Origin of the sequence: Bacillus sp. Je.9.29.b (assembly GCF_051129925.1) — a bacterium.
GTDB classification, from domain to species: Bacteria; Bacillota; Bacilli; order Bacillales; family Bacillaceae; genus Bacillus; species Bacillus safensis.
The window spans coordinates 57,672-172,743 of sequence record NZ_JBCPSO010000007.1 but is presented as its reverse complement, the minus strand read 5'-3'; the positions used below and the strand labels follow the sequence as shown (position 1 = coordinate 172,743).

122 protein-coding genes, 2 pseudogenes and 1 riboswitch (2 of these 125 only partly in view) are annotated in these 115,072 nt (G+C 41.7%); of the genes and pseudogenes, 34 read left to right on the top strand and 90 right to left on the bottom strand.

All coding sequences use genetic code 11. The features are described from left to right. The 7 genes in view from AAZR19_RS15460 to mnhG are tightly spaced (at most 6 nt apart) and all read left to right on the top strand, a layout consistent with a single transcriptional unit that may run on beyond the window. Positions 1-1,152: the 3' portion of a Na+/H+ antiporter subunit A gene (locus AAZR19_RS15460; protein ID WP_434703678.1), read on the top strand. 1,254 nt of this gene lie to the left of the window's left edge; 1,152 of the gene's 2,406 nt are visible here — the last part of the coding sequence; the start codon falls outside the window, past its left edge; the stop codon is at positions 1,150-1,152. Then, positions 1,149-1,580, top strand: coding sequence for a Na(+)/H(+) antiporter subunit B (locus AAZR19_RS15455; protein ID WP_024423315.1), 432 nt, complete (start codon positions 1,149-1,151; stop codon positions 1,578-1,580). The genes AAZR19_RS15460 and AAZR19_RS15455 overlap by 4 nt, the downstream gene beginning before the upstream one ends. Then, positions 1,580-1,921, top strand: coding sequence for a Na(+)/H(+) antiporter subunit C (locus AAZR19_RS15450; RefSeq protein ID WP_024423316.1), 342 nt, complete (start codon positions 1,580-1,582; stop codon positions 1,919-1,921). The genes AAZR19_RS15455 and AAZR19_RS15450 overlap by 1 nt, the downstream gene beginning before the upstream one ends. Continuing rightward, entirely contained in the window at positions 1,914-3,392 is a 1,479-nt protein-coding gene (locus AAZR19_RS15445; RefSeq protein WP_041107626.1) for a Na+/H+ antiporter subunit D, read from the top strand. The genes AAZR19_RS15450 and AAZR19_RS15445 overlap by 8 nt, the downstream gene beginning before the upstream one ends. A 6-nt stretch (positions 3,393-3,398) precedes the next feature. Then, positions 3,399-3,878, top strand: coding sequence for a Na+/H+ antiporter subunit E (locus tag AAZR19_RS15440; protein ID WP_076839912.1), 480 nt, complete (start codon positions 3,399-3,401; stop codon positions 3,876-3,878). Then, the gene (locus AAZR19_RS15435; protein ID WP_024425942.1) at positions 3,878-4,159 is read left to right on the top strand and encodes a Na(+)/H(+) antiporter subunit F1; all 282 of its coding nucleotides are present in this window, start codon (positions 3,878-3,880) and stop codon (positions 4,157-4,159) included. Before AAZR19_RS15440 ends, AAZR19_RS15435 begins: the two co-directional genes overlap by 1 nt. Further along, positions 4,143-4,517: a monovalent cation/H(+) antiporter subunit G gene (gene mnhG / locus AAZR19_RS15430; RefSeq protein ID WP_024423320.1), complete on the top strand. Its 375-nt coding sequence runs from the start codon at positions 4,143-4,145 to the stop codon at positions 4,515-4,517. Before AAZR19_RS15435 ends, mnhG begins: the two co-directional genes overlap by 17 nt. A 92-nt stretch (positions 4,518-4,609) precedes the next feature. On the opposite strand, the gene AAZR19_RS15425 is transcribed toward mnhG, so the two are convergent. The 6 genes from AAZR19_RS15425 to degQ form a co-directional block, all read right to left on the bottom strand. Then, entirely contained in the window at positions 4,610-4,999 is a 390-nt protein-coding gene (locus AAZR19_RS15425; protein WP_024423321.1) for a hotdog fold thioesterase, read from the bottom strand. A 23-nt stretch (positions 5,000-5,022) separates the two neighbouring features. After that, complete coding sequence (locus AAZR19_RS15420; RefSeq protein WP_024423322.1) at positions 5,023-5,664, bottom strand: response regulator transcription factor; 642 nt, start codon at positions 5,662-5,664, stop codon at positions 5,023-5,025. Positions 5,665-5,744: 80 nt separating this feature from the next. Beyond that, a complete protein-coding gene (locus tag AAZR19_RS15415; RefSeq protein ID WP_087976195.1) occupies positions 5,745-8,036 on the bottom strand; it encodes an ATP-binding protein in 2,292 nt (763 codons plus the stop codon). A 13-nt stretch (positions 8,037-8,049) separates the two neighbouring features. Next, a complete protein-coding gene (gene comX, locus AAZR19_RS15410; RefSeq protein ID WP_041107629.1) occupies positions 8,050-8,223 on the bottom strand; it encodes a competence pheromone ComX in 174 nt (57 codons plus the stop codon). Next, on the bottom strand, positions 8,201-9,124 hold the full coding sequence (locus AAZR19_RS15405; protein WP_087976194.1) for a polyprenyl synthetase family protein: 924 nt from the start codon (positions 9,122-9,124) through the stop codon (positions 8,201-8,203). The genes comX and AAZR19_RS15405 overlap by 23 nt, the downstream gene beginning before the upstream one ends. A 151-nt stretch (positions 9,125-9,275) precedes the next feature. Continuing rightward, complete coding sequence (gene degQ, locus AAZR19_RS15400) at positions 9,276-9,416, bottom strand: degradation enzyme regulation protein DegQ (RefSeq protein WP_003213123.1); 141 nt, start codon at positions 9,414-9,416, stop codon at positions 9,276-9,278. Between the two features lie 505 nt (positions 9,417-9,921). Between degQ and AAZR19_RS15395 the strand changes: the two genes are divergently transcribed. Then, positions 9,922-10,278, top strand: coding sequence for a hypothetical protein (locus AAZR19_RS15395; RefSeq protein WP_041115816.1), 357 nt, complete (start codon positions 9,922-9,924; stop codon positions 10,276-10,278). A 35-nt stretch (positions 10,279-10,313) separates the two neighbouring features. Here AAZR19_RS15395 and AAZR19_RS15390 read toward each other — a convergent pair whose 3' ends face one another. From AAZR19_RS15390 to AAZR19_RS15350, 9 genes are all read right to left on the bottom strand, one after another. After that, positions 10,314-11,540 (bottom strand): EAL and HDOD domain-containing protein, encoded by a 1,227-nt coding sequence (locus AAZR19_RS15390; RefSeq protein WP_087976193.1) that lies wholly within the window; start codon positions 11,538-11,540, stop codon positions 10,314-10,316. A 137-nt stretch (positions 11,541-11,677) separates the two neighbouring features. Then, positions 11,678-13,150 (bottom strand): nicotinate phosphoribosyltransferase, encoded by a 1,473-nt coding sequence (locus AAZR19_RS15385; RefSeq protein ID WP_024423327.1) that lies wholly within the window; start codon positions 13,148-13,150, stop codon positions 11,678-11,680. Between the two features lie 17 nt (positions 13,151-13,167). Then, on the bottom strand, positions 13,168-13,719 hold the full coding sequence (locus AAZR19_RS15380) for a cysteine hydrolase family protein (RefSeq protein ID WP_024425949.1): 552 nt from the start codon (positions 13,717-13,719) through the stop codon (positions 13,168-13,170). A gap of 60 nt (positions 13,720-13,779) precedes the next feature. Then, positions 13,780-14,187, bottom strand: coding sequence for a YueI family protein (locus AAZR19_RS15375; protein WP_024423329.1), 408 nt, complete (start codon positions 14,185-14,187; stop codon positions 13,780-13,782). 27 nt (positions 14,188-14,214) lie between these two features. Beyond that, positions 14,215-14,463: a YueH family protein gene (locus AAZR19_RS15370; protein ID WP_056766854.1), complete on the bottom strand. Its 249-nt coding sequence runs from the start codon at positions 14,461-14,463 to the stop codon at positions 14,215-14,217. Positions 14,464-14,559: 96 nt separating this feature from the next. Further along, positions 14,560-14,781, bottom strand: coding sequence for a spore germination protein (locus AAZR19_RS15365; protein WP_024425952.1), 222 nt, complete (start codon positions 14,779-14,781; stop codon positions 14,560-14,562). Between the two features lie 98 nt (positions 14,782-14,879). Next, a complete protein-coding gene (locus AAZR19_RS15360; RefSeq protein WP_003213446.1) occupies positions 14,880-15,101 on the bottom strand; it encodes a spore germination protein in 222 nt (73 codons plus the stop codon). A 66-nt stretch (positions 15,102-15,167) separates the two neighbouring features. Then, positions 15,168-16,271, bottom strand: a complete 1,104-nt coding sequence (locus tag AAZR19_RS15355; protein WP_024423333.1) for an AI-2E family transporter — start codon at positions 16,269-16,271, stop codon at positions 15,168-15,170. A 183-nt stretch (positions 16,272-16,454) separates the two neighbouring features. Further along, on the bottom strand, positions 16,455-16,691 hold the full coding sequence (locus tag AAZR19_RS15350; protein ID WP_024423334.1) for a YuzF family protein: 237 nt from the start codon (positions 16,689-16,691) through the stop codon (positions 16,455-16,457). Positions 16,692-16,867: 176 nt separating this feature from the next. Here AAZR19_RS15350 and AAZR19_RS15345 point away from each other — a divergent pair, with 176 nt between their 5' ends. Continuing rightward, a complete protein-coding gene (locus tag AAZR19_RS15345) occupies positions 16,868-18,355 on the top strand; it encodes an esterase/lipase family protein (RefSeq protein WP_434703669.1) in 1,488 nt (495 codons plus the stop codon). Here the strand turns inward: AAZR19_RS15345 and AAZR19_RS15340 are convergent. The 8 genes from AAZR19_RS15340 to AAZR19_RS15305 form a co-directional block, all read right to left on the bottom strand. After that, complete coding sequence (locus AAZR19_RS15340) at positions 18,352-18,885, bottom strand: HD domain-containing protein (RefSeq protein WP_024425954.1); 534 nt, start codon at positions 18,883-18,885, stop codon at positions 18,352-18,354. The two genes, AAZR19_RS15345 and AAZR19_RS15340, sit on opposite strands and share 4 nt — an antisense overlap. A 299-nt stretch (positions 18,886-19,184) precedes the next feature. After that, a complete protein-coding gene (locus tag AAZR19_RS15335; protein ID WP_434703715.1) occupies positions 19,185-19,928 on the bottom strand; it encodes a (S)-benzoin forming benzil reductase in 744 nt (247 codons plus the stop codon). A 102-nt stretch (positions 19,929-20,030) separates the two neighbouring features. After that, entirely contained in the window at positions 20,031-20,513 is a 483-nt protein-coding gene (essA, locus tag AAZR19_RS15330; protein WP_163114984.1) for a type VII secretion protein EssA, read from the bottom strand. Continuing rightward, positions 20,503-23,412 carry a type VII secretion protein EsaA gene (esaA, locus tag AAZR19_RS15325; RefSeq protein WP_434703667.1) on the bottom strand — a complete coding sequence of 970 codons (2,910 nt, stop codon included), beginning with the start codon at positions 23,410-23,412 and terminating at the stop codon, positions 20,503-20,505. Before esaA ends, essA begins: the two co-directional genes overlap by 11 nt. Next, positions 23,409-27,884, bottom strand: a complete 4,476-nt coding sequence (essC, locus tag AAZR19_RS15320) for a type VII secretion protein EssC (protein WP_434703665.1) — start codon at positions 27,882-27,884, stop codon at positions 23,409-23,411. The genes esaA and essC overlap by 4 nt, the downstream gene beginning before the upstream one ends. 51 nt (positions 27,885-27,935) lie before the next feature. Continuing rightward, entirely contained in the window at positions 27,936-29,249 is a 1,314-nt protein-coding gene (gene essB / locus AAZR19_RS15315; protein WP_076839926.1) for a type VII secretion protein EssB, read from the bottom strand. Positions 29,250-29,263: 14 nt separating this feature from the next. Beyond that, positions 29,264-29,503 carry an EsaB/YukD family protein gene (locus tag AAZR19_RS15310; protein ID WP_003213579.1) on the bottom strand — a complete coding sequence of 80 codons (240 nt, stop codon included), beginning with the start codon at positions 29,501-29,503 and terminating at the stop codon, positions 29,264-29,266. Between the two features lie 95 nt (positions 29,504-29,598). Continuing rightward, the gene (locus AAZR19_RS15305) at positions 29,599-29,892 is read right to left on the bottom strand and encodes a WXG100 family type VII secretion target (protein WP_003213769.1); all 294 of its coding nucleotides are present in this window, start codon (positions 29,890-29,892) and stop codon (positions 29,599-29,601) included. A gap of 406 nt (positions 29,893-30,298) precedes the next feature. Between AAZR19_RS15305 and AAZR19_RS15300 the strand changes: the two genes are divergently transcribed. From AAZR19_RS15300 to AAZR19_RS15290, 3 genes are all read left to right on the top strand, one after another. Continuing rightward, positions 30,299-31,528: a PucR family transcriptional regulator gene (locus AAZR19_RS15300; RefSeq protein WP_024423341.1), complete on the top strand. Its 1,230-nt coding sequence runs from the start codon at positions 30,299-30,301 to the stop codon at positions 31,526-31,528. Positions 31,529-31,638: 110 nt separating this feature from the next. After that, complete coding sequence (ald, locus tag AAZR19_RS15295; protein ID WP_434703662.1) at positions 31,639-32,775, top strand: alanine dehydrogenase; 1,137 nt, start codon at positions 31,639-31,641, stop codon at positions 32,773-32,775. 116 nt (positions 32,776-32,891) lie between these two features. After that, the gene (locus tag AAZR19_RS15290) at positions 32,892-33,488 is read left to right on the top strand and encodes a biotin transporter BioY (RefSeq protein ID WP_434703660.1); all 597 of its coding nucleotides are present in this window, start codon (positions 32,892-32,894) and stop codon (positions 33,486-33,488) included. A 39-nt stretch (positions 33,489-33,527) separates the two neighbouring features. Here AAZR19_RS15290 and AAZR19_RS15285 read toward each other — a convergent pair whose 3' ends face one another. From AAZR19_RS15285 to AAZR19_RS15275, 3 genes are all read right to left on the bottom strand, one after another. Then, positions 33,528-34,304 carry a sporulation protein gene (locus AAZR19_RS15285; protein WP_434703658.1) on the bottom strand — a complete coding sequence of 259 codons (777 nt, stop codon included), beginning with the start codon at positions 34,302-34,304 and terminating at the stop codon, positions 33,528-33,530. A 159-nt stretch (positions 34,305-34,463) separates the two neighbouring features. Continuing rightward, positions 34,464-35,792: a Na+/H+ antiporter family protein gene (locus tag AAZR19_RS15280; RefSeq protein WP_326149123.1), complete on the bottom strand. Its 1,329-nt coding sequence runs from the start codon at positions 35,790-35,792 to the stop codon at positions 34,464-34,466. A gap of 140 nt (positions 35,793-35,932) precedes the next feature. Continuing rightward, a complete protein-coding gene (locus tag AAZR19_RS15275; RefSeq protein ID WP_434703656.1) occupies positions 35,933-37,423 on the bottom strand; it encodes a leucyl aminopeptidase in 1,491 nt (496 codons plus the stop codon). Between the two features lie 323 nt (positions 37,424-37,746). On the opposite strand from AAZR19_RS15275, the gene AAZR19_RS15270 reads away from it, so the two are divergent. Continuing rightward, positions 37,747-38,223: a divergent PAP2 family protein gene (locus AAZR19_RS15270; protein ID WP_024423347.1), complete on the top strand. Its 477-nt coding sequence runs from the start codon at positions 37,747-37,749 to the stop codon at positions 38,221-38,223. A gap of 40 nt (positions 38,224-38,263) precedes the next feature. Here the strand turns inward: AAZR19_RS15270 and AAZR19_RS15265 are convergent, their stop codons facing one another. The 4 genes from AAZR19_RS15265 to AAZR19_RS15250 all read right to left on the bottom strand — a co-directional run bounded on the left by AAZR19_RS15265 (position 38,264) and on the right by AAZR19_RS15250 (position 40,888). Next, complete coding sequence (locus tag AAZR19_RS15265) at positions 38,264-38,908, bottom strand: 3D domain-containing protein (RefSeq protein WP_076839931.1); 645 nt, start codon at positions 38,906-38,908, stop codon at positions 38,264-38,266. Positions 38,909-39,007: 99 nt separating this feature from the next. Beyond that, on the bottom strand, positions 39,008-39,328 hold the full coding sequence (locus AAZR19_RS15260; protein WP_024423349.1) for a YuiB family protein: 321 nt from the start codon (positions 39,326-39,328) through the stop codon (positions 39,008-39,010). An 81-nt stretch (positions 39,329-39,409) separates the two neighbouring features. Continuing rightward, positions 39,410-39,535, bottom strand: a complete 126-nt coding sequence (locus tag AAZR19_RS15255; RefSeq protein ID WP_157840088.1) for a YuiA family protein — start codon at positions 39,533-39,535, stop codon at positions 39,410-39,412. Positions 39,536-39,670: 135 nt separating this feature from the next. Beyond that, entirely contained in the window at positions 39,671-40,888 is a 1,218-nt protein-coding gene (locus tag AAZR19_RS15250) for an NAD(P)/FAD-dependent oxidoreductase (protein WP_024423350.1), read from the bottom strand. Positions 40,889-41,279: 391 nt separating this feature from the next. Between AAZR19_RS15250 and yumC the strand changes: the two genes are divergently transcribed. Then, positions 41,280-42,278 (top strand): ferredoxin--NADP reductase 2, encoded by a 999-nt coding sequence (gene yumC, locus AAZR19_RS15245; RefSeq protein ID WP_034282604.1) that lies wholly within the window; start codon positions 41,280-41,282, stop codon positions 42,276-42,278. Positions 42,279-42,324: 46 nt separating this feature from the next. Here the strand turns inward: yumC and AAZR19_RS15240 are convergent, their stop codons facing one another. After that, entirely contained in the window at positions 42,325-42,531 is a 207-nt protein-coding gene (locus AAZR19_RS15240) for a hypothetical protein (protein ID WP_024425965.1), read from the bottom strand. A 237-nt stretch (positions 42,532-42,768) separates the two neighbouring features. On the opposite strand from AAZR19_RS15240, the gene AAZR19_RS15235 reads away from it, so the two are divergent. Together AAZR19_RS15235 and AAZR19_RS15230 are read left to right on the top strand one after the other, a co-directional pair. Then, positions 42,769-43,536 carry a MerR family transcriptional regulator gene (locus tag AAZR19_RS15235; protein WP_434703653.1) on the top strand — a complete coding sequence of 256 codons (768 nt, stop codon included), beginning with the start codon at positions 42,769-42,771 and terminating at the stop codon, positions 43,534-43,536. Further along, positions 43,526-44,416 (top strand): annotated as a pseudogene (locus AAZR19_RS15230) (DUF2268 domain-containing protein). Before AAZR19_RS15235 ends, AAZR19_RS15230 begins: the two are co-directional and overlap by 11 nt. A gap of 151 nt (positions 44,417-44,567) precedes the next feature. On the opposite strand, the gene AAZR19_RS15225 reads toward AAZR19_RS15230, so the two are convergent. The 3 genes from AAZR19_RS15225 to AAZR19_RS15215 all read right to left on the bottom strand — a co-directional run bounded on the left by AAZR19_RS15225 (position 44,568) and on the right by AAZR19_RS15215 (position 46,365). Beyond that, on the bottom strand, positions 44,568-44,930 hold the full coding sequence (locus AAZR19_RS15225; protein WP_024423354.1) for a HesB/IscA family protein: 363 nt from the start codon (positions 44,928-44,930) through the stop codon (positions 44,568-44,570). 73 nt (positions 44,931-45,003) lie between these two features. Further along, positions 45,004-45,858: a diaminopimelate epimerase gene (dapF, locus tag AAZR19_RS15220; RefSeq protein WP_434703651.1), complete on the bottom strand. Its 855-nt coding sequence runs from the start codon at positions 45,856-45,858 to the stop codon at positions 45,004-45,006. Positions 45,859-46,128: 270 nt separating this feature from the next. Continuing rightward, positions 46,129-46,365 (bottom strand): YuzB family protein, encoded by a 237-nt coding sequence (locus AAZR19_RS15215; protein ID WP_008346813.1) that lies wholly within the window; start codon positions 46,363-46,365, stop codon positions 46,129-46,131. 255 nt (positions 46,366-46,620) lie between these two features. Between AAZR19_RS15215 and AAZR19_RS15210 the strand changes: the two genes are divergently transcribed. Then, on the top strand, positions 46,621-47,688 hold the full coding sequence (locus AAZR19_RS15210) for an NAD(P)/FAD-dependent oxidoreductase (protein ID WP_395894055.1): 1,068 nt from the start codon (positions 46,621-46,623) through the stop codon (positions 47,686-47,688). A 50-nt stretch (positions 47,689-47,738) separates the two neighbouring features. On the opposite strand, the gene AAZR19_RS15205 is transcribed toward AAZR19_RS15210, so the two are convergent. Next, a complete protein-coding gene (locus tag AAZR19_RS15205; RefSeq protein WP_065215216.1) occupies positions 47,739-47,969 on the bottom strand; it encodes a hypothetical protein in 231 nt (76 codons plus the stop codon). Positions 47,970-48,069: 100 nt separating this feature from the next. Further along, positions 48,070-48,399: a YuzD family protein gene (locus AAZR19_RS15200; RefSeq protein WP_034282615.1), complete on the bottom strand. Its 330-nt coding sequence runs from the start codon at positions 48,397-48,399 to the stop codon at positions 48,070-48,072. A 121-nt stretch (positions 48,400-48,520) separates the two neighbouring features. Between AAZR19_RS15200 and AAZR19_RS15195 the strand changes: the two are divergent. Beyond that, positions 48,521-48,820, top strand: a pseudogene (locus AAZR19_RS15195) (NifU family protein). A 215-nt stretch (positions 48,821-49,035) separates the two neighbouring features. Here AAZR19_RS15195 and AAZR19_RS15190 read toward each other — a convergent pair. From AAZR19_RS15190 to yutH, 6 genes are all read right to left on the bottom strand, one after another. Further along, on the bottom strand, positions 49,036-51,006 hold the full coding sequence (locus AAZR19_RS15190) for a prolyl oligopeptidase family serine peptidase (protein ID WP_434703647.1): 1,971 nt from the start codon (positions 51,004-51,006) through the stop codon (positions 49,036-49,038). 304 nt (positions 51,007-51,310) lie between these two features. After that, positions 51,311-52,243 (bottom strand): homoserine kinase, encoded by a 933-nt coding sequence (gene thrB / locus AAZR19_RS15185; RefSeq protein WP_024423360.1) that lies wholly within the window; start codon positions 52,241-52,243, stop codon positions 51,311-51,313. Continuing rightward, positions 52,240-53,301 (bottom strand): threonine synthase, encoded by a 1,062-nt coding sequence (gene thrC, locus AAZR19_RS15180; protein ID WP_024423361.1) that lies wholly within the window; start codon positions 53,299-53,301, stop codon positions 52,240-52,242. The genes thrB and thrC overlap by 4 nt, the downstream gene beginning before the upstream one ends. Beyond that, complete coding sequence (locus AAZR19_RS15175; protein WP_041107666.1) at positions 53,301-54,602, bottom strand: homoserine dehydrogenase; 1,302 nt, start codon at positions 54,600-54,602, stop codon at positions 53,301-53,303. The genes thrC and AAZR19_RS15175 overlap by 1 nt, the downstream gene beginning before the upstream one ends. Before the next feature lie 223 nt (positions 54,603-54,825). Then, entirely contained in the window at positions 54,826-55,794 is a 969-nt protein-coding gene (locus tag AAZR19_RS15170) for a 2-hydroxyacid dehydrogenase (RefSeq protein ID WP_041107668.1), read from the bottom strand. 74 nt (positions 55,795-55,868) lie between these two features. After that, positions 55,869-56,891: a spore coat putative kinase YutH gene (gene yutH / locus AAZR19_RS15165; RefSeq protein ID WP_226014945.1), complete on the bottom strand. Its 1,023-nt coding sequence runs from the start codon at positions 56,889-56,891 to the stop codon at positions 55,869-55,871. 132 nt (positions 56,892-57,023) lie between these two features. Here yutH and AAZR19_RS15160 point away from each other — a divergent pair, with 132 nt between their 5' ends. Beyond that, on the top strand, positions 57,024-57,524 hold the full coding sequence (locus tag AAZR19_RS15160) for a phosphatidylglycerophosphatase A family protein (protein ID WP_025094161.1): 501 nt from the start codon (positions 57,024-57,026) through the stop codon (positions 57,522-57,524). A 39-nt stretch (positions 57,525-57,563) separates the two neighbouring features. Here AAZR19_RS15160 and AAZR19_RS15155 read toward each other — a convergent pair whose 3' ends face one another. Genes AAZR19_RS15155 through AAZR19_RS15145 form a run of 3 tightly spaced genes read right to left on the bottom strand, consistent with a single transcriptional unit; the run spans position 57,564 to position 59,085 of the window. Beyond that, positions 57,564-58,337: a TIGR01457 family HAD-type hydrolase gene (locus AAZR19_RS15155; RefSeq protein WP_434703713.1), complete on the bottom strand. Its 774-nt coding sequence runs from the start codon at positions 58,335-58,337 to the stop codon at positions 57,564-57,566. An 18-nt stretch (positions 58,338-58,355) separates the two neighbouring features. Continuing rightward, on the bottom strand, positions 58,356-58,790 hold the full coding sequence (locus AAZR19_RS15150) for a DUF86 domain-containing protein (RefSeq protein ID WP_434703643.1): 435 nt from the start codon (positions 58,788-58,790) through the stop codon (positions 58,356-58,358). A 19-nt stretch (positions 58,791-58,809) separates the two neighbouring features. Further along, positions 58,810-59,085 (bottom strand): YutD family protein, encoded by a 276-nt coding sequence (locus AAZR19_RS15145; protein ID WP_024423368.1) that lies wholly within the window; start codon positions 59,083-59,085, stop codon positions 58,810-58,812. Between the two features lie 120 nt (positions 59,086-59,205). Here AAZR19_RS15145 and AAZR19_RS15140 point away from each other — a divergent pair, with 120 nt between their 5' ends. Continuing rightward, positions 59,206-59,841, top strand: a complete 636-nt coding sequence (locus AAZR19_RS15140; protein WP_024425978.1) for a YhcN/YlaJ family sporulation lipoprotein — start codon at positions 59,206-59,208, stop codon at positions 59,839-59,841. Between the two features lie 39 nt (positions 59,842-59,880). Here the strand turns inward: AAZR19_RS15140 and lipA are convergent, their stop codons facing one another. Next, positions 59,881-60,777: a lipoyl synthase gene (gene lipA, locus AAZR19_RS15135; protein ID WP_008360456.1), complete on the bottom strand. Its 897-nt coding sequence runs from the start codon at positions 60,775-60,777 to the stop codon at positions 59,881-59,883. Between the two features lie 326 nt (positions 60,778-61,103). On the opposite strand from lipA, the gene AAZR19_RS15130 reads away from it, so the two are divergent. Then, positions 61,104-62,048 (top strand): M23 family metallopeptidase, encoded by a 945-nt coding sequence (locus AAZR19_RS15130; RefSeq protein WP_229137106.1) that lies wholly within the window; start codon positions 61,104-61,106, stop codon positions 62,046-62,048. A gap of 26 nt (positions 62,049-62,074) precedes the next feature. Here AAZR19_RS15130 and yunB read toward each other — a convergent pair whose 3' ends face one another. The 4 genes from yunB to AAZR19_RS15110 form a co-directional block, all read right to left on the bottom strand. After that, complete coding sequence (gene yunB, locus AAZR19_RS15125) at positions 62,075-62,845, bottom strand: sporulation protein YunB (RefSeq protein ID WP_434703641.1); 771 nt, start codon at positions 62,843-62,845, stop codon at positions 62,075-62,077. 69 nt (positions 62,846-62,914) lie between these two features. Continuing rightward, positions 62,915-63,220 (bottom strand): YunC family protein, encoded by a 306-nt coding sequence (locus AAZR19_RS15120; protein ID WP_024425980.1) that lies wholly within the window; start codon positions 63,218-63,220, stop codon positions 62,915-62,917. A 67-nt stretch (positions 63,221-63,287) separates the two neighbouring features. Further along, positions 63,288-64,661 (bottom strand): bifunctional metallophosphatase/5'-nucleotidase, encoded by a 1,374-nt coding sequence (locus tag AAZR19_RS15115; RefSeq protein WP_434703639.1) that lies wholly within the window; start codon positions 64,659-64,661, stop codon positions 63,288-63,290. A gap of 66 nt (positions 64,662-64,727) precedes the next feature. Beyond that, complete coding sequence (locus AAZR19_RS15110; RefSeq protein WP_349905530.1) at positions 64,728-65,579, bottom strand: DUF72 domain-containing protein; 852 nt, start codon at positions 65,577-65,579, stop codon at positions 64,728-64,730. Between the two features lie 305 nt (positions 65,580-65,884). Here AAZR19_RS15110 and AAZR19_RS15105 point away from each other — a divergent pair, with 305 nt between their 5' ends. Together AAZR19_RS15105 and AAZR19_RS15100 are read left to right on the top strand one after the other, a co-directional pair. Beyond that, the gene (locus AAZR19_RS15105; RefSeq protein ID WP_434703637.1) at positions 65,885-67,054 is read left to right on the top strand and encodes a PucR family transcriptional regulator; all 1,170 of its coding nucleotides are present in this window, start codon (positions 65,885-65,887) and stop codon (positions 67,052-67,054) included. Positions 67,055-67,118: 64 nt separating this feature from the next. Further along, positions 67,119-68,276, top strand: coding sequence for an oxalate decarboxylase family bicupin (locus AAZR19_RS15100; RefSeq protein ID WP_434703635.1), 1,158 nt, complete (start codon positions 67,119-67,121; stop codon positions 68,274-68,276). 56 nt (positions 68,277-68,332) lie between these two features. Here the strand turns inward: AAZR19_RS15100 and AAZR19_RS15095 are convergent, their stop codons facing one another. Both AAZR19_RS15095 and AAZR19_RS15090 read right to left on the bottom strand, forming a co-directional pair. Next, entirely contained in the window at positions 68,333-69,523 is a 1,191-nt protein-coding gene (locus AAZR19_RS15095; RefSeq protein WP_041107682.1) for a tetracycline resistance MFS efflux pump, read from the bottom strand. 160 nt (positions 69,524-69,683) lie between these two features. Next, positions 69,684-70,919, bottom strand: coding sequence for a pyridoxal-phosphate-dependent aminotransferase family protein (locus AAZR19_RS15090; protein ID WP_326349961.1), 1,236 nt, complete (start codon positions 70,917-70,919; stop codon positions 69,684-69,686). 171 nt (positions 70,920-71,090) lie between these two features. Here AAZR19_RS15090 and AAZR19_RS15085 point away from each other — a divergent pair, with 171 nt between their 5' ends. Then, positions 71,091-71,969 (top strand): endonuclease I family protein, encoded by an 879-nt coding sequence (locus AAZR19_RS15085; RefSeq protein WP_434703634.1) that lies wholly within the window; start codon positions 71,091-71,093, stop codon positions 71,967-71,969. Positions 71,970-71,982: 13 nt separating this feature from the next. Here AAZR19_RS15085 and AAZR19_RS15080 read toward each other — a convergent pair whose 3' ends face one another. The 8 genes from AAZR19_RS15080 to AAZR19_RS15045 all read right to left on the bottom strand — a co-directional run bounded on the left by AAZR19_RS15080 (position 71,983) and on the right by AAZR19_RS15045 (position 79,763). After that, the gene (locus AAZR19_RS15080) at positions 71,983-72,726 is read right to left on the bottom strand and encodes an IucA/IucC family C-terminal-domain containing protein (protein WP_087976178.1); all 744 of its coding nucleotides are present in this window, start codon (positions 72,724-72,726) and stop codon (positions 71,983-71,985) included. 21 nt (positions 72,727-72,747) lie between these two features. Continuing rightward, positions 72,748-73,785 carry a FecCD family ABC transporter permease gene (locus tag AAZR19_RS15075; RefSeq protein WP_434703632.1) on the bottom strand — a complete coding sequence of 346 codons (1,038 nt, stop codon included), beginning with the start codon at positions 73,783-73,785 and terminating at the stop codon, positions 72,748-72,750. After that, on the bottom strand, positions 73,778-74,794 hold the full coding sequence (locus tag AAZR19_RS15070; protein WP_041107692.1) for a FecCD family ABC transporter permease: 1,017 nt from the start codon (positions 74,792-74,794) through the stop codon (positions 73,778-73,780). Before AAZR19_RS15070 ends, AAZR19_RS15075 begins: the two co-directional genes overlap by 8 nt. Before the next feature lie 73 nt (positions 74,795-74,867). Further along, complete coding sequence (locus AAZR19_RS15065; protein ID WP_434703630.1) at positions 74,868-75,821, bottom strand: ABC transporter substrate-binding protein; 954 nt, start codon at positions 75,819-75,821, stop codon at positions 74,868-74,870. Positions 75,822-76,384: 563 nt separating this feature from the next. Continuing rightward, entirely contained in the window at positions 76,385-76,945 is a 561-nt protein-coding gene (locus AAZR19_RS15060; RefSeq protein WP_076840241.1) for a cupin domain-containing protein, read from the bottom strand. Positions 76,946-77,301: 356 nt separating this feature from the next. Continuing rightward, on the bottom strand, positions 77,302-77,730 hold the full coding sequence (gene psiE / locus AAZR19_RS15055) for a phosphate-starvation-inducible protein PsiE (RefSeq protein WP_024423385.1): 429 nt from the start codon (positions 77,728-77,730) through the stop codon (positions 77,302-77,304). Between the two features lie 37 nt (positions 77,731-77,767). Continuing rightward, positions 77,768-79,081 (bottom strand): HAMP domain-containing sensor histidine kinase, encoded by a 1,314-nt coding sequence (locus AAZR19_RS15050; protein WP_218677025.1) that lies wholly within the window; start codon positions 79,079-79,081, stop codon positions 77,768-77,770. Beyond that, positions 79,062-79,763 (bottom strand): response regulator transcription factor, encoded by a 702-nt coding sequence (locus tag AAZR19_RS15045; RefSeq protein WP_218677026.1) that lies wholly within the window; start codon positions 79,761-79,763, stop codon positions 79,062-79,064. Before AAZR19_RS15045 ends, AAZR19_RS15050 begins: the two co-directional genes overlap by 20 nt. Before the next feature lie 249 nt (positions 79,764-80,012). Between AAZR19_RS15045 and AAZR19_RS15040 the strand changes: the two genes are divergently transcribed. Next, positions 80,013-81,218: a DUF418 domain-containing protein gene (locus AAZR19_RS15040; RefSeq protein ID WP_434703627.1), complete on the top strand. Its 1,206-nt coding sequence runs from the start codon at positions 80,013-80,015 to the stop codon at positions 81,216-81,218. 83 nt (positions 81,219-81,301) lie between these two features. On the opposite strand, the gene AAZR19_RS15035 is transcribed toward AAZR19_RS15040, so the two are convergent. Then, positions 81,302-82,234, bottom strand: coding sequence for a helix-turn-helix transcriptional regulator (locus tag AAZR19_RS15035; RefSeq protein ID WP_098677582.1), 933 nt, complete (start codon positions 82,232-82,234; stop codon positions 81,302-81,304). Between the two features lie 82 nt (positions 82,235-82,316). Between AAZR19_RS15035 and AAZR19_RS15030 the strand changes: the two genes are divergently transcribed. After that, the gene (locus AAZR19_RS15030; RefSeq protein ID WP_434703624.1) at positions 82,317-82,961 is read left to right on the top strand and encodes an FMN-dependent NADH-azoreductase; all 645 of its coding nucleotides are present in this window, start codon (positions 82,317-82,319) and stop codon (positions 82,959-82,961) included. Between the two features lie 165 nt (positions 82,962-83,126). Here the strand turns inward: AAZR19_RS15030 and AAZR19_RS15025 are convergent, their stop codons facing one another. From AAZR19_RS15025 to AAZR19_RS14925, 21 genes are all read right to left on the bottom strand, one after another. After that, positions 83,127-84,983 carry an alpha/beta fold hydrolase gene (locus tag AAZR19_RS15025; protein WP_326349969.1) on the bottom strand — a complete coding sequence of 619 codons (1,857 nt, stop codon included), beginning with the start codon at positions 84,981-84,983 and terminating at the stop codon, positions 83,127-83,129. A 57-nt stretch (positions 84,984-85,040) separates the two neighbouring features. After that, positions 85,041-85,607, bottom strand: a complete 567-nt coding sequence (locus AAZR19_RS15020; protein WP_326349970.1) for a TetR/AcrR family transcriptional regulator — start codon at positions 85,605-85,607, stop codon at positions 85,041-85,043. A gap of 200 nt (positions 85,608-85,807) precedes the next feature. Continuing rightward, on the bottom strand, positions 85,808-87,205 hold the full coding sequence (sufB, locus tag AAZR19_RS15015; RefSeq protein ID WP_007500362.1) for a Fe-S cluster assembly protein SufB: 1,398 nt from the start codon (positions 87,203-87,205) through the stop codon (positions 85,808-85,810). Between the two features lie 17 nt (positions 87,206-87,222). Continuing rightward, positions 87,223-87,669, bottom strand: a complete 447-nt coding sequence (gene sufU, locus AAZR19_RS15010; RefSeq protein ID WP_039181277.1) for a Fe-S cluster assembly sulfur transfer protein SufU — start codon at positions 87,667-87,669, stop codon at positions 87,223-87,225. Then, entirely contained in the window at positions 87,659-88,879 is a 1,221-nt protein-coding gene (locus AAZR19_RS15005) for a cysteine desulfurase (protein WP_041107713.1), read from the bottom strand. The genes sufU and AAZR19_RS15005 overlap by 11 nt, the downstream gene beginning before the upstream one ends. Beyond that, complete coding sequence (gene sufD / locus AAZR19_RS15000) at positions 88,879-90,192, bottom strand: Fe-S cluster assembly protein SufD (protein ID WP_434703620.1); 1,314 nt, start codon at positions 90,190-90,192, stop codon at positions 88,879-88,881. Before sufD ends, AAZR19_RS15005 begins: the two co-directional genes overlap by 1 nt. Before the next feature lie 18 nt (positions 90,193-90,210). Next, positions 90,211-90,996: a Fe-S cluster assembly ATPase SufC gene (gene sufC, locus AAZR19_RS14995; protein ID WP_007500355.1), complete on the bottom strand. Its 786-nt coding sequence runs from the start codon at positions 90,994-90,996 to the stop codon at positions 90,211-90,213. 213 nt (positions 90,997-91,209) lie between these two features. Continuing rightward, a complete protein-coding gene (locus AAZR19_RS14990; protein ID WP_254965641.1) occupies positions 91,210-91,344 on the bottom strand; it encodes a hypothetical protein in 135 nt (44 codons plus the stop codon). A gap of 215 nt (positions 91,345-91,559) precedes the next feature. Continuing rightward, positions 91,560-91,928, bottom strand: coding sequence for a carboxymuconolactone decarboxylase family protein (locus AAZR19_RS14985; protein WP_003212803.1), 369 nt, complete (start codon positions 91,926-91,928; stop codon positions 91,560-91,562). Between the two features lie 308 nt (positions 91,929-92,236). Next, a complete protein-coding gene (gene metQ, locus AAZR19_RS14980) occupies positions 92,237-93,058 on the bottom strand; it encodes a methionine ABC transporter substrate-binding lipoprotein MetQ (protein ID WP_024426003.1) in 822 nt (273 codons plus the stop codon). 14 nt (positions 93,059-93,072) lie between these two features. Then, positions 93,073-93,741, bottom strand: a complete 669-nt coding sequence (locus AAZR19_RS14975; protein ID WP_024423401.1) for a methionine ABC transporter permease — start codon at positions 93,739-93,741, stop codon at positions 93,073-93,075. Then, positions 93,734-94,759, bottom strand: coding sequence for a methionine ABC transporter ATP-binding protein (locus AAZR19_RS14970; protein WP_024423402.1), 1,026 nt, complete (start codon positions 94,757-94,759; stop codon positions 93,734-93,736). The genes AAZR19_RS14975 and AAZR19_RS14970 overlap by 8 nt, the downstream gene beginning before the upstream one ends. 154 nt (positions 94,760-94,913) lie before the next feature. Then, a riboswitch (SAM riboswitch) is annotated at positions 94,914-95,022 on the bottom strand. Between the two features lie 102 nt (positions 95,023-95,124). Beyond that, positions 95,125-95,466 (bottom strand): SCP2 sterol-binding domain-containing protein, encoded by a 342-nt coding sequence (locus AAZR19_RS14965; protein ID WP_024423403.1) that lies wholly within the window; start codon positions 95,464-95,466, stop codon positions 95,125-95,127. Between the two features lie 120 nt (positions 95,467-95,586). Further along, positions 95,587-95,889 (bottom strand): thioredoxin family protein, encoded by a 303-nt coding sequence (locus AAZR19_RS14960; RefSeq protein WP_024426005.1) that lies wholly within the window; start codon positions 95,887-95,889, stop codon positions 95,587-95,589. Positions 95,890-95,901: 12 nt separating this feature from the next. Beyond that, positions 95,902-96,246 (bottom strand): toprim domain-containing protein, encoded by a 345-nt coding sequence (locus tag AAZR19_RS14955; protein WP_024423404.1) that lies wholly within the window; start codon positions 96,244-96,246, stop codon positions 95,902-95,904. Positions 96,247-96,375: 129 nt separating this feature from the next. Continuing rightward, positions 96,376-96,612, bottom strand: a complete 237-nt coding sequence (locus tag AAZR19_RS14950) for a YusG family protein (protein WP_024423405.1) — start codon at positions 96,610-96,612, stop codon at positions 96,376-96,378. 44 nt (positions 96,613-96,656) lie between these two features. Beyond that, the gene (gcvH, locus tag AAZR19_RS14945) at positions 96,657-97,040 is read right to left on the bottom strand and encodes a glycine cleavage system protein GcvH (RefSeq protein ID WP_008347039.1); all 384 of its coding nucleotides are present in this window, start codon (positions 97,038-97,040) and stop codon (positions 96,657-96,659) included. A 66-nt stretch (positions 97,041-97,106) separates the two neighbouring features. Then, a complete protein-coding gene (locus AAZR19_RS14940; protein ID WP_024423406.1) occupies positions 97,107-97,463 on the bottom strand; it encodes an arsenate reductase family protein in 357 nt (118 codons plus the stop codon). Positions 97,464-97,574: 111 nt separating this feature from the next. Beyond that, complete coding sequence (locus AAZR19_RS14935; protein ID WP_202738626.1) at positions 97,575-99,356, bottom strand: acyl-CoA dehydrogenase family protein; 1,782 nt, start codon at positions 99,354-99,356, stop codon at positions 97,575-97,577. A gap of 14 nt (positions 99,357-99,370) precedes the next feature. Then, the gene (locus AAZR19_RS14930; RefSeq protein WP_041088345.1) at positions 99,371-100,546 is read right to left on the bottom strand and encodes an acetyl-CoA C-acetyltransferase; all 1,176 of its coding nucleotides are present in this window, start codon (positions 100,544-100,546) and stop codon (positions 99,371-99,373) included. 12 nt (positions 100,547-100,558) lie between these two features. Then, a complete protein-coding gene (locus AAZR19_RS14925) occupies positions 100,559-102,946 on the bottom strand; it encodes a 3-hydroxyacyl-CoA dehydrogenase/enoyl-CoA hydratase family protein (protein WP_349905520.1) in 2,388 nt (795 codons plus the stop codon). A 199-nt stretch (positions 102,947-103,145) separates the two neighbouring features. Between AAZR19_RS14925 and AAZR19_RS14920 the strand changes: the two genes are divergently transcribed. Genes AAZR19_RS14920 through AAZR19_RS14910 form a run of 3 tightly spaced genes read left to right on the top strand, consistent with a single transcriptional unit; the run spans position 103,146 to position 103,920 of the window. After that, entirely contained in the window at positions 103,146-103,283 is a 138-nt protein-coding gene (locus AAZR19_RS14920; protein ID WP_003212904.1) for a YuzL family protein, read from the top strand. 44 nt (positions 103,284-103,327) lie between these two features. Next, positions 103,328-103,561: a hypothetical protein gene (locus AAZR19_RS14915; protein WP_224426662.1), complete on the top strand. Its 234-nt coding sequence runs from the start codon at positions 103,328-103,330 to the stop codon at positions 103,559-103,561. Positions 103,562-103,572: 11 nt separating this feature from the next. Then, the gene (locus AAZR19_RS14910; protein ID WP_024423410.1) at positions 103,573-103,920 is read left to right on the top strand and encodes a spore coat protein; all 348 of its coding nucleotides are present in this window, start codon (positions 103,573-103,575) and stop codon (positions 103,918-103,920) included. 214 nt (positions 103,921-104,134) lie between these two features. Here AAZR19_RS14910 and AAZR19_RS14905 read toward each other — a convergent pair whose 3' ends face one another. The 3 genes from AAZR19_RS14905 to AAZR19_RS14895 all read right to left on the bottom strand — a co-directional run bounded on the left by AAZR19_RS14905 (position 104,135) and on the right by AAZR19_RS14895 (position 105,881). Beyond that, positions 104,135-104,386: a YusU family protein gene (locus tag AAZR19_RS14905; RefSeq protein WP_024423411.1), complete on the bottom strand. Its 252-nt coding sequence runs from the start codon at positions 104,384-104,386 to the stop codon at positions 104,135-104,137. Between the two features lie 71 nt (positions 104,387-104,457). Next, the gene (locus AAZR19_RS14900; RefSeq protein ID WP_008347057.1) at positions 104,458-105,288 is read right to left on the bottom strand and encodes an ABC transporter ATP-binding protein; all 831 of its coding nucleotides are present in this window, start codon (positions 105,286-105,288) and stop codon (positions 104,458-104,460) included. Positions 105,289-105,434: 146 nt separating this feature from the next. Continuing rightward, positions 105,435-105,881 carry a YusW family protein gene (locus AAZR19_RS14895; RefSeq protein WP_265191724.1) on the bottom strand — a complete coding sequence of 149 codons (447 nt, stop codon included), beginning with the start codon at positions 105,879-105,881 and terminating at the stop codon, positions 105,435-105,437. 113 nt (positions 105,882-105,994) lie between these two features. Between AAZR19_RS14895 and AAZR19_RS14890 the strand changes: the two genes are divergently transcribed. Further along, positions 105,995-106,837: an oxidoreductase gene (locus AAZR19_RS14890; protein WP_434703611.1), complete on the top strand. Its 843-nt coding sequence runs from the start codon at positions 105,995-105,997 to the stop codon at positions 106,835-106,837. 46 nt (positions 106,838-106,883) lie between these two features. Here AAZR19_RS14890 and AAZR19_RS14885 read toward each other — a convergent pair whose 3' ends face one another. Further along, positions 106,884-108,284, bottom strand: coding sequence for a S1C family serine protease (locus AAZR19_RS14885; RefSeq protein WP_202738623.1), 1,401 nt, complete (start codon positions 108,282-108,284; stop codon positions 106,884-106,886). 326 nt (positions 108,285-108,610) lie between these two features. Between AAZR19_RS14885 and AAZR19_RS14880 the strand changes: the two genes are divergently transcribed. Together AAZR19_RS14880 and AAZR19_RS14875 are read left to right on the top strand one after the other, a co-directional pair. Further along, positions 108,611-109,288: a response regulator transcription factor gene (locus AAZR19_RS14880; RefSeq protein WP_076839980.1), complete on the top strand. Its 678-nt coding sequence runs from the start codon at positions 108,611-108,613 to the stop codon at positions 109,286-109,288. Beyond that, positions 109,285-110,616 carry a HAMP domain-containing sensor histidine kinase gene (locus tag AAZR19_RS14875; RefSeq protein WP_034280863.1) on the top strand — a complete coding sequence of 444 codons (1,332 nt, stop codon included), beginning with the start codon at positions 109,285-109,287 and terminating at the stop codon, positions 110,614-110,616. Before AAZR19_RS14880 ends, AAZR19_RS14875 begins: the two co-directional genes overlap by 4 nt. A gap of 20 nt (positions 110,617-110,636) precedes the next feature. On the opposite strand, the gene spxO is transcribed toward AAZR19_RS14875, so the two are convergent. After that, positions 110,637-110,801, bottom strand: a complete 165-nt coding sequence (gene spxO / locus AAZR19_RS14870; protein ID WP_003212782.1) for an anti-adapter protein SpxO — start codon at positions 110,799-110,801, stop codon at positions 110,637-110,639. Between the two features lie 192 nt (positions 110,802-110,993). Here spxO and AAZR19_RS14865 point away from each other — a divergent pair, with 192 nt between their 5' ends. Continuing rightward, positions 110,994-111,872 carry a TetR/AcrR family transcriptional regulator gene (locus tag AAZR19_RS14865; protein WP_087976168.1) on the top strand — a complete coding sequence of 293 codons (879 nt, stop codon included), beginning with the start codon at positions 110,994-110,996 and terminating at the stop codon, positions 111,870-111,872. 21 nt (positions 111,873-111,893) lie between these two features. Here AAZR19_RS14865 and AAZR19_RS14860 read toward each other — a convergent pair whose 3' ends face one another. From AAZR19_RS14860 to AAZR19_RS14850, 3 genes are all read right to left on the bottom strand, one after another. After that, the gene (locus AAZR19_RS14860) at positions 111,894-112,199 is read right to left on the bottom strand and encodes a hypothetical protein (protein WP_395894066.1); all 306 of its coding nucleotides are present in this window, start codon (positions 112,197-112,199) and stop codon (positions 111,894-111,896) included. Positions 112,200-112,353: 154 nt separating this feature from the next. After that, positions 112,354-113,748 carry a class II fumarate hydratase gene (gene fumC / locus AAZR19_RS14855; RefSeq protein ID WP_024423418.1) on the bottom strand — a complete coding sequence of 465 codons (1,395 nt, stop codon included), beginning with the start codon at positions 113,746-113,748 and terminating at the stop codon, positions 112,354-112,356. Positions 113,749-113,837: 89 nt separating this feature from the next. After that, complete coding sequence (locus AAZR19_RS14850; protein ID WP_003213147.1) at positions 113,838-114,005, bottom strand: YvzF family protein; 168 nt, start codon at positions 114,003-114,005, stop codon at positions 113,838-113,840. Between the two features lie 112 nt (positions 114,006-114,117). Between AAZR19_RS14850 and AAZR19_RS14845 the strand changes: the two genes are divergently transcribed. Continuing rightward, a protein-coding gene (locus AAZR19_RS14845) for a spore germination protein (protein WP_041107733.1) crosses the window boundary here: on the top strand, positions 114,118-115,072 show its 5' portion. The gene runs 470 nt beyond the window's last position; 955 of the gene's 1,425 nt are visible here — the first part of the coding sequence; its start codon is at positions 114,118-114,120; its stop codon lies off the right edge, out of view.

Genomic DNA, 115,072 nt, shown 5'->3' with positions numbered 1-115,072 from the left:
AGCTTTACGGACGTTTCAACATGGGGTGCCATCTTCCCGACACTCGCTTGGCTCGCTAGCGTCTTTACGTTCATTTATAGTATGATGCTCCTCTTTAAAACTTTTAGAGGCCGTCTGAATATAGACCAATTGGAGAAAAAACCGCATGAAGCACCGATCGGCATGCTCATTCCGCCCATCATTCTAGCTGCACTTGTGGTCACCTTCTTCTTTTTCCCTAATATTCTTGCCTATTCTGTCATTGAACCTGCAATTGCGGCGATCATTCCTGAAGCGATTGAAACAGGAAGCCGTTTTTCTGTGAAAATTGAAGCATGGCATGGCTTCCAGCCAGAACTCTATATGACAATAGGTGTCGTTGTACTCGGCACAATCGGCTACTTGACGCTTTCAAAATGGCGTCCAATGTACAACATCTTTAAGGAAAAGTGGTCATTTAATGCTTTATACGACCGCTCTCTTATCGGTTTAGAAAAAGGTTCATACCGCCTGACAAACAGTTATATGACTGGTTTTCTTCGTGACTATCTTGTCTATGTGTTTGGGTTCATGATTATCGTCATTGGCGGCGTGATGTTTTATCAGCAGGCCTTTTCATTTCAAACTGATCAGGCTGCCTCAATTGGCACGTATGAAGTGATTCTTTCACTTGTGATGGTGGCGGCGACGATTGCCACAGTATTCGCAAGTTCACGATTAACAGCTATTATTGCACTAGGTGTCATGGGCTACACGCTGTCATTATTCTTCGTGATTTTCAGAGCACCTGACCTTGCGCTGACACAGCTGATTATTGAAACGATTTCTGTCGCACTGTTTTTGCTTTGCTTCTATCATTTGCCGAAGCTGAGCTTAAAGCAAAAAACAAGAAGATTCAAAATGACCAATTTCATCATTTCATTAGGTGTTGGGGTTGTTGTCACTTGTCTAGCTTTCGCTTCCACAAGTCAGCAGTCACTTGACACCATCTCAACTTACTTTATTGAAAACAGCTACAAACTTGCTGGCGGTGACAATATTGTCAATGTCATTCTTGTAGATTTCAGGGGCTTTGATACCCTTTTTGAAATTACTGTGCTCGCCATTGCGGCACTTGGTATTTATGGGTTATTAAAAACACAAGCAAAACGGAAGAGAGGTGTGCGGCGATGAGAAAGATTGATACGAATGATATGCTTTTGCAAGTCACAACGAAAATCACAGCATTCATCATCTTGCTTTTCTCCCTTCACCTATTTCTTGCGGGACATAACAATCCTGGCGGCGGATTCATAGGCGGCCTGATGAGTGCTGCGGCTGTCGTTCTTCTGCTTTTAGCCTATGATCTGAAGACAGTAAGACGCATTTTGCCATTTGACTTTATTTATGTAACTGGAGCCGGTTTGCTCGTTGCGATCCTGACAGGTATGGGATCCTTTCTATTCGGTGCACCTTTTCTATCCCATGCATTTGATTATTTCCAATTACCGTTTTTAGGGAAAACAGAACTGGCGACAGCCGTCCTGTTTGATATCGGTGTGTATTTGGTTGTTGTCGGTGTCACCATGACCATTATTCAAATGATTGGAGAGAAGGAATAATGGAATTTCTAATGTCTATTATCGTCGGAATTATTTTTATGGCGGCGACCTATTTGATGCTGTCAAAGAGCCTTCTGCGGGTCATCGTCGGTACTGCTGTTTTGAGTCACGGCGTCCACTTGCTTCTTTTAACAATGGGCGGTTTAAAAAAAGGAGCGCCTCCAGTTCTAAAAGAGGGGCTCACATCCTATGTAGATCCATTGCCACAAGCATTAATTTTAACAGCCATTGTCATTGCTTTTGGTGTGACATCCTTATTACTTGTCATGGCCTTCCGTGCCTTCCAAGAGCTGCGAACAGATGACATGGATCAAATGAGAGGAAATGATCAGCATGAATAATCTCGTGATCCTGCCTATATTAATTCCATTACTAGCTGCTACACTATTGATCTTTATGAATAAAAACATCATGCTGTCAAGAGTCTTTAGTGTCTTGGCATCTCTTTCAGCCATTATATGTAATGCATATTTGGTTCAAACGATTTTCACAAATGGGATACAAACCCTTTATTTGGGCGGCTGGAAAGCGCCATTTGGGATTGCCCTTGTGGCCGATCAATTTGCTGCACTTCTTGTGCTGACCGCTTCCGTTGTCGGGCTTGTGACAGTCCTCTTCTCCTTTCAAACGATTGGGAAAGAAAGAGAGCGGCTCTTCTATTATTCTGGCGTACAGTTTTTGTTAGCTGGCGTCAGCGGAGCCTTTTTAACAGGAGATATTTTCAACCTGTTTGTATTCTTTGAATTACTGCTGATGGCATCTTATATGCTCATTGTATTAGGCGGATCAAAGCCTCAGCTTCGTGAATCACTCAAATATATTGTGTTTAATATCATCTCGTCGGCATTATTTATTGTCGGAGTTGCCTGTTTATATGCAGTGACGGGCACGCTCAATATGGCTGATTTAAGTGTGAAAATAGCTGAATCAGGGCAAACAGGGTTAATCACTGTTATTTCCATCCTGTTCCTCATTGTGTTCGGCTTAAAAGCTGGGATCTTCCCGCTTTATTTCTGGCTGCCAGGATCGTATCACGCACCGCCGGCCGCGATTTCAGCTCTATTTGGGGCATTGCTGACAAAGGTTGGCTTATATGCGATTGCCAGAGTCTTTACATTAATTTTTATACATGATACAGGCTTCACTCATACACTCATGGCGTGGCTTGCCGCACTGACGGTGATATTCGGTGTGATAGGCTCGATCGCCTATTCTGATGTGCAGAAGATTGTGATTTATAACATTGTCACAGCTGTTGGGGTCATTTTGTTTGGCTTTGCAGCCAACACACCTGCATCACTCCAAGGTGCCATTTATTATCTCATTCACGACATGGTGATCAAAGGGGCTTTATTTATGCTGGCAGGTGCCCTCTTTGTGTATGCTGGTACAAATCAACTGAAAAAAATGGGCGGACTGATTCAATCCCAGCCTCTATTAGGATGGATGTTTTTCATATCGGCTTTATCACTGGCAGGAATTCCGCCGCTGAGTGGCTTTGTTGGAAAACTAAAAATTGTGGAAGGTGGATTTTCTGCTGGATACATGACGTTTTCTATCCTGGTCTTATTGTCCAGTCTCCTTGTCCTCTACTCTATTATGAAGATTTTCATGTCTGCATTTTGGGGCGAGGATCAGGATATGCGCAGAAGAAAGCCGTCAATTAAAGGTATGGTGTACCCTGGCGTACTGCTTGTCGTCTTATCGCTTGCCATTGGGTTAGGGACAGAGTTCATTGCCCCTTATATCAATCAAGCAGCGGAAATGCTTTCCACACCAGAAAAATATATTCAAGCTGTGCTGAAGGAGTAGATGAACATGGCCTTTCAAATATTACTAAACGCTCTCCTCGCCTTTACATGGATGTTTATGAATGATACATACAGAGCCGCAGACTTTGTATTAGGTTTTGCATTAGGGATGATCGCCATTTTTATGCTGCGTCGATTTTTCCCGCAGCGTTTTTACGGCTATGCCCTTTATGCGATTTTCAAGCTGATCATCATTTTTATTCGCGAGCTTCTTCTTGCCAATTTAAGTGTATTAAAGACCGTATTATCTCCAAAGCTCACGATTAAGCCCGGTATTTTCGCCTTTCGTACGGACTTGAAAACAGATTGGGAAATCACTATACTGGCAAATATGATTACATTGACACCAGGTACACTAGTGATTGATATTTCCGATGATCGTTCCATTTTATACATTCATGCGATGGATATTGAAGATGCTGAAAAAGCCATTCACGATATCCGGGTTTCATTTGAAAAAGCGATTCAGGAGGTGAGCGGTAAGTAATGGAACTCATTTTGCAAATGTCACTTGGCATTCTTGCGCTGTCTACCTTGCTTTTTGTGATACGAGTGATCAAAGGTCCCTCTATTCCTGATCGTGTGAGTGCGCTTGATGCGATAGGAATCAATTTAATTGGGATGACAGCCATCGTTTCAATTTTACTGAAAACCACTGCATTCTTTGAGATTATTTTACTGCTCGGCATCCTTGCCTTTATCGGTACTGTCGCTTTTTCCAAATTCCTTGAGAAAGGGGAAGTGATTGAAAATGATCGTCATCGCTAAAGCCATCGTGATTTTCTTTATCCTGCTAGGCGCTATCCTCTGTTTGATTTCAGCCATTGGTGTCCTTCGCCTGCCGGATGTTTACACACGTATGCATGCTGCATCAAAAGCATCGACCCTTGGCGTTGTTCTGATTTTAGTAGGTGTGTTTTTTCACGAATGGTTTCTTGCAGGCGTTATTTCTGCAAAAATCCTTCTCGGTATCGTATTCATCTTCCTGACAGCACCAGTCGGCGCGCACTTGATCGGAAGAGCCGCCTACAATACTGGTGTTAAGCTCGACAAGCGCAGTGTCCAAGATGATTATGGCGGTTTCCGTAACTTTGTGATTAAGCGAAAAGAAGATTCTTATTTATAAAAAGCGAAAAAGAATGGCCTGACATGTTGGGCCATTCTTTTTTTACCTCTCAACAGCATACAAAAAAAGCTTCCGCTGCACCGGGAGCTTTTTTATATGCGATCAATGACAGCAAGTGTGCATCTTGAAGTACAGATGTGCCGGTCTCGATCATCTTTTATATCGATTTGAAATACCATTGTACGCCGTCCTACATGTACAGGAACAGCTGTCGCTGTCACAACTCCATCGCGTACAGATTTTAAATGATTGGCATTGATTTCAATACCTGAGCAAACTTGCTGCGTTAAGTCTAAATGAGCCGCAGCCCCCATGCTCGCCACTGTTTCTGCTAGAGCAGCAGATGCTCCTCCGTGCAGCAGTCCAAATGGCTGTTTTGTTCTATGATCGACTGGCATTGTTGCAACGCATCGTGATTTATTGCACTCTACAATTTCAATGCCTAGTGCCTCAAGCAGTGTATTTGATCCGCTCACATCCATTAATGCCCTCTCCCTTCACACGTTTACAGCACACTTTCAGACTTGGCAATTAACACCGCTTCTGTACGAGATCCAACATTCAGCTTATTAAAGATGGATGTCAAACTGTACTCAATTGACCGTTTGCTCAAATGAAGCACATCGGCAATCTCCTGGTTCGTGTATCCTTTTTCTACTTCTCTAAGGATCAAACACTCCCGTTCGGTTAAGAGATCGTGATCAGTCTGCTGCGCCTGTTCTGGCTTTTCTTGCTGCTGTGAAATTAATTTCTTTAAATAGGACAGCTGAATGACAACTTCCCCTTGCAATGTCCGGTGTATGTATTCAATAATTTTGTCTTTCGTCTCTGTTTTGCTAATTGCACCGTGTAATCCAGCCCGAATAGCCTCTTCAAAATAATCATCTACTTCATACCCTGTATAAATGATAATTTTCACTTGATGGTTGGTTTCTAAAATTTGTTTCGCAATGTCCATTCCATTGATATCCCCGAGATTTAAATCCATTAAAATTACATCATAGATGGAAAAGTCATGCGTCTTTAAAAAGGCGGCTTCTGCATCAGGACTTAAACAATCGACTGATAGCTGCTGGTCTGATTCTAATATGCTTTTTGTCCCTTCCATGACAGCCGGATGATCATCAATGACCAATATCTTCTTCATGTCTTCCTCCCTTTAAATCACTCACTTCCATTTTATATAAAAGACTTGGCTGATGCCAAGTCTTAATCCTTAATAAATCGTTACAATTCCATTTCAATTTTCACCTTAAGCCCTTTTTCCGGTGCTGTGTGAATTTGAAGTTTTCCATTTAACGCTTTCACTCGTTCTCTAATTCCCGATAGCCCCATGCTCATTGTGTGCTGATCAAGATGACTGGCATCAAAACCGACTCCATCATCCTCATAGTGAAGAACAACCTGATCTTTAATACAAATCAGCATCACTAACACTTGAGTGGCTTTTGAATGCTTCAGGGCGTTGGATAACAGCTCCTGAACAATTCGGTAAATATTCAGCTGTGAATCAATATCAATGTCCAATTCTTTATCAAAGCGTGTCGTATTCAGCCTAATATGAAACAGCGCTTCCTCCTGAATTTGAGAAGTCAGCTTCGATATCGCCTTTACTAAACCTAAATCATACAGCAGCTGCGGCCGAAGCTCATGACACGTTTCTCTCGTCGTTTGAATGACTTTGGACATTTGATCATTCCATGAGATAAGCGAATTTTCAATAGATGTCGGGCATTGGTTGTTTTGGAAATTCGTTAAAAACATCTCCGACTGCCTTTTTAGTGATATCAAGTCCTGCAGCACGGAATCATGAAGATCTCTCGCTAAATCTGAACGCTGCTTTTCTTCCATAGCAAACATGATTTTCTTCAGCCATGCAGGATTGGCCTCGCGCTGTTTCAAATCGTCAAGATGCTCCATCAACTCTTCGATTTTAACGACATTTTCCAAACTGACACTTGTATAAAAGGCCAATGTTTTCAGCCAAGAAATCTCATCACGCGACAATTTTGGTGTCCGTAAATTAGATAAACAGCAAATCACAAAAGAGTGACCGCCCCGCTCACCAATTTTCATCATGAACCCTTTATCAAGCGCAATGATTTTTCCGACTTCACCTAATAATTCTTGAAATTGGTCTACATACTTTTTCCATAGCTTACTTTCCTCTGTCGATTCATCAATCTCTTCAACCTGTCCATCTGCCTTCACTTCAAGCACAAAGGCCTTGTTCACAACAAGTACTTCTAAAATGGTGTATTTTAAATGATATAACACTTGGTGAAGTGATGACGCCTCACGAATGAGCTGCGTGAATTTAAACACGCTATCTTGGTAATTATGCTTCTCTGAAAAACGCTTCAGACGAAAACGAAAATCGATGATTTCTTTAAAATAGAAGACAGTGAGCATAAGAATATACGTGATAATTGTAAATTTCATTGTATAAAAGTTAGCACTTGGCTTCTGAATGAAATCAAAGATAACGACTACCACTATAGTAGGTGTGATGGCTAAAAGACTATAATATTTGATTCTCCCCAAGAAGAAATCAACATTATATAATTTATTTGTCATAAATTGATAGACTAAGAAAAACGGAATCAATAGAGCGAACGATGCTAGGATATAAGGTGAAATAAAATATTTATGAAATAAATAAGGAATAATAAAAAATAGCATAAATGGACTGAATGATGAGATCAAAATAAGTGCAAAGGCACTAAGGACATTTCCGATTTCAGTCCCCTTCAACTTTTTAGCAGCCCTTAATGTGATAATAATCGTAATAAATGCAAGTGCAAAGAATGAAAGTAAGTTAAAAGCAGCTAAAACCATATCTTTAAACAGAATTTCTAATACAATATTTATAAAAGGGACGGCATACAAACAAAGAAGTACACGCCAACTAATAATTACCGTTCCTAATTCCTTTAAATATTGATACATAAAGTGCATATACAACGGGGGTACACAAGTCATCGTAGAAATTACGATAAAACCGCTAATATATTCCCCTTTACCAGAGCCGCCAGAGCTTACATAGGCTACAGCAACAGCTAGCAAAAAGAGAGCAAGAATATATGCAGACTCTTTTTTCCTAGCTTTATTGATTTTTAAAATCATAAATATACAGAATAGACTGATCGAATAAAAAATGATAGGTATTAAATAAATAAACAAATTTTCTTGACTTAATAAGCTTACATTCTCTATTTCAATTTCATCACCATGTCTATCAACAACTAAGCTCTTGACATTCGCTAAATAACCTCGTCTTACTTCTTTGGTTGGTTCTTTGTTACCGTTCACTTCAAGGATGATATCGCCTTTTCTCACACCAGCATAATAGCTGTCTGTAAAGTCTACAACATCCTCTATTTCAAGTTGTCCGTCACTATTCACCGAAACGACTGCCCCTACAAAAATATTAAACACATTGATGTAGGAAATATAAATCACATAAATGAAGCTAAGGATCAGTAAAATAACAGTTAATTTCGAGTAAAATTTTTGCATAGAACCTCTATACTCACCCAGCATCTCTCCATTTTTTTGATCTAATGGTATCTTCTTTCTGAAAACCTTCAACAATAATGCTTGCAGTCACTTGATCAACGTGAAGCAACGATGCATTTCCATGAGCAACTTGCTTTAATGCCGAGGGATTCTCCACTAGATAACTAACTAGTTTCTGAATGTTCATCTTCTCCATCTCCAATTAAAAAAAGTATCAGCTTTTCCTTTTTAGAAGCCTCTAAATGTAGTATTTCGAATGCTTCTTTAAACTTATTTCTGAGAAGGTTTCTCATAATAAATACATATTGTTGAACGCCAGATTCTTTTAATTTATCCTTTAATTCTTCAGAGCCAATGCTCTTATCCTCTGATTGATAATAACTGAGCAAGTCTGAACTGGATGGATTAAATTCATTTTTTAAATATACTAGCGGTAATGTTTGCATTCTTTTAAAATCAATATTCTTTTTATTAAAAAGGGCCACATAGTCATTTTCAAGCTGCTCTGCCATGCCTAGATAATAAGCATATTCTTCTACATTTTTTTCAAATGAACCTGTTGCCAAAATAACCCCTAACATACAGGGTAACACAAACAGTGATCCTGCCTTTAACTTCATGATATTTAAACAATCCTGCTCATTCTCTGGCTCCAGTGTCATATCTATATGCTGTCCTTGCATTGACTGAATGGAATAGGAGTATACACTGTTTAAAAGCTCCGTTGCATGATCAAGCTTTGAAAAGACTTCAAAGCTCAATACAAAAAGAACATTTGCTGCATTCATTGCAATTCCGCTCTGACACTTCATCCAAGGATACGAATCTTTGTCCTGATCTTCAATATCATCTAATATATCGGCTGATAAGATGAGAAGTTCAATCCCTGCTGCCAGTTTTGTAATCGCTTGCTTGTCTTGACCGCCAAATGCCTTATAATGTTGGTAAGCTAATTGTCCAAAAGGGAATTCATTCTTTATATCTGTAAATTCAAGAAGCAGTTTTTGTAACTCATTCTGCCTGACTGCATGTTGAATAAAATCAGACATATTCTGCTTGATTTTTGTATTCTCTAGATAGTTTAGCATACTCGATCTTGTACCTCACCCTTTCGTCTTTTATTTTACTAAAAAGACATGAGCAAATGTCCACTGACATCACTATTTAACAATTATATAATAATATATCCTTTTTTTGTATGTATTTGGATAAAAAAAAGACTTGATGATTATCAAGTCTTTAAGAAATTTTCACATATTCATATTTGTCGTATTGATCAATGCTTTTGTTAATGTTATGAAGAGAAGCCGTTGTTTCTCTAATTTCGTTTTCAAGTTTCCATAATAATTGTTTAAGTTCTTCGATTTCATACTTTTCCATCGATTCCACTCTCCTTTTTTGGAAGATCAATGTATTTGTGTATGGTGATTGGGTCATAAGTATTTGATCTGTTACTAACAGTGTAAATGTAATTGAGTATTTTTTCACCGAAAAGTATGCACAAAACGTGTGCGTGATACCGCAAAATTCAATAGGTCTTTTTTCATCATTTTCTGACTTTTCAAATCATACTTTTATCTCAATTTCAAAGGAATTGCGTCATTTTTGCGACAGGAATAGGCATCATTCGTCACACTTCTCTCCCGATAGAACGTACGATCCCCTCTGTATCTTCGGTTTTGCGTGTCATAGGTCAGACGACAGACGCTATTGTGGACACCGCAATTTTTTGGCGACATTCACCGAAATTGACCGCAAAAGTACCTATTTTTATGCTGGAATTACAAAGATAGAAAGATCATTTTGATTCTTTATTCTGATTTTCTACATACATTTAGAACAGATATCCGTCCAATTTCACGTCAATGAGAGAAGAGGTGACCATGTGTTTTACTATGTTCCTTATCCTGCTTTGCAGGTTCCCGCAATGAGCCGCGCATACCCGCCGCGCACGCCAATGACTTTTCCTCCAGTAGATGCCCACTCATTTCAACGAGCCGCAAAAGAATCAGCCCGCCTCGTTGCTGATGCTTCACTCATTACACAGCAAATTTCCAGCTCCCTTCCGTTTGCGCAGCGCATCATGGAGGCTGCTGAGCGCTCTGATTCAACAAGTGTCATCCGAATGCTGAAGCAAATCGGTGTGAAAAGCGGCATTGATATCCGCTTTAGTCCAGAAGGGATTCGCATTTACTTGTCTCTTGCCTCCAGCAGACTTTTTCTTCTTTTAAAATGGGCATGACAAAGAAAAAGCCGCTCTCACGCGAGCGGCTTTTCTTAAGATTCAAACATTTTATGGCACCATTCAATGGCTTCTATATAACACCCATAGGCCTCCTGTTTCGGGAGATTTCCATCTAACATTTCATCATCCCATTCATTTCGTTCAATACGTTTGGCCACACCTAGCACAAAAGAATAATCATTTTCATAGCCAAGCAGTGCCTCGCCAACTTCATCAGAAAGCGGCAGTTCCTTCACAAGTTCTGTGATATCTGCCCTGACAAGCGTATCAATGAGAGAAAACATACCTGTCAGCATATAAGAGGCGGGGTGCTCTCGTTCAGTACGAGAAGCAATCAACTCACACGTTTTGGCACGAATGAATGACATTTTGATAATTTCTTTTTGGCTTGAGTTAGCTTGGACATTCAGTTCTTTAAATGAAAGGATAAAGATCCAGCGCCGAATTTCATTAAATCCAAGCAGGATAATCGCCTGCCTGATACTTTTAATTTGATATAGACGTCTCATGCCGCCTGAATTCAGCATTTTTAATAATTGATATGATAGCGAAAGGTCACTTTCAATAAAATGGGTCACGGTCTGGATATTCGGCTGGTCCTTGCTTAACTCATTTAAAAGCTGATGGTACGCATGGAAGCTGGTCGATAATGCTCGGCCCGATATCACATGCGGCTCACTAAAGAAATACCCTTGAAACAAGTGGAAGCCCGCTTCAAGCGCCTCTTCATATTCTCTTCTCGTTTCTACCTTTTCTGCTAGGAATCGAAGGCGATACTTTTTATACGAATGCAGAATATCTCTTCGTTCTTGCGTTGTGGTTTTCAGAAAGTCAATTTTTAAAATATCTATGCAGTAGAGGAGTTCCTCAAGCAGCTTGTCACTATAATGTGTTCCGTTTTGGAAGAAATCATCGAGTGCAATCGTATATCCCCATTTTTTTAACTGCTTACATCTCATAATAAGTGCCGGGGTAATCGGTACATTTTCTAATATCTCGATCACAAGCTGATGCGGATCAAAATAGGTGAGCAGATCAGATGAAAGCAAGCTTTCGGTGAAATTAATATAGCATCGTTTTCCTTCTGTCAGTGTTTCGATGCCGATATTTAGAAAACTATTGATAATGAGGTCCGTTGTCGCTTGATCACCGTCTTCAGCGCTATATGTATTGGTTTCACTATCTCTATAAAGCAGCTCATATGATACGACTTGTTCTTTTCTGTTAAAAATAGGCTGTCTCGCAACAAACACCCTCAACTGCTCCAATCCTCCTTTATGCCATGACAAACAAGATGTGCTTTCAGTATACCAAATGATTGCGCTTTTAGTTCAATTTCAATCGGTCAAAATAAAAAAAAGAGACCATCTGGCTTGATGGTCTCCCTTTCTTCAAATCATTCGCTTTCATAAAGCTCTTTTTTGATTTTATTTTTCACATCATGGATAAACTGCATTTTATTATCCCAGCATTTTTGACTCAAATCGACTGGATATTCTTCCGGTTTGCTGATTCGTTTGTATTCCTCCCAGAAGAGTCCAAGACTGTCCTGCACGTAGGCTTGAATCGTTTGAATATCTGGATTGTCATAGACAAGTTTACCTTGTTCAAAAATCGGGACGTGAAGATCTTTCGCCACAAAGTTTGTCACGAATTTACTAATAAATGTATGCACAGGATGGAACATTTTTAGTTTATCCTCACTATGAACATCTTCCTCTTCAAGCGCAATGTAGTCACCCTCAGAATGATGATTCAATTGATTGATAATCCTGTACACACGTTTACGGCCTGGTGTTGTCACTTTCTCTGGGTTGGATGAAATTTTGATGGTATCATTCATTTTGCCGTTTTCTTCAATGGACACCAGTTTATACACTGCACCGAGGGCTGGCTGATCGAATGCTGTGATCAGTTTTGTCCCAACACCCCACACATCAATTTTGGCGCCCTGTGCCTTTAAGTTCATAATGGTGTGTTCATCAAGATCGCTTGATGCAATGACTTTGGCATCATGGAATCCTGCTTCATCCAGCATTGTTCTAGCTTTTTTAGACAAGTATGCAAGGTCTCCGCTATCAAGTCTGACACCAATGAAGTTGATTTTGTCTCCAAATTCTTTCGCTACCTTAATCGCATTCGGAATACCTGATCTGACAGTATCATACGTATCGACTAAAAAGACACAGTCTGTATGTGTTTCAGCATATTTTTTAAATGCTGTATATTCATCGCGGTATGCTTGTACAAGTGCGTGAGCATGTGTTCCTGATACTGGAATGTTGAAGCGTTTTCCAGCACGAACATTACTTGTCGCCTGAAAGCCGCCGATGAGTGCCGCTCTTGCTCCCCACATCGCCGCATCCATTTCATGCGCACGTCTTGTTCCAAATTCTAATGCTGTCTCATCTTCAATAATTCCTTTAATCCGGGCCGCTTTTGTTGCAATCAGCGTCTGGAAATTCACGATATTGAGCAATGCCGTTTCGATTAACTGAGCTTCAACAAGCGTTGCCTCAATGCGCATAATCGGTTCATTCGCAAAGACAATTTCCCCTTCTCGCATTGAATGAAGTGTACCTGTAAAGGACAATCCGCTTAAATAGTCAATGAAATCGCTTTTATAACCGAGTTCATCTTTTAAATACGCCAGATCGCTTTCGGTGAAGGAAAAGTCCGATAAATATTCAATCGCTTTCTCTAAGCCAGCAAATACAGCGAAGCCATTGTCAAATGGAAGCTTTCTAAAGAAGAGTTCAAAGACTGCCTTCTTCTCATGAATGCCGTCTCTCCAATACGTTTCTGCCATGTTAATTTGATAAAGATCTGTATGTAGTGATAAACTGTCGTCATTAAACCGATGCTCCAACTTCCATTCTCCTTCCCTTACTTAACCACTTTCGCACCAAGCGACTGCTCAAAGTGAGAAAGTGCCCACTCGTGCCCCGCTTCATTAAAACTCGCCACAGCATTTTGGTGAATCACAAGTTCGAAGCCTTTATTGTACGCATCAACAGCTGTATGAAGTACACAAATATCGGTACATACGCCGGCTAAGTGAAGTTCCGTGATGCCGCGCTCGCGCAGTTTCATTTCTAATTGAGTGCCTGCAAAAGCAGAGTATCTTGTTTTTTCCATATAGTAGACATGTTTTAAATGTTTTGACGTGTGAAATAGTGAACTTAGTTGTCCATAAAGTTCAATACCCTCTGTTCCACGAATATTATGGGGCGGAAATAACTTTGTCTCTGGATGATAAGGGTCCTCTTCTTCATGATGATCGACAGCAAAGACGACAAAGTGGCCTTCATCAATAAATGAAGAAGTGATCTCTGTGATCTTAGACTCAATCGCCTGTCCAGGCTTTCCGCATGTCAGTTTTCCATCGTCTGCAACAAAATCAACTGTATAATCAATACAAATCAACGCTTTGCCCATCCGCATCTCTCCCATATGCTCTTTTGAATCATTATAGCTTATTCATTTCACTAGGGAAACCTATTCAACAGATTCATGAGAAAAAGCTTTTTGAAACAGCTCATCCTCTATATAGATATGCTCCTGATTGACCGCACCAGGCATCTCTATGACAAGACCAAAAGGAGAGTGTGCTTCGTGATGATTCACCACTTTAAAGGAACATCCAGCGGCATTTGCCATTTTCACATATTGAGAATAAGAAGCATAGGACAGTTCACCATTTAAAAGAAGGGAGGCCTGTCGATTGGCCTTCAATACTTGTTCCACCTCTTGATACGGTTTATTTCTTGATACCTGTCCCTTTGTCAGGGCGAGAAGCGCTCGTTCCCTTAATGAACCAAGAAACATCCTTCGTTCATCAGGTTTTGTTTCAGCATGTCCAAATATCCCTTGCTGCAAATAAAAGTCTACGGATTCTTCTTTCATCGCTGTTTTCACTCCTGGTTTCTAAATTTACATTTCTGTGACCCAGTGCACAACCTTGAGTGCGAGTTCACGGGCTTCGACTGTTTCTATTCTTTCCATTAAGGATTGTTCAAGCGTATGGATGAGCTGCTCCTTTTCATCCTCATACGCAATGGAAATACTCCATTCAATGTCAGGTACGGCTACAAGCGTTTTATATTCTTTTTTATTTTCATGTAAATATACATTGTAGGTCTTTGGTTGTCCGCTTGTGATGTGTGCTTTTCTAATTTTCATTTGACTCTGTTCACACCTCTTTTTTCTTCTTACATCCATATCCATTGTACCATAAAAAAAGACAGCTTCTGAAAAGGAACTCCCTTTCAAAGCTGGCTATGCATTAAAGCTCTTTTGCTGGCTGATCAGGTCTATATCCCACATAAACGTAACGTTTGGACTGCTAAAAAATTGGACAAAGTCCCCTGCATTATAGGTACCTGATCCACCGGCGGAGTGATCGACACTTTTTGGCGAAATGGCAAAAACATCACCGAAATGTGCAGAACCATTTCCAATCACACGGTCAATATGAATAGGTCCAACAATCGCTGGCATCTTTCCACCACCTTTTCTCCCCACATCATATGCCCAGCTCAAAAATAAGTGTATGAAAAATAAAAAAGACAGCTGATCTGTGACCATCAGCTGCCTTTCTATGCGTTAAATGATTGAGGCTGGCCAAACAATGTAAAGTCCCAAAGCATCGTGGCATTCGGATCACTTGTAAGTGACATATAATCACCTGAATTAAAGGCTCCCGCACCGCCAGTAGAGTGGTCTACAGCCAAAGGGGCAATGGCCAGGACATCACCGAAAGTAGCTGCACCGTTTCCTCCTAACGACTCGATATGAATAGGTCCAACGATTGCAGGCATCAGAATCTCCCCCTATCTGCTTATCTCAATCATCTTATGCAAGTAGGGAAAAGGTGTGCATCTGTCCTAGACGTTTAAATGCTGTTCTTTGCGAGATCGCTGACGCAGCTGCACCAATCTGACAATATTCAAGGTGATGGCTTTGAGCAGTGCATAGACAGGGACCGCAAAGATCATGCCAAGGATTCCGCCAAAGCTTCCTGCCCCAATTAATAGCAGGATGATGGTCAAAGGATGTGTGTTGAGGCGTTTCCCAATGATCAATGGAGAAATGACATTTCCGTCAATTTGCTGAACGACAAGAATGACAATGACTGTCACCACCGCTTTTCCAGGCGAATCAAGAAACGCAATAAGCACAGCTGGTGCCGCGCCAAGATATGGCCCAAGGTAAGGAATCACATTTGTGACCGCAATGATAATGCCGAGAATGAGCGCATATTTCACACCGATTAATAAATATCCGATAAAACAAGCCACTCCAACAAATAAACAGACAACAATCTGCCCTTGTATGTAAGCCGCAAGTGTATCGTTTAATTCTTTAAAGATTTTCAATCCTTCCTTACGGTAAGGCATTGGCAAAAATTGAACGAGCTTGTCCGGAAACTTATGTCCGTCTTTCAACATATAAAACAAAATGAAAGGAACTGTGATCACAGCTAAAGCAATATTAGCAATCACGCCAAACACAGCAGACATGCTTGACGCAATATTTTCCGGCAAACCTTTTAATGTCGAAACAATTGTCTGTTCAAACTTCGAGACAGAGACATAATCTTGGTTCATCATCCAAGTAAATGTTTTAGAATGCGAGAAGTCGTTGATAAATTTCTGCATATCCGTCACATAACCAGGGAAGCTTTTGACAAGTCCACCGACCTGCGTGACAATAACCGGCCCCGCAGCATTCACAATGAACGTGATGAGTCCGATGAACAAGAGATAAATGATCAGGATAGCAAGTGTCCTAGGAATTTTCTTGGACAAAAATCGAACAATTGGATTAAAGATGAAAAAGAGAATTCCAGCCAGCAAGATGGGAACAAACAAGGTTGAAGCAAATAAAATAATCGGCTGAAATAAAAACGAAACCTTTGTAGATACATAAACAATGAGTAAAACAAGTAATATTTGGAATGTCCAAAAATGAACTTTAGATTTTAACAAAGATGCTCCTCCTGTTACGTATTGATCTTATTAAAAAACTACTATTCAACCCACCTTCTGTCAACTGCTTCTTGTTTTAGAACCTTATTTTTTGTAAAAAAAAGAACAATTGGTATATCAAGCACTTTTTCCAGATATACATTCTATAAGCATGAAAAAAGCAGACACCTATGCGTCTGCTTGTTACACTCTTTCACTGTGATCAGGCATCACCGATACAATTTGCTGGATCCGCACATAAAAAACTGATTTTGCCCCCGCCTCAATCACAATATGATCCGGCATGACTTCCTTCAATTTTCCGCGCACTGTATCTTTCACTGTTTGAACAATTAATCTCATACCGATCACTTTCTGCAATGTTTGATAAACATATGGATCAACTAATGAAACAAGCTGCGGACTTCCTTGTTGTGCCATCCTACCTGCCCCTTTACTTGTGTATTTACCCACAGCGTATGCAATGACCCATGTGAATGTCACTCAGGGCAAACCCACAACTCAAATACCATATTTTAACATTTTATATAATTTTACATCTTTTGGAAGTATAATAGATTGGTGCTGCCAACAACTTAAAACATTTGAAGAGGTGAATGATCTTGAAAAAACTCATCTGTCTCGCTGCTGTCATGCTCTTTTTTTCCTTTGCAAGTTATGCGTATGCAGGATCAATTGGGGATGAGCCTGGGACACCAGGAAAGTGGTTTAAAGGAGAAGAGCCGGTTCAAAAAGACGAGTCAAAACCGCCACTTGTTTTTGTTCACGGCATTAACAGCTCCTCCTCCACATGGTTCGACCGAAACGACATGGCAAAGCAAGCTGTTCTGAACGGATACGAAAGCGCATTCATAGATTTGTATCCGGATCAGGATACGAAAAAGAATGGCAAACTATTAGCAGAAAAGTTAAAAGAAATCTATGATGTGTTCGGTCGAAAACTCATTGTGATTGGTCATAGTAAAGGCGGGGTGGATACACAGTCCGCACTCGTGTATCACAATGCCCATCCATATGTAGAGAAGGTCATCACACTCGGCTCCCCTCATTACGGGACGCCGCTGGCAGATTTAGCGTATAGCAAGGGCGGAAGCTGGCTCGCGGAAATTCTTGGACAAAAAAGCGACGCGCTCTATTCTTTGCAAACGGGGCTCATGGCGGCTTTTCGAAGTGAAACCGACAAGCTGGAGAAGTTTCCTCATAAATACATCACGTATTCGGGATCGGAATGGGGAACATTTGGCGGGGTGCTGTACTTAGGAGGCATGTATTTAAAGAGCTTTGGTGCAAATGATGGCGCCGTCACGGTAAGCAGCACAAGACTATCATATGCAAACAATATTTTAACAGGGAAATGGGATCACAACTCAATTAAAAACGGCACAAGCATGTTCCCTGTGTTTCAGCATCAGCTGCTGGCAAATGCCGCAAGCGCTGAAAAAGAAAATATAGAGAGCCCGAACTCTACTGAGCTGAATACAGATGTTTATGTGAAAGGCGGAGAAAGTGAAAAGGATAAAACAGAAGCGTTCTATGTAGAGGAAGGAACGAATGGCTTATCGATTCAGTGGTTAAATGAAAGTCATGAGGCGCGGCCAGAAATCATCGCCCCAAATGGAGACGTCTTAACAAATCTGAAGACATCGGAAGCATCTTTCCCATATGAAGGCGCATTTTCGCACCATGTACAAATCAATAAACCCGTTCCTGGAAAATGGACGATTCGATCAAATTCAGGAAAAAAGGCTCCTTATTTGCTGCTCGTATCCTTTGATTCACCATTAAATGACGAAATCAAAGCAGAGGCAGCGAAATCAGGGGATGATGCATCGACCCATTCAAGCGGTCTGATTAAACGATTAAGCAAGAAAGTAGAAACCTTTTACTTTAAGGATGCCCAAAAAGATCATCCTCTCAAAACAACTGCTTCATCAGCTGTTCAATTGAAAAAAGAAGGTGCTTATTCTGTCACGGTTCATTACACCGGACTCACTGCATCAGGTACATCTGCATTTAACCGTACCGTTATTCGCACATTGTATGTCGATCAGGATGGAAATATTCATGGAGACATTCCATACTAAACAGAACGTTTCATGGGCTGAAGTGCCTGCTGCACTTTCTGATCCAATTCCGTGATTTTTTTCATTGCAAGTGATTCGTCTATTTGTCTGTAATGATGATGTCCGCCAGGCTCTTCATCCATTTCATCTGCTTTCTTGACGATTTGCTGAAGTGTGTCCTTATGAAGGTCGCCCTCTGGCAAATATGAATCTGTATGAAGCAGAATCGCAAGCGCAATATCTTTAGCTGCCTTTGGTTCCTCACCGAGGCGTATGAGCAGTTTGTGAGCCCGCTCTGCGCCTTTAATGGCATGAATATCATTCCGTCTATATGTCTCGTAATCCCATTCTCCGCCATCTGTATACCATTCATAGTGGCCGATGTCATGCAAGAGGGCTGCTTTCACAGCGAGATCTGGATTAATCCCAGCCTGCACCGCCAGTTTGAATGCGTGATAAGCACAAGCAATCGCATGGGCTTTTCCTGAACGATTTAAATATTTTTGAGCGACTGGATGGGTGTAAACATCCATTAATGTAACCTTTCTCATGGAAACCCCTCCTTATCTATATTTTTAGCATCCTAACATATTCTGAAAAGAAACTCAAATGTTCTGTTATATTTTCTATGAGTCTCAAGAATAGCTTATGTCAAATGAGCTGTTTTTGCTTGTACAATACGAAAAAAGCAGTCGCTGTGACTGCTTTTTTTCTCCTTTTCAGCGTGATATGAAAACCCTTAAAGTCTAGGAAGACCGGGTACTGGCGCGGAGCGAATTTGAGATTCGTGAGCACCGGCACCGAGGCCTGACACCGCATGCGAGGGTTTGTCTTCACGCTGCAGCCGTCGTTATGACTGCTTTTTCACATACTCACGTGCATCGTAGACACATCCGCCAGCTGAATCACCCGCTAAAAGATCGAGCAAAATACCTGCGACTTCATCTGGACTCTTCAGTGTGCCTGTTTCATATAATTGCTGAAAACGGTCTATTTGTTCAAAGTCTTGTTTTGATGATTTCCGAATTTCCCCCTGCATATCTGTATCGATCGTGCCGGGTGAAAAGGAAAACGTGTTGATCGGATGCGCCTCGTCCTGTTGTTCCTCATGAAAAGTCCTCATAAACATATCGAGTCCTGCCTTTGAACTGCAATACGCACTCCAGCCTTTGTATGGGTTTTTCGCCGCTCCAGAAGAGAGATGAACGATCGTTTTCTTTCCGTTAAATGATTGAGTCTGCTTGGCAAACACATGGCTCAGCAAAACAGGAATGACAAGATTCAGCTTGTAATGCTGATGAAGTGTATCCTGTCCGCCTTGTCCAACGCGCTTGATAGGTGTGACCATTCCTGCATTGTTGACAAGTAAGATGTCATCAGCATCTGCCAGAGTTTGCGGCGTGAGACTATGTTGAAGCCATTTGGCCGCTGCTTCTTCATCGGTCAGATCAACCTGGGTATGTGTGAGCTTCGGATGGGATATTGGCGATGCACTTCTTGCTGCTGTGTACACATGATCCCCGCGCGAAAGCAGCCTGTTCACAAGTGCTAGGCCAAAACCTTTTGATCCGCCTGTAACGATTGAAATTCGAATGACAATCTCCTCCCTTGATATCACTATTTTACGTAGTGAAACGGTATGACATCAAGCAATCTGCATAAAGAAAAGCCTGCCTCTTTTAAAAGAGACAGACTATTACTTTTCAGCCTTCACATTCACCTTTGGAATCAGGAGGATCATCACAACGAGACCAAGGGCTATCAAGAAACCAAAGATCATCGGAAGCAGTGCCGATGTCTGCTTCTCATGTTCATCCTCAGAAGGTGCTGATACAGCCGAATCACTAAAAGAGATATTCATTTCTTTCATCATACGAGCTGGAGTTTTGGGCGGGTTCTCCTTTAGATCACTAAATAGCTGCGGAGAAAGAGATCCCCCCGGGGCTTTAGGCGGTTTAGCAAAATGAATGTCTGTTTTGATTTTTGATGTCGTTTTGCTTTGTTCGTATTTCGTTTGATCCCTCAATATACTCGAGTTAATATTGAGTTCCTTTTCCTGATATTCATTCGGCTTGACATTCGTATCCGTATCTTCACCAGCAGCGAAAGCAGCAGGGATGAGGAGAAAAAGGGAAACGGCAACGAGTGCCGTCCCTTTCACGAATAGATTAAGCTTCATGAGTCACATCACGTTCCTCTGTTTTATCTTTCCATAGCTTTTTCACAAGCGGTACGACCATGAAAAGAACAGTTAAAATCACTAACCCTGTGACGCCCATTCCAAAGGTGTCTCCATTTCCATATTGGATCGACAGGTACACGTCTGTCACTGGATTGGTAAAATGGAAATTCGGCATCACCAAATCAATTAACGGTGCGACAAAGAAGAAAATCAGCGCCGTTGCTGCCATCCACCCGGCAATAGAACCGAATAGGAAGGCTGTGCGAATAAAGGCAGAGCACGCCACTAATAACAAAATGGTGAAGATCGACCATTGAATGGCTTGATCATCTGCAAGCTTGTAAATGTTCAGTCCAAACAAGCTGATCATGAGTCCGACTAATAGATTCAAGATGCCAAACAGTGCACCTTTAACCAGCATCGGAGCTGACGCATAATACGAGCTGAAAAAGCCAATTAACAAACTGCTGATCATCACAATGACCAAAATGACGACCGGCGGTACAGTCTGCGTTTTTTCTTCCGGCACATCACCGCTAATTTTCAGCGGATTGGCTAAATGGTTATACACATAGTTGCTGTTGCCTTGATCACTTAATGTATTTCCTAAAATACCCTTTAAATCTTGCTGAACAAGTTTTGTAGAGTCGACATTCTTGCTCCAGTTTTCATTCAGCGTATCTGCTTTTTCTTGAACTGTTGTGACACTCTCTTCAATGTTATTCGTATAATCCGCCACCCCTTTTTGGCGGTCGGTTAACGAACTCATATTTTCAGAAAGACGAAGCACTTCCTGACCAATTGAATCCTGTGCACTGACAACAATTGAACTGCCTGCAAGATCAGCTGTATACACCGCATCTCCTTGATCAGCCATTTGCTCAGCTACATTGTCCGCACTTTCAGAAATTGTCTGTAATTCCTGTTCCATGCTTGCCTGCTGAGTCGTAATGTACTCCGCATAACCATCTGAAAACTTCTGCATCTCATCAATAAAAGTAGACACATCATCGTTTGATGTCAGCATCTGGTTTTTGAGCTTGTCCCAGTTTTCTGTTTCTTCTTTTTTGATGGAGAGGATGGATTGGATTTCATCTGGTTTGGTGTCGACCAAAGAAGAAGGATCCTTCTCTTGATAGAAGCTGTTAAGTAATGCTTCATAATGTACTAATTCATTTGAATACTTTAATAATTCTGATGCATTTTCTGATTTTGTATTAAAATCCCCAAGTTTATCCATTTTCGATGTATATTGATTTAATGGAGATTGAGTTGTTTCTATTCGTTCTAATTTTCTTGTAACAGCAGATTCTTGTTTGATGATGGATTTCTTTATATCACTTATGTTTTTATTGTTGCTAGTTTCTATTCTTATTATTTTTTCTTCTAGTTTATCTATTTTATCTGTTAAAGATTTTAATACTTTACTCAAAAGATCGACTTTTCCTTGTAATTGATCATTATGAGCTGTGGTTTTCTCCTCGATATTCTTTTTCACTTCTTCTAATTTTAGGGACAGTGCTTTTAGTTGCTCTTTTGATTGAACTGACGTTGATTTGGTTTCCCCAGTTTGTTCTGGATTTTCTTCACCATTTTCTGGAGTAGGTGGCGTTTCTTCATTTCCAGACAACTCATCTGCCACTTGATTTATTTCTGTTGAGATTTCAGTTAATTTCTTCGTCTCTTCTTCAAGATCGATTTTCAAATCGTCTGTCGAGTCTTTTTGGTCTTCACCTTGATTATTCGAATCCTCTTTCGGATCCTCTTTCGGTTTCTCTGCTTCAAGCAATGCCTTTCTTGAAGCTTTCAATTGCTCTTGCAATGGAGTAATTTTATCCCCTATGTATGCAAAATATTGAGCTTCATAATTTCTAATCAGTTCTTCCTGAGACGTCTTCACAAGTTCCTTTAATCCCGTTGATTGCTTAGGAATAACGTCTTCTCTCGACTTTTGAACAGATTGGATGGCGCTGTCAGTTGTTTTTAGCTGACTTTGTACCCCGTTGATGTCTGTTTTGAGTCCGCCCATTTGATCACTAAAGCTGCGGGCATTTTGGTTTTGAATGTCAGCGAGCTGTTTGAGCCCTTGCTGGATTTGCTTTTGGCTTGCTGATTGCGCTTTGATCAAGAGATCCTTTTGTTTGTCTTGATACTGCTGGTATTGATCGACTGCTTTCACAAAGTCCTTTAACTGGTTCTTTGCTTCTTCTGTTGTACTCAAGCCGTCTTTATATTGTTTCTGTGAATCGGCCATCGCATTTTTTAATTCTTCTATTTGTTTCTTCTGCTGCTGGACGGCATCTGATAGTTTGTTTGAGTTCGGCTTATAGAAGTTGTACATCGTGTTTTGGAATTCGACTTCTTTGCCGACAATATGCTCAAATTCTTCTCTCACATTGCCAATTTCCTGTGATACAAAACTCCAGTATAGCGTCGACATCTGTTCATTCATTTTCTTTTGCGCATTTTCCAGCTCTCTCTGCACTTTCTCTTTATTGACTGCATTGAGCTGATCTTGAATTGAAAATTGAATGGACGCCTTTTCAGGATGGTCTTTATCATAGCTCAGCACATTTTTAGAGAAGTCAGACGGAATATAGAGGACAGCGTCATACTTTCTGTTTTTCAGTCCATTTTCCGCCGCACTGCGATTCACTACAGTCCATGTATAATCAGGACGCTCTGACAATGCTGCCACAACATCCTGTCCGAAACGAGCCGTGTTTTCACTTTCGCTCGCTCCCATATCCTCATTGACCACTGCAATATTTCGTGTGGCATTCTTCTTCTGTTTTGCCGGGTCATCTCCAATCAGGTGGAAAAATAAAACCGGCAGCACAAGAATCAATATCATTGTGGATATGATTTTGATGGAACTTTTTTGCTGCTCTGTCATTGAACACTCTTCCTTTCTACCGCACATAAAGGAACCTGGATTTTCTTCTCTTTTCCGTTTTCAACCAAATACCCGAAGCCTGGCTGAATCTCTGGTTCTTGTCTTGCATACGGAAGCGGTATGATGTTTTGCTCTGATTTTTTCATGAGTAACATAGCATGACGAACTTGTTTGATTTCGTTTGTGAGTGCATCATAGCCCTTACTGAACTCGGTATGATTTCCTGATGCAATCAGGCTGAAGCCTAAGTGTGCATATGACTTCATGAAATCAGCTAATTGATCTTGAAGACGCGGATCGATCGTCTGCTGAAAACGCGTAATGCCATCAATGACAAGCACAATTTGAGGAAATGACAGCTGATCGGTCTCCCCTCGGCGCACAGCTTCGACGTACATTTCTTCCCGCACCTTGAATATGCGGTCCATTTCTTCTGCCCATTCGGTGATATCATCCTTTGTTTCAAGGTAATCAATGTTCTCTTCTTTTGCATAATGGGATAAACCTCGATCAATTGAATCAAAGACAGCCAGCTTTTCAGGCTTTGCCACTAAAAGCTGATCAAGCATCAGTTTTGTCACATTTGTTTTACCTCGCTGCGTTTGACCGATAATGAGACAATGTTTATTCTTTTTCAAGTCAAAATAAACAGGTGCCACAGATTCCTCATCTAATCCGACAGGAATGTCATAAGGCGGTTTTTGTTCATCTAAACGACTCTCAAGCTCCCAAACTGTCAGCTTATCAGGAAGCATTGGCACAGGCTTTGGTTTTTCAGATGCTTCAAAGCGGTCATGAAGAAGCTGTATCTCTTGTTTCAGATGCTCAAACAATTCGAGATCGTTCTCTCCTTCAACTGGCAGGAACATTTGCGCAAAATAAAGCTCTTCTTTGTTAATAATGACTCGGCCTGGGATCGGCTCTAAGCTGAATTTCGGTCTGCCAATAATCGAGTACGCCTCTCCTTGATCCATTAAGTAATGGACAATCTTTGTTTTCAGATTGTTCATCAGCGATTGACGCACTGCATTTACACGGGTCGCTGTAATCAAGAAGTATATACCTAGTGATTGTCCATCACGGCTCAGCTGAATAAATTCAGATTCGAGATCATGCATTTCGTCTTTCACAATGTCAAAGTTGTCAATCACGATAAAAATGAACGGAAGCTTTTTCTCATTTAAGGCGTTGTACATTTTGATATGACTCATTTCTTGCTGTCTAAATAACCGCTTGCGATATTCAACCTCTTCCCGCAGACGCTTCATTGATTTTTGAATCTTTCTCATCTGATCCATTAAGAAATAATCCGCCGTATGCGGCAGTTTGGCTAACGGAAGCAATGTTCCGTTTCCGAAATCATAAATATATGCGTGCCATTCTTCAGGTGAATACCTCTCCGCAAAGCTCATCAACAGTGTTGTAGCAGCAAGTGATTTGCCGTAGCCGGAGGAACCGAAGATGCCAATGTTCCCATCTTCCATCATTTGATAAGAAAGTGGATGCTGGCTTTGCTGATCTGGTTCATCAACAAGCGCAAAATGGAAGACATGCTCTTCACTCGACGCATAACGTGTTTTTGGAATACGTTCCTCAAGCGGTGGAAGCCATGGACTTGGCAGCTTCTCAATTCCAAGCTCCTGCTGCATACGTTCAATTTCATCCACAACAGCGGAAATCTCCGTCACTGTTTCTTTTTTCACTGCTGGCTCTGTGCTTACCCCTGATAACGGAATAAGACCAGTATCTGTCACAATGGCAATGTCATCTTCTGAGCCGTAGCCATCTTCCATATATGGTGCACCGCTCCAAGCCGATTGGAACAATTCATAAATTTCATTGTTGCCCACTTGTAAATAACCGCGGCCTGTGACGGTAATGGACGCTGCATCACTATTTTTCAAAATTTCCTTACTGTCTGACGCATCTTGTACTTTTAGTGCGACCTTAAAACGGGAGTTACTCCAAATCTGATCATCAATGACCCCGCCTGGCTTTTGGGTAGCCAAAATGAGATGGACCCCGAGGCTCCGGCCGATACGTGCAGCGCTGACAAGCTCCCTAATAAAGTCTGGCTCTTCACTTTTTAATTCAGCAAACTCATCAGAGATTAAGAACAAATGAGGCATTGCCTGCTCAGCCTTTTTCTCCTTGTAGAGCTTCGTATAATCATTGATGTGATTCACATGATATTGATCAAACAGCCGCTGCCTTTTCTTCAATTCACTTTTAATTGAGGCAAGCGCTCTTTCACTAAAGTTCTTGCTGCCTTCAATATTGGTGATCGTTCCAAGTAAATGAGGAATATTTCGAAACGGCTGCGCCATTCCCCCGCCTTTATAGTCAATCAACAGAAAAGCAACTTCATGCGGGTGAAAATGTACAGCGAGCGATAAAATATACGTCTGTAAAAATTCACTTTTCCCTGATCCCGTTGTTCCCGCCAACAGTCCGTGCGGGCCGTGCGCTTTTTCATGCAGGTTCAGATCGACAATGTCGTTTTTTCCCTTATAACCGATTGGAACTGATAATGATTTGGCCGTTTCTGAAGTCAGCCATTTTTCACGAATGCCAATGTCATCTACCTGTTTAGCATGGAAAAGATCAAGGAATGAGACCGTCTCAGGAATCGAATTGGTCATGCCGACTTGATGATCTAATGTTCTTAGTGTTCTGGCAAACAGTTCATTGTCCCCGCGCTGATGTGTATCAAGCTGAAACGGAATTCGTACTGCCTTTTTGTGCTGAATGAGAATATCTCCTTCTTCTTCGTTAATATAACGGACAAGCGTCGAAATATTTTCAGCTAAGCTTTCCTTTGTTTCTGCTGCAAAGATGATGGAGATACCAAGATCTGTCCGGCTGCCTTCTAGGTATTCTAAAATCACATGCTCGGCAATGAGCTCATGATTTGTCACGATGAACACAAAATGAGGCGTAAAGATTTTCTTCTCTTTTTCTTCTTCTAAATCACGCTCGCGTAAAATTTCATAAATAGAGGACAACAGCTGATCGCGTGTTTGTTCGTTGTAAATAAACCCTTTGCCATATGTATGAGGCAGCTGGAAGTGCGGAAGCCATTTCATCCATTCCCAATTCTCATACTCCTGCTCATGAAAGATAAAGACAAATCTCAAATCGTGATAGCTGTGCGAGAAAGCAAGCTGTCCAACTAGCTGATGAAGCTCATTTTTCACAATCGCAGGCTTCCCTATTAATCCTGTTGGACCATCCGCAAGACCGAATGTAATCGGGACATTCTTCACTTCACGATATACTTTTTGCATGTGCTGCGTTTGTTCCATTAAGTCATCAACATCTCGATTGGCCATATCGCCGCCGCTCATCGATAATTCATAGCTTGATGGGACTGCACCTGTTCCAAGACGCAGGTGCAAGAAGTCGTCACTCACAAGCGTCTTTTCCCAAATGCGTCCGCTGATTTCTGATGTTAAATACTTCATTTTTTCAAATGACGGATAATGATACGTCAAAATATATTGCTGGCGGTCATACAGCTCTTGCAGCTCTTTTCGTTTATTTTCTAAATAAAGAGAATAGACACGCTGCCGCTTCTCTTCTCGTCTTTTGCGCTGTGATTTTTCCTTAAAGTATTGAACGGACGATGTAATTAACGTCATGATAAACATCGCCATCGACACGATAATAAAGATTCCACGCGGCTGGATAAGGGCAACAATCCCCATCACAAGGAGCATCACAAGCGGCGGAAGGACAACAAGCCAAAGCCCTCTGCTGTTATTTTCACTCTCCTGCGAAGGAAAGCTAAAGGATACCCGGTCATCTGGCAAATCATAAATCAAACGCGGTGTACGTCTGTATGAAGGGTATTTTTGTTTTGTTTCTGTACTTGGCGGTCTTGTTTTTTCCAAACGTGTATGAAAGGGTTCGTAAGCTGTCACCTGTAATAAATCATCATCTTTAAATGTCACCGTCAGAAAGTTCCAGAACAGCTCATCTCCTGCATAAATCTTCTCTGGACCATGGATTTTCTTTCCGTTCACGTAAATCGTCTCGTCCTGAGGCATGACATACCATGTTCCTTCGATTTTCTCTAAAGTGAACTGGCTGGCATCTTGAAACATAGAATGAGCTTGTTCTTTCCACACATCAATCTCATCTTTCTCTTCACGTGAAAAAGACAGCTCGACTCTATTTCCTAGGTAATAAATATGTTGATCATGATGTGCATCCATTAAAATAAGTGTGAGTGAACCAAGCTGATATGGTTCATGTGGAAGTAATTTCCCTTTCTTCTCATCTCCCTGATAAATATAAAAACCATCATTCGGTTCATCAGGAGATAAACGAATGACCCCTTCATCAAACGAAAGTGAAGGGATTGTCACTGTATGCTCTATTTCAGGTCCAATCAGAGCTTCTCGATTGAACTGCTCATCTAAACGGACAGTTTGATAATCCTCCTCATAAAAAACCCAAAGAAGACTCAAACGCTCCACCTCCTCATGGGACAGCACCAACTGTCAGTTGTATCGAAAGAATTATTTTTTCTCATCTTTTTTCGTCTGAGAGGTTTTCTTTTTCGCTTCAGATTCTTTCTCTTTTTTCTCTTGATCGGCTTTTGACTGCTCTTTTTGTTCAGCTGTTTCATCTGTTTGGCTTGCGTCTGAGGAGTCATTTGTGCTTGTCTCGGTTGTTTCTTTTTCTTCATATTTCGCCATTTCCTTAATGATCGGATCTAGCTGTTTTTGTTTTTCTTCAGCAGAAAGGCTGTCATCGTTTTGAATTTCATTGCGGTAGGCGACGAGTGCCGTAAATATGTACCTGTCGTCTCCAAGCACCCGTGCAATATCAAGTGCTTCCTTGCTATTTCCTTGTCCAATATGAATCCAAAAAAGGAAGTATTGCGGATCTGTCTGCAATGTGTACGTTTCTGTGATTTCTTTTTTATGCTGATCAAGCAACAAACTGCCTTGGTTCGTTTGTACATACGAAATGGCCAGTTCATATTGTAGAGAGACTGGCATTTGATTGGCTGGATATTTCTCTAACGTATCCACCACTTGACTGTACTGTTTGTTGAGATAATATTTGTTTGCCTCGACGTACGCTTCTTGTTTTGGCATGGCAAAAAAGAAGGTGTAAATGGTGTACACCAATGCAGGGATTAACAGGACAAGCAGACCTAATCCGATGTATCGCTCGATCTTCCATTTCTTTTTAGGAATGGTTAAGAGCGTTTTTTCTTTCGCATCGATTGCTTTGATCTTTTGTTCAATCAAAGCTGACAATTCTTCCAGCGACTTCTTTTCACTAATTTCTTTTGCCAGCTCAGATAATTTCAACGTTTCATTGTAAGCCACATATTCTTGAAATTGATATTCATGGTCAACCACTCGAAGAACGACGGCCTTGACCTCTTTTAACAGGCGTTGCTCATCGGTTTCATATGGCGGAATGCTTTCTTTAACCCCATAATGCAAAAATGCAGGAGCTAAGCCTTGATGAAAAACAATGTTTTCAGGAGAAACAATAGGATGCAGCCGCTTCACGTCGTGTTTAAGAACTGCATCGACAAGCTGGTATGAAAAAATCCATTTGCTTTTTTCATCCTTTGCATGGATGAAACGAAATTCCTGATAGGCAGGAGGCGGTTGTATAGAAATGATGACCTCATCTTCAGTTAATTGAATCTCTTTCTGAAATGATGGATTGATGTCTTTGATCGGTGCCGCTTCTAAACCGTCTAAGAGTTTAATCGTCTCTTTTTGAAAAATAAAGGTATAGGTGCCTCCCTCTTTTTTCATGACTGCTTCTAATTGTTCTTCTAAATAGGAACTCTTTTTATCTGCCATTTACAAAAGTCCTTTCATAGTATTTCCAGCCTGTCTCCTGTGGTAATTCCACAGTCTGACAGCTTATATTCGCCTGAAAACACAGCTTTCTTATTCACTACCCGCACCCATCCGCCTTCTCGCTTTGGAAGTGAGATTTGTTTTGCCTGCCAGGCGATATGGATGACTTGTTTAATATGTAAATAATTTGATAGTCTCAAATCAAACACACTGCCATCATAATTTTTTAAGTCGATGGTAATATCGATATACACAAATTTCCACCTCACAAAATAGAAAGAGCGCCGGCATCCATTGACAGACTCGGCGCTGTTTCTGCTTTTCACACTTAGAAAGGAAATCCCTTTGATTAGCCGCGGATTTGGCTTGCGATGTCTTGGTCAGTGCTTTCAAGTGTATTTGCCGTTTGATCAAGCTGATTGCTGACATCTGTTAATAGATCAGACATTTTGATAAATGAAGGCTTAAGCTGTTCGTATTGATCAGCAAATGCTTCACTAGAAGCACCTTCCCACATTCCTTTTAAATCAGAGATCATTCTATTTAGACGATCAACTTGGTTTAACACTTCTTGACTTTCAACACCATATTGCTTAGCGGTCGCTCTTAGTTCTTCTGGGGTTACGCGAATAATTCCTGACATATTCCTCATTACCTCCCGTGCATAGCCGCCATATAATGGGCTAATCCACTTATTTTTTGACGTTATTATTATAAAAACAGAAATGATACACAGTCAAACAAATCTGTTTTTATTTTACAAAATGAGTCTATAGAATTACTGTTTTTTCGCTTTTTATCTAGTATTTAACATTTTTTTGGTCATATATTCATAATAAGTGTCCACCTACTTCGGTGGACCTTTCCGCCTATTGATTTTTTACTACGTTATTATTGTACTATTTCTTTTTCATCGTGCTTCAACATCCATTTGCTTGCTTCTCACACTTTTTGTTTTTTTAAGTTTATGGCAGTTTTTTGTTGATTTACGTACCTCATTCTCTTCATAATGTAAGTACGTGAAATATTCGAAAAAGCAGGGGTTTTTTATGACAAAAAAGACAGATCCGTTTAAGTATAGTCTTGATCGTTTAGAGGATGTGGCAGACCAAATTAGTGATGTGCTCAATTGCCCTATTACTATAGAAGATACTCATCATCGATTATTGGCATATAGCACACACAATGATTTTACTGATCCCGCCAGAACTTCAACCATTATCTCCCGCCGGGTACCGGAAAAAGTCATTAATCGGCTTTGGAAGGACGGCATCATTCCTACACTCCTTAAAACAGACGAACCGCTTCGTGTCCCTCAAATTGCAGAAGTGGGTTTATCTAGCAGGGTCGCCATTTCGATCTGGAAGGACAAAGAAGTGCTCGGATTTATTTGGGCGATTGAATCCGCACAGCCTTTTTCAGAAGAAGAAATGGACCTTCTCAAAATGGCAGCACATGCCGTGAAAAACAAATTACTCAATTTACAAATTCGAAAAACGAAAACAGAAGAACGTAATCAGGAGCTTTTCTGGAAGATGCTCACAGGTCATATTCATGAAAAGGATGAGATGCTTGACCTATTTTTAAGGCTTGGCATCAGATGTCCAGACACATATGCCATCATCATCTTTCGTCTTCGTGACGAGCTCACAGAGGAGACAGAAAAAAAGCTGTCCTATCTGCTTGAAACAACACAGCAAGTACAGGTACTGTTAACGACTGTTGATTTTCACGAATTCATTATTCTTGTCTCACCAAAAACAGAACATCCGCTTCAAGATATTAAGCAATTCACAAGCGGCATGCTGCAGCAGCTTGCGGACCGGTATCATATTCAGCATGTTCAGGCAGCAATTGGAGGAATTTACGATAACATCTCTCAAATTCAGCCTTCCTATAAAGAAGCACTGGCTGTATTAAAGACGAAAGAACGCTTTCCAGTTGAAACTGAACGTTTAAACAGCTTCTCTGAACTAGGCATTTATCAATATCTTGATGTGCTTGCTGAGAAGCGAAAGGGCTCTTCTTACTCCAGTTACTCTTTATCAAAGCTGGAGGATTACGACCTAAGGCATCATTCCAACCTTGTCGAAACCCTTGAGCGTTTTATTGACTGTGACAGCAATGCCAATATTGCCGCAAAGCAATTAAACATCCACATCAATACCTTAAATTATCGATTAAAACGGATTACAGACATCGCAGAAATTGATTTAAAAAACATGAATGAGAAAATGACCATCTACCTTGATATGAAGCTAAAAAACGTCCATTTGTGAAATTTCACAAAGAGGCGTTTTTTTATTTTTTATTTCAACCGAAGAATTTTCTAAACTTTCCGGATACACTAGACATACAATATAAATAGATAAGCATAGGAGGAATAAACATGATCATCGGCATTCCGAAAGAAATTAAGAACAATGAAAACCGAGTGGCATTAACACCAGGAGCAGCTTCTCAATTGCTTTCAGCTGGACATCAGATTTTAATTGAAACAAACGCTGGTTTTGGAAGCGGATTCACTGATGACGATTATGTATCTGTTGGTGCAGAAATTCTTGATCAGGCGAAAGATGTATGGGCATCTTCTGATATGATCATGAAAGTAAAAGAACCATTACCTGAGGAATATCCTTATTTCAGAGAAGGACTCATCTTATTTACGTACCTGCATCTAGCGGCAGAGCCCTCCTTGGCTGAAGCATTAAAACAAAAAGGCGTTACAGCCATTGCTTACGAAACAGTAACGGACGGAAAATCACTCCCTCTTCTCACACCAATGTCTGAAGTAGCAGGCAGAATGGCCGCTCAAATTGGTGCACAATTTTTAGAAAAGCCAAAAGGCGGAAAGGGTATTTTACTTGCAGGTGTACCAGGGGTATCAAGAGGAAAGGTCACCATTATTGGCGGCGGTGTTGTTGGAACAAACGCAGCGAAAATGGCGATCGGACTTGGCGCAGATGTCACCCTGATTGATGTAAACGCAGAACGCCTACGTCAGCTGGACGACCAATTTGGCCATCAAATGAAAACGTTAATGTCCAATCCTGTCAACATTGCAGATTCAGTCAGTGAAGCTGATCTTCTCATTTGTGCTGTGCTGATTCCTGGTGCCAAAGCACCGACGCTAGTGACAGAAGAAATGGTGAAACAAATGAAGCCTGGTTCTGTCATTGTGGATGTAGCGATTGATCAAGGCGGCATTGTCGAAACCATTGATCATATCACAACCCATGATCAGCCTACTTATGAAAAACACGGCATATTACATTATGCTGTCGCCAACATGCCAGGCGCCGTTCCGCGGACATCAACTGTTGCGTTAACGAACGTCACTGTTCCATATGCGCTGCAAATTGCGAATAAAGGCGTTGCAAAAGCCATTAGAGAAAACAATGCCATCGCAGAAGGTGTCAATGTGATGAACGGACATATCACGTACGAAGCGGTCGCTCGTGATCTCGGCTATGATTACGTACCTGTCAGCAAAGCCATCGATGCCACTTTTATAACCGAAGCTTAATCAGCTACCCGCCCTATTGATGGGCGGGTTTTATTGTTAACCTAAAATAAAAATAAGTTGACAAATATCCTTCTTCCCCTTAATCTATTTGTACAGATAAGACAGGGGGAAACATCATGCAAAAGAAGACAAGAACTGCTGACTTTGTGCTAGTGGGAATGTTTGCTGCACTCATGGCTATCGGAGCCAATATCACATCCATTGTGCCATTTTTACAGGTCGGCGGAATTCCACTTACGATGCAGCCGTTTTTTTGTGTGCTTGCTGGTCTCTTACTCGGCAGACGGCTTGGCGCATTAGCTATGATTGTCTATGCCTTGGTTGGAATTGCTGGTGCACCTGTATTCGCCCAGTTCTCTGCAGGCTTTGGGGTCATTTTAGGCAAAAGCGGCGGCTTTGTATTATCGTACATCCCTGCTGCCTGGCTTGCTGGATTCATTTTAGAGAAAAGAAAAAATCCTGGCTTTGGCCGCTTTTTGCTTGCAGCCATTGCTGGTACGACCGTGATGTATGTGATCGGAACCACCTATACATACCTCGCATTAAATGTATGGCTCAACGCACCGATTTCTTATCAAACTACGTGGTTCTTTATGATCTGGTTTATGTTAAAAGACTATGCATTGACCATATTACTTGCGATGCTGGCACCTAAAATTTATCGCTCTGTTTCCAAAGCCACATCCTTTCGAAAACAAGAAGCTGTATCATAGAAAAAAGAGCCTGTCTTCATTCAGGCTCTTTTTTCATCATTACTCAGCGTATTGGTCTATGATTTCTTCTAGCATTCCTTCAATCACTTCTACATCTTCAAGATCTGATGGACTGAAGCGGTAGCGTACAAGCTGTTCTCCATCATTATACATCTCCTCAAGCCAGCCTCTCAGGCCTCTTGCTCTACGGTCGACTTCGAAAACAATGTCTAATCCGCCTTCATCTATCAGAAAAATCAGCTCTAACTCATCAAGCATATAGCGATAGTAGTCTGATGTCGGTATGAACTCGAATTCTTGGACGAATGGCAGGCGCCGCTGGAAGTAAGGTGCTTGTTCACAGTCTGCTTCGTTCAGGTGGAAACCTAGATTTCTAGTGGCTTCCAGCACATTTTTCACCCAAGGATGAGCTTCAACGAAAATGCGGTCATAGTCAGATTTATCGATTCCGCCTTGGATATCAAGGTCTGTCTCTACTGCAATTTCTACTTTTCCAATCGTCATCGGGGTATCAATAGGAAGAATAAATGAAAACGGAAATTCATGCTTTTCTCCAGGCTGGATGGTAAAAGAATCCGTTACCCGTAAAGTATAGATGTTCGCATATTTTCTACGCTCTTCATCATCTTTCACAATCACATACTGTGTTTCAATCTTGACATTGATATAGCGTATTTCCTGAGAAATTTTCCCGCCCTTTACATGGACAGTTCCCGTTACTTCTTGCCCTGGATAATAAGCGTTTTTCTCTAAAATGGTATCTACCTTTGCCGCACCAATTCCTGCACTTGCCGCTAGCTTTTTAAAAAATGACATGTCCCATCTTCCCCTTTTCATTTTTATCAGCATATATACGTAAGATAGAGGAAGAAAGATTCATTTAATTCATACTTTTGTCCTAATTATTTTTTCATCTGCGAACAACAAAAAAGCTTATAGAAAAAACATCATCGTTTTCTCTACAAGCTTTTCATCTTACAGAATAATGGCCGCCAGCCAGCCGAACAGAACAAGCGGAATATTATAATAGATAAAAGTCGGGACACAAGTTCCCCAAATGTGGTGATGCTGTCCATCCATATTCAATCCAGATGTTGGTCCAAGCGTACTGTCACTTGCAGGTGAACCTGCATCTCCAACAGCCGCAGCAGAGCCAATAATGGCAATGGTAGCCATTGGACTAAAACCTAAGTGTAAGCAAAGTGGAACAAAGATGGTTGTAATAATCGGAATCGTTGCAAATGATGATCCGATCCCCATTGTCACAACCAGGCCAACGAGCAGCATTAAAATCGCTGCAAGGCTGTGGCTATTGCCAATATATTGGGAAGATGCTTTGACAAGAGCTTCAATGTCTCCTGTTTTTGTTAAAACATTGGCAAATCCAGCGGCAACAAGCATGACAAAACCGATAAATGCCATCATATTCATTCCAGATGTAATCAGTTCATCTGCTTCATCGCGTTTCATCATTCCAGTCACAAACAAGACAAGCAGTCCTGAGAGTGCACCGAAGATCATTCCTTCCACACCAAGGCTTTGCGATAAATAAAGCTGGACAATCAAGGAAACGAGAATAGCAAGACCGGCAAAGAATAAGCTTTTTTTCGTATAAGCCGATTTTTCTACATCTGTAATTTCACGATCCTCATATACTTTCGGCTTTCGATACACAAAAATGGAAACGATCAATCCAAGAACCATACCCGCAACAGGAATCAGCATCGCATACGGAATATCTGCAAGGTCTACGGTCAGACCCGCTTCCTTCATATTGTCACGAAGCATTCCGTGGAAAATCTGTCCAAAACCGACTGGAAGTAATATATATGGTGCAGTGAGTCCGAAGGTCATGACACACGCTAGCAGTCTGCGGTCAATTTGAAGCTCGTTAAACACCTTTAATAACGGCGGAATTAAGACTGGGATAAAGGCAATATGAACAGGAACGACGTTCTGTGAAAAACAAGACACGATCAAAATGACAAGAACGATGAGCACTTTTGATAGTGTTTTCCGTCTTGAATCGCCTTCTTTTCCTAAAAGCTTCACTGCTCCTTCAACCATGGCATCTGGAAGACCTGTTTTCGTCAATGCCGCAGCAAATGCCCCTAATAACGCATAACTAATCGCCACTGTTGCATTTCCTCCGAGTCCGTTCGTAAAGGCGTCCACTGTTCCTCCTAAGCCTAATCCACCTGCAAGTCCGCCAGCTAAAGCACCTATTGCCAGCGCAATCACGACATTGACCCGCAGCAAGCTTAATATCAACATTAAAACAACCGCTAAAACAACTGCATTCATGGTGAAACCCCCGAAATCCTTTAGTTTACTAATGTAGTAGATAATTAAAGTACCAACGTATGTTACCATAGAAAAAAAACTTCGTCAAATGGCGTATGTCCTACATAAAAAAGCTCTGCCACTTGGCAGAGCCTTCTCCTTTATTTTGTTCCTTCAAATCGTTCCACAAATGTTGCGAGTGATCTCACCATTACTCCTGTTGCCCCTGTTGGTCCAAAGCATGAAGGTTTTTCTGTTGTTGCAGTTCCTGCAATATCTAAATGAACCCAAGGCGTATCCTCTGCGAATTCTCCAATGAAAGCACCTGCCATAATCGCATGACCATCACGGCCTGGTGAGTTATTGAGATCCGCCATTTTGCTGTTTCGTACTCGTTTCTTATCTTTTTCCGTGATGGGCAGCTGCCAGATCATTTCACCGCATTCTTCTGATGCTTCTTTAAACTGAGCGTACAGCTCATCGTTATTGGTCATTGCGCCTGTTGTCTCATTTCCAAGCGCCACAATGACACCGCCTGTTAATGTGGCCACATCTACAAGGACAGAGGCACCGTGCTGCTTCGCATATGTCACCCCATCTGCTAAAACAAGACGGCCTTCTGCATCCGTATTGAGCACTTCGATTGTTTTACCGCTTAGTGACACGATGACATCATCCGGCTTCATAGCGTCTGCTGAAATCATATTATCGGTTGAGGCAATGACCGCAATGACATTTTGCTCTGGACGAAGTTCTCCGATGATTTCCATTGCGCCTAGAACAGAGGCTGAGCCGCCCATATCTGTTTTCATGCCAACCATACTTGCTCTTGGCTTTAAAGAATAGCCGCCGGTATCATACGTGATGCCTTTACCGACAAGGCCGATGACGTCTGTCCATTCTTCCTTGCCTTGATATTTCAGCACGATGAGTTTTGGAGGTTCTGTTGAGCCTCTATTGACGGCTAAAATACCGCCCATTCCGAGCTCTTCCATTTGTTCTTTATCTAAGATTTCAATCTCAAATTCATATTTATATGCAAGCTCTGCCGCATACGAAGCCAGATCAGAGGATGTGAGCATGTTCGGCGGCATATTCACAAGGGTACGAGCCGAATTGACTGACTGTCCGTACACTTCGCCGACTTTCAAACTCGCCTGAATTTCAGCTTGATCATGCTCTGTCATTGCATAAACAAACTCGATAAAACGATCCGGTTCATTTGTTTTATGTTTAAAATCCTGTAATTCATATGTAGCTAAAAGGCAGCTTTCAGAAAGGGCATGGGCCGCATCTTGAGCAGGCAGATCCTTTCCAATAAACGTATCCAGCAAGACAGAAACCGCTTGCTTTTTATCTTGATGAAGCTTTTTGAATAAATGGGCAAACACTTCTTTTGCCTCTTCAAACGTGTAATCTGATTCCTTCCCAAGCCCGACAAAATAAATGCGTTTGATGCCTGTTTCAGGGGATGGGAAAAACTTCGTAAGCTGATTTCGTTTGGAAGAAATGTCGCCTTCTTTTAATAATTCAGTGATTCTTCCTTCAAGTAATTCATCCATTTCTTTTGCTTTTCCTAATAATTGGCTCTTTTGAAAAAGTCCGATCGCCAGTGTATCTTTATGCTGCAATTCATTTGTCGAGAAAAACATATTTATCACACGCTCCTTAATGAACTCCATTTTTCACATTGGAACTTCTATTATATCAAAATTTGCGTGCCTATACGATCATTGCCAGACTGTCTTTACTTGATGAACATTTATATTTTCATACGCGGAAGGGCATCATGAAAAAGCAGCGAAACCTGAGCAGCCTGTCCGTGTTCTCCTCATTCCACATCTACTTTCTTTAATGTTATAATGAACATGGACTTGGCAGCTTTTTTTACTGCTATCATTTTTTCATCATACTAGGATTTTTAGTCCACCATTTCGCACGATATTTTTTCTTAAAGAGAGGATGTTTCTTGTTCATGAGCGTACTGACGAATTTTCCGCTGCTTGCCAGCCTTGCAGCCATCTTTTTTGCTCAATTTGTAAAAGTACCGATTCAATTTATCATTTCTAGACGACTAGATTGGTCGCTCATTACAAGCACAGGCGGAATGCCAAGTTCACACTCCGCAGCAGTAACAGCACTCTCAACAGCAGTGGCTTTAGAGCACGGGCTAGATACATCTATCTTTGCCATTTCCGCCATCTTTGCCATTATTACGATGTTTGATGCGACAGGCGTTCGCAGACAGGCAGGAGAACAGGCGACTGTTCTCAACAAGCTCGTAACAGATTTTAACCGATTTGTTTCCGAAGCAAAGAATTTCCCAAATGCGGAAGAAAAAGAAAAGCAAAAGAAATTAAAAGAGCTTCTTGGTCATAAGCCGATTGAAGTCTTCTTCGGCGGCTTAACAGGGATCTTGCTGACACTCATCTTAGATTATTACTTCATGTAGAAGCGAAAAAGCTTTGGACCTTAAACGGCCCAAAGCTTTTTTATTCTTTATTGGCTTGAAACTGCTGACGGAATACTTGCATCGATTCTGCTTCATTAAGCTGATTTAAGTCTTTTTCCGTTAACGTCCCTTCACCCTTTTTGATGATATACACATCGAGCACTTTTTTACCCCATTCTCTATACACATCATCAACGGTTTCATAGTATAAATCAAGCTTATGACCTTTAATGGCTTTGCCGGTATCTGCAACCACACCGTAGCCATAGTTTGGGATAAACAGCACCGTTCCAATTGGAAAAACAGATGGATCGGCTGCCACTGTTGAGTATAAATCACGTTTCACTTTGACGCCTGAATATGTAATGCCATATGCATGATGTTCCTTCGTTTTGCCTGTTGATTCCACACCTGCTGTATAGCCGGTTGCAACAACTTTCTGTTTCGGGTAATCGTTCCAATTAAACGCTTCTTCGAGAGAAACAGCCCGCGAATCTTCACTTTTGAGTGCCATCGTTTCCCTTTTTTGCTGCTGAAAAAAAGAAGATACTTGCTTGCCCGCATCGGTCTCTTTCACCCATACAGCTAAATCACTTGGTTCGACTCCAGATATGCCCATAAAGCTTGTCAAAAGTGCAAGCATGAATAGGGCGGTCATGAACAATCGTTTCATCCATGTTTTCATCTCTATTTGTCACTCCTCTACCCATCTATTTGTTTCCAAACAAAATGGAAACTATGCAAAGGAGAAACAAAAAAACCCACTTGCGTGTCCACAAGTGAGTTAAAACATTTGATACCCTCTTTTTCGTAGTGCATTAATGACAAAACCTGATGTGATTGCACCGATCAGGCCGCTTAATAAGATGATGATATCTGCCGCAGCGAGTGAGACAATCCGGTCTCCTATTCCTGAAAAAGCGGTGCCAGGCTCTCTTACATAAGCGATCATCTTTTGATTGTTGATAATGAAAAGGCATACAATTGGATATAAAATAGCCATAATCCATGACATTCTCAGCAGCATATTGAGCAAAAAACCAATGCCGAAGAATAACACGAAAAATAAAATAACTGAAATGATAACGACTGGTAAACTGATCACTTCATCTCCACCCCCAAATATCCCATCATTAGTTTAACTTGGAAATAGAGATGAAGTCAATCAATGGAAAAAGCAGATCGATTAACGCTTCTTTCCTGTCCCTTTACATTCCTCACACGTTTCAGATCCGCCGAGCAATAACTGAAAATACCCTTTTCCTGAACAATATTGACAGGTTGATGTTTTTTCCTTTGTTTGTGCATTCATATTGCTCACTCCTTAATCTAAATTTTCTGATAATTCATCATAACATATTTTGCCGTCAATGACCAAGTGAGAAAATATACCACAACTTATAAAAAAACGTGTATCACGAGGATACACGTTTTTGTCTATGATGGTTTAGAAGAACTTGAATTTTCCTTTTTTCAGAACAAGTCCTGGTCCGCCAACCATGAATAAAGAACGGTTGTCGATGATTTTCTTCATTGCAGAAGCTTTTGTTCCTTGAAGTTTTTTACCAAACGCAACACCTACAGCGTCGTGTTCACCAAGAGAAGCAACTGTTCCTTTGATGTCTGGCTTAAAGCTTTCAAGAGAACCGCCTTTTACTAGTGCTGCAAGGTTTTTCGCTACTGTCTCACCTTGCTGCATAGCGATTTGTGCAGTTGGTGGGTATGGACGGTTGATTTCTTCATTGATAATCAATGAACAGTCACCAATGATGAAGACATCATCATTTTCTGGTACACGAAGATCTGGAGAAACTTTTACGCGGCCGCGCATGTTTTCAAAACCAGCTTCTTCAACGATTGGGTTACCGCGTACACCTGCTGCCCAAACAACAGTTGCAGCTTTGATTTCTTCTGTATCATCGTCTTTTCCAACAATGATCCCCTCAGGCGTACATTCTTTGATCGCTGTACCAATTTTGAACTCAACACCTTTACCTTGAAGGTAGTTCATCGCATAGTCGATCAATTCTGGATCGAATCCAGGAAGAGCTGTTGGCGCAGCTTCTACACAGATGATACGCACGTCTTTTTGATCAATGTCATACTCTTTGCAAAGCTCAGGCACACGGTTTCCAAGCTCACCAAGGAACTCAATACCTGTGAATCCTGCGCCGCCGACAACGATTGTCAAACGCTCTGGACGTTTTTCAGCATCCGTATTATACGTTGCAAATTGAAGCTCAATGTGCTCACGAAGCTGACGAGCAGAGTTAATGTTAGAGATTGAGAATGCGTATTCTTTCAGTCCTGCAATACCAAATGTTTCAGGAACAGCACCAAGTGCAACAACAAGGTAGTCATAAGAAAGTTCGCCATCTGATGTCACAACTTTCTTTGCTTCCTTATCAATGCTTTCAACTGTTGCTTGTACAAAGTTGACACGGGAACTGTTAATCACATCTTTGATTTGATAACGACAGCGGTCATGATGAAGTGTACCTGCACTTGCTTCATGAAGCCATGTTGTTTCGTAATGATAATTATGCTTGTTCACAAGAGTAATGTCCGCATCATTTGTGCCAAGCTGTTTTGTTAATCTTGTTACAGTCATTAATCCGCCATAACCTGCACCTAATACAACGATTTTCGGTTTATTCACTGGAATCACATCCACCTTTTTTAAATTTGCTGTAAAACGGATAAAGAATTACATATCGTTATTCTCAACCGCTTTGCGGCATTTTATGAAATTTAAACAAAAAAATAAGTATGTGAAAATCTGAACTTTCACCTACATAAAACGAAAGCATTTGACCGTATCCGACAAAAATTCATAAAAAATTAATATTTAGTTCCCTTAACAATAATAGCGAGTTCTGCTCCAATTTTCAAGGCTTTAAACTGAAAATCCTTATGATAAACGGTCTTTCTCACTTTTTCCTCCTTTTCAAAGCTTCAGCATCAAAAAACGACAAGTTTTTCAAAACAAGTCAAACGACGATATGTGGTATGATATGATATAGTGATAACAATTTTCATTTGGGAGGATTAAAGGAATGCAAGAAGATTCTAAGGTATATGACATTACCGTTATCGGGGGCGGCCCAGTTGGATTGTTTACTGCGTTTTACGGAGGCATGAGACAGGCAAGTGTGAAAATCATTGAAAGCCTTCCTCAGCTCGGCGGTCAACTATCCGCTCTTTACCCTGAAAAATATATTTATGATGTGGCTGGATTTCCAAAAATCCGCGCACAAGAATTAGTTGATAACTTAAAGGAACAAATGGATAAATTTGATCAAACCATTTGCTTAGAGCAGGCAGTTGAAACGGTTGAAAAGCAAGCAGATGGGATCTTTAAACTTGTGACAAATCAAGAGATTCATTATTCTAAAACAATTATCATCACAGCTGGTAACGGTGCATTCCAACCGAGAAAGCTTGAGCTAGATGCAGCAGAATCATTTGAAGGAAGCAACCTGCATTACTTCATTAATGACTTGAACCAATTTGCCGGCAGACGTGTGGCCGTTCTTGGCGGCGGAGACTCTGCGGTGGACTGGGCACTTATGCTTGAACCAATCGCAAAAGAAGTATCCATTATTCACCGCCGCGATAAATTCCGCGCGCATGAGCACAGTGTAGAAAACCTGCACAACTCGAAAGTCAATGTACTGACACCATTTGTACCAACTGAGCTCATTGGTGAAGACCGCATTGAACAAATCGTGCTCGAAGAAGTCAAAGGCGACAAAAAACAAGTGCTTGATGTGGACGACGTGATCGTCAACTTCGGTTTTGTTTCCTCCCTTGGACCAATCAAACAATGGGGCCTTGAAATCGAAAAGAACTCCATCGTGGTGAAATCTACAATGGAAACAAACATTGAAGGCTTCTATGCGGCAGGAGACATCTGTACGTATGAAGGAAAAGTCAAATTGATTGCAAGCGGATTTGGTGAAGCACCAACTGCTGTCAACAATGCGAAAGCTTACATGGACCCGAAAGCCCGTGTACAGCCTCTCCATTCCACAAGCTTATTTGAAAACAAATAAGAGCGGATCAAAAAAGGAGTTCCCACTCGCGGAACTCCTTTTTCGTTTATTTAAAAATCCCAATATAGGCATTTGCCATTCCAAGTACCATTGCAGCAAGCAGCACCACAACAATTCCTGCCACAACCAAAATCACCCGATCCTTCACACGTTCCTTTTTCGGAAGCGGCTTCTCAATCCCGCAAGATGGACACGTTTTGGAACGATACGGAATCAGTTCATGACAGTTCCTGCAATTGATTTGTTCACTCAAACCTCAGCAACCTCTTTTCTCACTACAGTTTATGTTTGGTTCTCATGATACTCTTTTCGAGTGGAAATAGCCAGTTGTTCGGGCCAGCTGTAACAAAATTGAGCGATTTGCGAAAAAACATAGCTCCTTGAATTCACTGCTTCAAACAAGATCAACAATGATATAAATTTTTAAAAAGATGATTGACCCTAACGCAACGTCATATTTTATAGTGGATATCAAGAGAGGTGAATTGAAATGAAAGTAAAAGAAGTAGCTGAATTATTTGGTATTAGCATTCGTACACTTCATCATTACGACAAGATTGGTTTATTGACCCCAAGTGAAGTCACAGAAAATCGTTATCGACTTTATTCAGAAGAAAACCTTGAAACATTGCAGCAAATACTATTTTTCAGGGAACTTGGATTTCCATTGAAGGAAATTCACAAAATGATGCACAATCCTTCATTTAACAAGAAAGAAGCATTTATGCTACAAAGAAAAATGTTAATAGAGAAACGAAATAATCTCGATAAAATGATCAGAAATATTGATAAAACGCTACAGCATTTAACGGGAGAAACTCAATACACCTATAAAGAAAGGTTTGAGAATATGAATATGAAATTTAGTCAATATGAAGAAGAAGCTCGTCACCGTTGGGGACATCAAGCTGTTGATGAAGTCAGCTCAAAACTAAATCATTTGTCTAAAGATGAACAAATTGAATTATCCGATAGCTGGGATAGTATATTTAACAAGCTAGCCTCTCTTCGCAGCCATTCTCCTAAATCCAAAGAGGTGCAAATCGTCATCAAACAATGGTACGACTTTTTAAACGAAAACTTCAGTTATTACTCTCTTGATGCTTTTTACGGTTTAGGCCAACTCTATATTCAAGATGAACGTTTCACAAAGAATATAGATCGTTATGGTGAGGGCTTGGCATCATTTATGAGCGAAGCGATGAAAGTCTTTACTACTCTTCATAAAAGAGGGGACAGCTTTGAAAATGATGATTGAGAATACAATCGATTAATACGAAACGTTATTCTCAACCAAACACAATCAAGAGCATTTTTTCCGACACACCATGATGAAACCTTTTGAAAAGATGTGGAAGATGATAAACGTTCCGCTAAAAGCTAAACAGCAAAATGGCTATGATGTAATAATGGCAACCAAGATGCTTGGCTATCTTGATGTAACAGATACACAAACTGGACAACAGGCATTAAAAAAACTACAAGAAATTCAGGCTCTTCAAACAGCAGATATGACCTTAAACCATTGTATGGATTTCATCAAAAAGCACAACCTTCAAATAAATGCTGATGAGTTGAGATTTGGTCTATATATAGCTGATCCGAAAAAGCTTGAACTGCAAAAAGGATATTGTGGCTTTGGAGGAATTCCTGGATTTATTCAAGTATCACTATATCCAAATTCATATAATATCCCAAGAATTCCTGCTCTCATTGCACATGAATTCCATCATAATATCCGTTTTTCACATTTTGAATGGGATTACGGAAACGTCACGGTTGGAGATTATTTAATTATAGAGGGTTTAGCTGAATCATTTGCATAAGAACTTTATGGTGAACATGTTTTAGGGCCTTGGGTCACTTCTTTTAATAAAGAGGAATTAGACTATTCTAAAGAAGTGATGAAAGAGGCTTTACATATGAAGGGGTTTGGTGACGTCAGCAGTTATATGTTTGGTGATATCATTGCCCAAGAACAAGGCTTTCATCCTGTAGGATTATCACCCTTTGCTGGTTATGCAGTAGGTTATCAAGCTGTACAATCTTTCATGAGAATTAATAAGGTAGGGATTGAAGAAGCGACCTTACTTGGAACAGAGGAAATACTAAGAAACTGCGAGCTTTTTTCTAATTAAATATCTTTATAAAGAGGACGTGCTGAGTGATTGAAGTCATGTCCTTTTTTTAAATCTTTAAAAACAACACAAAAAACCTCCTCAAGAATATGATTAATTTGAGGAGGTCTTCATTATACAAATGGTTTTACAGAATGAATCGTTTTAACCCTTAACACTCTTCTGGCGTACCGGTATTCGTCGCTGTTCTGAAAGAAGAACCGCACCCGCATGACGCGATGGCGTTTGGATTGTCAATCGTGAAACCGCCGCCCATTAGTGATTGTTTGAAATCAATGATGGTTCCGTTCATGATATCAAGGCTTTCAGAATCGACAAGGACATTGATGCCGTGCTGTTCGAACTGCGTGTCTTTCTCTGAGACTTCATGGTCAAAGCCCATGCCGTACGAAAGACCGCTGCAGCCGCCGCCTTTTACGCCCACTCGAAGGAACGCATTTTCTTCTTCATGCTCTTTCATCATATCTTTAATCTGCAGTGCAGCAGCTTCTGTAATGGTTACTGGTGTACTCATGATCATCCCTCCTTTTGACTGGATGTTTCTTTTCAATTATAAACGTGATGATGCCTTTTCTCAAATAAATGGTTTAGAGATAAAATGTGCCGTCACAAATCGTTTCAGCAGGTCCTGTCATGAGCACATGGTCATTGTCTTTCCAACGAATGATGAGGTCTCCGCCTGCTAAATGAACTGTCATGTCTGTTTCTTTTTTTGCCTGACCATTCACAATTGTGGATACAGCCGCAGCACAGGCCCCAGTTCCGCAAGCCTGGGTAATCCCTGAACCTCTTTCCCACACGCGAAAATGCAGTTCTGTTTCACTGACAACTTCAACAAATTCTACATTGACGCCTTCAGGGAACATGTCGTGCTTTTCGATGATCGGACCAAGTGTATGAAGCGGCGCTTTTTCTATGTCCTCTAAATAAAAAACGATGTGCGGGTTTCCCATCGAAACGGCCGTTCCATTTAATTTCGCAGTGCCAAAATCAAGCGGCTCATTAATCGTTGTGCTAGCCGGTTCACCAAGCATCGGCATTGCTTCTTTTTCAAAACGTGGTTTTCCCATATCTACTGTGACTAGCTGAACGTGACCATCCTGAGCGTGAACGGTCGCTTCAACGAGTCCTGACAATGTCTCAATCTGGAACGTTGAGTCCGTCACAATTTGATGCTCATACACATACTTTGCAACGCAGCGCAGCCCATTACCACAGTTTTTGCCCTCAGATCCATCATTGTTGAAAATGCGCATCTTCACAGGTGCAACATCTGATGGGCAAATCAGGATCATCCCGTCAGAACCGATTCCTGTATAAACAGAAGAAACGCGGATCGCTATCTCTGATAGCTGTTCTTCTGGAAGCTGTTCCTTCATCTGATTGACGTAAATATAATTATTTCCTAATCCGTGCATTTTCGTGAATTGAAATGATGTCATGAGCTTCCTCCAAAAATGTTGTTTCTTTATAGTATAAAAGGAGTCGATTCAGGAGACAATCTTATCATCCCCCGTTTTTCATACATAGAAGCTCTTTGCTGCCATGGCAAAGGGCTTTTATTATGCATATGCCTCTTTTTCTCTCGTGTGATGCTTCATATTGATGATATTTTATTAGCATAACATATTGGATGCGCTTTCTATTGATTCTCCTTAAAAATGGAAGCTGGAAATGTGAAAAAAATGCACCTCATGACCCATGTGGTGCATTTAAAACATGTCGTTTTCCTCTATAAATGCATAAATACGCTCGACTAGCTGCTCTGCATTTTCTCCTGAAACAAATTCTCCATTCACAAGCGCAAATGGGGAGTCCATACATTTGCCGCAATAGCTTAAACAGCCGTATTCCATTACGTCTAGGTTTGGGTCTTTTTCAAGCTTCTCTTTTGCTTCTTGAGACCCTTGTGCAAGATTACTTACACAAAATTCGATCAGTGGAAACACTGTGCTTCACCTCACATTGCCTTACCATCCTACCGAAATTCCTTGTATTAGTCAAAATATGAGCTTCGCCTATATCGTTACGCCTATTCCTCATAAAATGTTTTACTATTTAGGACTAACTGATGAATATGTAGGTTATTTTGAAACAATTATTGTGGTTTCACAGTAAATTCGATATAATTTTATTTGGTATTTTAACTTAAAGTTTTTTAGTATAAGTGTTTTTCAATGTCTACGGGGAAAAGGAGAATCGTCATGAAAAATTTAGTCTTGATCGGCGGAGGTTACGGGAATATGCGGGTTCTCCACCGCTTATTGCCAAATCAATTACCTGATAATGTCACTATCACATTAATTGATCGAAATCCTTACCACTGTTTAAAAACAGAATATTATGCACTTGCTGCTGGAACGATCTCTGATCATCACATTCGAGTATCTTTTCCAGAGCATCCGAAGCTGGATATTCAATACGGGGAAGTAGAAAAAATTGATATTGAAAACAAACAGATCTTATTCAGCGACCGTGAACCGATTCCGTATGATGATACGGTGATTGGACTCGGCTGCGAGGACAAGTATCATAATGTCCCTGGTGCGAAAGAACATACATACAGCATTCAAACCATTGATCAGTCAAGACATGCGTATAACAAATTAAACAATTTGAGCGCAGGTGCAACGGTTTGCATCGTCGGTGCTGGACTTAGCGGGGTAGAGCTGGCCAGTGAATTAAGAGAAAGCCGTGCTGATTTAAACATTATTCTTTTTGACCGCGGAGAGCTGATTCTATCAAGCTTCCCAAAAAGATTAAGTTTGTATGTGCAAAAGTGGTTTGAAGAAAATGACGTAAAGATCATTAACTGTGCCAATATTACAAAGGTTGAAGAAGGTCTTGTTTATAACCATGATAACGCGATTGAAGCTGATGTCATCGTCTGGACAGCAGGAATACAGCCAAGCAAAGTGGTACGAGAGATGGATGTTGAAAAAGACGCACAAGGCCGCGTCGTATTAACTCCTCATCACAATCTCCCTGGGGATGAGCATGTATATGTTGTAGGTGACTGCGCAAGTCTGCCTCATGCCCCAAGTGCACAGCTTGCTGAGGCGCAGGCAGAACAAATTGTCCAATCTCTGCAAAAACGCTGGAAAAATGAGCCGCTTCCTGAGGCTTATCCACAGTTTAAGCTAAAAGGTGTTTTAGGTTCTTTAGGGAAAAAAGCCGGCTTTGGCTTAGTGGCTGATCGTCCACTTGTTGGCCGGGTGCCAAGACTCCTGAAATCTGGACTCCTTTGGATGTACAAGCATCACAATGGCTAAAATCATGTGAATTTTTTCTCAAAGCTCCTTCGTGACGAGGGAGCTTTTTTCTATGAAACGGCATGTGCCGATGAGTTGGTCCATTTGATCGGAGCAAGAGCAAGAATGCAGTCTTTACGAAAGGTTCTCATCGTTTTCTTCGATAAACAATACGCTTGGATAAGCTGATCCGTTTGACGGTGTACAATGATTTTTCTCTTCGTGCACTCTCCGTTTTTCTTCATATAAATCATCTCAATCGGTATTTGCTGATGAAGAGATTGTTTTAGTAAATAATTCATGATGCTCACACTCCTTTCATTTCATTATAAACGAACAAACGTTCTTTTTCAACCCAAAAAAGAACGTTTGTTCGTTTATATTTCTCAAAAAAAGAACAGCTTATTCACTGCTCTCCTTGTACCCGTATTTCTCCATTTCTTGATAAATGTCTTTTAATTTTGGATTGCCCTCTCCAACGATTTGATCCTCTACTAAAACAAGCGGATAAAAGAATTCATCATCAAGAATTCGTTCAGACAATTCCTTTTGTTGTTCATTTTCTGGCGGGTGCTCAATATCAATATATGTGATGCGAAATGGCTGATTCGGATATTTTCGTTTTAATGCTGCATCTAACCATTCAAACGTATCTTTTGAAGAAGGCAGATTCACGCAGCTAGCGCACAAGACATCTCTTCCATATACATAAAGATCGACGGTTTTGTTCATTTGATAAGCCCCCTATTCTTTCTTCATTTTAGCTGAATTTTCTGGATGAAAAAAGTCAAAATCACTTTTTGTTTCAAGATGAGATTGTGCTATAATGAGAAGGAAACTTTGAAACCAATCAATAGATTTTTATCGTCCAGATGAATATAATGGTGATATGTTGTGAAAGGAGCGATTATATCTAATGACTGAAGTCGAAATGAAAGACCAAGTACAGGAAGTACTGGACAAACTTCGTCCATTTCTATTACGTGATGGTGGAGACTGTGAGCTTGTAGACATTGAAGATGGCATTGTAAAATTACGTCTTCTTGGTGCATGCGGCAGCTGCCCAAGTTCAACCATTACATTGAAAGCCGGTATTGAGCGCGCATTATTAGAAGAAGTGCCTGGCGTTGTAGAAGTTGAACAGGTTTTCTAATTCATATATGACATGAAAACGACCCGATTTGGGTCGTTTTTTTCATGATTGATAAAGGCTTTAGCCTCAGCGTGATATGAAAACCCTTGAAGTCTAGGAAGGACGAGTACTGGCGCGGAGCGAATTTTCTATTCGTGAGCACCAGCACGCAGGACTGACACCGAATGCGAGGGTTTGTCAGCACGCTGAAGCGGCCCGATTTGGGTCGTTTTTTATTAGGCTAGCTTTTCTCTAAACCATTCCTTTATAAAAGTCAGTCTTTGAATACGCTGCCCCGGGTGGCCGCTTCTGGATAGATCATGAGATGCCTTCGGAAATTTGACCAATCTTGTGTCTTTCCCAAGCTCCTTCAAGGCCACAAAAAGCTGCTCTGCTTGATCAACTGGGCAGCGATAATCTTCATCACTGTGCAAGATGAGCAGCGGCGTGTTCATCTGCTTCACATATTTTAGCGGCGAACGATCCCATAGCTTATCGACAGAGTCATAAATATCCCCATCAATCTGCCACCTTGTAAAGAAATAACCGATATCACTGATACCGTAAAAGCTAATCCAGTTTGAAATGGAGCGCTGTGTGACAGCTGCGCGAAAGCGGTCGGTCTGTCCGACAATCCAGTTGGTCATAAAACCGCCATAGCTGCCGCCTGTCACGCCAAGTCTTGTCTCATCAAGGAAATCATAGGCTGTGAGCACATGATCAACAGCCTGCATGACATCGTCATAATCAACGTCACCATAGTTTCCTCTCACACGTTCGGTAAACATCTGTCCATACCCATGACTGCCGTGCGGGTTGATATACACGATGGCATAGCCTTCAGAAGCGAGCATTTGAAATTCATGAAAATACGTATGACCATACATCGCATGCGGTCCGCCATGAACCTCTAGAATGAGCGGATATTTCTTTCCCTCTTCCATGTTGGAAGGCTTCATAAACCAGCCATGCACCTCGTCGCCATCTTTTGACTGAAAAGAAAATGGTTCAGGTTCGGATACGATATGCTCCTTTAGAAAATCATGATGCTCGAATGTGATTTGCTTTAGTTCTGCCTCCCCTAATGTCAGCTCATACAGCTCGCTTGGTGAAACAGGTGTAAGCCGGCTGAGCAGCAGTTTGGATTCATCTGGATGAAGGCTGAAATTGGTGATATGTTCCGCCTCTAGTCGAACAGGATAGGCTAAACCTTCAATAGAGAAATAATAAATCCCTGTGCTGCCTTGATCAGAAACAAGCGCATAAAACCCTTGGCTGTCCTTTGTCCACTGCGGAAGCTGATAGACCTCTCCCATCACGCTATCTCCTGCCATACAGTTCCCAACATACATATCGAGCATTTCTGACAGTTGAACCGCCTTTTCTTCCTTCAGATCATACAGCCATATTGATGGGAAGGTGGCATTTTGAAATTCGCGCTCATGTCCAATATACAAAAGACTCTCTCCATTTGGAGAAAAAGATACGGTGGAATAAGCGCCGTTTGCTTGTGTGATCTTTTTTGTCTGACCATCTTCTAATGACAGAAGACACACGTCACTTATGTAAGGTATCTGCGGATTTAATTGAATAAAGGCAAGCCATTTGCCGCAAGGAGAAACCGTATGATTCATATGATGAACCTGCTCACTCGTAACAGGCTCTATCTCTCCTGAATCGATATCCACCTTCACGATCTGCGTGACACGTCCATCTAAAAAGCCTCTTCCATCTGCTTTATAGGTCAAATCATCATATACCGCTGGAGCAAAGTCATCTTGCTCTTCCTTTTTTTCATCATGAACAGATTCTGATTGTTTCAATGACACAGCCGTATAAAGAAAAGCGCCGTCTGGGGAAAAAACAGGATGAGATACTCCGTAAGGAATCGTCGTTAAGGTTCGCACGCCGCCTCCTTCGCTCTTCATGAGCGCCAGCTGAGGGACTTCCTTTGGCTTTTGTAAAATAAAAGCAAGCTGCCTGCCGTCTTTTGACCAAACTGGCTGATGATGCTTTCCATCCTCAAATGTCCATTGTGCCAGCTCCTCTGTCTCTTCATCTCGAACCCATAAGTGGATGTTGTAATCGTCTTTTTTCTCATTCACAGTGACTTTTGTAAAGACTGCCTTTTTTCCATCTGGTGAATAAACTGGATGGGAAACAGAAACAATCTTCGTTAAATCTTCTGCCGTCATCAATTTCTTCATGAACGTATCTCCCCCTTTTATGCTTAAAAAATAGTTCGATCCTCTAAATAATAATCCCTGCTTCTTCCCATAAAAACAAGCATAAAAAAGAACGTGCAGATTCACAGCACGTTCTCAGATTGTTGAAAAAGGGCTAAAATGATCTTTATTTTAGCTCTTTTTCTTCTTTTCAGCGTGACCTGAAAACCTTTGCAGTCTAGGAAGAACAGCTACTTTTGCGGAGCGAATTTAACATTCGTGAGCACCAGCGCGCAGGACTGACAAAGAATGCGAGGGTTTGTCTACACGCTGGGAACATGCAGATTCACAGCACGTTCTTTACTTGATTAACAGGATGATGCTGCACGACAACACCTTCTACTGGCACCGTCAGTAAATCGACTTCACAATGCGGGAAATTTTGGGCTAGCTGCTCTTTCAGCGCTTCTCCCTTCCCTTTTTCCACTAGGGTGAGGATCGTCGGCCCAGCGCCGCTCAAAGCCGTTCCATACGCTCCTTTTAGAGAAGCGACATGCTCTACCTTCGACAGCTCTGGCACGAGCATTGTGCGGTAAGGCTGATGAAATAAATCCTTATTCATCATTTCTCCAACAAGCGGCCAGTTTTGCGTCATTAAGGCGGCTACAAGGACGTTGCTCACAGCACTCGCACTGACAGCATGTTTATAGGAGAAATCCTCTGGCAGGACATCACGGGCATCCTTTGTGAGCACTTCATAAAAAGGAATCACCACGACGACATCTACATCCACATGCTGCACTTTAACGGCATGTGTTTTGTCTTCTTCATGGAGACCAATCAGTAAACCACCAAACAAAGAGGCTCCCGCATTATCTGGATGACCTTCTACCTCACTTGCATAAAAGAGCTTCTGATCATCTGTCATGTTTAATTCAAGAAGCTGATTGGCGAGTTCAATGGCGGCTACGATGGCAGCAGCACTGCTGCCAAGCCCCCGTGCCAATGGAATATCACTCCACACTTTGACATGAACAGGCGGGAGTGTTTTTCCAAAGTCATCTGCGACCTTTTTGGCTGTTTGATAAATCAGGTTGTCGGTGCCTGATGGAATTCCAGACACAACATCTGTTTCTGCTTCAAACAACCAGCTATCATGGTCATAGACCGATAGCTTTAAATAGCGGCTGAGCGCCATTCCAACTGAATCAAAGCCTGGTCCTAAATTGGCAGTGCTTCCCGGTACTGTGATTGAAAAAAGCATGGAGGCTTCACTCATACGCGTGCGGCCTTTTCTAAGTGTTCAAGAATTTGATCTTCATCTGCATCAAGTGTAACCGGCTTGATTTGTGAAATATCGATAGCCGTATTTGGATCTTTCAGTCCGTTGCCTGTTAGTACTGCAACAACTTTACTGCCTGGCTTGATTTCTCCAGATTTCACCTGCTTTAAAACGCCTGCAATCGACGCACATGACCCCGGCTCTGCAAACACACCTTCCTCACGTGCAATCAATTGATATGCATGAAGAATTTCTTCATCAGTTACTTCATCAATCTTACCGTTTGATTCATCTGCGGCTGCCACAGCTTGTTTCCAGCTCGCTGGATTTCCGATACGGATAGCCGTTGCCACTGTTTCTGGCTGCTCAATCACTTCATTTCGAACGATTGCCGCTGCACCTTCTGCTTCAAAACCACGCATGACAGGCAGTCCAGTTCCTTTTTTCTCGTGATATTCCTTGAAGCCTTTCCAGTAGGCCGTGATGTTCCCGGCATTACCAACAGGAATCGCCAGTACGTCCGGGGCAGAGCCTAGCTGCTCACAGATTTCAAATGCTGCTGTCTTTTGTCCTTCAATTCGATAAGGATTGACAGAGTTAACAAGGGCAATCGGTGCTTTTTCACAGATGCTGCGGACGATTTTCAGTGCATCATCAAAGTTGCCGTCAATGGCAATGATCTCTGCTCCGTACATGACCGCCTGTGCAAGCTTACCGAAGGCAATTTTCCCGTCTGGAATGATGACAATACATTTCATATCCGCACGGGCTGCATAAGCCGCTGCTGCTGCAGAGGTATTCCCTGTTGAAGCGCACATAATTGTATCGTTGCCTTCTTCTTTAGCCTTTGCAACAGCCATGACCATTCCTCGATCCTTGAAAGAGCCTGTTGGATTGACGCCTTCTGTTTTCACATGAAGCTCGATTCCCAGCTTTTCTGAAAGCTTGGCGAGATGGATCAGCGGTGTATTCCCTTCATTTAATGTTAGTTTAGGTGTAGATTCGTTTACTGGTAAGAATTCTTGAAATTCTTCAATGAGTCCATTCCATTTCATCAGCTTAAACCGTTCCCTTCTACTCGGTACGTGCTCTTCACTTGAACCACCACGTCGAGGTCGTTTAATTTTTGCAGGATATTTGAGAAATCTTCTTCTGAGGTCTGATGTGTAATAATCACAATTTCAGCCAGCTCATCATGTCCTTTCACAGGAAGCTGAAGGATCTTTTCAAAGCTGATGCCTCTTTCAGAAAAAATAGATGTAATGCGGGAGAATGCCCCGACTTGATCTCTAACATGAATTCTTAAAAATTGCTGAGCAAATATTTCTGATGAGGATTTGATCTTCTTCTCAAACTGCGGTGCGATAAATCCGCTTCCGTTCACGCCAAGGCGCATGTTTTTCATCACTGCCACTAAGTCTGATACAACAGCTGTTGCAGTTGGCAGACTTCCTGCTCCAGGTCCGTAAAACATCGTTTCTCCTACAGCACTTCCGTAGACATACACAGCATTGAATTCATTGTTGACGGATGATAATGGATGATGATCAGGAAGTAAGGTTGGCTGAACGCTGACCTCCACTTTCTCTCCGTCTCTCTGAGCAATTCCAATCAGCTTCATTGTATAGCCAAACCGCTTACTGAAATTAATATCCTCATCAGAGATATCAGAAATACCTTTCACCTTTACGTCCTCTAAATCTACATTCATAGAAAAGCCGAGTCTTGCAAGAATCGCCATTTTCCTTGCTGCATCCAGTCCTTCTACATCGGCTGTCGGGTCTGCTTCTGCAAAGCCTAGATCCTGTGCTTCTTTTAAGACATCCTCATATGCGCTTTTATCGACATTCATTTTCGTTAAAATAAAATTCGTTGTACCGTTCACAATCCCCATCATCTTCGTGATTCGGTCAGAGGCCAGCCCTTCCTCCAGCGTACGCAGAATCGGAATTCCTCCGGCGACACTTGCTTCATAATAAAGATCACAGCCATTTTCTTTCGCTACATGTAAAAGCTCCGTACCGTAAAGCGCCATTAAATCTTTATTGGCTGTAATGACATGCTTCTTCTCATTTAACGCATCTATTAAATATTGTTTAGTCTCTTCAATGCCGCCCATCACTTCAATGATGACGTCGACCTCTGGATCTCTAATCACATCGTATACTTCAGTTGTGAAGACCTCTCTTGCGACATCCACATCTCTTTTTTTATCGGGATTGCTCACAAGCACTTTTTGTATTAATACCGGACAGCCGATTTGGTGCATTAATTTATCCTGATGGTCTTGGATAATTTTTACGACACCGCTTCCCACTGTTCCTAATCCTAATAGCCCAACTCGAATTGCCTTCACCTGAAATTCCACCTTTCTCCGTAAATGTCCTCTCTAAAAAGACATTTGTTAACCTTACACAGACATTCAATGTACACACATTATAAAGGGGTATCCTCATTTTGACAAGGTAATAAAATAAGAGATTGTCAGAATGAAACCGCTTAACAGCTATTTACATCAAGATTCTATATTTTCAAAATATTTTTGTCAGAAAAGCTCCCGAAAGCTGGGAAGCCTTATATTATAATCGAACCGGCGTTTTGGCTGGCTCGTCTTGTAAGACAAGCGCAATATTTTCAGCACATAAACGCATCATCGTTTTTCTCGTTTCGACACTAGCACTTCCAATATGAGGGAGGACTGTGACGTTACGTAATGTCGTTAACGGATGAGACGGACTGACAGGTTCCTCTCTAAATACATCCAGACCAGCGCCGGCAATTTTTCCTGTTGTGACAGCCTCGTATAAAGCATCCTCATCCACAGTCTGTCCTCTTGATACGTTAATGAAATAAGCAGAGTTCTTCATCAGATCAAATGCTTTTTCATTAAACATGTCTTTCGTTTCCGGGGTTAACGGCGTCAGACAAACGATGAAATCAGACTGCTTGAGCAGTTCCTCAAAAGCCGCATAGGTCACACCAAGCTGCGCTTCTGCCTCGGGTTTTCTGGAACGATTATGATAAAGGACATTCATATTAAAGCCTTTGGCCCGCTTGGCTAGTGCTGTTCCAATGCTGCCCATTCCGACAATCCCGAGTGTTTTGTGATGAACATCAGCACCGGCAAGAAGAAGCGGCCCCCAGCCTGTCCAGTTTCCATCCTTAATCCAATCACTCGCCTCGACAATGCGTCTAGCTGATGCCATCAGAAGGGCAAAGGCTAGATCCGCCGTCGATTCTGTTAAGACGTCTGGTGTATGACATACGGTGATTCCGTGCTTTTTGGCTGCTTCAAGATCAATATTGTCATAGCCAACAGCAAGGTTTGCGACCACCTTGATATTTGGAGCCTTTGATAAAAGCGGCTCATCTATTTGATCTGACAGCATGGTGAGAAGCGCATCCGCTTTAGCAGCTTGTGTTTCTAACTCTTCTCTTGGACACGGCTCATCCTCGCTTGGCCACATCTCAACATGAGCGACTTCTTTTAATGGTGTAAGTGATGCTTCATCCAGTTTTCTTGTGATATAGACGTAAGGTTTCGTCAAGAAGAACACTCCTTTTATCGATTTCTTTAAGCATAACGAAAAACGCCTCAAGAGAAAAGAGACGTTTCGTCTGTTCACTGAAACTTCAAATCAGCTGCAGGCTGAATCCAGCCAACAGCCGGAATGGGGCTCCCGCCGCTTCGCATGGCACTCATTTCTTGAAAGACCTTCAGAAAGTATTCATAACGATTGGCATCATTTAAGACGTAATCTAACCGCTCTTCATAATATGACTTTTCATTTTCTCCCGACATGTAGTAGCCTTCTACAATTTCAAAGTAATGAAGCGGAAACAGCAGGCGGCTGTATAACAAACGCTTTGAAAAGGAGGAAAGAGGTGTCACCTCCTCATATTGCTGAAGAAAGGAAAAGCCTTCTTCAATTAAATCCTCCTTATGCTGTACAAAGGTTTCTCTTAAGTATTCAGCAATATCACGGGTTGGATGATCAAAGACCCAATCCACAGGTAAACGAAGCGGCTGCTCATGCGGCCATGTCATACGTGAAAAGCGCTGATGACAGACAGTGCCTGAGTCACCTTCTTTCGGTTCATCATCAAGCTCAGTATCGACTAAATATTGAATGGCATTCTCCGTTAATCCAAGATAATACGGAAACGATTCAATGAATTTTTGTTCAAACCGTTCCAGCGGTTTTTGATGCATTTGCTGCATCCAAAAGCCTTCGAGCTGATCTAATCGTTTTGCCCATAATTCCTTCCAGGCACCGACACGTTTTGTTTCGGATACTTCATATGGAAATCCTCTTCCCCTGACATGGAAGGCTGCCAGCTCTGACGCTTGCTGAAACGAGCGGCTTGAGAGCGGAGGCGCTGCTTTTAATAAAGCATACTGCTCCTTCCCATGAGTAAAGGTGGGTTTCTCTTCATTTGTTAATTCAAACACAGCGACGTATGGGTCTCCAGCATTCAGTAAATACTGACTGATATGATACAACTCTGAGAGTTCTTCTTCTCGCAAATGAGACACAGGAACAATGAGGAAGAAAGCCTCCGCCGTTTGAAAGCTCTGATAACTGCCATATGGCGTAAATTGACGAACATCAATACCAAATGTGTGATAGATGGTTTCTTTCATGTTTTCACCTGCGTTCCTATGATCAATCTCTTATCATATCGTAGTCGCAGGTTGAGGGATTTATGAATACTATTTACTATCCGAAGCTTTTTACACGTTGTGGACAAATTACGAGGATTGGGTGAGGAATACATGCCGCATCATCATGAGATGAACGAAGTAGAAAAAACAGCAAGACGCCGTTTACAAGAACGTGGCGTAACCATTCAAGATATAGCAGACCTTGTCTACTTTTTACAGGAAAAATATCATCCTGGCTTAGACATGACAGAGTGCATCCACAATGTGGAGCGTGTCATCGCAAAACGTGAAGTTCAAAATGCGATATTAACGGGCGTCGAACTCGACGTACTCGCCGAGCAAAAAAAGCTGACTGAGCCGCTTCAATCAATACTTGAAACGGACGAGAGCCTGTATGGCGTTGATGAAATTTTATCCTTTGCTATCGTCAATATTTATGGTTCGATCGGCTTTACGAATTACGGATATATCGATAAAGAAAAACCAGGAATTCTCGGAAAACTCAACGATAAATCCACGGGCGAATGCCACACCTTTTTAGATGACATTGTCGGCGCTATTGCTGCCGCCGCATCAAGCAGGCTGGCACATAGTGCAAGAAATGCGGAATAAAGAAAAAGAGGACGCGCGCGTAACGCTTGTCCTCTTTTTTTATGATAATCGCTCAATCCACTCGGATAATGAATCAATGACATAGGTTGGCTGCTTTTCGTACTTCTGAAGCAGCTCTTTTGTTGTCACACCTGTATGGACGAGTAATGTGTCCATTCCTGCATTCATTCCTGCCATAATATCCGTATCATAGTTATCCCCCACCATGAGCGTCTCAGACACATCTGTCCCAAGTACACGCATCGCTTGTTCCATAATAATGGATTCCGGCTTTCCGATAAATGTCGGCTGAACCGTTGTCGTCACGGTCAGTACAGATGTTAACGAGCCGTTCCCTGGCAAAAGCCCTCTTTCTGTTGGAATGGCAATATCTCCATTTGTTGAGACAAACTGTGCGCCTTGACGGATGGCAATCGCACCTACTGCTAATTTTTCATATGTAATGCCACGATCAATTCCAACAACAACGAAATCAGCGTCTTCCTGACCAAACGTCAGCCCTTTTTCTTCAATGGCCTGCTTGATTCCTTCTTCACCGATCACATAAACGGACGCATCTTTCTTTTGCTCAGCAATATAATTAGCCGTCGCCATACTTGTTGTAAAAACTTGTTCTTCTGTTGCTGGGATATCGAATGAAACGAGTTTTTCCGCTACCTGCTTTGGCGTACGTGATGAGTTATTCGTGACAAACAAGTAAGGGATGTTCAACTCATTTAACTTTCGAACAAATTGACCTGCTTCCTCGATCTTTTCTGTTCCTTTATACATTGTCCCGTCTAAATCAATTAAATAGCCTTTGTATTTCATGATGCTCACAACTCCAATGGTTTATTTAAACGCTGATACTGGGCCAAGCTCCTGCTCCAAGTAGGTACGGATGCGGCTTGGAAAGACCTCTAGCGCCTGCTCTACTTCGCTGATCACCTGCAATAAGTCATGATGAACCACTTCCTGATATTGCTGCACAAGTGTCCTGCGGGATGAGACAAGCTTTTTCAGCTGACTGCCTTCCATTTCTGGTACGACTTTTTCATCAACAAGTATATCCATGATGTCATCATAGCTTCCTGGGTCACGCATAATAAAGCCATCAATCATGTCATTTCCAGTATCAAGAATACATTCGACGAGCAAATGAACAATTCGTTCCAGCGCTTTTTTCTCTAGAGGACTTGTCCATGTTTGATGACTCTGCATCAACTCATATTGCTCCTCGAAAAAACGTAATGTTTCTTCAATCTTTTTTCTGTCTACGAAATACATCATGACGCTCCCCTTTGCGTTATTTTCTGATTCGTTTTAAGACAAAATAGGCACAGCCAAAATTACAGTATTCATAAATGTATTCATCGAGTGTGCTGATTTTAGTATCAAATGTAGCCTTTTGGTTTTGGTCATCAAAGAAACCCTTCAGCCTGAGCTGATTATAGCCCCAGTCCCCCACAATATAATCATACTTATTTAAAATATCTGAGTACCTTGCTTTAAACGCTTCTTCATTAAAGCCGTCTTTGATATCTCTTACAAGATCAAAGGTAGCATTCTGAACGACGATCATCTTCTCACCTCTTTTTAAACGATCCATCTTTAATGATAATTCATTGGAAGAACTCCATCAATTGCTAAAGCATGTTTTTTCCGATTTAGCCGAAGCTAAAGGAAAAAGGAGGTCACATTTATGAAGAAACAACTGACAGCCGCGATTCTCCTCAGCATGCTTTTAGGCGGGTGCGGCTTTCAATCAGGTATGAACCGGCAAGTGGATGAAGATTCTTCAAGCAAAACCATCCGTCTGTCGGATCGTCATGAAGGAAATAATTCCAACATGCCAGAAGCAGACACAAACAGAGCAGGATATGTTCGTTATCAGCGTCAGCAAGTAACGGATCAGAAAGAAAGAACCCCCGCTTTAAATCGTGAGCATCTCGCCCACGTCATTACAAGTTTAACGGTGCAGCTGCCAAACATCAAAGATGCTGCCACACTTGTGACAGATGAGGATGCACTCATCGTGTATCGAACAGGAAACAAAAACCGTGATGAATCTGCCGATCAAGTAAAGAAAACGGCGGTTTCTGTTCTCCCTCGTTATTATCATGTATACGTCTCTGATAATCCAGAGCACTTTCAATCCATTGCCAATTTTTCACGTCTTCAAACCAATTCACGTGATTTTGACCAAATTTTAACCAAAACGATTCAGCAAATGAAGTATTCCCCTCAAGGCGGGAACATATCGAATCAAGAAGATGCAAATGGGATGACGAATTCCGACCGTACGATGAGAAGAAACGCCCCTTACGGCCAAAATTAATACGAGAAAAAACGCCAGAGAGCTCTGGCGTTTTCTTTGTTACGCTTGCGCCTGACGCTTTTTAGACGCTTCGTTTACTTGTTCATCTGCATGGTAGGAAGAGCGCACAAGCGGCCCAGCTTCACAGTGGCTAAAGCCTTTTGACATCGCAATTTCCTTCAGCTCTGCGAACTCATCCGGATGGTAGTATTTTTGAACTTTCAAATGCTTTTTCGAAGGCTGTAAGTACTGACCAATCGCCATAATATCCACGTTATTGGCAAGAAGATCATCCATGACTTCAATGATTTCTTCCTTCGTTTCACCGAGTCCAATCATAATGCTTGATTTTGTTGGAATATCGGGCTGCATTTCTTTTGCACGACGCAAGAATTCTAATGAACGATCATATGTAGCACGCGCACGAACTCTTGGCGTTAATCTGCGAACTGTTTCAATGTTGTGATTTAAAATGTCAGGACGAGTGTCCATTAACGTCTTCAAGTTATCATAATTACCGCCCATGTCTGAAGGGAGAACTTCAATGGTCGTGAATGGGCTTTTTCTTCTAATCGCACGAACGGTTTCAGCGAACACACCTGCGCCGCCATCCTTTTGATCATCCCTTGCAACCGCTGTTATAACAGCGTGCTTTAAGTTCATTAAGGCTACTGAATCTGCCACGCGTTCTGGCTCTTGCAGGTCAAGCTCAGTCGGAAGTCCAGTTTTCACCGCACAGAAACGGCATGCGCGCGTACAAACAGATCCAAGGATCATAAATGTAGCGGTTCTTCTCACTGCCCAGCATTCATGAATATTCGGACATTTTGCTTCCTCACAAACGGTATGCAGGTTGTTTTCCCGCATCATTTTCTTTAAACCGGTATAGTTTTCATTCGTATTCAGCTTAATTTTAAGCCAGTCCGGTTTTCTTACGTGCTCTTCCTTCTTTGCCAATTCCATCATCTCCATATGAATTCATTAAAGGTGCATCTACAAAAATCTTCCTGCTATATACGATGGATGCAGCCAAGAAGCTGCAAAAAATTGAATCTTCGGCCTAAAGCCTTTTCTTTAGACACTTTAACATAGTACAGATTGAACAACAAGGGAATGAGCTGCAAAAATACCCAAAAGCCTCCTAAAAAAACAGAAGAAAATTACTAACATTTTCTTCTTATGAAATAGAGTGATCTAACCACACTAAACGGTAGAAGATGATGCTCGATGAAAGGAGATGGACGTTTGTGAAAGTGGTTTTAGCCATTATGATTGCTCTTTCAATGCTCCCTTTACCTGTTCATGCAAAAGGGACGGGCAAACAGCCAGATGAATTGAAGCAAAGAATGGCCCTATATGAAAAAGTCTCCATCACAACACAGGTTCCATGGTATGTACTTGCTGCAGTTGATCAGTATGAACACAATATTCGAAAAAGCAGAAGAGATTTACCGAAACAAAAAGGCGTCATTGGCATCTACATTCCCCGGGAAATGTGGATTGGACCAGAAAACCCGAATAAACAGGATACCTCTCCTTTAAGCATTAAAGTGTTTGACGGAATTGGTCTTGATGGGAATGGGGATGGCAAAGCAAGCAGCGATGACGATGAGGATGTATTGTTCACGTTTGCTCAATACTTGCTTCACTACGGCAGCAGCATTGATCAATTAAAAATTGGCTTATGGGACTATTATGGACGTGATCAAACCGTTGGAATCATTTCATCTTTTATGAAGCTATATAAGCACTACGGCCATCTTGATCTTGGAAAACATGCTTTTCCTCTTCCGGTTGGAGCTGACTACAGCTACCGAAGTACATGGGGAGATGCGAGAGGGTTTGGAGGAAGGAGAATTCATGAGGGAACCGATTTATTTGCCCATTATGGACTTCCCGTTCGTGCGACATCGTATGGTGTGATTGAAATGAAAGGCTGGAACCGCTTTGGCGGCTGGCGGATAGGTATTCGAGATATTCATAATCATTATCATTACTTCGCGCACTTAAATGGCTTTGCGAAAGGACTCAAGACAGGTCAAATTGTTGAACCCGGCCAGGTGATTGGGTCTGTCGGAAGCTCCGGCTACGGCCCTCCAGGCACCGCAGGAAAGTTTCCGCCTCATCTTCACTATGGCATGTACAAAGACAACGGCAGAACCGAATGGTCATTTGATCCATATCCTCATTTGAGGGCGTGGGAAAGAGCTGAACGGAAACGAAAGTAAATAACAGCCCAATCATTGTTGGGCTGTTATTCCTTTTTCTCCTTTTTCTCTGGGAGAACAATTGATGGAGCACCTGAGTTTGTTCCGCTGCCATTATAATAATCTGGTACGTCTCCTTGAACGGCTTGTATGGAGACAGGAACAGAGTTTTTAACTACGATTGTTTCAGAAGCAAACGGGATAATGACTCTTACCTTGACCTCGATCAGAACACTAATATCAATCAAGGCATTGTTGATGCCATAAGGCTTAATGTTTTTTTCAACGTCAGTATGCGGATCACCAATCACACTAAAACGTACAGGCACTTTGGGTCCGAGGTTGGCGATGAGTGCATTTCCGGATGCTTGCCCAAGCGGAATGTTATATATAATGCCGTCATGTCCATCTGTTTGATCCTTTAATGCTTTTTTTGCCTCTTTTTGAAAGTTCCCCTTTTCAATGTCTTCTAAATTTTTTTGAAGGTGACGCGAGAGGTCAGCCATTGCTTTCGATGTTGCTTGCGCATTAAAATCGATGGTCGTCACTTTTCCGTTCTCACTTGTATTCATGACCACCATATCCTTCATATTCTCCTGATCGTCTGCAAAGTCTTGGACTGAATATTGTATGAGGTGATTGGCGATGCGCTCTGTTTCTAGTTCAGCAATGTGAATAAGGGTAGGTTTAATGGATCGGTTGATAAAAAATAAACTAATTACGGTTGAGAGCACAAAGAATAAGATCGCAAGCAGCATGACGTAACGAAATGGCAAAGGGCCCTTCTTGTAGGGGCGATAACGGCGGTTCATTCTCAATAAAAAATCCCCCCTTCTCCATTACATGTGTATGCAGACAGGCGGGGGGATAAGAATCATCTCTCTATTTTATTTCACCATTTTTAATAATGCATCTCTTCCAATTGTTCCAGCTGAGATGCCCAGCGCTTCTGCGGCGTATGTCACAGATTCTAAAGGAGCATCGAGCAATTGCTCAATGGTTCTTACACCAACTGCTCTTCCTGCAATAATTCCTCTATCTGCAAGCTTTTCATTCAAGAGCCCGACATCCAGTGCACCGCACATGATATATCCATGTTCATTTGTTACTGCCATGAAATTTGTCTTCGGCAGCTTGACGGTGACCGCTGTAAAGGAATGGCCATCAATTGTAATAGGTGTTAAATTCACCAAATCCCTTCACTCCTCTCATCACAATCTATGTGAAAAGAGGGCGCGTGTTGTTAGGCTGAAGCGGATTTCATGTTGCTTCCTTCAAGCGCCATGTCAGAACATCACGTAAAAATTCAGGCATAAAATATTCAATGTGTTCGTGATCACGGATATGAGGAAAAAGAGAGCCTAATGTATACATATCGACTGTGCCAACAGTATAGGAGGCGTCATTCTTGATCAATTGACCATGTACAAAGACATCCTTCACCCGTTTGGCCTCGCCTTCTTCTAATGTATAGCTGAGGCCGCTATATAGCATTTTCCCCATCAGCTCACCTCTAAAGCCGAAGCCATTGATGCGCAGCTGTTCCATTTTTTCTTCACAGCCCCGCTGAACCGTTTCGATGAGCTGTTGACCGGTAAGCGTCACCCGAATGGGATTAATGGGATGCGGACATATCCGGTGGATTTCTTCTCTTGTAACAATCCCTGCCTCTAACGAATCAAGCACCATACCTGCATTCATCATCCCAATATCTGCTCCGCACCAATCTTTAATGGCATCTGTTAAGAGCTGCGGAAGCGGAGATTCGTCGAACCACTTCGTTTCTAGCTTCGACTCAATCGTTGTCACTTTTTCCTGCATGAGTGCTTTTGCTCTTCTTTCTGCCTGCTGCAAGGTGGTGATGGCTTCATCTGATTCACTGATAAGCTGATCCACTGACTGCACTGTCGCTTTTTTCTCTATCAGCTCTTTGCGCGCTGTATCGATCGTCAGCTCAACGCAGCCAATATAATGCCCATACTTTTCAGCACATGCAAGCAGTACACCATTGTCCATTTCACCTTGTTCTAACAGATGATGCGTGTGTGAACCTAGGATGATGTCGATGTCAGGGAAATCACGGGCGACCTCTCGATCATGGATGATACCGAGATGAGATAAAAGCACAATGACATCCGCCTGTCCCTTCACTTCCTGCAGCATGTCCCGTATGCTGTCAAACGGATCAGTAATGTTCCAGCCCAGCTTCTCATATACAGGTGTATACGCAATGGTCACGCCTAAGAGACAGAGCTTCAGTCCGTTTTCCATTGTGATCATATGATAGGGCTTTGCCCATGATGGCCTTTTGCCTTTCTCAAATAAATTAGACAGGACCACTGGAAATTGTGCATTCTCATACAAGTGATCCAGCTGATCATGGGGCAGCGTAATGCCTTCATTATTCCCGATCGTGACTCCATCATAGCCAAGCTGATTGAGGAGCTTGACATTTACCTTTCCATAATCCGCTTCGGATACGAGGTTCACTCGATCCATATGGTCGCCAATATCAAACAAGAGCATCTGATCGTGAACTTGACGCTTTTCTTCAATATAAGCTGCAATTTTTGGCCAGTTCTCAAAGTGGCTGTGCAAGTCGTTTGTATGATATAACCATAGCTTCTGCAGCATGTTGATCTCTCCCTCAAGTTGTCACTGACCGTCTCATTCAGGTTGAAAGCTTCAGTCAGCTCTCGGTTAACTAAATAAATCTAACTGCTTCGGAGACAGGCTTGAATAGGTGATATCCAGCAAATCAATCATCTGCTGGCCATTTGCCGCTGCATCTCCGCCGGAGTTATTATTAAACACGACATAGACATCTTTCGATTGCTGATGCAGAATGTCGAGATTCTTTTTCCACTCTTTTAATTCAGCTTCATTATATAAATATAAGTATCTCACTTCACGCCAATTCTCATGGTCTGCCGGGTGAAGCCAGCCCTGTTTATTCCTGCCGTGAAATCGGACCAATGTTTTATCACGGTGTGTAGCTTGTATGACTGGCGGAATGGAGCCTTCTCCGACTTGCGGTTCATCACAGACAGAATGAATCCATCCTTCCTTTTCCATAAAGGACAAAGTCTGCTCATAAAATTCATCTGAAAACCATGTACGGTTTCGGAATTCGAGAGCACATGGAATGTCCCCCATCTTCTCCTTACACCATCTTAAATAGTGGACGTGCTCTTTTTTGCAATCAAACCAAGGTGGAAATTGAAAGAGCACCATGGCCAGTTTCCCTTCACGAATGAGCGGAGTCAGCGAAAGAATAAATGCATCAAACATGTCCTCCTTCGAAGCAAACGGAATCTCGCCCCTTTGATGTCCAGTCATTCCTTGGTATGCTTTCACAACAAATTGAAAGTCATCTGGCGTATCCTTTATCCACTTTTCATGATTACGCTCAGGCTGAACCGCATAAAAGCTGGCATCCAGTTCCACAATCGGAAACGTTGACGCGTAGTGAAACAGCTTTTGCGCGCTTCCGATTCTTGGCGGATAAAGACTGTCATGATCTCCCCAGCCAGTTAATCCGATATAAATCATGTTCCTCACCTCTTGCCACTCTCATGTATAGACGGCTTCCTCATTCGAAGCCTTTGTTTCTTGTGATACCCATATTTTCTGAAAGAAATTCTTCTGTCTACAACATATCATATTTGCTCGTAATTCTGAATGAAGATGACTGGCGGCACGTGATTTTGTCCTGACGCTCTGTTTGTTTGTTATATGAATTGACAACTTTCTATCTAAAATGATTTTAGCTGATAACATAAAATGCATATCAGAGATGTTGTCAGTGATTGTCCATTTTTTTATTCATCTTCACCAATAAAGGAGACCCAGTGGATATGAGCATAGACGATAACCAGTTTGAAATTTTACAAAAAATGGCCAAAAAGATTCACAAGCCCATCTATTTGTTTAACCAGCATGGACGTATTCTCTATACCTCGCACCCCATGATCACAAGCTCAGAATGGATGCACATTCTCCCCTTTTTTCAAAGCAGGACTACTCATTCTTTTTCAATGATACATGCAAAACAAACCTTTTCCATCTTTCCAATTGATCTAAACGAACAAACATGTGATTATCTGGTCATCCTTTCTTTCATTCACCCGCAGAATAAAACATTGCATGGGATCATTGCAAAAGCAGTAAACAAAATGTCGATTGCACGTATGAGACAATATGCCGCCCTGCAAACGGCCAAGCGTGCTAGAAATGAGGGCTTTCGCAAATGGATAGAGAGGGCATCGTCTTCCCAGCAAGATCCCTTACATTTCGCTCAGGCGTTTGGATTAAACGCCGAATGCCGCTATCTATGTATGATCTGTCAGCTTGACGAGCGCAGTGATACCACATATTTTATGAAGCAGCAAATGGTTTTAGATCAAATGGTTGATCTGCTCGAAAGTGCACTTCCAAGCTGCCCATTTCCTGCCTTTCTGTTTTTAAAAGGTGATATGGGTGTTGTATTGATGGAGGAGACTGGCAGTTGGCCGGAGGTTAGCGACAGGCTCAGCTCTTTTTTAAAACAGTTGCAGATGCTTGTTAAACTGCAAGTGAATCATACTATTTCTTTTGGGGTGAGCTTGACGGGCTGCCTCATCTCCCATCTGTCTGAAGGCTACAATGAAGCATTAGAGGCTCTTCAAACCGGACATCTCTCATTGCGGACTGAATATATTCAATTTTATCAAGCCAAGGATGTGCCAGATTTACTAAGGCTCATTCCAAGAAAGGATATGATCACGTTTCACCAGCTGCACCTTCACCCGTTATCTGAACCATCACAAGTCGATCAAAGCCTTCTTCACACCTTATCTGTCTATTTAGAAACCCATTGCCACATTTCAGAAACAGCCAAACGATTGTCCATTCATCGCAACACGGTCATTTATCGCCTCGAGAAGTGTGAAGAATTGCTTCGAATCAGCTTAAAAGATTCTGACGCAACATTGCGGCTGCGCTTAGCCTTCCGTATTCAAATGTTTCTCTCATCCCATCCTGATTGAATTTTTTCTTCTGAAACCTCATATAGTTTGGAGGAGAAAAATGAGACTCAAGGAGGGATGATAAATGGATGATGAGCTCCGTCACATCCCGCAGCCCATTCGAAAGGATGGCGCGGGTGCCACCGACTTAGGCCCGCGCGATGTCCTTCGAGATATAGAGAACCCAGATATGCTCGTTCCCCCTAAAACCGATGCCGGAACAATCCCCAATTTAAAATTTTCATTTTCTGATACACACATGCATTTGAATCACGGCGGCTGGTCGAGGGAAATTACAAAGCGGGAGCTGCCTGTTTCAACAACGATTGCAGGTGTCAACATGCGGCTCACACGCGGAGGTGTTCGGGAACTTCATTGGCATAAGCAGGCTGAATGGGCGTATATGATTTTAGGCAAAGCCCGCATCACATCTGTAGATACAGAAGGGCGAAATATGATCGCTGATCTAGAAGAAGGCGATTTGTGGTATTTTCCACCTGGTATCCCGCACTCCATTCAAGGACTTGAGGATGGTTGTGAGTTCCTTCTTGTATTTGATGATGGCGATTTTTCTGAATTTGATACATTCACGATCACAGACTGGTTTGCCCATACACCGAAAGAGATTCTCTCCGCCAATTTTGGTGTTCCTAAGAAATTGTTTGACCATATTCCGAATAAGCAGCGCTATATGTTTCAAGGCTCACCGCCGTCATCCTTAGAAAGCCAAATGGTATCTGATCCATATGGGAGCATTAAGCCGCCATTTACGCACCAGCTCCTTCGTCAAAACCCGATAACGACCTCTGGCGGAACCGTCCGAATTGTCGATTCACGGAATTTCCCGATTTCAAAAACGATTGCGGCTGCACTTGTTGAAGTAAAACCTGGCGGCATGAGAGAAATGCACTGGCACCCTAATAATGATGAGTGGCAATACTATTTAACAGGTACAGCTAAAATGACGGTCTTTGGAGCAGGAGGTACTGCCCGCACCTTTAATTACAGAGCAGGTGATGTTGGATATGTTCCTTTTGGCATGGGGCATTACATCAAAAATATCGGCCAAACGAGCCTTTGGTTTTTAGAGATTTTTAAAAGTGACCGGTTTGCAGATATTTCGTTGAATCAGTGGATGGCCTTAACCCCGCCTCAATTAGTGAAAGAGCATTTACACGTAGATGAAGCGATGATTCGTGCGCTTCATAAAGAAAAATCACCTGTCGTGAAATATGAGAGATGATGCCCATCATAAAAAACCGATCAATTCGTCCTGATCGGTTTTTTTATCAGCAAATTTTAAGAAGCTGCCGAAGCATGCTGCACTTTTTTCCCCCACACGATGGATGCAGCGAAGCTTACGCAAAGCACTAGTGTTCCAAACATAAAAGGAAACTCAATATTCACATCAAATAATATACCCGCAAGACTCGGTCCGACGATATTGGCAAGGCTCATAAAGGATGTATTGAGACCGCCTGCTACCCCTTGCTGATTGCCTGCCATCTTGGACAGCAATGTATTGAGGGCTGGTCGGACAAATGACGTAGCCGATAAAAATAAAATCGAACCCGTAAAAATCAACCAAAAGGACGGCGCATAACGGCAGGCGATCAGCATGAAAGCTGCACCTAACAGCGCATAACGGACGACCCTCATCTCTCCAAATCGTTTCACGCAAGCATTCACTAACGCCCCTTGAACAAGCACCCCGGCAAGACCCGCAACCGTAATCACAAACGCAATATCCTTCGGTGAAAATCCGTGTTTTTGGTCTACATATAAGCCGAAAATCGATTCAAAATGAATGATTCCGAAATTGAGGACAAAGGCCAATATAAACAAAAAGCCGTACGATGTCTTTAGAGCCTTGATCATTTGTACAAAAGGATTGAAATGAATATCCTTGTTGAGCCGTGCCTCTTCCTGTTTTTCCTTTGTTAATGTTTCAGGTAAGAAGAGGATGGATAACAAAGTAGAAAGAGCAGCAAAGGAACCGGCAATAAGAAATGGAAATGCGATCCCGTACTCAACCAAATAGCCGCCTACGCCCGGCCCGATGACAAAACCTAGTGTCATCGCTGCACTGAATAGACCCATTCCTTTCCCTCGGTCCTTTTCACTTGTAATATCAGCGATGTATGCAAACATGGCCGGCATAAGCAAAGCCCCGGCAGCACCGCCTAAAAACCGTGACACAAATAGCATCCAAAGCTGATCAGCAAAAGCAAAAATAAACTGAGCAATCGTAAAGCCCGCAATCCCGGCAATGATCAATTTTCTTCGTCCAAATCGATCGGTCAGTGCCCCGGCAACCGGCGATAACGCAAATTGTGTAAAACCTGTTGCAGCAACAAGAAAACCGAGTGTTTTTCCTGTTGCACCAAAGGCTTCAATATAACTCGGCATAACAGGTACAATGAGGCCAAAACCAAGCATGGCAATAAAAATATTGAGCATCAAAATGTATAATCTGCCCATCTTCTTCATATAAAAACCTCTTTCTGCATATAAATGAAAATGATGACAAAAAAATGATAAGAACTTCTCCAGTATAGCGATAACCTCATCTATAAGTCTAGTTTTTCAAAAATTAGCGTTCTTTTCCAAATGAAAAAATACCCGCCAATGGCGAGTATGTTGGATCTCGTTATTCATCTTGTTCATAGATAGTAAGAGCCGCCTGAAGCCCTGCCCCGCAATGGGTAGACGCACCGTGTTTGATGAGAATCGCTTCAAGCCCTGCTAACACAAACAGCACATTTTCCTTTCGGCAGCTGTAGCCCATTGTCCCAATTCTCCATATACGGCCGGCAAGCGGTCCAAAGGAGCTTGCAATCTCAATCCCAAAATGATGAAGCAGGTCGGCACGGACCGCTTCTCCGTCAATACCACTTGGAATGACAATACAGGTCACAACCGGCATTTTACAATCTGGATCACCAAACAATTCAAGCCCCATTGCTTCAAGACCTTTCATCAAGGCTTTCTCATGATATGAGTGCCTTTGAAAACGTTCAGACAGCCCTTCTTCCAGCACAAGACGAACCCCTTCTCGCAGTGCATAAAGCATCGTTGTCGCTTCTGTATGATGATTTAATCGTCTTGGGCTCCAATAATCCTGAAGCTGGCTTAAATCAAAATAATTGCTTTTGATTGGAGAAATGTCAATTTGTTTTTGTAATTCATCCTGTGTCGCAATGCCTTTTTCTACTTTCTTTCTCGATTCAATGACAGCTGCGACTCGGTCATTATACGTAATAGGTGACATACCTGATGGAACAGATAAACATTTCTGCGTGCCGCCAATCGCCGCATCTATTTTCCATTCGTCCACTTTTACCTCGACACCGCCAATGGTTGCCACAGCGTCTACAATAAACAGCGCATCAAGAGCCCGGCATGCTTGCCCGATTTGCTTGAGCGGCTGTAATCGTCCGGTGGATGTTTCACCATGAACCATGGCAACGATTTTAGGCTTGACCTGCTTTATTTCTTTGATGATGTCGTCAGGATCAAAAACCGTCCCCCATTCACATTCCATTGTATGTACCTCAGCACCGTAGCGCTGTCCTATTTCAATGAGCAGGTGACCGAAGCGGCCAAAGACAGGCACAAGCATTGAATCTCCCGGCTCAATCACACTGGCGAGCACAGCTTCAAGCCCTGAACGGGACGTACCGTCAATTGGATAAGCCCATCTGTTTTCTGTTTGAAAAAGTGACCGCAATAAGGTCATTGTTTCATTCATAATGTGTGTAAATGCTGGATCAAATTGACCGAGAATTGGCGTGCTCATCACACGGAGCACTCTCGGATCTACTTCAACGGGTCCCGGTGTCATAATCGTTCTTGAAGGTGTTTGCAGTTCTTTCACGTGATCCATCCTCTCCCTTGCTGTCCATCCTTATAAGCCCACTTATACAGGAATGCGCCTAAAATAGCAATCTCTTTTCCTATGAACTTATTACATAAAATTTACGAGAAATCCATTTATTTCTTCATGGCAATATGATAGAAATAAAGAGAATACATTCCCTATCAAGGAGGAAATCGAATGAAAAGAACTTTATTTGGAACTGTGGCCGCCGGAATCATGATATTCGGCACATTCGCCGCCCCGCTGCCTCCAGCTGCAAATGCTCAAGGTTTCAATCTGAGTGAACCTAGTCAAACGATCACCTTTTCCCCGTTACAGCTTCAAAACGAAACATCTGCACAACAAACGCAAACTGCCGCCACAAGTCAAATCGATTCCTATTACCAATCTGCTGCTGCCAAATCAGGACCCGCTCTCAAAAAGGCTTTACACGATATCATTGATGATCATACGCAGCTATCCTACAGCCAGGTGTGGGATGCATTAAAGAAAACAGATGAAGACCCCAATAACCCAAACAATGTGCTGCTGCTTTATAGTGGTGCCTCCCGTTCAAAACAAGCGAATGGCGGGAATGTGGGCCAGTGGAACAGAGAGCATGTCTGGGCCAAGTCTCATGGCAATTTTGGGACAAGCCAGGGGCCTGGGACAGATCTCCACCACCTTCGTGCGACAGATGTGCAAACGAACAGCACACGCGGAAATTTAGATTTTGATACAGGCGGTAATGAATACAAAGGGGCGCCGGGCAATTTCTACGACAGCGACTCATTCGAACCTCACAGCCGGGTCAAAGGAGATGTTGCGAGAATGCTCTTTTATATGGCGGTTCGCTACGAGGGTGATGACCGCTTTCCAGATTTAGAATTTAACGACAAAGTGAATAATGGAAGCTCCCCTCTTCACGGCAAAATGTCTGTACTTCTCAAATGGCACAAGCAAGACCCAGTCGATCAAATCGAACGGAACCGCAATGAGATCATATATCAAACGTATCAGCACAACCGCAACCCTTTTATTGATCACCCTGAATGGGCAAGTGAGATTTGGGAATAAAAAAAGGGCACTGCTACGAGCAAGCAGTGCCTTTCTTTTTTTCAAGAGGACAAACAAGACAATAATCGAGACTCTCCGATTTTTTCTCAAGCTTATAATACATACAGCAGGTTTTCCGGTTGGATGTTTCAAGTAAACTGTCGTCTAGGTTTAGGCTGTGCTGAAATGGATTTTGCTGAGCTCCAAAAACATCTCCAGCCGCCTGCTTCAGATACAGATAATCCTCCCGCACGCGCTGCTTCACCGCAGGTTCTTCCGCTTCCCGCATCATGCTTCGATAAAGAGAGTTGATTCGAACCGCTACATTTTCCCATAAAATACGATAAGAGAGTTTTGAGGTGCGGTTCAGCACGTCTAAAAGAGGCGTGACACACTCCGTAAACAGCGCACGCACGACCTTCTCTCTCCACTCATGCCGATCTCCTTCTAGTGGAACAAACGAACACGCCGCCTCATCCACTTCAATTTTCCGATCCTCTCTAAATGCACATGCTGCTGGTGGAAACTGATAGACACCGTCATACAGCGTGATCAAATATAAAGAGGAACTGACGGCTAAGTAGGCATACCGCTTTGAAAACATAGAAGCTGCTACCGCAAGATTCGGTGCATGCATCGCTTCCTTTTCAGCTTCTAATAAACGCATGACGGCTGCTTCTGAAAAAAGCGCAGCAAGTGTGCGATCAGATGTCATTGGTCCATTTGTGATGTGTACCCCAAAATCAAGTAATTCTCTCTCAACCCACTCTGGCCCCATATCAAAACCCCCATCTTCTGTTTATCGATTACGCTGTTGATATAACAAATAAATAAAGAACGGTGCACCAATGGCCGCCGTAAATACACCTGCTGGAACATCTAACGGTAGAAATGCGGTTCTAGCCACAAGATCAGCCAGCATCACGAGAATACTTCCAACTAGCGCAGATGCTGGAACAAGCGCTATGAATGAACGTCCAATGATCATCCGTGCAACATGCGGCGCCATGAGTCCAACAAATTCAATGCCGCCTGCAAATGCGACTGCAACACCAGCCAATGTCACACTCATCAGGAGAAAGAATAATCGTTTCGCCTGCACTTTTACCCCGAGACCTGTTGCAAGATCATCGCCAAGTTCTTTTACATTCATCGTTCTTGCTAACACCATGACAATCGGTAAAATGATCATCACCCAAGGAAGCATCGAAGTGACGTCTTTCATCGTAGAACCATATAAGCTCCCCGTCAGCCAGATGTAAGATTTTGTCGTTGTCATCGTATCACTAAGAACAAGCGTAAAAGTCACACAAGCCTTCATAATGGCAGAAATCCCAATTCCCATTAGGACAAGTGTGATCGGCTTGACCCCTTTTTTCCATGAAAGCAAATAGATCAGACACGATACCGCAAAAGCACCTGCAATCGCCCATAAGGATTGATAAGCAATAGGCACAGTGCCCATCCAAAAGACGATGAACATAATCGCACCAAACGAAGCACCACTTGTAATTCCAATGATATCAGGTGATGCCAGCGGGTTGCGGATCAACCCTTGCAAAATAAGCCCTGATACCGCAAGTGCGGATCCAACTAAGACAGCCAGCAGCGTTCGTGGAATCCTCAGTGTATTTAACACAAAGGAATTCCCCTCTCCCTGACCGATTAAATGAAGCAGCACATCGACCGGCTGAATGAACCGGCTTCCCATACTGAGACTGAGAATAAATAAGCCAAAGGCAATGACCGTCAATAAAAGTAAAATCAAAAACGTCCGCTTTGAAAATTGAAATGAAATGCGCCCGCCTTTAGAACGCACTGTATATGTTTTAGCCACCTGTCTTCAACCCCTTGCGCACGAGATAAACAAATAGAGGCGCTCCTGCTACCGCCGTCATGACACCAATCGGCACTTCTTGCGGCATGATCAGAAAACGAGCCGCCAGATCCGCGGCAAGTAAAAGCGACGCCCCCACAACGGCACAATACGGCAGTACCCAGCGGTGGTCAGGCCCGACGAGCTTTTTCACAATATGCGGCACAAGAAAACCAACAAAACCAATTGAACCAGCAACAGCGACGGAACCACCTGCTAAAAAGACAACGAGTACACCCATCGTGATTTTCAGCAGCAGTGTACGCTGGCCAAGTCCTTTGGCAATATCATCTCCCGACAAAAGGACATTAATAGAACGTCCAAGAAGCAGCGCCACTACAGTCGCACCTAAAATATAAGGCAAAACAGGGATTAACATATCAATGCTTCTTCCAGACACTGAACCAGCCATCCAGAACAAAATGCTTTGAATCGACTGTTCATTCACGATTAAAAGACCTTGTGTAAAAGACGCAAACAGTGCAGATATTGCCGCACCTGCAAGGACTATTTTAACCGGCGTCAATCCATCTCTTCCAATGGAGCCCAATAGAAAAACGAGCATCCCTGCAATCGCTGCGCCTAGAAAGGCTGTCCACATATAGCTTGTTAACGACTCTGTTGAAAAGAAAACAATCGAAATCACGATAAAAAATAGTCCACCTGCATTAATTCCTAATAAATCGGGCGCCGCAAGCGGATTTCTTGTCAATGCCTGCATGAGTGCACCTGAAATCGCCAGACTTGAGCCAACGACCGTTGCGATTAATGCTCTTGATAATCTGGATGTCATGACAATGACACTGTTTGGATCCGATTCATCAAATTGAAGAAAAGCATGGATGGTGGCTTTGAGGGAAATGGAGGTTTGCCCAAGGGAAATACTGAGCATAAAAAAGACCAACATCAACACAATGAATCCAGCAAAAAGCAGTGCCTTGCTTGAATCCTTTTTTAATAAACTTCTCATCTGATTCCCGCTTTCAATCTGTTATGGAAAAAAGGAGAAAATGGTATGTTCACATTTTCTCCTCTCTTATGTCTTATTTATCAAATCCTAGACGATCGTAAATATCATCAAGCATCATGTTTGCAGCGATAATACCGCCGCCCATGTTCCAAGTGATTTCATCAACTTTATGCACTTGTTTCGCTTTCACTGCGTCAAGCTGCTTCCATAAAGGATGACTTGTCCACTCTTTATATGCTTTTTCAACCGCTTTATCCTTTTCATCCATAAAGTAATAGATCACATCTGCATCCATTTGCGGAATGCTCTCTTTGTCTGTAAGTGTAATGATGTCTTGCTTTTTATCTTTGACATTCTTAGGTCCTTCAAAGCCTAGCTCTGTTAAAATGGACCCTGCGAAACCAGTTTGATAGATTCTAGCATGATCTGCACGGAAGTTCACCACAGACACACTCATTGGCCAGTTCTTGATGTCTTTTTTCGCTTTTTCTTTAAAATCAGCGACGCGGTCATCCCACTTCGTCAGCAATTCTTTTGATTTGTCTTGCTTGTTTAATGCTTCACCCATTAATTTCACTGTGTCTTTAAAGGTGAACACTGTTTCTGTTGCAACAGTTGGAGCGATTTCTTGCAGCTGATCAAAAATTTGCTCGTGGCGGATTTTTGATGCAATGATCAAATCAGGCTTGAGCTTTTCAATTTCCTCTAAGTTTGGCTGTGTTTCCTGCCCAACAATTTTAACATCCTTTAAGTCATCTCTTAAATATTTATACGTAGGTGCTTCAAGCCATGATTCAACAACACCCACTGGTTTAATGCCCATAGCGACTGCTGCATCCGTTGCTCCTTGGTACAGTGTCACCACACGTTTAGGCGATCCTTTAATTTCAGTTGAACCGATAGCGCTTTCAACGGTTCTTGTTTTCTCTTTACTATCTGACTTGCCGTTACTGCTATTACTGCCGCAAGCTGCAAGTAAAACGATGGAGAGCACAACTAATAGCGACCAAAAAGATTTCTTGAACATGTACCTCACCTATCCATTCTATATGTAGTCATATCGTTTGATAACGATTCTCATTATCACACTATGATTTTATCATAGAAAAGGATGGTGTCAATGTAAAATATAAAAATAACAACTGATCATCGCCTCATCACATCATGACATATTATAGGAAAACACAATTCTTTCATCTTTTTTACCGTCTTCTATTTCTTTCTGCGATGGAGTGAAATGATTTTTTAAAGGAAGCTTTGAACTCTATGCTTATGTTGGCTAAAGTATAAGCAATAAATTAAAAAACACCGACAAGAAATGCTGGGATGTATTTCACAGCACCTCTTTTTATCGGTGTTTCTTTAATGAGTGATACTATCTTTGTTGAAAAAGTTTCGATTCTCCTGTACGTTTCATATGCTTTTTCAGGAGTATAGTCTTTTCCTATAAGAACTTCCTATTGGGAAAAATTCTTGAAGAATGTGTATATAGTGTAATCCTCCTTTTAATATCCTCCAGTCCTTCAAATTCAGTGCACTGCATCCACTCATTCTCATCTAACATCTTGTCAAAAATAACTAAATTCTATTTCAATGACCATGACCTTCTTCCGAAGCTATGGCGTCTTTTTTGGTTACATGGACAGTCCCAAATGGATGATTAGGAGGTGCATATATCGAATAAAGTTTTAACGGAATATTCCCTCTATTAGTTACGTTATGCCATGTTCCAGCTGGTATAAATATGGCATAATCATCATGCACATTTCTATAGAAATTTAAATTATATTTACTTTTTCCCATTTGGACAATCCCATGTCCTTGTTCAATTCTTAAGAATTGATCAAGGTCAGGATGCATTTCCAACCCTATATCTTCACCAACGCCAATACTCATTAAAGTGGTTTGCAAATGTGTTCCTGTCCATAAGGCAGTGCGATAAGTATGATTTTGCTTTGTTGCTTCATTGATATTGATGACAAATGGTTGGGTGCCATAATCTTTTAACCGTCTTTTTCCATCAACGTTAAAGTTTTCAAGCCTTCTTTCATGAGGGAAATTCCAGTAACCAGGATGCACACTATGATGATGCCTCGGGGCACTTACATAATAAGGATATTCATATGGATAAAAATAAGGATTATAGTACATTTTCAATCAATCCCTTCACCTTGATATAAAACCATCCTATGCAATGGGTAAGGAATTGTACTCTGGTTACATGAAAATCAAGATGATAAAAAGAGAGACAACCACTTCACTTATAGCGAATAAGTGCAACAAGAACAAAAAACTTGCACAGCGACATAACCTACAATGAATAAGATTTGTTGATGGTTGAAAAGGGAATAAACATGCATTTCCTCAATATGCACCAAATTATGTTGATTTTTATCGTGTGCCAGTTAATTTATTAATGCTATTCAAAAAGCCATAAAACTAGGCAGAAGCTATTGAATGGAAAACGAAAACCTCATTAATCAAGCGTTTTGAATATCCCTCTTCCCTCACTTCACTTCTTCATGCTCCTGAACCGCATGTCGCTTACTGGCGATAAAGAGTGCAACGGTCATGGCTAAAATGGTCAGCGCCCACCAGAACGTCGATACTGCCTCCTTATGATCGATGATAATCAAACGGATGACGGCTGTGATGCCAATATAAATAAAATAGCGAAGCGGAAAATGAAAATTTGATTTAAAGTACTTAATAATTAAGGCAATAAACTCAAAGTACATAAAGAAGATCAGCAGCTCACCAAGCATTTCATAATAACTGTCTTCTTTGCTGAGCAAATTCTTGTAGACGAATTGGACAATATACCAAGTTTCACTAATTAAGAGGACGCTTAAAGCAATAGCAAGAAAGAATAAACAAATATTCAGAAGGCCTTGCAAGAGATCCGGTACCTTTTGGAAGTTGTTGAATCGTTTCATTAGATTATCTCTCCATTCCATGTTATTCATTTGCCACCTATATTTTGATGTGCCAGAAACGCAGCACGATGTAGTAAACGCCGTTCTTTTCCATCCTTTCAAACTGCCCGTGCATGCGGGACATCATTCGTTTTATGCTTCGTTCACCAAGTCCAGTGCTTTCCTGCGTGTCATTTGTCTCGTTTATCGCATTGCTGATATGGATCTCAAAGATTTCTTGGTCGGATAGAAACGTGAGATTGATATCTTTTTTCGGGTCAGCGTATTTCAGTATGTTCGACATCAGATTATCAAACACTCGGCCAAGCTCCTCGACATTCACATTGATATAACTGTCTGGCAGCTCTCCTAAAAGATGAACCTTAAATGTCTCTTGATGCAAGATCGCCACCTGATCTGATAAGAGATCGTAAATGACCTCTTTGACTGCAACTGTCTCAAGCTCAGGTTCATGTTCTTTATCAAGTAGAAAATAGGCGAACAGATTATCAGATAGATTTTTCAATTGCAGTGCTTTTTCATAAGCACTCGCTATATATTGATCTTTACGGGTATCCGCTCCAGCCTCCTCTTTTTTCGCAAACTCCAGATTCATCATCAGCGACGTCAGTGGTGTCCTCATATCATGAGACATTTCGGTGACCAAGCTGCGGCTCTCTTCTTGCAACTCGTCGATGGCTTGAAGCTTGTCCAAAAAAGCTTTACGAAGGTCCTCAATACTTTTGGCAATCATCGCTAATTCATCGTGCCCTTTTATCGTCATCTCATAGTCCAGCTCTCCGCCTTCAAGAACATGTATCTCTTGGTGAATCGTTTGCAGGTAGCGTAAACTTTTGCGAATACCGAGAAGGACAATGAGGAGAAAAATAAGCGTTGCTCCGAGCAGCTCGAGTGTAAAGGCAAGATCGTGGTAGCGAGATGAATAGAACCCGTCCACCATGACGCGGCCTTTACCGTCGCTAAACTGAACCGGATACGAATGTTGCTCAGCGTACTGGGTCATCCTTTCTTTTCCGTACGCCGATTCATCGGCAGCGGAATAAATAGAGTCATATTGCAGCACTTGATCCTTGAAGATGGTCAAATTAATGTAATTCTCTTTTTTCACCCACTCACCAAACGCTTTTCGATCCGTTGAAGACAGCTCATTCTCAGACACGTAGCGGCTGAATTTTTGAATGTACTTGGCTGACTCCTGATCGTAATACTCATCCGAACTCAAATATCCATCGATCAAATCATTGGTGATCTTTTGCAGCGTCAAAAAGACAATACCACTCACAATTGCAGCTGCCAAAATCAGCAGTGCAAGCTTTTTGGCCAGTGTATATTTACGATGTGGATGTGCCAAATCGATATCCTCTTCCCCATTCAGTTTTGATATATACAGGACGTGCAGGATCATCTTCAATTTTGGCACGCAGCTTTCGAATATGCACCATCACCGTATTGTTGGAACAATAGAAATAAGGCTGTCCCCATACGCTTTCATAAATATTTTGAGCTGAAAAGATTTTGTTTCGCCTGCTCATAAGCAGTTTTAACATTCGATATTCTAGATCAGACAGCTTAATTTGCTGGTTTTCTTTCCATACTTCATTAAATTCTTCACTTACCTTCAGTTTGCCCCCAACAAGAAAGGTCTCTTCCTGTTCCTTCTTTTCCTGATAGACAGTATACCTGCGTAATTGTGCAATCACTCTAGCATGAAGCTCCTCTTGTGAAAAAGGTTTTGTCATATAATCATCCCCGCCGGCAAGTAAGCCTTCGGTTTTATCGAATGTACTTGATTTGGCTGTTAGAAATAGAATCGGGACATTAGAAGAGGCTCTTATCTGCTGGCACGTTTCGATGCCTGAGAGCCCCGGCATCATCACATCTAAAATCACCAAATCGAGCGAATCCTCCACAAGCTTCAATGCTTGCTCGCCATTCATCGCTCTTAGCACCTCATATCCTCCACGTGAAAGGGATTCCTGCAGAAGGTCACCAATATCCTGATCATCTTCTACGACTAATATTCGATGGGTCATGTCTCTCACCTCATGTAATGTGTTGCTCTTTCTTTTATGTCTTTACTATATATCATCTAGCTATGTGAAAAGATACAGCATAAACCTTAACAGTTTATGAATTTGACCATCTGCCATCAATTTGTCACATTTATTTTCAAAAAATTGGATCTTCATAAATTGTTAAGAATTGGGCCGTATATTGATTCATTGTAAGGATCAATGAATTGATCCGAATGACATTTATCATACAAGAAAAGGAGCATGGATATGAATGTAAACAAAGTAGCACACGGACAACCGATGAGTCTGCGGGAACGGGTTCATTTCTTGGACATCGTACGAGGGTTTGCCTTAATGGGGATTATTCTAGTCAATTACTTTTTGATCGTGGATTCGGCCAAGGGATTCGACATGCTGTCAAATGATGTCTTTCACAATGTGGTGAATTGGTTTGCCTCGGGGAAATTCATTACACTGTTTTCCTTTCTATTCGGGGTTGGTTTTATGATTTTTATGGACCGAGCTGCTCAGAAGGTGGACAGTCCGAACAAACTGTTTGCCCGCAGATTAACCATTCTCTTAGGATTTGGCCTTCTGCATTTGACCTTCGTTTGGATTGGTGACATTTTGGCCTATTATGCAGTCGCTGGCTTTTTATTGCTTTTCTTTTACAAACGCACAGCCAAAACCATCGGATACTGGCTCATCACACTCTTTGTGATTCAATTGCTCACACCTATTTTCACGATGCTGTTCAATACCGTCAGTTCAGGATCATCAGGCAAGCCGGACTTTGCTGATTTCGAGCTGACCAGCCACAACAGTCTGACTTATTTAGCATCAATTAGTGATCGGTGGACAGATATGGTCACAATGGCTTCCGGTTCTTTTTCCACCGTCTATTCTATGTTCTTCATGTTTTTACTCGGTGTGTATTTTGTGAAAATGGAGTTTTTCAAAAACATGGAGGCAAAAAAAGCGATTTGGAATCGCATTTGGATCATTTTCACAATCGCATTTCTGATGACACAGAGCAGCACGATCATAGCAGCGGTTAATCCTTTTGAAAATACGCTCTGGATGAACATAGCCTCTGCTCTGGAACAAAACGGGGGATTAACTGGCAGTATGTTTTATATGAGTACACTTGCGATGCTGTTTCTGCACGTTCCTCAGCTGCGAGGTGCTCTGATGGTCTTTACCAAAGTCGGACGCATGTCACTGACCTGCTATTTGCTTCACTCCATCATTGGCACAACGCTATTTCTGAAATACGGAGCTGGACTTGCCGATCATCTTCAGCCCGCTGGCACGTTTATGATTGGACTCGGAGTTTATGTCTTCCTCGTGCTCTTTAGTACATTATGGTTAAAGCGGTTTAAATATGGCCCGATGGAGTTTATCTGGCGTCAGCTGACATATGGGAAGGTTGATGATCAACCGAAAACAAATACAATGGATGTAGCGAAGTAACTGAAATAATAGTAGTTAAAAAGAGTGGGAAAAGGCGAACTTTAGTGGTTCGCCTTTTCTGTAGTATATTAATTTTTTTTGATTCAATACTTGTCAATCACTTCTCGTAATTGATTCAAATAACTTTCTTTCAATTCATCTGGGTATTCAATTTTCACATGTTTCCCAAATGACATCAAATAGTGAGTCATATACGATAATTCTTCTTGGTTGTATCCACCGACAATATAAGGGATCTGATCAATGATCTCCAATCTCATATTTGGGTAATGATGCTTTAAAAACTTTTCTTTTCCTTGTTCCGTTAATCGACATTTAAATGAGATATCATGATAAGTTTTTTCGTACTCGAGTTGCAGTTCTTTTAATTCTTCCTTCGTAAAGGTGTCTTTGCCGTCTTCTTCAATCACCATGTCCTTCATAAAGTCACATCTATAGATGCCCCACTTTTTATCTTGAACATCATATGCTTGAGAAAACCAAATGCCATTTCGATAAAACAACTCAAGAAATTGCAGCCTGATCCATTTATTTTCATATTGAGTGTACGTCGTCTTCACGATTTGATCTTTCATCATCGCCTGTAAAATCAATTCCAAATGATTTTGTTCACTAACTGGTGCGACATTATAGTAATGAATCACATCCAAAGTCTCCGTAATCATTTGCTTTCTCTCTTCAGACATAGTGGCAAACAACTTTTGCCGAATTTGTGAGTAGGATTTTTTAAATGGTGTTGCTGACACCAGGTCAAGAGCTTTAAGAGCGAAAAAAATAGCTTGGACTTCTTCTATATTGAAATAAATAGGAACCAATGGAGTTTGATTCACCAGTCGATATCCTCCGTGTCTGCCAGGTTCAACATAAAAAGCTAAGCCCATTGACTCTAGCTCTTCTATATCTCTTAAAGCCGTCCTTTTAGAAATGCCGAATTCGGACTGTAAGTCCTTTAACTGAAAAGAGTGTTTATCGCTTAAAAAAATAAGTTCTTGGTTTAATCGTTCTGATTTTTTCATTTGTTTTCCCTCTTAAAAAGGTGCCTTCTTTTGTCACCTTTATCATTTATACTCAGCTTATCAAAAGAAAAGGAGCATGTACATGCAAACATTAATCATTAACGCGCACCCAGATTTCACTCATCGAGAAAGTTATTCAAACAAACTGCAAACACTATTTTTAAAACAATTTAAAGAAAGGTTTCCTCATGAGGAACCAACCATTTTACATTTATATGGAACTGAAATTCCTCGTATCGAAAAAGAACAGCTGCTAGGTATTTGGGATAAGCAAGCATCCGAACAAGCATTAACGGCTGCCGAAGAAAAAATCGCTGCTGCTTCATCTGCTTTATTGGCTCAATTCAAAGCACATCATCGAATTGTGATCGTGTCACCTGTTCATAATTTCAATGTGACTTCACGAATGAAAGATTATATAGATAATATCTTTATTGCGAGAGAAACGTTCAAATATACAGAAAATGGTTCTGTTGGTCTAATGACAGACGATTATCGTGTACTTTTACTTCAAGCAAGCGGCTCAATTTTCACAGATAACGATCGATATACACCTCTGGAATTTTCACATCATTACCTAAAAGAAATATTTCAAAACTTGATGGGGTTTCATCAATTTCATATTGTCCGAGCACAAGGAACAGCGATTTTAGAGCAAGATGCCATCTTACAATCTGCATCTGATGATATGACGAAAACCTTAGATCAGTTTTATGCACCTCATTAACCTCTATTTAATCAAAAAGACCCAAAACGAAAAATCGTGCTTTTTTATTAAAAATCACCTTTTTCGTTTTAGGGTGCTATAAAATCTTTCAGTTGGTGTGCATCGGTGGGATCACAAGCACTGCGATTTCATTTCAATTACGACATACTTTATTTATCCCAATTCTCAACTGCTAGTAAGACTATTTTTTATAATTAATGCTGCCGTTTCACTCGGATGGCTAAGAGGAAAATGATGGCCGTATGGAACAACATCAACCTGACCAAGATGCAACGGAGCAGAATAGCCTTTGTCATACTCACCCCAGATAATATGAGGATGATCCTTTGTTAATTCATTGAATTCACCTTGATCAGTGTTCAGTAGTAAATGATTAAGCTGAACTGTCGTATTTAAAATTCTAGGAGACGTAAAACTGTTTCTGATTTTTTCAATATAATGTTCAGGGATGCTCTCCGTCCTTTCAAACAAACCGTTACTTAATAAATAACGCTCTATCATTTTAGAAGTTGCTAATTTTAATGTCCATTTGTTCATCCATTGTGGAACATTTAGCGATTTAGCATTTTCTTTAGCAACAGGCGGCTGAAGTAAAGTGATTGAATACTTCTTATCTATGTACCCTTGTCCCAATGCTTCCAGTAAGATAAACGCACCGAATGAATGACCAATGAGATGTGCACCATTTGTCGCTTTCTCCAGTAATTTTTCTACTACATTCAAGTAGATATCTAGAAGGTTTTTCTCTCGTTTAAAAGGAGAACGCCCCAAGCCAGGAATATCCAAGATCCATACAGGCTGACCCGTTTTTTCATGAAGCTCTTGTGCTAAAGGGAATAAATCCTCTCCATCACTCAATAAACCATGTAATAAAATAAACGGTTTCCCTTCTCCTTGTAATTGGTAAAGGGTGTTGTTATCGCATAATGTTCGCTCAAATACATGATGATGCTCACCATGTTGATCCATCATGCGATAATCCAGATCAGCTACTACGGCAGGGAAAAAGTTCATGACACTCGTCTTCTTAAACCAATCTTCTCCCATCATTTTTTTCACTGAAGCATTTGAAAATGTTCGTTTAGTCATAAAATTGAGGCCATCAGAAGGAATGTTTGTTATTTTGCTTACTCCACTTTTCATCATTGCTTTCATAAGCGGCATTGGGACAGAGATTTTTGGTGCCCTCATATTCATACTTTCCGACATCACACTTAATAATTCAGCAATGTTCTGATCATGCTCTTTGTCTTCAACAAGTGTAAATGTTTGAATAGCCGGCTGCTCCATCCTGGAAACCTGCACAATAAACTTCGCAAACATATCGTTTGAAATAAGTGGCAGCCTATATCCTTTACCTCCAGGAATCACTGGCATGAGCCCTCTTCGCATACTCTTTACAAGCAAACCTAATCCTGCTATCTGCTCTGTACTCCCTGTTTTACTACTGCCGACCACAGTTGGCGGATTAATGACAGACAGCGGATAACCTATTGCTGATGCCTGTTGACGGATATAAAGATCTGCTAAAAATTTTGTTCTCTCATATGGATTTTTTATTTTCAAATAGTTGTTTCCTTCTTTAAACACATCAATTGTAACCTTGCTATTTTGATCATCAAAGGGACTCATATAACCGACAACATGAATAAATTGATGCAAGCCCTTCGATTGATGAATACTTTTAGCTAATTCACTCATATGTTTGGCACCATTTAAAAAGACGGAAGCTGCCTCATTACTTGTCGCTTGAATATCCATAGGGCCTCCTGCGTGAATGATCACATCCGTTTTCAATACCCTTTCCTTATCTTCAGCACTTAGACCAAAATCTATTTTCGTCAAATCACCTTCAACAAAGTGCATCACTGACTCTTTTAAAATACGTCTTTCTTGAAAAATGCGTGTCGCTTTACTTTTCGACCTCACTAAAAGAAGAATGTTCACATCCTCTTTGGCTAATTCTTTCACTAATTGCTTTCCAATAAAGCCTGTTCCACCAGTTAAAAATACTGTTTTCATATGAAATCTCCTATTTAGTACTATTCAGTACTAATTTGATGTAAAAAAAATGCTTCTTTATCGAAGCAAGTTAAATAAATGATCTGCTGTTTTTGTGATGACAGTGGCATCCTTCAATGTTTCTGAAATAAATAACGCTCCTTCAAGATTTGTAATAAAAAGTGATGCCACCTCATCAATCTGAATCGTATCCCTGAATTCCCCGCTCTCTACGCCTTGTTTCAGTAATAGAGAAACTTTCTTTTGTAATCCTGTAAAAAAAAGACCTATTTTTTCTTTTATTTGTGTGGCCTGTGCAGGACTTTGAATATAAAGAGTAATAAATGGACAGCCTCCCTGATACTCTCTCGACTGAACGCCTTGTGATAATTGCTTTAAAAACATTTGGATACGATCTTCAACTGAAAATTGGGTCTGAGACATTACGTCGTCTATTGCAGCTTGATACATATCAATCCAATAATCAACGACCCCTTCTAATAATTCCTCCTTATTAGAAAAGTGATAATACACATTCGACTTTGATACTTTGCTTACACGTACCAATTCATCCATACTTGTATAAGCAAACCCTTTTTCCAAAAATAATGTTGCAGCTACTTCAAGTACACGTTTTTGATTCATTAATTTTACCTTTGTCATAATTAGAACTATACAGTACTAGTTTATATGGTGCAAGTATTTCATTTCATTTGGAGGACCTGGCTTCTCGAACTAAAGCCATTTGTTGAGGATAAAAAAACAACGCCATGAAGGCTTAATTAACAAGTGGTATCACTCGAAATTAAAAGCCTTCAAAAAGCGTTGTGTATCAATGTTTTTTATTAACCAATAGAACCTTCCATTTCAAACTTAATCAAGCGGTTCATTTCAACGGCGTATTCCATTGGCAGTTCTTTTGTGAATGGCTCGATGAAGCCCATGACGATCATTTCTGTTGCTTCTTCTTCAGAAATTCCGCGGCTCATCAAGTAGAATAGCTGTTCTTCTGATACTTTTGATACCTTTGCTTCGTGCTCTAATGAAATGTTGTCGTTTAAGATTTCATTGTAAGGGATCGTATCAGATGTTGATTTGTTATCCATGATGAGTGTGTCACACTCGATGTTTGAGCGTGCACCCTCTGCTTTGCGTCCAAAGTGAACGATTCCGCGGTACGTTACTTTACCGCCTTGTTTGGAAATCGATTTCGATACGATCGTTGAAGATGTGTTTGGTGCAAGGTGAATCATTTTCGCACCTGCGTCTTGGTGCTGACCTTTACCTGCAAGGGCAATACTTAATGTCATACCACGAGCGCCTTCACCTTTTAGGATGACCGCTGGGTATTTCATTGTCAGCTTAGAACCGATGTTTCCATCAATCCATTCCATTGTTGCATTCTCTTCACATACTGTACGTTTAGTCACAAGGTTGAAGACGTTGTTTGCCCAGTTTTGAATCGTTGTATAACGGCAGTAGCCGCCTTTTTTAACGATGATTTCAACAACCGCACTGTGAAGTGAGTTTGTTGTGTAAACTGGTGCTGTACAGCCTTCTACGTAATGCACATGTGCGCCTTCGTCAACGATGATCAGTGTACGCTCGAACTGACCCATGTTTTCAGAGTTGATACGGAAGTATGCTTGAAGTGGAGTATCTACTTTTACGCCTTTTGGTACGTAGATAAATGAACCACCAGACCATACAGCCGAGTTAAGCGCAGCAAATTTGTTGTCAGTCGGAGGAATGACTTTTGCCCAGTGCTCACGGAAGATGTCTTCGTTCTCTTTTAATGCGCTGTCTGTATCTTTAAACACAATTCCTAGATCTTCAAGATCCTGCTTCATGTTGTGATACACAACTTCAGATTCATACTGAGCAGATACACCTGCTAAATATTTTTGCTCTGCTTCTGGGATACCAAGCTTATCAAAGGTTTGTTTGATTTCTTCTGGTACTTCATCCCAAGAACGCTCAGAGCGCTCTGATGGCTTTACGTAGTACGTAATTTCATCAAAGTTTAATGCATTTAAATCTCCGCCCCATTGTGGCATCGGCATGTTGTAAAAGTGCTCAAGAGATTTCAAACGGAAGTCGAGCATCCACTGAGGCTCTTCTTTCATACGAGAAATTTCTTCAACGATCTCTTTTGTCAGTCCGCGCTCTGAACGGAAAATGGAAACGTCTTTATCAGAAAAGCCGTATTTATATTCACCAACATCTGGCATTTTTTTAGCCATCCATTTTCACTCCAATCTTATGATTTGCCGTTATCTTCGGCAGATGCGCCTTTTTCAAGCGCCTTCCAGGATAATGTTGCACATTTGATGCGGGCTGGGAATTTTGCAACTCCCTGCAGCGCTTCAATGTCACCAAGATCAATGGAATCGTCGTATTCTTTTCCTTGCATCATATCGGAGAATATCCGAGACATTTTCAAAGCTGTTTCAATATCTTTCCCTTTAATTGCCTGCGTCATCATGGAGGCAGATGCCATCGAAATCGAGCATCCTTCTCCTTCAAATTTCGCATCCGTGACTTTTTCGTCTTCGATTTTCATCGTAAGACGAATACGGTCACCACACGTTGGGTTGTTCATATCGACGACAATGCTGTCGTTTAGTACACCTTTGTTTCTCGGATTTTTATAATGATCCATAATCACTTGTCTGTACAGTGTGTCTAAGTTTACATTAAAAGACATTCGTAAAATACTCCTTTGTCTTACGGAGCGCTGCAATGAGTAGATCAATCTCTTCTTCTGTATTATACAGATAGAAGCTTGCTCTTGCAGTCGCTGATACACCAAGCCATTTCATGAGCGGCTGTGCACAGTGGTGTCCAGCACGAATGGCGACACCTTCCGTATCCAGAACAGTTGACGCATCATGCGGATGGACGTCGTCTAAGTTAAACGTCACAAGCCCAGCTCGGTGCTGCGGTCCATAAACAGTCGCACCGTCAAGCTCTTTAAAGCGCTCAAGCGCGTAAGTCGCAAGCTGATGCTCGTAACGGCTGACTTCCTCCATACCAATGTCATTTAAGAAGTCAATTGCTTTTCCTAGTCCAACTGCTCCAGCAATAATCGGTGTTCCCGCTTCAAATTTCCACGGCAGCTCTTTCCATGTAGAATCATATAGATCCACAAAATCGATCATTTCACCGCCAAACTCAGCAGGCTCCATATTATTCAAAAGGTCCTTCTTCCCGTAAAGCACACCGATGCCAGTCGGTCCACACATTTTATGCCCAGAGAATGCGAAAAAGTCACAATCTAGATCCTGAACATCAATTTGCATGTGAGGGGTGCTTTGCGCACCGTCGACGACAATGATTGCCCCATGATCGTGGGCAATTTTGGCGATTTCTTTAATCGGGTTAATGGTTCCTAATACGTTTGAGACATGTGTGACAGCGACGATTTTCGTTTGATGTGTGATCGTTTGCTTCACATCTTCAAGCGATAGCGTGCCGTCTTCCTGTAACGGAATGTATTTCAATGTGGCGCCAGTTGCTTTTGCTGCTTGCTGCCAAGGGATGATATTCGCATGATGCTCCATATGTGTAATGACAATCTCATCGCCTTCTTTGAGGTTGGCTCTAGCATAGCTGATCGCCACTGTGTTTAGTGCAGTCGTTGTACCTCTAGTAAAAATAATCTCCTGGACAGATGAAGCACGGATGAATGCACGAACTTTCTCTCTCGCACCCTCGTATGCGTCCGTTGCTCTTGTGCCAAGGGTATGAACACCCCTGTGGACGTTCGAGTTGTAAGACCGGTAATACTCATTCATTGCATCAATGACCACTCTTGGTTTTTGAGAAGTCGCTGCACTGTCCAAATACACCAAATCATGTCCGTTCACTTGCTGATGAAGGATTGGAAATTGCTCACGAACGTCTTTGATATTCATTATTTTACTTTCCTTTCAATCACAGAAATCAGCTGCTTTTTAACTCCTTCAATCGGCAGTTCTTTCACAACTGGATTTAAGAAGCCATAAATCACAAGTCTTTCTGCATCTTCTTTGGAAATCCCGCGGCTCATGAGGTAGTACAATTGAATTGGATCGACACGTCCAACAGAAGCGGCGTGCCCTGCTGTCACATCATCTTCATCAATTAAAAGAATTGGGTTTGCGTCACCGCGTGCTTTCTCACTCAACATGAGGACACGTGATTCCTGCTCTGCATTTGACTTTGTTGCGCCATGCTCGATTTTGCCAATTCCGTTAAAGATAGAGGATGCTTGATCCTTCATCACACCATGCTTCAAGATATACCCTTCAGAGTTTTTACCGAAGTGGATGATGCTTGTTGTGAAGTTTTCTATTTGGTTTCCTCGGCCGACAACAACTGATTTCGTATCACCGAATGTACCGTCACCCATCAGTTTTGTGATGTTTTCAGATACGACGTCTCCATCATTCATCAGGCCAAGTGCCCATTCGATTTTACTGTCACGGCCATTTGCCATACCGCGTCTGTTTACATATACTGTGACTCCTTCTGCAAGGTTATCTACAGCACCGTATGTGACGCGGGCGTTTGCGCCTGTGAACACTTCAGAAACGATATTGAAGATCGCTTCTTCCGGTTTTGCTGTACTGATGTAGTTTTCTACATAAGTCACAGCACTATGATTGTCTGCTACGACGATGACATGGTTGAACAAAGTCGTTTCATCATTTTCATGAAGATAAACAGCTTGAATTGGTGCTTCAAGCTCAACGTTTTTCGGAACATAGAGGAAAGCTCCTCCATTCACTAAAGCAGCATGTAAAGCTGTTAGTTTATGCTCATCCACTTTCACTGCATCTGTCATGAAGTATTGTTTCACTAAATCTCCATGCTCACGAATCGCTGTATGAAGATCAGTGAAGATCACACCTTTGTCTTTCGCTTCAGCTGAAAGAGACAAATAGGCCGGCGTTTGATCACGCTGAATGTAAACTGTCTTATCTGTGTCCTCTAAATCAATAAGAGATTTCACTTCTTCTGGAAGCTCTTCTAATGACCCAAATGGCGCACTTTCGACTGTATGCTGTTTGAAATTCGTTAAATTCCATTTTGAAATATTCGTTTTGTCAGGCTTTGGCATTGGGAGGTCTTCTACTTTTTCAAGAGCCTGTAAGCGAAGGGAGCTCATCCATGCCGGTTCCTGCTGCTTCTCGGAGAAGCTTTTGACATAATCTTGATCTACTGATAATTTCGTTTCTAATGTCATCAATAATCCTCCTAACGCTTACGCTTCTTGACCAACAGTTTCGTCTTCAATTCCTAACTCTTTTTTAATCCAATCATAGCCTTCTGCTTCTAGACGCTGCGCAAGTTCTGGTCCGCCAGATTTCACGATACGACCTTGCATCATGACATGAACGTGATCTGGTGTGATGTAGTTCAGCAGACGCTGATAGTGAGTGATCATTAAGCAGCCGAAGCTTTCGCCGCGCATTTTATTAATTCCTTTAGAAACAACTTTCAGGGCATCGATATCAAGACCAGAATCGATTTCGTCAAGGATGGCGATCTTTGGTTCAATCATCATTAATTGAAGAATTTCGTTGCGTTTTTTCTCCCCGCCTGAGAAACCTTCGTTTAGGTAGCGCTGTGCCATATCTGGGTCCATTTCAAGGAACTCCATGTTTTCGTCCATTTTGCGGATGAATTTCATAAGAGAAATTTCATCGCCTTCTTCTCTGCGTGCGTTAATTGCAGAACGAAGGAAGTCAGCATTTGTAACACCGCTGATTTCAGATGGGTATTGCATCGCAAGGAAAAGTCCAGCTTGAGCGCGCTCATCTACTTCCATTTCAAGGACATCTTCGCCATCAAGCAAGATGCTGCCTTTTGTTACTTCATATTTAGGGTGACCCATAATTGCAGCAGATAAAGTAGATTTACCTGTTCCGTTTGGTCCCATTACTGCGTGGAATTCTCCACCTTTTATCTCGAGGTTTACACCCTTTAAGATTTCTTTCCCTTCAATCTCAACGTGCAAGTCCTTAATTGTTAATGTCGAAGCAGTCATATATCGATACCTCCAAAATAATCATTATTCTCAATTTATTCTCATTCTAATTTTATAACAAATTAAAACTGAATACAACACATTCACGATAAGCGTGAGAGGATGCTCTCAAAATTCTAACAAAAAAAGCAGGTAGATAAAAGGATTTATGTCGAAAAGACTGTTTTCATAAAGAAAGGGCGGGAAACTGTTCTCCCCGCCCCTCAGCTATTATTAGCCTCGTATATTCATTTTTGCGAGCTGTCTTTTCTCATCTCGATAGGACTGCTCTCGTTTATATTCCACTTTCATCCGTAAGTCATGGTCTCTTTCGTACTCTGCATAGCTCATGCCATGAGCTTGATGCATGGCCTTTTCCATCTCGGCGGTATAATCCAATCCTAGTGTACTATGGTCCGAACAAATAATAAACCATTCCCTTCCTTGAGTGTAGCTTTATTGTAGCAAACGTATGCGTCTTCACTCAAAAGGGATATGACACCTTATGCTGGCATATTTTCTCACACAATCGGATGAGAAGCGCTCAACTCCCTGAGATGGAAAAATACCGTGTTTTGCTTCCCTTAATGCGTCTGTCCTCCAAATTCATCAATACATTGCTGAACGACAGTGATTCCTTGGCTTAGTGCTGCTCCTCCGCCAAAAGCTGCCGCCACGCTGACAACCTCCAGCAAATTCTCTTCTGTCGCCCCTTGATCGAGCGCTCCTTTTGTATGATAAATCATGCAGTATTCGTCCTGTGCATGAATACTGATGCCAAGGGCAATCATTTGTTTTTCTTTTTGCGTTAATGAATCGCTCTGGAAGCACTGCTCCGTAAATTCATTGAATTTCTTACCAAACACCGGCATTTTCTTCTGGAATTCACCCATTGCGGTTTTATAATCAGTCAGTGATTGCTGCATGGATCCGCTCATATGCTGTTCATTCATCTTGATTCCATCCCTTCAGGTCATTTGTACGTTTTTATTATGAGCGAGATTTGAAAAAATACACAAAAAACCTCGCTTTGATGAAAGCGAGGTTGCAGATTATTGACAAAGGGCTAAAATGATCTTTATTTTAGCCCTTTGTCTTCTTTTTTCAGCGTGATAGAAAACCTTTGCAGTCTAGGAAGGACGAGTACCGGAGCGGAGCGAATTGAACATTCGTGAGCACCGGCACGCAGACCTGACACCGAATGCGAGGGTTTGTCTACACGTTGAAACCTCGCTTTGATAGAAGCGAGGTTAAAATGTTGTTATTCAGATACAGGCAATACTGCACCGTCATATTTTTTGTCGATGAATTCTTTGATTTTATCAGAGTGAAGAACTTCCATTAATGTCTTGATCTTATCTGATTTTTCGTCACCTTTGCGAACCGCAACGATGTTTGCATATGGGTTGTTCTTTGTTTGCTCAAGTTCGATTGAATCTTTTTTCGGATTCAATTTATTTTGGATCGCATAGTTTACGTTGATAAATACAGCATCGCCTTCACTGTTTTCATAAGCTTTCGCGGTTAATTCAGGCGCGATTTTTTTGAATTTTAGATTCTTTGGGTTTTCTTTAATGTTCTTTACTGTTGCGTTGATTGTATCAACCTTTGGATCAAGCTTGATGACACCAGCATTTTGCAGCAGGGCAAGCATACGGCCTTGTTCAGCTACGTTGTTTGTCATGATGATTGTGCCGCCGTTTGGAATATCTTTTACTGATTTGTATTTCTTAGAGTAGATACCGAAAGGCTCAAGGTGAACCGCACCAGCACTCACTAGGTTATAATCTTTGTTTGATTTATTTTCTTCGTTTAAGTAAGGAATATGTTGGAAAAAGTTCGCATCCACTTCTTTTTCAGCTAACGCTTTGTTGTACATTTTATAATCGCTAAGCACTTTCACTTTTAAATCGTAGCCTTTTTCTTTTAGAAGTGGTTTTGCTTCTTCAAGAATTTCGGCATGCGGCGTTTTTGAAGCTGCAACCGTAATGGTTTTGCTTTCACTTGCGTTATTAGATGAACCGCACGCAGCTAGAATACCTGCAAATGCTAGAAATAGTGCACTTAAAATCAATTTCTTCATGAATAAATCCTCCCTTAACGTTTATCAATTTTATTTGTAATCAAATCACCGATTATCTGAATAATAAAGACGATGATGAGAATAAACACAGTAGCTACAAGTGTGACATCTGTATTACCAGATTGGTACCCTTCCACATAGGCGAGGTCACCAAGTCCGCCTGCTCCAATTGCACCTGCAATCGCAGTAGAGCCAATCAGAGCAATTGCTGTTACGGTAATACCTGAAATAAGGGCTGGCAATGATTCTGGCAGCAATACTTTGAAAATGATTGTCGACGTTTTTGCTCCCATTGATCGTGCTGCTTCAATGACTCCTTTGTCTACCTCACGCAGTGCAATTTCGACAAGACGTGCATAGAATGGAGCTGACCCTATGACAAGGGCAGGAAGTGCTGCATTTGGGCCAAGAATCGTATGCATTAAGAATTTCGTAAACCCTAGTAATAAAATAATTAAAATGATAAAAGGAATCGATCTGAAAATGTTGACGACAGCGCCGATGACAGCATTTATCGGTTTATTTTCCCAAAGACCGCCTTTTCCTGTAAGGAAGAGCAGGAGCCCTAAGATAATCCCGATTGCAAAGGCAAATGCCAATGAAATCAGTGTCATATACACCGTTTCACCTGTTGCACTCCAGATGACGTCTAAATCAACGTTCGGAAACCATTTCTCAAACATGTGTCATCACCTCGATTTCAACCTGTTTGCTTTGGATATAGGCGATGGCTTTTTCTACCTCGGTCTCTTCTCCATTAATGTGGATAAAGAGTGTTCCAAACGCGCCTTCCTGCGTTTGAGAAATCTTCCCTTGAAGGATGTTCACATCGACGTTGAAGGATCGAATGATTTCAGTGATCAGCGGCTGCTCGGCAGAATCTCCGATAAAGGACAACCGTACGACCTGACCTTCTTTTACTCGCTCTAGCACGTGCTCAATTGTTTCTTTCGCTTCCTCTGGTTCAGCCAGCTGTTTCACAAATCGCTTCGTCATTTCTTCTTTCGGCTGTCTGAAGACGCGTAATACTTCGCCTTCTTCGACAATACGTCCATTTTCCATGACCGCGACGCGATGACAAATTTTGCGAATAACGTGCATTTCGTGTGTAATCAGCACGATCGTGAGCCCTAGCCGTTTATTGATATCCGCCAAAAGCTCAAGGATCGAATCGGTCGTTTGCGGATCTAGCGCAGATGTCGCTTCGTCACATAGAAGAACCTTTGGATCATTCGCTAATGCTCTCGCAATGCCGACACGCTGTTTTTGCCCGCCGCTTAGCTGAGACGGATACGCATTCTCTTTTCCTTCTAAACCGACCAATTTAATCAGTTCATTCGCACGTTCTCTCCGTTTTGATGTCGGTACACCTGCGATCTCAAGCGGGAACATAATATTTTGTCTCACTGTTCTTGACCAAAGCAAATTAAAGTGCTGGAAGATCATGCTGATTTCTTGTCTTGCTTTCCGAAGTTTCGCATTCGATACTTCATTGATCCGGTTGCCTGCCACTTCAACAATTCCTTCTGTTGGCAGCTCTAGACCGTTTAATAGGCGAATAAGCGAGCTTTTCCCTGCACCGCTATACCCGATAATTCCGAATATTTCACCTTTATCAATATCCAGGTTGACGTCTTTCACGGCATCAACATTTCCGCTTTTTGAATGGTACGTTTTTGATACATTCTGTAAATGGATCACAGTCTGATCACCTGCTTTCTTGCTGAATCTATAGGTTTCCATCACATACGTTATTTATTCTGCTTTCTGTCATGACTCTAGCCTGACGCCAGGTCAGTAAAAAAGACCTAACTGCAACGCAAGCAGAAAGGCCTTTTATGTCAATTACGCCTTTCTCTCATCTTTCAAAGCGCTGCGGCTTTGAGTGAATTGGCACCAATTTCAGCTATGCTGACGGTTGCCGGGTTTCATAGGGCACGTCCCTCCACCTCTCTTAATAAGAGAAAATATGTTGTTTTATGTGATGTTCATGTTTTTACTAACGTAGAATATCATGCTACCCGAGATATGTCAACGCTGTAAATCGCTAATTTCCAAGTAAACAACTACGTTATCATTTTTCGAAAAAAACCGTTCGTCAGCCAAAGCACTGCCTCTAGTCTAAGGAGCGCACGGAATGACCCTTTCACTTTGACTTGTCCCCTGCTGATTAACTGCTGTAAGGACATATCTCCATCTAATAATTGAAGAATTTCTTTCCTCTCACCATAAAAGATGAGATCCGATAACTCAATTGCAGGTAGTTTCTTCACTTCACCACGTTCATCCACAATCAATGTACAAGAGTCAGTTTCCGCCTCAAATGTAATCTTCAAGGATGATGATGAGAGCAGCGGCTTTAATAATAAACGCTGCCCTGTGTTACCATGGGCTTTCACATTTTCCACATGTATAACCTCCCTGTCATTTGGTTATACATAACATTTCTCTACAAACATCGGCTTGTCCTTTATAAATAACTCGACAAATTTTCAAATGAATTTCTTGAAATATGACAAAAAACCGCTTTATTTAGCGGTTTCAATCATTTCATGAAGATATGGAACTGAGTGAAAGGCATAGCCTTTTTGGACCAATTCACCTTTTTTAAACAGGAGAAAGCAAGGAACACTCTCGATTTCAAATGCTTTCGCAAAGCCTGGTGAATAGTTTAAATTGTTTTCGTAAAATGGTACATCCGGCTGCATGGCGTCTACGACTGCCAGCATTTTCTTTGCCAGCTGGCATGTTCCGCAAAACGGTGTATATAAGTATAAAAGAAATAAATCGTCCTCTATCTCCTTGAATTCGTGTTCTTCAATCTCTTTCATATACGTCCACCCTCATAAATATTTCGAATGAACATCAATGTTTGCAGCTAATAGGATAGATGCAATGTGGGCTGACGGTGAAGCGGCCACTTCGCGGTACGTTCTGTCGACAAAAAGATGAAGTGCTTCAGGGAATTCTTTTCGAAATTGCTTCCGCAGTTTGTCGCCTGCATCGTCGCTGTCAGCTAATATGTAAACGTCTTTCCCCACTAAATCGTCCACAAGCTGATCCAGCTTCGATGTACTGATCGTGCCATTGGTGCAAATGATGGTAACAGGTTCACTTATGACTTCTTTTAGCTTTTGTTTGTCTGTTTTACCTTCTACAATGATGACCTTTTCTATCTCGACATTCATCACGATCACCCGGCCCTTTTGACGTTGATTCACTTCTTCCTTAGATTACAATCTTTCATTCAGATTGTAAAGATTGAGCGCCGTCATCAAAAAGACTGCAGCTTCTGTTCACTGCAGTCTCATCTGTGATTAGCACCAGCCATTTTCATCGTCACAGTCAACATATTTTTCTGTCCCATCGGTCAATGTATCCGTTAGACGATAAAAACGGTTTTGATCATAGGAATATCCCGATTTCAGCTCATATTGGTTTTCACTAATCATCGTGCCAATCTCTTCATTTTGATGATAAAGCACCATGCCGCTTTCTTTGAATCGTCCAGTGACATGCTCTGTTATATCCACGTGTTCTTTTTGAAAAGACAAATTGGACACCCCCCATAAAGGTAGAGTGTCCAATTTCTCATGAATTAGTCTTCTTTTGTCATTTCTTCATATTGCTCAGCTGTCATTAAGTTCTCAATTTCAGAAGCATCAGCTGGTTCTACAACGATCATCCATGCTTTTTCGTATGGAGAGTCGTTGACGAATTCCGGGCTGTCATCCAGCTCATCGTTCACTTCAACGATTGTGCCATTGATCGGTGCATAAAGTTCAGAAACGGTTTTCACTGATTCTACACTTCCGAAAGGCTCGTCCGCTGTGATTTTGTCTCCTACTTCAGGAAGCTCAACGAACACGATATCGCCCAGCTCAGATTGAGCAAAATGCGTAATACCGATACGCACCTTATCTCCTTCTACTTTGACCCATTCATGTTCTTCTGAATAACGTAAATCTTTTGGTGTGCTCATTCAATACCCCTCCAGTCTTTTCTTACAATCTATATTGAAGATACCACAATCTGAAGGAAAGTTACATCATTTCCAGACGCTTTTAAATGTATCTTCGTTAAATCCAACCGTGACTCGTTTTCCGTCTGTTGTAATCGGGCGCTTGATCAGCATTCCGTTAGACGCGAGTAATTCTAGCTGCTCGTCCTCTGACATTGCAGGAAGTTGATCTTTCAGCTGAAGCTCCCGGTATTTTTGTCCGCTTGTATTAAAGAATTTCTTCAGCTCTAAACCGCTTTTTTCGTAAAGGGCTTTTAATGTTTCTTTATCAGGCGTCTCTTCGACGATATGTATGCTGTTGATGTCTTTATTGTGTGCTTCCAGCCACTTTTTTGCTTTTCGGCATGTACCGCAAGATGGGTATTCGTAAAAATCTAAAGCCACCATTTTCACCTCCTGCAAATTGTGACAACATTTTATCACAAAATATTTTAAAAACCTAAATGTATGCTTACAAAAAGGTGCGGAGTAATATCCGCACCTTTTAAGCCGTCCTTATACGATATATTTCTCTGCTTCAAAGATTCGTTTCGCCACTTCGCGCTTTTTGGCGATGACATTGATCGGAGTAAACCTTGTCAGCTTGCGAAGGGCTGACAGGCTCATGCGGAGTGAATCTCCTTCCTCCATCGCAATCAAGGATTCTTTTGCATGGGCTTCAATCTTTAAGAAAGCTTCTTGCGTGAAAATTTGTGTGTAAGCAAGCTTTTGAGCATTCTTTTCTGCCCCTGTTGCAGCGATTGCCTTTTCTGTGCGCAAAATCGCTGATTCAGCAGCAAAAATTTCATTGACGATATCGGCTATGTTCACAAGAATTTCTTGCTCTTTGTCTAAGGCTTTCCCGTATTTCATGGCTGCCATACCAGCCACCATTAAGGCGATCTTTTTCGCATGGGCGAGCAAATATTTTTCTTGATCGAGCGGCTGATCGCCTGGCTCTTCCGGCATCATCATCATCAGCTCTTCCTGTAAGGTTTGCGCTTTTTGAAGCAGCGGAAGCTCTCCTTTCATCGCTTTCTTCAAGAATGTACCTGGTACAAGCAAACGGTTGATTTCGTTTGTCCCTTCAAAAATCCGGTTAATTCGTGAGTCGCGATAGGCTCTTTCGACCTCGTATTCTTGCATGAATCCATATCCGCCGTGAATCTGCACGCCTTCATCCACAATATAATCTAACGTTTCAGAGCCGAGCACTTTACAGAGAGAACATTCAATCGCATATTCCGCAATAGATTGGGCAATTTGTTTGCCGTCTTTTTGCTCTTCATCACTTAAGAGCCCCATCCGCTGTTCAAATAATCCAACCGTGCGGTAAACTGCACTTTCCATTGCATAGAGCTTTGCTGACATATTGGCTGCTTTTTCACCAATTAAGCTGAATTGAGAAATTGGTGTTTTGAACTGCTTACGCTGGTTCGCATATTCTGCCGACAATTGAATGACGCGCTTTGATGCACCGATTGTGCCGACTGCCAGCTTATAGCGCCCAATATTCAAAATGTTAAACGCAATCACATGACCTCTGCCAGCTTCACCGAGCAAATTCTCCTTCGGTACTTGGGCATCTTCAAGAATCAATGTTCTTGTCGATGATCCTTTAATACCCATCTTTTTCTCTTCAGGCCCCGTTTTGACTCCTGGAAAATCCTTTTCGACGATAAAAGCAGAGAAGTGTTCACCATCAATCTTCGCATACACAACAAAGACATCGGCAAATGCGGAGTTTGTGATCCACTGCTTTTCTCCATTGAGGACATAATGGGTACCTGCTTCATTCAGAACTGCCGTTGTTTTTGCTCCAAGCGCGTCAGAGCCTGATCCTGGCTCAGTGAGTGCGTACGCCGCAATGGTTTCCCCAGAGGCGAGTCCAGGCAGGTACGTTTCCTTTTGCGCTTGATTTCCGAAGAGCACGATCGGGAGAGAACCAATACCGACATGAGCACCATAGGAAAGTGAGAAGCTTCCTGCTCTAGCGAATTTTTCAGTAATGATCGCTGAACTGATTTTATCTAATCCAAGCCCGCCGAATTCTTCAGGCACATCGGCACCTAAAAGTCCCAGCTCACCAGCCTTTTTGAGAAGCCTGACCGAATGCTCGAACTCATGGTTTTCAATTTGATCTATATGCGGAACTACATCTTGTAAAATATAATCCTCTGTTGTCTTTCCAATCATTTGATGTTCATCAGAGAAATCCTCCGGTGTAAAGATATGCTCATAATTCGTCTCATCAATTAAAAAGCTTCCACCCTTTTTTACATCTTCCAATGCTTTCATCCTGATTTCCCCCTTTAGATCAATTCAAAAATGCCTGCTGCTCCCATGCCCCCGCCGATACACATTGTGACAATGCCAAATTGCTCATTTCGCCGTTTCATTTCATGAATAAGTGACAGCGTTAGTTTCGTTCCTGTACAGCCGAGCGGATGTCCGAGCGCAATTGCCCCGCCGTTGACATTCACCTTTTCTTCATCAATCCCTAAATGGCGAATGACTTGAATTGCCTGAGAAGCAAACGCTTCGTTTAATTCAAACAGACCAATATCCTTCAGCTCCAGTCCAGCGATTTTCAGCGCACGCGGAATGGCTTCAACCGGCCCGATCCCCATCACCTCAGGCGGTACACCGCCGACAGCAAATGCTCTGAATTTAGCGAGCGGCTGAAGAGAAAGTGAGGATGCTTTCTCACGGTCCATCATCATCACACACGCAGCCCCGTCACTTGTTTGAGACGAGTTCCCTGCGGTCACCGTGCCTTTTGTTGAGAAGGCTGGACGCAATGTGGAAAGAATCTCCTCCGTTGTGCCTGCTCTCACACCTTCATCCTGTGAGAACGTGAATTGATGCTCTTCTAATTGATATTGCTCTCCTACCCGTCGCTCTGTTACATCAACAGGCACAATTTCATCTGAAAATTTCCCCTCTTGAAGTGCCTTTGCTGCCTTTTGATGACTCCTCACCGCAAAGGCGTCCTGATCTTGACGTGTGACCTGATACTTTTGCGCCACTTGCTCTGCCGTGTGCCCCATGCTCATGTAGTATTCAGGTGCTTGCTCTGCCAAGAGAGCATTTGGACGAATGGAATGCCCCATCATCGGCACCTGCGACATCGATTCGACTCCTCCGGCTAAAATCGTCTCTGCCTGCCCAAGCATAATTCGTTCACCCGCATAAGCGATAGATTGAAGACCAGACGAGCAGTAACGGTTTATGGTGATGGCAGGTACCGTATAAGGCAGTCCCGCTAATGCCCCAATATTCCGCGCCACATTTAACCCCTGCTCTGCTTCCGGCGTTGCACAGCCAATGATCAAATCATCTATCTGACCGTCGTATTCACCGGCACGCTTAAGCGTTTCTTTTACACATAATGCGCCCATATCATCAGGCCGAACATGTTTTAACGATCCTTTTTTCGCCTTCCCTACTGGTGTTCTTGCGCCAGCGACAATGACTGCTTCTCTCATTTTGACTCCCCCTTAGTTACGTAAAGGTTTTCCTTTGACGAGCATGTGCTGCATACGTGCCTGTGATTTCACTTCCCCTACAAGACTTAAAAAGGCTTCTCTTTCAAGCTCTAATAAGTATTGCTCCTCTACCTCTGTTCCAAATGGCAGTTTCCCGCCGGAAATGACATGAGCTAATTTCTTTACAATGGTCATGTCATGCTCTGAAATGTATCCTGACAGTCTCATATTTTCAGCAGCCAAAATCATCGCTGCATAGCCTGTTTCTCCCATGACCGGCACCTTTTGCTTGAGCGGCGCACGATAACCGGCTTCATCAAGAGAGAGCACCAGTTGTTTTGCATCATAGATCAAGTGATCCCCGTTCATACTGATCCGGTCGCTCACGCGGAGCATGTTCATATCCCGCGCATCCTCAGCTGAAGTCGATACTTTTGCCATTGCAATTGTTTCAAATGTTTTCAGCGTGGCATCCTGTATAGCCGTCTGCGACGGCTTCGCTGATCCTTGCAGGTGACGAAGATATAACTCTTTGTTTCCGCCGCCTCCTGGAATCAGACCAACTCCCGCTTCCACAAGTCCCATGTAAGTTTCGCTGGACGCCTGAATAGCTGCTGCCGGCAGACAAACTTCTGTTCCGCCTCCTAATGTCATCCCAAACGGTGCGGCTACGACTGGGCGATTGCTATATTTCACCTTCATCATTGCCTGCTGGAAGCGTCTGATCACAAAGTCAATTTCAAAGAAATTGTCGTCCTGTGCCTCCATTAAAATCAGGGCAAGGTTTGCGCCAACACAGAAGTTCTTCCCTTGGTTTCCGATGACAAGCCCTTTATAATTCTTTTCCGTCTCATCAACAGCACGATTAATCATATCAATGACATCTAGTCCAATGGCATTGCTTTTAGAGTGAAATTCGAGCAAGGCGACATCATCACCAATATCGATCAGGCTCGCACCAGAATTTTTGAAGATAACGTCGTGTTTCTTTTTCAATCTAGCTAAAGAAATATGTTTGTCGTTCCCTTTTTCCTGTTCATAAACGCCATTCTGATAAAACGCTCGCTCTCCTTCAGCATTCTCTTGATAGAATGTCTCGTGTCCTTTTGACAGCATGTCTTGCACCCACGCTGGGATGCTGTGACCTTCTGCTTCCATGCGCTCGGCGGCTTTTTTGACACCAATTGCATCCCACAGCTCAAATGGGCCATGCTGCCAGCCAAATCCCCATTTCATTGCGTTATCGATAGACTGAATATCATCCGCAATTTCACCTTTTAGATGAGCTGAATAAAGAAGTACGGGCGCTGTCATATTCCAAAGCAGTTGCCCTGCACGGCCATCCTGATAAATAAGCGCTTTCAACTTTGCTTTTGCACCCTTTTGCTGTTTCGCCATCTCAATGCCTGGATCTTTTAGCTTTGTGCGTTCTCCATATGTGAGCGTCACTGGGTCAAGCTCTAAAATGACCTTCCCATTTTTTTGATAAAAACCTTGGCCTGCCTTGCTGCCAATCCATCCTTTTTCGAGCATTCTTTCAATAAACTCAGGCAGCTGAAAAATCTCTTTTTCCTTTCCTTCTACCTGTTCATATACGTTTCGTGCCACATGAGAAAACGTGTCAAGCCCCACGACATCAAGTGTACGGAAGGTCGCACTTTTCGGTCTTCCAATGAGGGGACCTGTGACAGAATCCACTTCTCCGATTGTGTATTTGTTCTCAAGCATTTCACGCACTGTGACAAGAAGTCCATAAGTGCCAATGCGGTTTGCAATAAAGTTCGGTGTGTCTTTTGCTTCAACCACACCTTTCCCGAGTACATCCTCGCCAAATGTTTTCATAAATGAAAGTACTTCTGGATCTGTTTCTTGAATAGGAATGATTTCTAAGAGCTTTAAATAACGAGCTGGGTTAAAAAAATGTGTGCCTAAAAAGTGGCGTTTAAAATCATCTGATCGGCCTTCTGCCATTTTTTCAACTGAAATACCGGATGTATTGCTTGATACGATACTTCCTTCTTTGCGGTGTTCGTCGATGAGAGAGAATACGTGTTGTTTGATGCTGAGCTTTTCAGTGACGACTTCAATGATCCAGTCAGCATCGTGTAATAAGGAAAGGTGGTCTGTGAGATTTCCCGGTGTGATGTATGATAGGTTTTTTGCTGAAGTAAGAGGTGCTGGCTTTTGCTTTAACAATTTTTTCATCGCTTCTTGACTTAATCGATTCCGAACACTAGGGTGATCAAGCGTCCGCTTTTTCGCCGTTTCTTCCTTTGTCAGTTCATTTGGCACAATATCTAGCAGTGTTACTGGTATCCCAATATTGGCTAAATGTGCAGCAATGCCTGAGCCCATGACACCTGAACCAATGACAGCCGCCTTGCGAATATGTTTGCCCATAAATATCCCCCTAAACATTTTGAATGAACAGTCATTCATTTTTTGTCCAAAAAAAAGCAATGCCTCTTTCTTTATCTTAAAAGATTTTCCGAAACAGTTCAATAGCAGATTTCAAAAATTTACACATTCTCGTGTGCCTTATTTTGTGACGTATGAATTAAAGATGAGAGGGAATTGTAAGAATGGAGGTGATGTCCACATGTCTCGTTTGAAGAAAAACCCATCGAAAGCAGGCGTTAGTGCTGCAAGTGTAAAAGGAAACGCAGGTCCATCACAGGAAGCAGACCTAGGCGGGAAAAAAACCAGTCAAAATCAGCAATATAAAAAGAATCAGTAAGGAAACAAATTCGTAAGGAGGAACACAAGTTGAACAATCAGCAAATGAATATGCCCCCAGAAGTCATTTCAGTGAAGGATTCCTTGTACTTAGAGGATATGCTCAACTGGAACTTGATCGCCATGAAAAAGGCTCATTTTATGGCCGAGCATTGCCAGGACCAAACATTGAAACAAGAATTAAATCAAGTTGGGCAAATGCATCATCAGCATTACACACAAATTCTTCAGCATTTAGGCAGCTCAGGGCAAGGCCAGTCTACTGGCTTTATGCAATAGGAGGAAAAAACATGGAACAGCAAAATCAACAAAAAATCGGGAATCCACAAACTCCGGTTCCCACAACAACCAACATGAACGATCGTGATTTCGTCACAGATCTCTTATCGACTGAAAAATATATGACAAGTGGATACAACACAGCGCTCAATGAATTCAGTCATGAATCTCTTTACCAGGATATTCAGCGAATTGCACTGGAAACACAGAAAACACAAAGACATTTATATGATGTCATGTTCCGATATGGCTGGTATTCTGTTGAAGCCGCTGATCAGCAAAAGCTCCAGCAGGCACATCAGAAATTCCAGCAAACACTGACAGATCAATCTCCGTACGGTTCATCACAAATGTCATAAGAAAAAAACTGCCAGTTGGAGCTGGCAGTCAATTGTTGACAAAGGGCTAAAATGATGTTGATTTTAGCCCTTTGTCTTCTTTTCAGCGTGATAGAAAACCTTTGCAGTCTAGGAAGGACGAGCACTGGCGCGGAGCGAATTGAACATTCGTGAGCACCAGCGCGCAGGACTGACAAAGAATGCGAGGGTTTGTCTACACGCTACTGGCAGTTTTTTAACGGTCTTTATTGGCGCGGTGAGCTTCGTTCAACTGTTTGATTCGTTGAATCGTGTGTTTGATTTCTTCTTTTGCTTCTGGATACGTTTCATTGAAATGCTTTGCTAGCGGCGGCATGCTTTTTGCGATATGGGAGTAGATCACCCATTGTTTCACATCTTGTTTCAGCTCGTCTGTTGATTCACCGAGCAGCAGCTCTGTATATTTATCAAGCAAGCCTTCCAGCTTTTCATCTAATTCATTTCCCATTGATATTCCGCTCCTTTTTCAGAAAAAAGCCTGACTCTGTGAGATACAGATGTCAGGCTTTTGACATACGATTATCTTGCAGCAAGAAACGTTTCAGCTTGCGCTTGCTGCACAATACAGCGTCCTCTACCGTGCGGAATACATAATGGTGTTCCAAATAAAGGATCTGTTGTCACTTGGCAATTCATATCAAAGACATTTTTCACGAGATCACAATTAATCACTGTTTCTGGTCTGCCTTCTGCATAGATTGACTTGTCTTTAATCGCCACAAGATGATGAGCATATCTGCATGCAAGATTGAGATCATGAAGAACCATCACAATCGTGCGCTGCTCTTTCTCATTTAAATCAAACAGAAGGTCCAAAATTTCGATTTGATGTGTCATGTCTAAATATGTCGTCGGCTCATCTAACAAAATAATATCGGTCTCTTGGGCCAGCGTCATCGCAATCCATGCACGCTGCCTTTGTCCACCTGATAATGAATCAACGGTCCGATCAGCAAGATCTTCCATCTTTGTTGACTTTAATGCGCGGTTCACTGCTTCTTCATCTTGCTTCGACCACTGCTTCAGCCAATTTTGATAAGGATATCTGCCTTGCTTCACTAACTGATGCACGGTTAATCCTTCTGGCGCTTCTGGTCCTTGTGGAAGAATGGCGAGCTGTTTCGCTACTTCTTTTGTTGGTAATTTTGCAATGGAATGACCTTCAAGCAGGACAGAACCACCCATTGGCTTCATGAGACGGGCCAAAGAGCGAAGTAGTGTGGATTTACCGCATCCATTACTGCCAATAAATACTGTGATTTCACCCTTAGGGATTGATACATTTAGTTCATCGATGATCATTGTTTCTCCGTAGCCTAAGCTTAAACCTTCAGTAGAAATGGCACTCATTCCGCTCAAACGCTCCTTTTCTCATCCAAATTTTTATATGAAATATCGTCTATGTACAGACGTAAAAGATCACTTATCTCAATTTAGTGTATCAGATTTAAGTGATCTTGAAAATCATTTTCAATTAAAAAATGAGAAAGTCTCGTTTATTTCTTCCTTTGGAATGTACGTTTGGTCCCATCCTCGAGCTTTAGATCGATCTGAATCCGCTGATAATCATCATCTAAATTAAAAGCAGCTAATAGTTCATTTACATACGCTTCATTGATCGTTGCACTAGGAATCGACATATCATTCAGCTTCATCTTCATCTCGCGCAAGGCTTCTTCTCCTTCATAGCGGACACCATTCATGTGATCACGAATGATTGCCTCCTCTTTGCCTCTTGCCTGACGATAAGTCGCTTCGTATAGTTCGTTTTTCTGACCATATTGGACAAGCAGATGCACATGCTGAAATGGCAGTTCCTTCATTTGAACAGCTGACAGACTTTCTGCTTCTGCTTCATGTGTTTGTTGTAACGGTTCAACTGATTGACAGCCGGACAGCATAAAGAGCAGCACTCCTATTCGTCCCGCCTTCTTCCAACACATCATGGGTTTCCTCCTATTTCACAGCATCGCTTTTTATTCTTCTCCAGGCTCCTTTTTGTTATTCAATAAAACAGCCTACTATGATAAATTGAAACAAAAAGGAGAACCGGATGATGAAAAAAACAGCCATTGTAACTGGTGCCAATAGCGGCTTTGGCAAGCTCATCACGATGCGTCTCGCCAAGCGGGGCTATACAGTGATTGCCGGCGTCAGACAGGAAACCAATGCAAAAAAGCTCGCTGAAGAAATCGAGCAAGCCTCTTTATCCGGCATGATACATATTGAAATGTTAGATGTGACCGATACGCAGTCGATTCAAGCATTTCAGAAGAAACTTCATGCCTATGCACCCATTACCCTGCTTGTGAACAATGCGGGAACAGCCTTTGCTGGTTTTGCAGAGGAGGTTCCTGTTGACACGTACCGCCAACAATTTGAAGTGAATGTCTTCGGTGTGATGGAAATGACCCAAGCCGTGCTGCCGTTTATGACGAGTGGTGCAAAGATTTTCAATATAAGCAGTATCAGCGGATTGATGGGAATGCCTGCACTTTCTCCATATGTATCATCTAAGTTTGCGTTGGAAGGCTATACAGAAAGCTTGCGGATTGAACTGGCTTCGTTCGGTATACAGGCGGTCTTGATCGAGCCGGGCTCTTTCCAGACGAATATTTGGAACACCTCCATGAACGAGCAAATGATTCAGCCAGCAGAAGGATCGAAATACACAAAACTCTATCAAAAGATGATGGCCCATATTGATGTCCAGAAATCCAACTATGGAGATCCTCGTGAAGTGGCAGAGCTTGTTGTACGATTAGCAGAAAAGAAGCGGCTGAAACGGCTGAGATATCTTGTTGGAAAAGGCGTACGACTTTCATTCACAGCAAAGCAGCTTCTGCCGTGGAACATGTGGGAACAGATCATACTACGTACACTCTCTTCAAAAAAATAAGCACAAAAAAACAGGCGGATATGTTGACATCCACCTGTTTTTTCATTTATTCGCTATCTGACTGTCCAAGGGTAATATCTAGATTTTTATTCTTTCCTTCACGGATGACAGTCATTGTGGTTTTATCGCCGACTTTTGTTTCTTTGTAAAGAATTTCTTTCAGCTGAGAGCTGTTCACTACGTCTTTTCCTTTGAACTTAATGATGACATCTCCAGATTTCAAGCCTGCTTTTTGAGCAGGTGAACCTTTTGAAACATCCTTTACGTAAATGCCTTTGCCGATTTGTTTATCAAATAAGCCGAGCGTATTTTCCTGATACGTCTCAGGCACTTGCTCAAGGTCAATCATTTGTACGCCAAGGTATGGACGTTCGACTTTTCCATTTTTCAACAGCTCATCTACAATCGGTTTGACATCGTTACTTGGGATCGCAAATCCGAGTGATTCCACACCGCTTTCGCTGATTTTCAAGCTGTTGATGCCAATGACTTGACCATCAGTATTGATAAGGGGTCCCCCGCTGTTTCCTGGGTTAATGGCTGCATCTGTTTGCAGCACATTCATCTCCACCGTACCAGATGACGTATTTGCTTCTACGGTACGATCAAGACCACTAATAATTCCTTCTGTCACAGTACCCGAGAACTGTGCACCGAGCGGATTCCCAATGGCAATGACTTTATCTCCAGCACGAAGCTTAGAAGAATCACCAAAGCTCGCCACTTTATCAATGCCGTCTGCGTTCATTTCAACAACGGCTAAATCGGTCATGACATCACTGCCGACAAGCTTTGCGTCTTTCGTTTTTCCATCATAAAGGGTGACCTTGATTTTATTGGCACCTTCGACAACATGGTTATTTGTAATAATGTACGCTTTTTTGCCATCTTTTTTGAAGATGACACCAGAGCCTGTTCCAGCTTCAGCTTCTGTTTGATCACCGCTCAGGCCAAACGAATTTTGTGTAGATTGATAGTTTGAGACCCCAACAATGGTGGGCTCTAAATCTTCTACCATATCAGCCACATTTGTGGCATTGGTGATTTGTTTTGTCGAGAAATTATCTGAGGCTGCCGGCTCGCTTGATGCGGTCTGCGTTTGCGTGTTAGCAGCTGTATCCTGTGACTGCGGCAAAAGCGGTGTAATGCCAAGTACAAGACCCCCGCCAATAATTCCTCCAAGAATCGGGCTCAGCCATGCCGCCTTCCGCTTTTTCTCTTTTTTCGACGCACGGTCATCCACCATTTGAGGAGAATGATTTGTCACACTCTCCTGAGTGGCAGATGCTTCGTTTTCATGCTGGTGAAAAACAAGTTCCTTCTCTTTTTTTGGTGCGTCTATTTGTTTCTCATTCTCTGGATAGGTATCTTTTTGCTGATTCATTTCATTGTCTTGATTTTCTGGATGATTCATCTTATTCTCTTCATCTTCTCTTCGGAAATCCATCGCTTGCACTCCTTTACATCATGTTTCATTCATATGTCTAGATAGGACTCAGGTCCTCTTAATGGAAAGATCATTGAAAATTACTTTATGGCAATATGTCAAATTATATAATACTTATTCATAGAAAAAAAGCAAGGTGCGCACATTGATGAAAAGCACCTATTCATCCGCCTTTTGTCTATGCCCTTTTTTCCCTTGACCTTATCATAATCAAACATTATGGGATAATGATGAGAAGAATATGTGAAATTGTGAAAAAAGCGTGTGATTGTTGACATGCCGCCTTCGTATCCCTTTATAATGACGTTGAGAGGATGTGGAAGACTTTGTCGTACACCATTTATTTAGTTGAAGATGAACAAAACTTAAATGAACTGTTAACCAAATATTTAGAGAGTGAAGATTGGAATGTCTCCTCTTTTTTAACTGGAGAAGCGGCACGCGAGGCCATGAACAAGCCGCCGCATCTATGGATTTTAGATATCATGCTGCCTGATACAGACGGCTATACCCTCATTAAAGAAATTAAAGCCGCATCACCTGACGTACCGGTCATTTTCATTTCAGCCCGTGATGCAGATATCGACCGTGTCCTCGGTTTAGAGCTGGGAAGCAGTGATTATATTGCAAAGCCGTTTCTTCCGCGTGAGCTGATCATTCGGGTTCAAAAGCTGCTGGAGCTTGTGTATAAAAACAGCGATACCCCGCAGCAGCAAAGCGTCACTTCAGTTTCTTCTTATATCATTCATGAGGATGTAAGAGAGGTCTATGAAGAGGGGCAGCTCATTAACTTAACTTCTAAGGAATTTGACTTGCTGCTTTTATTTACACATCACCAGGGACATGCTTTTTCGCGTGAAGATATCCTCGTCAAGATTTGGGGACACGATTACTTCGGGACAGATCGTGTGGTGGATGACCTTGTCAGACGGCTGCGCAAAAAAATGCCCGACTTAAAGGTCGAGACCATCTATGGATTTGGCTATAGGATGCTTAAAGGATGAAGAACAAACCGCTCGCTTTTCAAATTTGGGTTGTGATCTCTGGCATTTTGCTCACCATTTCCATTGTCCTGATTATTCTATTTTCCAATACATTACGTGACTTCTTCACAAATGAAATTTATAAAAATATCGAAAATGAACAGCAAGTGCTGACAGAATATCCATTGAACCGAGACGGCTCGCCAAAGTCGACACCGGAAAACCGCTCCGTGCAGCACATTTTGATCCCGTCAGATGAATTAGATCAAATGGCGCAGTTTTTTCCGCATGCCTTTATTGAGAAAATCCAATCGTTTGTGAAAAAACAGAAAAGCGCAACGAAACGGTATTCTGAAGAGGTGAACGGCCAGCATATCTTTTTTGTCATCAAAAAAGTATCATCAGGCAATACACAATATATTCTTCTGTCCTATGCACCAGATTCTTATCGAGACGACCTGTCCTTTACGCTGTTTAAACAGCTGATCTTTATCTTAGGCACTGTTATTTTACTAAGCTGGATTCCATCGATTTGGCTTGCCCGCTATCTATCCCGACCAATCGTTGCGTTTGAAAAGCACGTCAAACGGATTGCCCAAGAGGACTGGGACGACCCTGTCATCGTTGACCGGCAAGATGAAATTGGCAAACTTGGTCATACCATTGAAGAAATGAGACAAAAACTCATTCAAAAAGATGAAACAGAACGGACACTTTTGCAGAATATTTCACATGACTTAAAGACACCTGTCATGGTCATCCGCGGCTACACGCAGTCCATTAAAGATGGTATTTTTCCTAAGGGAGATCTTGAACAAACGGTGGAAGTCATTGAAGGTGAAGCGGAAAAGCTTGAGAAGAAAATCAAGGATCTGCTGTACTTAACAAAGCTTGATTATTTATCAAAACAACATCCCGCACATTCTTCCTTCCTACTCAGTAATACGATGCTGGAAGTGGTCGACCGAATACGCTGGTCGAAAAATGAATTGCAGTGGAACGTGGACTTAGATGATGAGGCTGCTCTTGAAGGCGATCCAGAACAATGGAGCAAATTATTTGAGAATGTACTAGAAAATCAACTTCGCTACGCAAAAAGTAAGATTGATATTCAGATGAAACAGGAAGAGGATCAAATCCGCATTGTCATTCGTAATGACGGTCCTCCAATTGAAGAACATATGCTGTCCAACCTATACGAGCCTTTTAGTAAGGGAAAAAAGGGCGAATTCGGTATTGGATTAAGCATTGTCAAAAGAATCCTTTCAATGCATCAAGCGTCCATATCTATTGAAAATGATGATCTAGGTGTACGTTATACAATTATGGTTCCAAAGAAGAGACTGTAGGTTTTTGACCGCAGTCTTTTTTAGATGAATGAATACCCATTGAAATCACGGTATGTGGCTTTGATCTTTTTGCCAGCTTGATACATCCATTTCTTTTCAATGGTTGTCTCTTTTGGCATTTTGACTTTTTCTACTTGAATTCCTTTTGTTCGCAGGCGTCTAATCATATCATCGATTTCTCTCATGGAACATCATCCTTTCACATATTTTGACCAGTTGGTCACCTTACTTTATAATATAAAGAATTACACTGTAAAAAACAAGTTACAATCTGATTAATTTTTGAAAACTTTCGTCGTTTATGACCGATAAGTCACATCTCTTTGCGCACGTTTCCTAAGACAATTGTCTCTCGGTAAGAAAGGATGACATTCATTTTGAAAAAGAAAGAAAAAATGATCATTGAGGCTGGCATGAAATTATTTGCCAGCAAGGGCTATAACACAACGTCTGTTCAGGAAATTGCAGATGAATGCCACATGTCAAAGGGTGCTTTTTATCTTTATTTTAAATCAAAGGAAGCACTGCTCATTTCGATCCTTCATTACTATTACGATAAGGTATTTACCCGGATTCATGAGGTTCAAACAGAGGGCGGCACACCAAAAGAAGCCTACCGCAAACAGCTCACTGTCTATTACGATAATATTTTGCAGCAAAAGGATTTTATTAAAATGCAGCTGAGCGACAGGGCGCTTCCATTGAATGAAGAAACGCAGCAGCTCGCAAAGCAAATTAGGCTTGCAACCATCCAGCTTCACATCGATAACATTAAACAAGTGTATGGAGATGCTGCTATTCCTTATATGGCTGATTTATGTTTGACGATTGAGGGCATGAGCCACGTTTATTTCGAGCTTGCAATTTTATATGATTTTCAGCTAGAAGCAGAAGAGCTGGCCACAACCATGATTCATCGTATCGATGATTTGATGGGCGGTATGATGAAGCGAAATGATCTTCCTCTCATTTCTGTAGATCAAGCGAGCGATTGGTTTGGTCCAATTTATGAACGGTCATTCGATCCGCTCACAGAATCTCTTTTAAAGGAATTAAGAGAGATGGCTGAAGCACACTATGAAGTGAAAGACGAGCCTGAATTATTTGAAGCGCTTGGCATTCTGGAAAATGAATTAAACAAACAAAAACCAAGACAAGTCATCGTGAAAGGCATGCTGTACCAATTGAAACTATACGCACCGCTTCAAACCAATTCTGAGTCACTTTTGCGTATTTTGAAAGAGGATCATTTGTAAAACCCAGGGGATGCCCTGGGTTTATTGTTGTGATAAAAAATCAAAATCCTTATGTGTCAGTTCAGGAAGTTTGTTGGCTTGAACTCTATTTAGTAAGTCATCTACATATCTTTGAACAGCAAGCATGTCACAAGGAAAATCAAATTCAAATTCTTCCTCTATCGACAGTGTGTCCATACAATACGAACAGGTTGGTTTAAAGCCAAGCATATCGTTATTGAAACTTAGAACATCTTCATACGACTCTTCTGACAGCTCAAAATGAGAGATCAAAAATATATCAATATGATTCCCACCCTCGGGCCGTCTTTGATCAATATATAACAAAAAAGCTGACTCCTCCGTATCTTGGGACATTACTTGAAAGAATTCAACATCACGTGTCCGCAACCATCTAATAAACCTTGTCTTTAATGTTCTCACAACTATTCACCTCAAATATCTTCCCACATAAAAACCAGGGGCAGCCGCCCCTGGTTTCTTATTTTGCTTTTGGTGTCACCATTTCCTCTGGTTTCACAAATTGCTCGAACTGCTCTTCTGTTAACAGCTCTAATTGAAGTGCTGCTTCTTTTAGTGTTAATCCTTCTTTGTGAGCAAGCTTCGCAATTTTTGCTGCATTTTCATATCCGATGTGCGGGTTAAGTGCCGTCACAAGCATCAATGAATTGTTCAAGTTTTTCTCAATCGTTTCAAGGTTTGGTTCGATTCCAACTGCACACTTGTCATGGAATGAGTTCATGCCGTCAGCAAGTAGTTCAACTGATTGCAGGAAGTTATAAATGATGACTGGCTTAAATACGTTCAGCTCAAAGTTTCCTTGGCTTGCCGCAAAACCGATTGTGGCATCATTCCCCATGATTTGTGCTGCAATCATGGTTAAAGCTTCACTTTGGGTTGGGTTGACTTTTCCTGGCATAATGGAGCTTCCCGGCTCATTTTCAGGAATGATCAATTCACCAATTCCGCAGCGAGGACCACTTGCAAGCCATCTCACATCATTGGCAATTTTCATTAAATCAGCTGCAAGTGCTTTTAAGGCACCGTGTGCATACGTAATTTCATCATGGCTTGTCAGGGCATGGAATTTGTTTGGTGAAGAATTGAATGTTTGACCTGTCAGCTGGCTGATTTCCTCAGCAACATATTGACCGAACTCAGGATGTGCGTTAATGCCTGTACCAACAGCCGTTCCGCCAATGGCTAATTCTCTCATTTTTTCAGTTGATTCTAGAATCATTTCTTTTGAACGGTCCAGCATATATACCCAGCCGCTAATCTCTTGGCCAACTGTCAGCGGTGTTGCATCCTGCAAGTGCGTACGGCCGATTTTCACAATCTCTTGATACGCTTTTGCTTTCTCATCAAGAGTTGTTCTTAACTGGTCAATTGCAGGCAGCAATTTTTTGTACACAGCTAAAACAGCTGCCACGTGCATAGCCGTTGGGAATGTATCATTTGAGCTTTGGCTGCGGTTAACGTCATCATTCGGGTGAATGCTGAACTCGCTATTTTTATCTTTCAAGTAAGCAGTTGCTCTGTTTGCAACGACTTCGTTCATGTTCATGTTACTTTGTGTTCCACTGCCTGTCTGCCAAACAACAAGCGGGAAATGCTCGTCATACTTTCCGCTGATGATATCATCACATACAGCAGCAATTGCTTCTGCTTTTTCGCTTTCAAGGTTGCCAAGACGTTCGTTCGCAATCGCTGTGCTACGTTTCAAAATTGCAAACGCATTCACAACTTCCTTTGGCATTTTCTCAGAACCGATTTTGAAATTTTCTTTGCTTCGTTGTGTTTGTGCACCCCAGAACTTGTCCTTCGGCACTTTGATTTCGCCCATTGTGTCTTTTTCGATTCTAAATTCCGTCATTATGTATCCCTCCATAGCTTCTCATCACTCAACTCTATTCTATACAAAAAACGAAAATCCTTTAAGCGTTTTCAATTAAAATTTTATCTTTATTTTAATTTTAGTTCAATATAAACGCGAACATCCTTCGAATATTTGTATTTTGGGTTCGTTTTTCCGTAATCCTTTGATGTATATGTCACCTCATAATGCTTGTCAAATGACTGTAGAATACGGTCGATCTCCTCTTTTGTTCCTGCTAAACGAATCTGTGCCATCTTGTTTCCTCCAAAACCCTCATTCTTTCTTTTACCACAAAATAATGTAACACAGAATATTGTTTTTTCAAGCAGGTAATGCTAAGAAAAAGATTTGAGGCAGGTGATCCGAATGAATCAAACTCCATTAAAAGAGCACTTATACGATAATCTCTCCGTCATCCTTCCACAATTAAAGGAAATGGACGATTTGGTTCATGAGAAAAAAACACTGCCTCACGGACAGGTGGTTTACTATTTATACATAAAAGAAATGAACGAAACGATGGAGATTCAAACCTTTTTAAAGCTGCTTCTCCAAGATCATACGTCTCTCACAAAAGAGAAGCTGGAATCCAATTTATCGATGATGACCACCCGTTCTGTGAAGACCTCCGAGGAATTGGTCGATGCGATTTTTGAAGGGCATTGCGTGGTACTGATTAACGGATTTCAGCATGCGTATATTTTAGAAACGCATGGAACGAAGAAACGCAGTATAGGTGATGCTACCTCTGAAACAGTTGTGAGAGGACCGAAAATTGGCTTTATTGAAGATTTAGATACGAACTTAGCTCTTGTGAGGCAACGCTTGAAAAACCCCGATCTTAAAACGGTCGACATGAAAATTGGTCAAAAAAAGTACACCCAAGTGACCATCATGTACATTGACGGTATGGCTCAATCGTCTGTTTTAAAAGAAGTGAAAAAAAGGCTCAAACAGGTCACGATTGATGATATACAAGATTCTGGTGTTCTTGAGGAACTGATTGAGGACAATGTGTACTCGCCTTTCCCGCAAATACAAAACACAGAACGGCCGGATAAAGTGGCATCTGCTTTAAATAATGGACGTGTCGCCATTTTTGTTGACCATTCACCTTTTGTGTTAATTGTACCTGCTTCTCTCGCGACAATTATGCAATCACCTGATGATTATTATGAAAGGTGGATTGCCGCCTCTCTCATTCGTATGCTGCGGTTTACCTCTATCTTTCTGACATTATTTTTATCAGCCATTTATATTGCGCTTGTGTCCTTCCATCAAGGACTATTACCAACAACACTAGCTATTTCGATCTCAAGTA

Bases quoted from the DNA above. Each gene is read 5' to 3' on its own strand.
- AAZR19_RS15455 (WP_024423315.1), top strand. From the start codon at position 1,149: ATGAGAAAGATTGATACGAATGATATGCTTTTGCAAGTCACAACGAAA.
- AAZR19_RS15450 (WP_024423316.1), top strand. From the start codon at position 1,580: ATGGAATTTCTAATGTCTATTATCGTCGGAATTATTTTTATGGCGGCG.
- AAZR19_RS15445 (WP_041107626.1), top strand. From the start codon at position 1,914: ATGAATAATCTCGTGATCCTGCCTATATTAATTCCATTACTAGCTGCT.
- AAZR19_RS15440 (WP_076839912.1), top strand. From the start codon at position 3,399: ATGGCCTTTCAAATATTACTAAACGCTCTCCTCGCCTTTACATGGATG.
- AAZR19_RS15435 (WP_024425942.1), top strand. From the start codon at position 3,878: ATGGAACTCATTTTGCAAATGTCACTTGGCATTCTTGCGCTGTCTACC.
- mnhG (WP_024423320.1), top strand. From the start codon at position 4,143: ATGATCGTCATCGCTAAAGCCATCGTGATTTTCTTTATCCTGCTAGGC.
- AAZR19_RS15425 (WP_024423321.1), bottom strand. From the start codon at position 4,999: ATGGATGTGAGCGGATCAAATACACTGCTTGAGGCACTAGGCATTGAA.
- AAZR19_RS15420 (WP_024423322.1), bottom strand. From the start codon at position 5,664: ATGAAGAAGATATTGGTCATTGATGATCATCCGGCTGTCATGGAAGGG.
- AAZR19_RS15415 (WP_087976195.1), bottom strand. From the start codon at position 8,036: ATGCAAAAATTTTACTCGAAATTAACTGTTATTTTACTGATCCTTAGC.
- comX (WP_041107629.1), bottom strand. From the start codon at position 8,223: ATGAACATTCAGAAACTAGTTAGTTATCTAGTGGAGAATCCCTCGGCA.
- AAZR19_RS15405 (WP_087976194.1), bottom strand. From the start codon at position 9,124: ATGCTAAACTATCTAGAGAATACAAAAATCAAGCAGAATATGTCTGAT.
- degQ (WP_003213123.1), bottom strand. From the start codon at position 9,416: ATGGAAAAGTATGAAATCGAAGAACTTAAACAATTATTATGGAAACTT.
- AAZR19_RS15380 (WP_024425949.1), bottom strand. From the start codon at position 13,719: ATGGGCAAAGCGTTGATTTGTATTGATTATACAGTTGATTTTGTTGCA.
- AAZR19_RS15375 (WP_024423329.1), bottom strand. From the start codon at position 14,187: ATGAAAGAAGAATCCGTAGACTTTTATTTGCAGCAAGGGATATTTGGA.
- AAZR19_RS15370 (WP_056766854.1), bottom strand. From the start codon at position 14,463: ATGAAAATTAGAAAAGCACACATCACAAGCGGACAACCAAAGACCTAC.
- AAZR19_RS15365 (WP_024425952.1), bottom strand. From the start codon at position 14,781: ATGCCAGCGATTGTTGGACCTATTCATATTGACCGTGTGATTGGAAAT.
- AAZR19_RS15360 (WP_003213446.1), bottom strand. From the start codon at position 15,101: ATGCCTGCAATCGTTGGACCTATTCATATCGAGTCGTTAGGAGGAAAC.
- AAZR19_RS15350 (WP_024423334.1), bottom strand. From the start codon at position 16,691: ATGGCACAACAAGGAAGTCCGCAGCTTGTTTCATTAGTTGATCCATAT.
- AAZR19_RS15345 (WP_434703669.1), top strand. From the start codon at position 16,868: ATGATCTTGAAAAAACTCATCTGTCTCGCTGCTGTCATGCTCTTTTTT.
- AAZR19_RS15340 (WP_024425954.1), bottom strand. From the start codon at position 18,885: ATGAGAAAGGTTACATTAATGGATGTTTACACCCATCCAGTCGCTCAA.
- essA (WP_163114984.1), bottom strand. From the start codon at position 20,513: ATGAAGCTTAATCTATTCGTGAAAGGGACGGCACTCGTTGCCGTTTCC.
- esaA (WP_434703667.1), bottom strand. From the start codon at position 23,412: ATGACAGAGCAGCAAAAAAGTTCCATCAAAATCATATCCACAATGATA.
- essB (WP_076839926.1), bottom strand. From the start codon at position 29,249: ATGGCAGATAAAAAGAGTTCCTATTTAGAAGAACAATTAGAAGCAGTC.
- AAZR19_RS15305 (WP_003213769.1), bottom strand. From the start codon at position 29,892: ATGTCAGGAATTATTCGCGTAACCCCAGAAGAACTAAGAGCGACCGCT.
- AAZR19_RS15300 (WP_024423341.1), top strand. From the start codon at position 30,299: ATGACAAAAAAGACAGATCCGTTTAAGTATAGTCTTGATCGTTTAGAG.
- ald (WP_434703662.1), top strand. From the start codon at position 31,639: ATGATCATCGGCATTCCGAAAGAAATTAAGAACAATGAAAACCGAGTG.
- AAZR19_RS15290 (WP_434703660.1), top strand. From the start codon at position 32,892: ATGCAAAAGAAGACAAGAACTGCTGACTTTGTGCTAGTGGGAATGTTT.
- AAZR19_RS15285 (WP_434703658.1), bottom strand. From the start codon at position 34,304: ATGTCATTTTTTAAAAAGCTAGCGGCAAGTGCAGGAATTGGTGCGGCA.
- AAZR19_RS15280 (WP_326149123.1), bottom strand. From the start codon at position 35,792: ATGAATGCAGTTGTTTTAGCGGTTGTTTTAATGTTGATATTAAGCTTG.
- AAZR19_RS15275 (WP_434703656.1), bottom strand. From the start codon at position 37,423: ATGTTTTTCTCGACAAATGAATTGCAGCATAAAGATACACTGGCGATC.
- AAZR19_RS15270 (WP_024423347.1), top strand. From the start codon at position 37,747: ATGAGCGTACTGACGAATTTTCCGCTGCTTGCCAGCCTTGCAGCCATC.
- AAZR19_RS15265 (WP_076839931.1), bottom strand. From the start codon at position 38,908: ATGAAAACATGGATGAAACGATTGTTCATGACCGCCCTATTCATGCTT.
- AAZR19_RS15255 (WP_157840088.1), bottom strand. From the start codon at position 39,535: ATGAATGCACAAACAAAGGAAAAAACATCAACCTGTCAATATTGTTCA.
- yumC (WP_034282604.1), top strand. From the start codon at position 41,280: ATGCAAGAAGATTCTAAGGTATATGACATTACCGTTATCGGGGGCGGC.
- AAZR19_RS15235 (WP_434703653.1), top strand. From the start codon at position 42,769: ATGAAAGTAAAAGAAGTAGCTGAATTATTTGGTATTAGCATTCGTACA.
- AAZR19_RS15225 (WP_024423354.1), bottom strand. From the start codon at position 44,930: ATGAGTACACCAGTAACCATTACAGAAGCTGCTGCACTGCAGATTAAA.
- dapF (WP_434703651.1), bottom strand. From the start codon at position 45,858: ATGACATCATTTCAATTCACGAAAATGCACGGATTAGGAAATAATTAT.
- AAZR19_RS15210 (WP_395894055.1), top strand. From the start codon at position 46,621: ATGAAAAATTTAGTCTTGATCGGCGGAGGTTACGGGAATATGCGGGTT.
- AAZR19_RS15205 (WP_065215216.1), bottom strand. From the start codon at position 47,969: ATGAATTATTTACTAAAACAATCTCTTCATCAGCAAATACCGATTGAG.
- AAZR19_RS15200 (WP_034282615.1), bottom strand. From the start codon at position 48,399: ATGAACAAAACCGTCGATCTTTATGTATATGGAAGAGATGTCTTGTGC.
- AAZR19_RS15190 (WP_434703647.1), bottom strand. From the start codon at position 51,006: ATGAAGAAATTGATGACGGCAGAAGATTTAACGAAGATTGTTTCTGTT.
- thrB (WP_024423360.1), bottom strand. From the start codon at position 52,243: ATGAGTGAAGCCTCCATGCTTTTTTCAATCACAGTACCGGGAAGCACT.
- thrC (WP_024423361.1), bottom strand. From the start codon at position 53,301: ATGAAATGGAATGGACTCATTGAAGAATTTCAAGAATTCTTACCAGTA.
- yutH (WP_226014945.1), bottom strand. From the start codon at position 56,891: ATGAAAGAAACCATCTATCACACATTTGGTATTGATGTTCGTCAATTT.
- AAZR19_RS15160 (WP_025094161.1), top strand. From the start codon at position 57,024: ATGCCGCATCATCATGAGATGAACGAAGTAGAAAAAACAGCAAGACGC.
- AAZR19_RS15150 (WP_434703643.1), bottom strand. From the start codon at position 58,790: ATGTATTTCGTAGACAGAAAAAAGATTGAAGAAACATTACGTTTTTTC.
- AAZR19_RS15145 (WP_024423368.1), bottom strand. From the start codon at position 59,085: ATGATCGTCGTTCAGAATGCTACCTTTGATCTTGTAAGAGATATCAAA.
- AAZR19_RS15140 (WP_024425978.1), top strand. From the start codon at position 59,206: ATGAAGAAACAACTGACAGCCGCGATTCTCCTCAGCATGCTTTTAGGC.
- AAZR19_RS15130 (WP_229137106.1), top strand. From the start codon at position 61,104: ATGCTCCCTTTACCTGTTCATGCAAAAGGGACGGGCAAACAGCCAGAT.
- AAZR19_RS15115 (WP_434703639.1), bottom strand. From the start codon at position 64,661: ATGCTGCAGAAGCTATGGTTATATCATACAAACGACTTGCACAGCCAC.
- AAZR19_RS15110 (WP_349905530.1), bottom strand. From the start codon at position 65,579: ATGATTTATATCGGATTAACTGGCTGGGGAGATCATGACAGTCTTTAT.
- AAZR19_RS15105 (WP_434703637.1), top strand. From the start codon at position 65,885: ATGAGCATAGACGATAACCAGTTTGAAATTTTACAAAAAATGGCCAAA.
- AAZR19_RS15100 (WP_434703635.1), top strand. From the start codon at position 67,119: ATGGATGATGAGCTCCGTCACATCCCGCAGCCCATTCGAAAGGATGGC.
- AAZR19_RS15095 (WP_041107682.1), bottom strand. From the start codon at position 69,523: ATGAAGAAGATGGGCAGATTATACATTTTGATGCTCAATATTTTTATT.
- AAZR19_RS15090 (WP_326349961.1), bottom strand. From the start codon at position 70,919: ATGGATCACGTGAAAGAACTGCAAACACCTTCAAGAACGATTATGACA.
- AAZR19_RS15085 (WP_434703634.1), top strand. From the start codon at position 71,091: ATGAAAAGAACTTTATTTGGAACTGTGGCCGCCGGAATCATGATATTC.
- AAZR19_RS15080 (WP_087976178.1), bottom strand. From the start codon at position 72,726: ATGGGGCCAGAGTGGGTTGAGAGAGAATTACTTGATTTTGGGGTACAC.
- AAZR19_RS15070 (WP_041107692.1), bottom strand. From the start codon at position 74,794: ATGAGAAGTTTATTAAAAAAGGATTCAAGCAAGGCACTGCTTTTTGCT.
- AAZR19_RS15065 (WP_434703630.1), bottom strand. From the start codon at position 75,821: ATGTTCAAGAAATCTTTTTGGTCGCTATTAGTTGTGCTCTCCATCGTT.
- AAZR19_RS15060 (WP_076840241.1), bottom strand. From the start codon at position 76,945: ATGTACTATAATCCTTATTTTTATCCATATGAATATCCTTATTATGTA.
- psiE (WP_024423385.1), bottom strand. From the start codon at position 77,730: ATGAAACGATTCAACAACTTCCAAAAGGTACCGGATCTCTTGCAAGGC.
- AAZR19_RS15045 (WP_218677026.1), bottom strand. From the start codon at position 79,763: ATGACCCATCGAATATTAGTCGTAGAAGATGATCAGGATATTGGTGAC.
- AAZR19_RS15040 (WP_434703627.1), top strand. From the start codon at position 80,013: ATGAATGTAAACAAAGTAGCACACGGACAACCGATGAGTCTGCGGGAA.
- AAZR19_RS15035 (WP_098677582.1), bottom strand. From the start codon at position 82,234: ATGAAAAAATCAGAACGATTAAACCAAGAACTTATTTTTTTAAGCGAT.
- AAZR19_RS15030 (WP_434703624.1), top strand. From the start codon at position 82,317: ATGCAAACATTAATCATTAACGCGCACCCAGATTTCACTCATCGAGAA.
- AAZR19_RS15025 (WP_326349969.1), bottom strand. From the start codon at position 84,983: ATGAAAACAGTATTTTTAACTGGTGGAACAGGCTTTATTGGAAAGCAA.
- AAZR19_RS15020 (WP_326349970.1), bottom strand. From the start codon at position 85,607: ATGAATCAAAAACGTGTACTTGAAGTAGCTGCAACATTATTTTTGGAA.
- sufB (WP_007500362.1), bottom strand. From the start codon at position 87,205: ATGGCTAAAAAAATGCCAGATGTTGGTGAATATAAATACGGCTTTTCT.
- sufU (WP_039181277.1), bottom strand. From the start codon at position 87,669: ATGTCTTTTAATGTAAACTTAGACACACTGTACAGACAAGTGATTATG.
- AAZR19_RS15005 (WP_041107713.1), bottom strand. From the start codon at position 88,879: ATGAATATCAAAGACGTTCGTGAGCAATTTCCAATCCTTCATCAGCAA.
- sufD (WP_434703620.1), bottom strand. From the start codon at position 90,192: ATGACATTAGAAACGAAATTATCAGTAGATCAAGATTATGTCAAAAGC.
- sufC (WP_007500355.1), bottom strand. From the start codon at position 90,996: ATGACTGCTTCGACATTAACAATTAAGGACTTGCACGTTGAGATTGAA.
- AAZR19_RS14990 (WP_254965641.1), bottom strand. From the start codon at position 91,344: ATGCATCAAGCTCATGGCATGAGCTATGCAGAGTACGAAAGAGACCAT.
- AAZR19_RS14985 (WP_003212803.1), bottom strand. From the start codon at position 91,928: ATGAATGAACAGCATATGAGCGGATCCATGCAGCAATCACTGACTGAT.
- metQ (WP_024426003.1), bottom strand. From the start codon at position 93,058: ATGAAGAAATTGATTTTAAGTGCACTATTTCTAGCATTTGCAGGTATT.
- AAZR19_RS14975 (WP_024423401.1), bottom strand. From the start codon at position 93,741: ATGTTTGAGAAATGGTTTCCGAACGTTGATTTAGACGTCATCTGGAGT.
- AAZR19_RS14960 (WP_024426005.1), bottom strand. From the start codon at position 95,889: ATGAAAGAGATTGAAGAACACGAATTCAAGGAGATAGAGGACGATTTA.
- AAZR19_RS14955 (WP_024423404.1), bottom strand. From the start codon at position 96,246: ATGAATGTCGAGATAGAAAAGGTCATCATTGTAGAAGGTAAAACAGAC.
- gcvH (WP_008347039.1), bottom strand. From the start codon at position 97,040: ATGAGCACACCAAAAGATTTACGTTATTCAGAAGAACATGAATGGGTC.
- AAZR19_RS14935 (WP_202738626.1), bottom strand. From the start codon at position 99,356: ATGAAAGCATTGGAAGATGTAAAAAAGGGTGGAAGCTTTTTAATTGAT.
- AAZR19_RS14930 (WP_041088345.1), bottom strand. From the start codon at position 100,546: ATGAGAGAAGCAGTCATTGTCGCTGGCGCAAGAACACCAGTAGGGAAG.
- AAZR19_RS14925 (WP_349905520.1), bottom strand. From the start codon at position 102,946: ATGGGCAAACATATTCGCAAGGCGGCTGTCATTGGTTCAGGTGTCATG.
- AAZR19_RS14920 (WP_003212904.1), top strand. From the start codon at position 103,146: ATGTCTCGTTTGAAGAAAAACCCATCGAAAGCAGGCGTTAGTGCTGCA.
- AAZR19_RS14915 (WP_224426662.1), top strand. From the start codon at position 103,328: ATGAATATGCCCCCAGAAGTCATTTCAGTGAAGGATTCCTTGTACTTA.
- AAZR19_RS14910 (WP_024423410.1), top strand. From the start codon at position 103,573: ATGGAACAGCAAAATCAACAAAAAATCGGGAATCCACAAACTCCGGTT.
- AAZR19_RS14905 (WP_024423411.1), bottom strand. From the start codon at position 104,386: ATGGGAAATGAATTAGATGAAAAGCTGGAAGGCTTGCTTGATAAATAT.
- AAZR19_RS14900 (WP_008347057.1), bottom strand. From the start codon at position 105,288: ATGAGTGCCATTTCTACTGAAGGTTTAAGCTTAGGCTACGGAGAAACA.
- AAZR19_RS14895 (WP_265191724.1), bottom strand. From the start codon at position 105,881: ATGTGTTGGAAGAAGGCGGGACGAATAGGAGTGCTGCTCTTTATGCTG.
- AAZR19_RS14890 (WP_434703611.1), top strand. From the start codon at position 105,995: ATGAAAAAAACAGCCATTGTAACTGGTGCCAATAGCGGCTTTGGCAAG.
- AAZR19_RS14885 (WP_202738623.1), bottom strand. From the start codon at position 108,284: ATGGATTTCCGAAGAGAAGATGAAGAGAATAAGATGAATCATCCAGAA.
- AAZR19_RS14875 (WP_034280863.1), top strand. From the start codon at position 109,285: ATGAAGAACAAACCGCTCGCTTTTCAAATTTGGGTTGTGATCTCTGGC.
- spxO (WP_003212782.1), bottom strand. From the start codon at position 110,801: ATGAGAGAAATCGATGATATGATTAGACGCCTGCGAACAAAAGGAATT.
- fumC (WP_024423418.1), bottom strand. From the start codon at position 113,748: ATGACGGAATTTAGAATCGAAAAAGACACAATGGGCGAAATCAAAGTG.
- AAZR19_RS14850 (WP_003213147.1), bottom strand. From the start codon at position 114,005: ATGGCACAGATTCGTTTAGCAGGAACAAAAGAGGAGATCGACCGTATT.